The sequence below is a fragment of the Hymenobacter edaphi genome (assembly GCF_003258365.1).
GTDB classification, from domain to species: Bacteria; Bacteroidota; Bacteroidia; order Cytophagales; family Hymenobacteraceae; genus Solirubrum; species Solirubrum edaphi.
Genome location: NZ_QHKM01000008.1, coordinates 1 through 113,955 on the forward strand (window position 1 = coordinate 1; position 113,955 = coordinate 113,955).

At 66.2% G+C, this 113,955-nt stretch carries 93 protein-coding genes (1 of these 93 only partly in view); 48 read left to right on the forward strand and 45 right to left on the reverse strand.

From position 1 onward, the window contains the following. Positions 1–471: 471 nt before the first annotated feature. On the reverse strand, positions 472–2,136 hold the full coding sequence (pruA, locus tag DLM85_RS19820) for an L-glutamate gamma-semialdehyde dehydrogenase (protein ID WP_111479918.1): 1,665 nt from the start codon (positions 2,134–2,136) through the stop codon (positions 472–474). 135 nt (positions 2,137–2,271) lie between these two features. On the opposite strand from pruA, the gene DLM85_RS19825 reads away from it, so the two are divergent. Continuing rightward, entirely contained in the window at positions 2,272–3,006 is a 735-nt protein-coding gene (locus DLM85_RS19825; RefSeq protein WP_111479919.1) for an SIMPL domain-containing protein, read from the forward strand. Positions 3,007–3,012: 6 nt separating this feature from the next. On the opposite strand, the gene DLM85_RS19830 is transcribed toward DLM85_RS19825, so the two are convergent. The 3 genes from DLM85_RS19830 to DLM85_RS19840 are packed head-to-tail and all read right to left on the reverse strand — an operon-like array spanning position 3,013 to position 4,471. Beyond that, a complete protein-coding gene (locus DLM85_RS19830; protein WP_111479920.1) occupies positions 3,013–3,705 on the reverse strand; it encodes a YjjG family noncanonical pyrimidine nucleotidase in 693 nt (230 codons plus the stop codon). Positions 3,706–3,751: 46 nt separating this feature from the next. After that, entirely contained in the window at positions 3,752–4,072 is a 321-nt protein-coding gene (locus DLM85_RS19835) for a (2Fe-2S) ferredoxin domain-containing protein (RefSeq protein ID WP_111479921.1), read from the reverse strand. 3 nt (positions 4,073–4,075) lie between these two features. Next, a complete protein-coding gene (locus tag DLM85_RS19840; protein WP_111479922.1) occupies positions 4,076–4,471 on the reverse strand; it encodes an ArsR/SmtB family transcription factor in 396 nt (131 codons plus the stop codon). A 115-nt stretch (positions 4,472–4,586) separates the two neighbouring features. On the opposite strand from DLM85_RS19840, the gene DLM85_RS19845 reads away from it, so the two are divergent. Next, positions 4,587–5,264, forward strand: a complete 678-nt coding sequence (locus tag DLM85_RS19845; RefSeq protein ID WP_111479923.1) for a carboxypeptidase-like regulatory domain-containing protein — start codon at positions 4,587–4,589, stop codon at positions 5,262–5,264. A gap of 389 nt (positions 5,265–5,653) precedes the next feature. Beyond that, the gene (locus DLM85_RS19850) at positions 5,654–7,030 is read left to right on the forward strand and encodes an NAD(P)/FAD-dependent oxidoreductase (RefSeq protein ID WP_111479924.1); all 1,377 of its coding nucleotides are present in this window, start codon (positions 5,654–5,656) and stop codon (positions 7,028–7,030) included. A gap of 131 nt (positions 7,031–7,161) precedes the next feature. Here DLM85_RS19850 and DLM85_RS19855 read toward each other — a convergent pair whose 3' ends face one another. From DLM85_RS19855 to DLM85_RS19870, 4 genes are all read right to left on the reverse strand, one after another. Beyond that, positions 7,162–7,590 carry a hypothetical protein gene (locus tag DLM85_RS19855; protein WP_133257162.1) on the reverse strand — a complete coding sequence of 143 codons (429 nt, stop codon included), beginning with the start codon at positions 7,588–7,590 and terminating at the stop codon, positions 7,162–7,164. A 137-nt stretch (positions 7,591–7,727) separates the two neighbouring features. Beyond that, positions 7,728–8,102, reverse strand: coding sequence for a PH domain-containing protein (locus tag DLM85_RS19860; protein WP_111479926.1), 375 nt, complete (start codon positions 8,100–8,102; stop codon positions 7,728–7,730). A 59-nt stretch (positions 8,103–8,161) separates the two neighbouring features. Continuing rightward, positions 8,162–8,677: a HEAT repeat domain-containing protein gene (locus DLM85_RS19865; protein WP_111479927.1), complete on the reverse strand. Its 516-nt coding sequence runs from the start codon at positions 8,675–8,677 to the stop codon at positions 8,162–8,164. Between the two features lie 97 nt (positions 8,678–8,774). Further along, complete coding sequence (locus DLM85_RS19870) at positions 8,775–11,144, reverse strand: M1 family metallopeptidase (protein ID WP_111479928.1); 2,370 nt, start codon at positions 11,142–11,144, stop codon at positions 8,775–8,777. A 283-nt stretch (positions 11,145–11,427) separates the two neighbouring features. Here DLM85_RS19870 and DLM85_RS19875 point away from each other — a divergent pair, with 283 nt between their 5' ends. Further along, positions 11,428–13,188 carry an FG-GAP-like repeat-containing protein gene (locus DLM85_RS19875; protein WP_111479929.1) on the forward strand — a complete coding sequence of 587 codons (1,761 nt, stop codon included), beginning with the start codon at positions 11,428–11,430 and terminating at the stop codon, positions 13,186–13,188. A gap of 68 nt (positions 13,189–13,256) precedes the next feature. Here the strand turns inward: DLM85_RS19875 and DLM85_RS19880 are convergent, their stop codons facing one another. After that, on the reverse strand, positions 13,257–13,871 hold the full coding sequence (locus tag DLM85_RS19880) for a HupE/UreJ family protein (RefSeq protein WP_111479930.1): 615 nt from the start codon (positions 13,869–13,871) through the stop codon (positions 13,257–13,259). Between the two features lie 96 nt (positions 13,872–13,967). Between DLM85_RS19880 and DLM85_RS19885 the strand changes: the two genes are divergently transcribed. Beyond that, a complete protein-coding gene (locus DLM85_RS19885; protein ID WP_111479931.1) occupies positions 13,968–14,390 on the forward strand; it encodes a hypothetical protein in 423 nt (140 codons plus the stop codon). 71 nt (positions 14,391–14,461) lie between these two features. Here DLM85_RS19885 and DLM85_RS19890 read toward each other — a convergent pair whose 3' ends face one another. After that, on the reverse strand, positions 14,462–18,052 hold the full coding sequence (locus DLM85_RS19890) for a pectinesterase family protein (RefSeq protein WP_111479932.1): 3,591 nt from the start codon (positions 18,050–18,052) through the stop codon (positions 14,462–14,464). Positions 18,053–18,450: 398 nt separating this feature from the next. Here DLM85_RS19890 and DLM85_RS19895 point away from each other — a divergent pair, with 398 nt between their 5' ends. Both DLM85_RS19895 and DLM85_RS19900 read left to right on the forward strand, forming a co-directional pair. Continuing rightward, positions 18,451–18,864: a hypothetical protein gene (locus DLM85_RS19895; RefSeq protein ID WP_111479933.1), complete on the forward strand. Its 414-nt coding sequence runs from the start codon at positions 18,451–18,453 to the stop codon at positions 18,862–18,864. 199 nt (positions 18,865–19,063) lie between these two features. Continuing rightward, entirely contained in the window at positions 19,064–19,513 is a 450-nt protein-coding gene (locus DLM85_RS19900; protein WP_111479934.1) for a hypothetical protein, read from the forward strand. A 192-nt stretch (positions 19,514–19,705) separates the two neighbouring features. On the opposite strand, the gene DLM85_RS19905 is transcribed toward DLM85_RS19900, so the two are convergent. The 6 genes from DLM85_RS19905 to DLM85_RS19930 form a co-directional block, all read right to left on the reverse strand. Continuing rightward, positions 19,706–20,671, reverse strand: a complete 966-nt coding sequence (locus tag DLM85_RS19905) for an SMP-30/gluconolactonase/LRE family protein (RefSeq protein ID WP_165822220.1) — start codon at positions 20,669–20,671, stop codon at positions 19,706–19,708. Positions 20,672–20,865: 194 nt separating this feature from the next. After that, a complete protein-coding gene (locus DLM85_RS19910) occupies positions 20,866–21,084 on the reverse strand; it encodes a hypothetical protein (protein ID WP_111479936.1) in 219 nt (72 codons plus the stop codon). A gap of 184 nt (positions 21,085–21,268) precedes the next feature. Beyond that, positions 21,269–22,063, reverse strand: coding sequence for a hypothetical protein (locus DLM85_RS19915; RefSeq protein WP_111479937.1), 795 nt, complete (start codon positions 22,061–22,063; stop codon positions 21,269–21,271). Between the two features lie 338 nt (positions 22,064–22,401). Further along, complete coding sequence (gene clpB / locus DLM85_RS19920) at positions 22,402–25,014, reverse strand: ATP-dependent chaperone ClpB (protein WP_111479938.1); 2,613 nt, start codon at positions 25,012–25,014, stop codon at positions 22,402–22,404. Positions 25,015–25,302: 288 nt separating this feature from the next. Beyond that, entirely contained in the window at positions 25,303–26,562 is a 1,260-nt protein-coding gene (locus DLM85_RS19925; RefSeq protein WP_111479939.1) for a CBS domain-containing protein, read from the reverse strand. Between the two features lie 59 nt (positions 26,563–26,621). Continuing rightward, positions 26,622–27,314, reverse strand: coding sequence for a hypothetical protein (locus tag DLM85_RS19930; RefSeq protein WP_111479940.1), 693 nt, complete (start codon positions 27,312–27,314; stop codon positions 26,622–26,624). Positions 27,315–27,820: 506 nt separating this feature from the next. Between DLM85_RS19930 and DLM85_RS19935 the strand changes: the two genes are divergently transcribed. Further along, positions 27,821–29,818: a T9SS type B sorting domain-containing protein gene (locus tag DLM85_RS19935; RefSeq protein ID WP_111479941.1), complete on the forward strand. Its 1,998-nt coding sequence runs from the start codon at positions 27,821–27,823 to the stop codon at positions 29,816–29,818. 28 nt (positions 29,819–29,846) lie between these two features. Here DLM85_RS19935 and DLM85_RS19940 read toward each other — a convergent pair whose 3' ends face one another. After that, positions 29,847–30,425 (reverse strand): DUF4142 domain-containing protein, encoded by a 579-nt coding sequence (locus DLM85_RS19940; protein ID WP_165822221.1) that lies wholly within the window; start codon positions 30,423–30,425, stop codon positions 29,847–29,849. A gap of 193 nt (positions 30,426–30,618) precedes the next feature. On the opposite strand from DLM85_RS19940, the gene DLM85_RS19945 reads away from it, so the two are divergent. Further along, on the forward strand, positions 30,619–31,218 hold the full coding sequence (locus DLM85_RS19945; RefSeq protein ID WP_111479943.1) for an HPP family protein: 600 nt from the start codon (positions 30,619–30,621) through the stop codon (positions 31,216–31,218). Between the two features lie 142 nt (positions 31,219–31,360). Beyond that, complete coding sequence (locus DLM85_RS19950; protein ID WP_111479944.1) at positions 31,361–31,834, forward strand: Clp protease N-terminal domain-containing protein; 474 nt, start codon at positions 31,361–31,363, stop codon at positions 31,832–31,834. A gap of 13 nt (positions 31,835–31,847) precedes the next feature. Here the strand turns inward: DLM85_RS19950 and DLM85_RS19955 are convergent, their stop codons facing one another. Further along, positions 31,848–32,417: a hypothetical protein gene (locus DLM85_RS19955; RefSeq protein ID WP_111479945.1), complete on the reverse strand. Its 570-nt coding sequence runs from the start codon at positions 32,415–32,417 to the stop codon at positions 31,848–31,850. Between the two features lie 247 nt (positions 32,418–32,664). Here DLM85_RS19955 and DLM85_RS25585 point away from each other — a divergent pair, with 247 nt between their 5' ends. Beyond that, positions 32,665–32,805, forward strand: a complete 141-nt coding sequence (locus DLM85_RS25585) for a hypothetical protein (RefSeq protein ID WP_165822222.1) — start codon at positions 32,665–32,667, stop codon at positions 32,803–32,805. A 103-nt stretch (positions 32,806–32,908) separates the two neighbouring features. Here the strand turns inward: DLM85_RS25585 and DLM85_RS19960 are convergent, their stop codons facing one another. Then, positions 32,909–34,192 (reverse strand): pectate lyase family protein, encoded by a 1,284-nt coding sequence (locus tag DLM85_RS19960; protein WP_111479946.1) that lies wholly within the window; start codon positions 34,190–34,192, stop codon positions 32,909–32,911. Positions 34,193–34,446: 254 nt separating this feature from the next. Here DLM85_RS19960 and DLM85_RS19965 point away from each other — a divergent pair, with 254 nt between their 5' ends. Continuing rightward, the gene (locus tag DLM85_RS19965; RefSeq protein ID WP_111479947.1) at positions 34,447–35,187 is read left to right on the forward strand and encodes a DUF72 domain-containing protein; all 741 of its coding nucleotides are present in this window, start codon (positions 34,447–34,449) and stop codon (positions 35,185–35,187) included. 252 nt (positions 35,188–35,439) lie between these two features. On the opposite strand, the gene DLM85_RS19970 is transcribed toward DLM85_RS19965, so the two are convergent. Beyond that, positions 35,440–36,393, reverse strand: coding sequence for a 1-phosphofructokinase family hexose kinase (locus tag DLM85_RS19970; protein ID WP_111479948.1), 954 nt, complete (start codon positions 36,391–36,393; stop codon positions 35,440–35,442). A 171-nt stretch (positions 36,394–36,564) separates the two neighbouring features. On the opposite strand from DLM85_RS19970, the gene DLM85_RS19975 reads away from it, so the two are divergent. The 5 genes from DLM85_RS19975 to DLM85_RS19995 all read left to right on the forward strand — a co-directional run bounded on the left by DLM85_RS19975 (position 36,565) and on the right by DLM85_RS19995 (position 44,549). Continuing rightward, positions 36,565–37,287: a DUF72 domain-containing protein gene (locus DLM85_RS19975; RefSeq protein ID WP_111479949.1), complete on the forward strand. Its 723-nt coding sequence runs from the start codon at positions 36,565–36,567 to the stop codon at positions 37,285–37,287. Between the two features lie 408 nt (positions 37,288–37,695). Beyond that, positions 37,696–39,054 (forward strand): TolC family protein, encoded by a 1,359-nt coding sequence (locus DLM85_RS19980; protein ID WP_111479950.1) that lies wholly within the window; start codon positions 37,696–37,698, stop codon positions 39,052–39,054. Between the two features lie 164 nt (positions 39,055–39,218). Beyond that, positions 39,219–40,367 carry an efflux RND transporter periplasmic adaptor subunit gene (locus DLM85_RS19985; RefSeq protein ID WP_111479951.1) on the forward strand — a complete coding sequence of 383 codons (1,149 nt, stop codon included), beginning with the start codon at positions 39,219–39,221 and terminating at the stop codon, positions 40,365–40,367. A gap of 149 nt (positions 40,368–40,516) precedes the next feature. Continuing rightward, positions 40,517–43,750 (forward strand): efflux RND transporter permease subunit, encoded by a 3,234-nt coding sequence (locus tag DLM85_RS19990; protein ID WP_111479952.1) that lies wholly within the window; start codon positions 40,517–40,519, stop codon positions 43,748–43,750. A 319-nt stretch (positions 43,751–44,069) separates the two neighbouring features. Further along, positions 44,070–44,549, forward strand: coding sequence for a hypothetical protein (locus DLM85_RS19995; protein WP_111479953.1), 480 nt, complete (start codon positions 44,070–44,072; stop codon positions 44,547–44,549). Positions 44,550–44,914: 365 nt separating this feature from the next. Here the strand turns inward: DLM85_RS19995 and DLM85_RS20000 are convergent, their stop codons facing one another. After that, on the reverse strand, positions 44,915–46,234 hold the full coding sequence (locus DLM85_RS20000) for a hypothetical protein (protein WP_111479954.1): 1,320 nt from the start codon (positions 46,232–46,234) through the stop codon (positions 44,915–44,917). A 336-nt stretch (positions 46,235–46,570) separates the two neighbouring features. Between DLM85_RS20000 and DLM85_RS20005 the strand changes: the two genes are divergently transcribed. Together DLM85_RS20005 and DLM85_RS20010 are read left to right on the forward strand one after the other, a co-directional pair. Then, on the forward strand, positions 46,571–48,595 hold the full coding sequence (locus DLM85_RS20005) for a monovalent cation:proton antiporter family protein (RefSeq protein WP_111479955.1): 2,025 nt from the start codon (positions 46,571–46,573) through the stop codon (positions 48,593–48,595). 55 nt (positions 48,596–48,650) lie between these two features. After that, entirely contained in the window at positions 48,651–49,247 is a 597-nt protein-coding gene (locus DLM85_RS20010) for a nitroreductase family protein (RefSeq protein WP_111479956.1), read from the forward strand. A gap of 167 nt (positions 49,248–49,414) precedes the next feature. Here DLM85_RS20010 and DLM85_RS20015 read toward each other — a convergent pair whose 3' ends face one another. From DLM85_RS20015 to DLM85_RS20030, 4 genes are all read right to left on the reverse strand, one after another. Continuing rightward, complete coding sequence (locus DLM85_RS20015; RefSeq protein WP_111479957.1) at positions 49,415–50,995, reverse strand: OmpA family protein; 1,581 nt, start codon at positions 50,993–50,995, stop codon at positions 49,415–49,417. Positions 50,996–51,165: 170 nt separating this feature from the next. Further along, on the reverse strand, positions 51,166–52,926 hold the full coding sequence (locus DLM85_RS26245) for an OmpA family protein (protein ID WP_111479958.1): 1,761 nt from the start codon (positions 52,924–52,926) through the stop codon (positions 51,166–51,168). A gap of 280 nt (positions 52,927–53,206) precedes the next feature. Continuing rightward, the gene (locus tag DLM85_RS20025; RefSeq protein WP_111479959.1) at positions 53,207–53,605 is read right to left on the reverse strand and encodes an OsmC family protein; all 399 of its coding nucleotides are present in this window, start codon (positions 53,603–53,605) and stop codon (positions 53,207–53,209) included. Positions 53,606–53,665: 60 nt separating this feature from the next. Continuing rightward, positions 53,666–54,382: a pirin family protein gene (locus tag DLM85_RS20030; RefSeq protein ID WP_111479960.1), complete on the reverse strand. Its 717-nt coding sequence runs from the start codon at positions 54,380–54,382 to the stop codon at positions 53,666–53,668. A 168-nt stretch (positions 54,383–54,550) separates the two neighbouring features. On the opposite strand from DLM85_RS20030, the gene DLM85_RS20035 reads away from it, so the two are divergent. Then, positions 54,551–54,904 (forward strand): winged helix-turn-helix transcriptional regulator, encoded by a 354-nt coding sequence (locus tag DLM85_RS20035; protein ID WP_111479961.1) that lies wholly within the window; start codon positions 54,551–54,553, stop codon positions 54,902–54,904. A 191-nt stretch (positions 54,905–55,095) separates the two neighbouring features. Then, the gene (locus DLM85_RS20040; protein ID WP_111479962.1) at positions 55,096–57,708 is read left to right on the forward strand and encodes a pectinesterase family protein; all 2,613 of its coding nucleotides are present in this window, start codon (positions 55,096–55,098) and stop codon (positions 57,706–57,708) included. Positions 57,709–57,781: 73 nt separating this feature from the next. Here DLM85_RS20040 and DLM85_RS20045 read toward each other — a convergent pair whose 3' ends face one another. The 5 genes from DLM85_RS20045 to DLM85_RS20065 form a co-directional block, all read right to left on the reverse strand. After that, the gene (locus DLM85_RS20045; protein WP_111479963.1) at positions 57,782–60,214 is read right to left on the reverse strand and encodes an alpha/beta hydrolase family protein; all 2,433 of its coding nucleotides are present in this window, start codon (positions 60,212–60,214) and stop codon (positions 57,782–57,784) included. A 228-nt stretch (positions 60,215–60,442) separates the two neighbouring features. Further along, a complete protein-coding gene (locus DLM85_RS20050) occupies positions 60,443–61,126 on the reverse strand; it encodes a hypothetical protein (protein ID WP_111479964.1) in 684 nt (227 codons plus the stop codon). Continuing rightward, positions 61,126–61,899, reverse strand: a complete 774-nt coding sequence (locus DLM85_RS20055) for an LVIVD repeat-containing protein (protein ID WP_111479965.1) — start codon at positions 61,897–61,899, stop codon at positions 61,126–61,128. The genes DLM85_RS20050 and DLM85_RS20055 overlap by 1 nt, the downstream gene beginning before the upstream one ends. Positions 61,900–61,906: 7 nt before the next feature. Next, complete coding sequence (locus DLM85_RS20060) at positions 61,907–62,431, reverse strand: LVIVD repeat-containing protein (protein WP_111479966.1); 525 nt, start codon at positions 62,429–62,431, stop codon at positions 61,907–61,909. A gap of 376 nt (positions 62,432–62,807) precedes the next feature. Then, entirely contained in the window at positions 62,808–64,133 is a 1,326-nt protein-coding gene (locus tag DLM85_RS20065) for a serine hydrolase domain-containing protein (RefSeq protein WP_111479967.1), read from the reverse strand. A gap of 186 nt (positions 64,134–64,319) precedes the next feature. Between DLM85_RS20065 and DLM85_RS20070 the strand changes: the two genes are divergently transcribed. From DLM85_RS20070 to DLM85_RS20095, 6 genes are all read left to right on the forward strand, one after another. Further along, on the forward strand, positions 64,320–64,769 hold the full coding sequence (locus DLM85_RS20070) for a MarR family winged helix-turn-helix transcriptional regulator (RefSeq protein WP_111480089.1): 450 nt from the start codon (positions 64,320–64,322) through the stop codon (positions 64,767–64,769). A gap of 32 nt (positions 64,770–64,801) precedes the next feature. After that, positions 64,802–65,233, forward strand: coding sequence for an organic hydroperoxide resistance protein (locus tag DLM85_RS20075; protein WP_207891068.1), 432 nt, complete (start codon positions 64,802–64,804; stop codon positions 65,231–65,233). 90 nt (positions 65,234–65,323) lie between these two features. Beyond that, entirely contained in the window at positions 65,324–65,734 is a 411-nt protein-coding gene (locus DLM85_RS20080; RefSeq protein ID WP_111479968.1) for a hypothetical protein, read from the forward strand. A 129-nt stretch (positions 65,735–65,863) separates the two neighbouring features. Then, positions 65,864–70,387 carry a CusA/CzcA family heavy metal efflux RND transporter gene (locus tag DLM85_RS20085; protein WP_111480091.1) on the forward strand — a complete coding sequence of 1,508 codons (4,524 nt, stop codon included), beginning with the start codon at positions 65,864–65,866 and terminating at the stop codon, positions 70,385–70,387. A gap of 173 nt (positions 70,388–70,560) precedes the next feature. Next, positions 70,561–71,751 (forward strand): efflux RND transporter periplasmic adaptor subunit, encoded by a 1,191-nt coding sequence (locus DLM85_RS20090; RefSeq protein ID WP_111479969.1) that lies wholly within the window; start codon positions 70,561–70,563, stop codon positions 71,749–71,751. Positions 71,752–72,019: 268 nt separating this feature from the next. Next, positions 72,020–72,940: a glutamate--tRNA ligase family protein gene (locus DLM85_RS20095; RefSeq protein WP_111479970.1), complete on the forward strand. Its 921-nt coding sequence runs from the start codon at positions 72,020–72,022 to the stop codon at positions 72,938–72,940. A gap of 10 nt (positions 72,941–72,950) precedes the next feature. On the opposite strand, the gene DLM85_RS20100 is transcribed toward DLM85_RS20095, so the two are convergent. From DLM85_RS20100 to DLM85_RS20115, 4 genes are all read right to left on the reverse strand, one after another. After that, the gene (locus DLM85_RS20100; protein ID WP_111479971.1) at positions 72,951–73,619 is read right to left on the reverse strand and encodes a hypothetical protein; all 669 of its coding nucleotides are present in this window, start codon (positions 73,617–73,619) and stop codon (positions 72,951–72,953) included. Next, positions 73,616–74,305 carry a deoxyribonuclease V gene (gene nfi / locus DLM85_RS20105; protein ID WP_111479972.1) on the reverse strand — a complete coding sequence of 230 codons (690 nt, stop codon included), beginning with the start codon at positions 74,303–74,305 and terminating at the stop codon, positions 73,616–73,618. Before nfi ends, DLM85_RS20100 begins: the two co-directional genes overlap by 4 nt. Positions 74,306–74,393: 88 nt before the next feature. Beyond that, positions 74,394–74,798, reverse strand: a complete 405-nt coding sequence (locus tag DLM85_RS25145; RefSeq protein ID WP_133257164.1) for a hypothetical protein — start codon at positions 74,796–74,798, stop codon at positions 74,394–74,396. A 68-nt stretch (positions 74,799–74,866) separates the two neighbouring features. Next, on the reverse strand, positions 74,867–76,438 hold the full coding sequence (locus tag DLM85_RS20115; protein WP_111479974.1) for a serine hydrolase: 1,572 nt from the start codon (positions 76,436–76,438) through the stop codon (positions 74,867–74,869). Positions 76,439–76,617: 179 nt separating this feature from the next. Here DLM85_RS20115 and DLM85_RS20120 point away from each other — a divergent pair, with 179 nt between their 5' ends. The 3 genes from DLM85_RS20120 to DLM85_RS20130 all read left to right on the forward strand — a co-directional run bounded on the left by DLM85_RS20120 (position 76,618) and on the right by DLM85_RS20130 (position 78,720). After that, entirely contained in the window at positions 76,618–77,262 is a 645-nt protein-coding gene (locus DLM85_RS20120; protein ID WP_111479975.1) for a dienelactone hydrolase family protein, read from the forward strand. A 224-nt stretch (positions 77,263–77,486) separates the two neighbouring features. Beyond that, positions 77,487–78,062, forward strand: coding sequence for a DUF1990 family protein (locus tag DLM85_RS20125; RefSeq protein WP_111479976.1), 576 nt, complete (start codon positions 77,487–77,489; stop codon positions 78,060–78,062). Continuing rightward, on the forward strand, positions 78,049–78,720 hold the full coding sequence (locus DLM85_RS20130) for a DUF1990 domain-containing protein (RefSeq protein WP_111479977.1): 672 nt from the start codon (positions 78,049–78,051) through the stop codon (positions 78,718–78,720). The genes DLM85_RS20125 and DLM85_RS20130 overlap by 14 nt, the downstream gene beginning before the upstream one ends. Here the strand turns inward: DLM85_RS20130 and DLM85_RS20135 are convergent. Both DLM85_RS20135 and DLM85_RS20140 read right to left on the reverse strand, forming a co-directional pair. Next, complete coding sequence (locus tag DLM85_RS20135) at positions 78,717–79,478, reverse strand: fatty acid desaturase (RefSeq protein WP_165822223.1); 762 nt, start codon at positions 79,476–79,478, stop codon at positions 78,717–78,719. The genes DLM85_RS20130 and DLM85_RS20135 overlap by 4 nt on opposite strands. 150 nt (positions 79,479–79,628) lie before the next feature. Further along, entirely contained in the window at positions 79,629–79,934 is a 306-nt protein-coding gene (locus tag DLM85_RS20140) for a DUF3817 domain-containing protein (protein ID WP_111479979.1), read from the reverse strand. Positions 79,935–80,034: 100 nt separating this feature from the next. Between DLM85_RS20140 and DLM85_RS20145 the strand changes: the two genes are divergently transcribed. Further along, on the forward strand, positions 80,035–81,075 hold the full coding sequence (locus tag DLM85_RS20145) for an NAD(P)-dependent alcohol dehydrogenase (protein ID WP_111479980.1): 1,041 nt from the start codon (positions 80,035–80,037) through the stop codon (positions 81,073–81,075). 278 nt (positions 81,076–81,353) lie between these two features. On the opposite strand, the gene DLM85_RS20150 is transcribed toward DLM85_RS20145, so the two are convergent. The 5 genes from DLM85_RS20150 to DLM85_RS20170 form a co-directional block, all read right to left on the reverse strand. Beyond that, positions 81,354–81,872, reverse strand: coding sequence for a hypothetical protein (locus DLM85_RS20150; RefSeq protein WP_111479981.1), 519 nt, complete (start codon positions 81,870–81,872; stop codon positions 81,354–81,356). A gap of 168 nt (positions 81,873–82,040) precedes the next feature. After that, on the reverse strand, positions 82,041–82,718 hold the full coding sequence (locus DLM85_RS20155; protein ID WP_111479982.1) for a cytochrome b/b6 domain-containing protein: 678 nt from the start codon (positions 82,716–82,718) through the stop codon (positions 82,041–82,043). Between the two features lie 254 nt (positions 82,719–82,972). Further along, a complete protein-coding gene (locus DLM85_RS20160; RefSeq protein ID WP_111479983.1) occupies positions 82,973–84,208 on the reverse strand; it encodes a pyridoxal phosphate-dependent aminotransferase in 1,236 nt (411 codons plus the stop codon). Between the two features lie 120 nt (positions 84,209–84,328). Continuing rightward, positions 84,329–84,604 carry a hypothetical protein gene (locus DLM85_RS20165; protein ID WP_133257165.1) on the reverse strand — a complete coding sequence of 92 codons (276 nt, stop codon included), beginning with the start codon at positions 84,602–84,604 and terminating at the stop codon, positions 84,329–84,331. Between the two features lie 103 nt (positions 84,605–84,707). Beyond that, on the reverse strand, positions 84,708–86,252 hold the full coding sequence (locus DLM85_RS20170) for an aldehyde dehydrogenase family protein (RefSeq protein ID WP_111479985.1): 1,545 nt from the start codon (positions 86,250–86,252) through the stop codon (positions 84,708–84,710). Between the two features lie 368 nt (positions 86,253–86,620). Between DLM85_RS20170 and DLM85_RS20175 the strand changes: the two genes are divergently transcribed. Together DLM85_RS20175 and DLM85_RS20180 are read left to right on the forward strand one after the other, a co-directional pair. Next, a complete protein-coding gene (locus DLM85_RS20175; RefSeq protein ID WP_111479986.1) occupies positions 86,621–88,273 on the forward strand; it encodes a glycoside hydrolase family 28 protein in 1,653 nt (550 codons plus the stop codon). 187 nt (positions 88,274–88,460) lie between these two features. After that, on the forward strand, positions 88,461–90,404 hold the full coding sequence (locus DLM85_RS20180; protein WP_165822224.1) for a glycoside hydrolase family 88 protein: 1,944 nt from the start codon (positions 88,461–88,463) through the stop codon (positions 90,402–90,404). An 81-nt stretch (positions 90,405–90,485) separates the two neighbouring features. Here DLM85_RS20180 and DLM85_RS20185 read toward each other — a convergent pair whose 3' ends face one another. Further along, positions 90,486–91,508, reverse strand: a complete 1,023-nt coding sequence (locus DLM85_RS20185) for a LacI family DNA-binding transcriptional regulator (protein ID WP_111479987.1) — start codon at positions 91,506–91,508, stop codon at positions 90,486–90,488. 274 nt (positions 91,509–91,782) lie between these two features. On the opposite strand from DLM85_RS20185, the gene DLM85_RS20190 reads away from it, so the two are divergent. The 15 genes from DLM85_RS20190 to DLM85_RS20260 all read left to right on the forward strand — a co-directional run bounded on the left by DLM85_RS20190 (position 91,783) and on the right by DLM85_RS20260 (position 111,869). Then, positions 91,783–92,556 carry an SDR family oxidoreductase gene (locus DLM85_RS20190; RefSeq protein ID WP_111479988.1) on the forward strand — a complete coding sequence of 258 codons (774 nt, stop codon included), beginning with the start codon at positions 91,783–91,785 and terminating at the stop codon, positions 92,554–92,556. Between the two features lie 91 nt (positions 92,557–92,647). Then, a complete protein-coding gene (gene kduI, locus DLM85_RS20195) occupies positions 92,648–93,466 on the forward strand; it encodes a 5-dehydro-4-deoxy-D-glucuronate isomerase (protein ID WP_111479989.1) in 819 nt (272 codons plus the stop codon). Between the two features lie 41 nt (positions 93,467–93,507). Then, a complete protein-coding gene (locus DLM85_RS20200; protein WP_111479990.1) occupies positions 93,508–96,792 on the forward strand; it encodes a SusC/RagA family TonB-linked outer membrane protein in 3,285 nt (1,094 codons plus the stop codon). Positions 96,793–96,819: 27 nt separating this feature from the next. Beyond that, positions 96,820–98,607 carry a RagB/SusD family nutrient uptake outer membrane protein gene (locus tag DLM85_RS20205; protein ID WP_111479991.1) on the forward strand — a complete coding sequence of 596 codons (1,788 nt, stop codon included), beginning with the start codon at positions 96,820–96,822 and terminating at the stop codon, positions 98,605–98,607. Beyond that, a complete protein-coding gene (locus DLM85_RS20210) occupies positions 98,597–98,956 on the forward strand; it encodes a cupin domain-containing protein (RefSeq protein ID WP_111479992.1) in 360 nt (119 codons plus the stop codon). Before DLM85_RS20205 ends, DLM85_RS20210 begins: the two co-directional genes overlap by 11 nt. Before the next feature lie 51 nt (positions 98,957–99,007). Further along, entirely contained in the window at positions 99,008–101,047 is a 2,040-nt protein-coding gene (gene pelA / locus DLM85_RS20215; protein WP_165822225.1) for a pectate lyase, read from the forward strand. A 15-nt stretch (positions 101,048–101,062) separates the two neighbouring features. Then, positions 101,063–102,586: a tagaturonate reductase gene (locus DLM85_RS20220; RefSeq protein ID WP_111479994.1), complete on the forward strand. Its 1,524-nt coding sequence runs from the start codon at positions 101,063–101,065 to the stop codon at positions 102,584–102,586. Positions 102,587–102,780: 194 nt separating this feature from the next. Continuing rightward, positions 102,781–104,433: a UxaA family hydrolase gene (locus DLM85_RS20225; protein WP_111479995.1), complete on the forward strand. Its 1,653-nt coding sequence runs from the start codon at positions 102,781–102,783 to the stop codon at positions 104,431–104,433. Between the two features lie 147 nt (positions 104,434–104,580). Further along, positions 104,581–106,020 (forward strand): glucuronate isomerase, encoded by a 1,440-nt coding sequence (uxaC, locus tag DLM85_RS20230; RefSeq protein ID WP_111479996.1) that lies wholly within the window; start codon positions 104,581–104,583, stop codon positions 106,018–106,020. Positions 106,021–106,175: 155 nt separating this feature from the next. Further along, positions 106,176–107,192, forward strand: a complete 1,017-nt coding sequence (locus DLM85_RS20235; protein WP_111479997.1) for a sugar kinase — start codon at positions 106,176–106,178, stop codon at positions 107,190–107,192. A gap of 23 nt (positions 107,193–107,215) precedes the next feature. Continuing rightward, positions 107,216–107,893 carry a beta/alpha barrel domain-containing protein gene (locus DLM85_RS20240; RefSeq protein WP_111479998.1) on the forward strand — a complete coding sequence of 226 codons (678 nt, stop codon included), beginning with the start codon at positions 107,216–107,218 and terminating at the stop codon, positions 107,891–107,893. A 3-nt stretch (positions 107,894–107,896) separates the two neighbouring features. Further along, a complete protein-coding gene (locus DLM85_RS20245; RefSeq protein WP_111479999.1) occupies positions 107,897–109,264 on the forward strand; it encodes an MFS transporter in 1,368 nt (455 codons plus the stop codon). 172 nt (positions 109,265–109,436) lie between these two features. Further along, positions 109,437–109,934 carry a nuclear transport factor 2 family protein gene (locus tag DLM85_RS20250; protein WP_243636071.1) on the forward strand — a complete coding sequence of 166 codons (498 nt, stop codon included), beginning with the start codon at positions 109,437–109,439 and terminating at the stop codon, positions 109,932–109,934. A 260-nt stretch (positions 109,935–110,194) separates the two neighbouring features. Next, positions 110,195–111,250, forward strand: a complete 1,056-nt coding sequence (gene fbp, locus DLM85_RS20255; RefSeq protein ID WP_111480000.1) for a class 1 fructose-bisphosphatase — start codon at positions 110,195–110,197, stop codon at positions 111,248–111,250. A gap of 94 nt (positions 111,251–111,344) precedes the next feature. Further along, complete coding sequence (locus tag DLM85_RS20260) at positions 111,345–111,869, forward strand: DinB family protein (RefSeq protein WP_111480001.1); 525 nt, start codon at positions 111,345–111,347, stop codon at positions 111,867–111,869. A gap of 7 nt (positions 111,870–111,876) precedes the next feature. Here DLM85_RS20260 and DLM85_RS25590 read toward each other — a convergent pair whose 3' ends face one another. From DLM85_RS25590 to DLM85_RS20270, 3 genes are all read right to left on the reverse strand, one after another. Continuing rightward, complete coding sequence (locus DLM85_RS25590; protein ID WP_165822226.1) at positions 111,877–112,047, reverse strand: hypothetical protein; 171 nt, start codon at positions 112,045–112,047, stop codon at positions 111,877–111,879. Positions 112,048–112,116: 69 nt separating this feature from the next. Beyond that, complete coding sequence (locus DLM85_RS20265; protein ID WP_111480002.1) at positions 112,117–112,989, reverse strand: pirin family protein; 873 nt, start codon at positions 112,987–112,989, stop codon at positions 112,117–112,119. A 297-nt stretch (positions 112,990–113,286) separates the two neighbouring features. After that, on the reverse strand, positions 113,287–113,955 hold the final stretch of the coding sequence (locus DLM85_RS20270) for a hypothetical protein (RefSeq protein ID WP_111480003.1). 1,461 nt of this gene lie beyond the right edge of the window; 669 of the gene's 2,130 nt are visible here — the last part of the coding sequence; its start codon lies off the right edge, out of view; its stop codon occupies positions 113,287–113,289.

Sequence of the window (113,955 nt, forward strand, 5' to 3'; positions counted from 1 at the left end):
GTAGAACGGACGGGGGATGCTCATGTTTGCCGGGCTCGGCTGGCCCCAGGCCTCTAATCCATCTTACTCCCGTCCGTTGCGTCGTGGTCTAAGTTTAAGCATCCGCTCAAACATAGGAGGCTCTAAGCTTAGATACTATTTTCTTAGAAGGATGCGGAAAGCTCAACGAGTCATAAATGCCGATTGTGTCTTGCTTGGTAATTGAATTGTGTGAAGTGGGTTTCGTTATTTGGCCAAAAACTGACGCCAGTAAGCTGGCTTCTTGCTGTTTATAATATCTCGAATCAGGAAGGTGATGCGGCAAAGGATGGGAGCAGCCTAAACAGTAAAAGCCCAGCACTAAGAGTAACGCGAATAATTTCATCAGATGATCAAAGGCTCGTTGCAGAATAGCCCAATCTAACCAGCAAAAACAAAAAAGCCGCCCCGGTCACCCGGGGCGGCTTTTTGTTTCTAACCGTCAGCGGCCGATTACAGGCCTTTGTCGCGGTTCAGGTCTTCGGCCGGGGCGCTGCCCAGGAAGGGGTAACGGTAGTCCACGGGCGGCACGAAGGTTTCCTTGATGGTGCGCGGCGACACCCAGCGCAGCAGGTTCAGGATGGAGCCGGCCTTGTCGTTGGTGCCGGAGGCGCGGGCCCCGCCGAAGGGCTGCTGGCCCACCACGGCGCCGGTGGGCTTGTCGTTGATGTAGAAGTTGCCGGCCGCGTGCACCAGCTTCTTGGTGGCCAGGTCCACGGCGTAGCGGTCCTTGGCGAAGATGGCACCGGTGAGGGCGTAGGGCGAGGTGCCGTCCACCAGCTCCAGCGTCTTCTCGAACTGCTGCGAGTCGTACACGTGCAGCGTCAGCACCGGGCCGAACAGCTCCTCGCACATGGTCACGTACTGCGGGTCCTGGGCCACCAGCACGGTCGGCTCGATGAAGTAGCCTTTCGACTTGTCGTAGCCGCCGCCGGCCAGGATTTCCACGCCCTCGTCGTTCTTGGCATTGTCGAGGTACTTGGCCAGCTTATCGAACGACTTCTCGTCGATAACCGCGTTGATGAAGTTCGAGAAGTCCTCCACGTCGCCCATCTTGAACGATTTCAAGTCTTCCACCAGGTAGCGGCGCACGTCGTCCCAGAGGTTCGACGGGATGTAGGCGCGCGAGGCGGCCGAGCACTTCTGGCCCTGGAACTCGAAGGCGCCGCGGCTGATGGCGGTGGCTACCTCCTTGGCGTTGGCCGAGTGGTGGGCCAGGATGAAGTCCTTGCCGCCGGTTTCGCCCACCACGCGGGGGTAGGAGCGGTACTTCGACACGTTCTCCCCGATGGTTTTCCAGATGCCGTTGAACACCCCGGTGGAGCCGGTGAAGTGGATGCCGGCGAAGTCGCGGTGCTTGAAGATGACTTCCCCGGCGGTGGGGCCGTCCACGAACACCAGGTTGATGACGCCGTCGGGCACGCCGGCTTCCTGGAACAGCTCCATCAGCACCTGGGCCGAGTAGATCTGGGTGTTGGCGGGCTTCCACACCACCACGTTGCCCATCATGGCCGGGGCGGCGGGCAGGTTGGCGGCAATGGAGGTGAAGTTGAACGGCGTCAGCGCGAACACGAAGCCTTCCAGCGGGCGGTGCTCCAAGCGGTTCCACATGCCGGGCGCCGACTCGGGCTGCTGCTGGTAGATCTGCTGCATGAAGTGCACGTTGAACCGGAAGAAGTCGATCAGCTCGCAGGCCGCGTCGATTTCGGCCTGGAACGCGTTCTTGCTCTGGCCCAGCATGGTGGCCGCGTTCAGCTTGGCGCGGTAGGGGCCGGCCAGCAGCTCGGCGGCTTTCAGGAAGATGGCGGCGCGCTCCTCCCAGGCCAGCTCCGCCCAGCGCGGCCGGGCGGCCAGGGCCGCGTCGATGGCCTGCTGCACGTGCTCGGCCGAGCCGAGGTGGAACTGGCCGAGGGTGTGCTGGTGGTCGTGGGGCGGGCTGATGCGCTGCACGTTGCCGGTGCGCACCTCCTGGCCACCGATGTACATCGGAATGTCGCGCTCCTGGCTTTTGAGCGTCTTGAGCATGGCTTGCAGCTCGGCGCGCTCCGGGGAGCCGGGTGCGTAGCCCTTCACGGGCTCGTTCTTGGGGGCGGGGACGTTGAAAAAGCCGTTGGCCATAGCGGGGAATGTCAGGGGGCTTGGTGAAGGCGGGGATTGAGCGGGCAAAGGTAAGATTTACACTCGGCCGAGCCGAAGCGGAGTATTGCTCACCCGAAGGATTCCGTACTTTGCGCTGCTACCCTGCTTCCCCTTATGCGCCGACTTGCTCCCGCTTTCGTGTTGTCGGCCCTGGCCGCTTGCACCACCGTTCAGCCGCTGCCGCAGTCAGCGGTTCCGGTCAGTCGGACCATTACGGTGTCGGGCTACGGGGAGGTCGTCACTTACCCGGACCTGGCGGAAATTACGGTCGATGTGTCGTTTGCCAAGCCGAAGCTGAAAGAGGCCACGGCTGAAACGCAGGCGGTAGTCGAGCAGGTAATTACGGCCTCGCTGCCTTTTGTGCGCTCCAAACAGGATGTGCGGGCAAGCTTCGTGTCGACCAGCAAAGAGTACGCCTACGAAAAAGACAGGCAGGTGCTGAAAGGCTTCTCCGCCACCCAATCGTTGACCATCAAGCTAACCAACCTGAACCAACTTGAAGCGTACATCGAAACCCTCCTCGAAACGCGCATCAACGGTATCCGCAACCTAAGCTACGCCCATTCCAAAGGCGACAGTTTGCAGCTGGAAGCTCAAACCATAGCCCTGCGCAATGCCCTGGCTACCGCCGACAAGATGTGCCGGACCGTTGGCGCCAAGCGCGGGCAAGTGTTGCAGATATCCGAACAGTCGACCAACAGCAGCGGCTCGATGGATTCGCCCTGGGGCGAAGGCCAGTCCGTGAACATGGGGCTGTACGGCAAGGGCATGGGCGGCCGTAGCTTCAAGCTGACGCCGGAGCTGATGCACTTTCGCGGCGGCGTGCAGGCCACCATTGAAATTCAGTAAAAGCAGCTACAAAAAGCCTTTCAACTCGCTCAAACAGCTGATTTCGTAGGTCACCTCGGCTGAGTGGCGGCGCTGGGCGGGGTTGAAGTACACTTGGTCGATGCCCGCGTTGTAGGCGCCCAGCACGTCGCATTCCAGGTTGTCGCCAATCATCAGGCTTTCCCGGGCGGTGGTGCCGGCGCGCTCCAGGGCGTGCTCGAAAATGCGGCGGTCGGGCTTCAGGCAGCCGCTGGACTCGGAGGTGACGACTTCCTGGAAATAATCGGTGAGCTGCGAGGAGGCCAGCTTGATGTGCTGCACGTCCTGGAAGCCGTTGGTAATCAGGTGCAGCGTGTACTTGCCCTGCAGGTAATCCAGCACCTCGTGGCAGTACGGAAATACGGCCGACTTCAGCGGCAGAATATCCGTGAACTGGGCCGAAATCTGCGCCGGAACCTCCGCTTCGGGCACGCCCAGCTTGTGCAGGCTGCGCACGAACCGAATGTCGCGCAGCTCTTGCTGGCTGATCTTATTGGCCTGGTACATGCGCCACAAGGCGTGATTCACTTCGCTGTAGCGGGCAATGAATTCTTCGACCGGGAAGCCGTAGCGGGCGAAATCGTGCAGCGCATAAAGGTGGCGCAGGGTTTCGTCGGCGTTTTTCTCGAAGTCCCAGAGCGTGTGGTCGAGGTCGAAGAAGAGGTGGCGGTAGGTTTTCAATTAAAAATCGAGAATTGAAAATTAAAAATTCTTCGGGCTGGTGGGGTTACGGCTCGATTTGCAACCGCTTCACCGGCTGATTGTTGCCCAGCTGCTGGGCCACGAGGTCGGCGGCGTCCTTGGGCTGCACGTCGCCGTACCAGATGCCCTCGGGATACACTACCAGGGCGGCGCCGGGGCCTTTCTTGCAGTGCTTGCACACGTCGAGGCAGCCCACGGTCTGCACCCGGTTTTTGCGCTTTTTGCCGCCGAGCAGCAGGCTTTTCAAGTCCTGCTTTTTCAGCTCTTTCTTGATGGCCTTGGCCACGTCTTTGCCAACCTCGCTTTTCTGGTTGGTGCAGATGAACAAGTGGTGCTGGTAGGTCATGGGTCAGGGGCGCGGCGTGCCGGTCCAGTGGCGGTTTTGCAGCTTATACGCGGCCAGCTCCCGGTTCGACCAGAGCGTCTGGTAGGTTTTCTGGTCTTTCACGAGTTGCTGGTCGCGCTCCATGTAGCCGAGCTGTTGCTGCAGCAGCTCGGCGTATTCGTCCTTGATGAAGTAGAACATCCAGTTGTCGAGCCGGCGAAAATTCACCAGACCTGCATTTTTCAGGGCGGATAATTGCCGGGAGACTTTCGTCTGGGTGAAATCCAGCACCTGCTCCAGGTCGGAAATGCACATTTCCTGGTTGCGCCAGAGCAAATGCAGGATTCTCACCCGCGACTCGTCGCCCAAGGCTTTATATAAGCCGAGGCCGAATGCAACGGAAAAGTGTTTGAGACGCATCTTTTGACCAGCCGCCGGGTTATGTAGCCGGCGGCCCCTGGCCACGAAGGTACGCCAGGGCCACCCGAAGCCCCGCGAAAGCGCCCTATCTTTGCTTATCCTGCAAACCGCTGACATGCCCCTGATTGCCCGTTTTCATTCCCTGTTGTTGTCGTTGCTGCTCGTGCTGGCCGCCGCGCTGCTGCCCGCCCGCAGTGCCCGGGCGCAGGGCCAGCGGCAGGTCGTCCAGTTTTCCGGCATCATCGCCACCGGCGACTCCTTGCTGGGCGTGCCCGGCGCCGCCGTATTCGTGCCCAAAGCCGGCCGCGGCACCAGCACCAATGCCTACGGCTACTTTTCCATCCCCGTGCTGGCCGGCGACTCCATCGTCATTCGCAGCCTGGGCTACCGCAACCAGTACGTGGTCATTCCGCCCGACTACCCGCGGCAGAGCTACTCGGTAATTGTGCAGCTCAAGGAAGACGCCACGGTGCTGCCCGAGGTGCGTATCTTTCCCTACGTGACCGAAAAGGACTTCAAGCGCGCCTTCCTGGCCCTGAAGCTGCCGCAGGAGCGCGGCACGGCCACCGCCGAAAACCTCAACGAGCAGATCATGCGGCGCATCTTTATGAACGCGCCCGTCACCAGCATGGCCAACTACCGCCAGACCATGCAGATGCAGCAGCTCGACCAGCAGCGCAAGTACGGCACCGCCCCCAATCCCTACAGCAACAACCCGCTGCTGAACCCCTTCAGCTGGCTGCAGCTGATCAACCAGATCAAAAACGGCGACTTCAAGAAGAAGGACGAATAGCGCGGCCGGCTCACCCCGCAGTCATTGCGAGCGAACCGAAGGTCGACGTAGTCAGGCGAAGCCCGCGCCGGAAGGCCTAGCCAATCTTTCTTCCAGTTAGGAGAAACGCTACAAGAAGCACCGCCCGAAACCAGTATCTGTGGTTTCGGGCGGTGCTGTTTTGGTTACTGCCAGTGGAACCGTTGGGCTGCCAGAGGAAGGATTGGCGACGCCTGCCGGCGGGTGCTTTGGCTACGCCCCGCAACGACAACCCCCCAAACCCTACGGTGAGCCTCCTTGTTGTAAAGAGTGGTGCGTAACCAGCCGCGCGGTTTCTCGGTAAAGCCTGACCAGGCCGCCATGTGCCACCGCGGGTCTATCTGGGCCCGCCTAAATATCAGGTTTGCCCTATGGACACGAACCTTCCCAAATCGGCGCACCCGCGCCTGGTTATCATCGGCTGCGGCTTTGCCGGCCTGCGCCTGGCGCAGGCGCTCAAGCACGACCCGGTGCAAATCGTGGTCATCGACCGCCACAACTACCACAACTTCCAGCCCCTGCTCTACCAGGTGGCCACCGGCGCCCTGGAGGCCGACAGCATTGCCTACCCGATCCGCAAGATCTTCGCCGGGCAGAAAAACTTCTTTTTCCGCCTCGCCGACGTGGAGCAGGTGAACCCCGACACCAAAACGGTGCACACCAACATCGGCGACATCGGCTACGACTACCTGGTCATTGCCACCGGTTCGCTCACCAACTTCTTCGGTATCGAGAGCGTCGAGCGGAATGCCATGCAGATCAAGAGCATTCCGAATGCCCTGAACCTGCGCAGCTACATCTTCCAGAACTTCGAGAAGGCGCTGCTCAAGGACGACCCCGAGCAGCGGCAGGCCCTGCTCAACATCGTGGTGGTGGGCGGCGGCCCGACGGGCGTGGAAATCAGCGGCTCACTGGCCGAAATGCGCCGCACGGTGCTACCCAAGGACTACCCCGAGCTGGACCTCTCGCAGATGAAAATCATCCTGGTGGAGGCCGGGCCGGCGCTGCTCGGGCCGATGTCGAAACAGTCGCAGGACGACGCGCTGGGCTACCTGCAGAAGCTGGGCGTGGAAGTGCGCCTGAACACCGGCATCAAGCGCTTCGAGGACTGCCGCGCCTACTACTCCGACACCGAGTTCATCCCGACGGAAAACCTGATCTGGGCGGCCGGTGTGAACGGGGCCGCCCTGCCGGGCCTGCCCGAGGCCACCGTCACGCGCAACAAGCGCATCAACGTGAACCGCTGGAACGAGGTGGAGGGCCTGCCGGGCGTCTTCGCCATCGGCGACGTGGCCAACATGGTGACCGAGGACATGCCCAAGGGGCTGCCCATGCTGGCCCCGGTGGCCCAGCAGCAGGCCGACCACCTGGCCCACAACCTGCGCCGCCTCGCCAAGGGCCAGCCGCCCGAGCCGTTCAACTACCTCAACAAGGGCGTCATGGCCATCGTGGCCCGCAACAAGGCCGTGGTTGATTTGCCCAAAAACGTGCATTTCAACGGCTTCTTCGGCTGGCTGACCTGGCTGTTCGTGCACCTGATGACGCTGGTGGGCTTCCGCAACAAGGTGGTGGCCTTCATCGACTGGGCCTTCAGCTACTGGAACTCCGACAAGGCCCTGCGCCTGATCATCCGCCCCTTCAACCGCCGCGACATGAAGGACGACAAGGGCAAGCGCGCCGCCGAGCACCAGACCGCCACGCCCCAGTACAACCCCACGCCGCCCGCCATCCAGACGCCCGCGGCCTGATAGCAAGTGGTAAACTCCTGAAGTGACCCGCTTTATTCGGGCAAGTGTTCCTGGCACTTGCGCACACCCGACAAAACACAGCAAGGCCCGCCAGCGAATGTTGGCGGGCCTTGCTGTGTGAAAGCCGACGCTTAATTGGGCGCTGCGGGCGACTTCTCAGCGCAGGCTGTGGCCGAGACATTGCTCAGCGTGTACTTGGTCATGCCCGAGGGCGCGTCGTTGGCCAGGCACTGCAGCTCGGGGCCCGTGCCACCCCGCGTCAGGTTGAAGTACAGCTTGGTGCCTTGCTGCGTGAGGGCGCCCAGCTCGGTATAAGTGGACACGACGTGCTGGTAGGTTTTGACGCCGGTGCCGTCGAAGTCGAACTGAATCGTCTGGCCTTCCTGGGAGTTGTGGAGCTGGATGAGCGTGCCGGCCATGCAGGTCTGGCGCAGCACCGTGCCGCTCACGCAGACCGGGGGGCACGTCGGCTCTACCGGTTCAATGCAGGTTATCAGGTTGCAGCTGCTGGTGAGCAGCGACAGGGCAGCCAGCGGCGCCCACAGCAAGGGTGTTTTCATTGGAATAAGCAGGTTGGTGAGGATGTAGCTCAAGGAGCTGCTACCCACCCGCTTTCGTTGCACCTATCACATAAAAATGTGAAACGCCGCGGGGCCCCGACGTTTTGCCCAGACCCCGCGGCGCTACCCCGCCCCGGCTACAGCGCGTACTCGGCCAGGGCGCGGCTGATGTCGAGGATGTTCTGGTCGTTGCGGAAGGTCTTGCTGATGGGCTCGGCCGCCCCGCGAATCCAGATTTTCAGCTCCGCGTCGAGGTCGAAGTGGCCGGTGGTTTCGGTGCTGAACCGCTCGATGCTGCGGTAGGGCACGCTCAGGTATTCCTTCTTCTTGCCCGTCACGCCCTGCTTGTCGAGCAGGATCAGGCGCTTGTTGGTGAAAATAATCTGGTCGCGCAGGATGGCGTAGGCCTTTTCCACCCGCTCGTCGGAGGCCAGCAGGCGCTCCAGGTCCTGCTGAATTTCCTGCGCGTCGTGTTCGGAAGCGTTGCCGAGAAGGCCGTCGAAAATGCTCATGGGGTTGGGGAATGGATGATGAGGCTGGTAAGCTACGGGATAGTGCTGGCAGAAGGCCCTTACACGCCCTCAAAAAGCTCATCCAGCACTTCGTCCAGGTAGTCAATGCCCAACGAAACCACGGCTTCGGACGGATTGGCTTTGACCAACTGCCAGTGATGCTGAATGCTGATTTTTTGCGCTAGCGTGACGTTAAACGCCTGTTCTTGTAAAGCAACATTGGCCGTGAATGATGCTTCGGCGCCGTGATAGAAGATAATCAGCATGATTTCCTCCAGCAAGTCAGCGCAGTCGAACTGCAACAGCGCGTACACGATGGAGCCGTTGTTGTCCACGTGTTCCGGCTTGAAGATGGCCCGGAGCAGCGCGGGCACCGCTTGTGGGTTACCAATATCGGCTAGGCCATAAGCGGCCTGATTGCGCAGCAACGCATTGGGGTGCTCCAAAAGGCTCAAGTAGAAGGCTACTACTTCAGAACTGCCTAGGGCCGTGAGTTGCTGGAAGGCCGAACGAGCAATGGGCCAATCCTCCACAAAAACCAAGGCTTGTAATGGCGCGACAGAGCTAGACGGCATCAGGATAGTATTACTCAATCAGCTTCACGACAAAGAAAACAGCCGGACCCGCTGCGGGCCCGGCTGTTTCAAAACTAACCGAAAAGGCGAAGCCGAACTACCGCCCGCCGCCGGTGCTGCCACCGCCCTGCTGCGGCTGCTGCGACGAGACGTTGCGCTGCTGCATGGGGTTGGGCGTGGCCTGCTGCTGCTGCTGAAACAGCTCGAAGCGCGAGGGCGCCAGCTTGCGCGGGAAGCCGTTGTTGGAAAGGTCCGTGTCGGCCGTCTGCAGGTAAGGGTCGAGGGTGAAGGAGGCCACCGGCTTTTCGGTCACGAACACCTTGGTCACCTCGGCGTTGTTGCGGCGCCAGATTTCGGCCGGGATGTTCACCACTTCCTGCGTGCCGTCGTTGTAGGTCATCTGCACCACCACCGGCATCACCAGGCCGCCCAGGTTCCGCAGGTTCACCTGGTAGAAGTTCAGGCCCTTTTTCAGGGTTTCCTGCTGCTCGGGCGAGAGCGTGGCCACGTACTTCTGGTACTTGGCCTGGTCGGCCGCCGACACGGCCAGCGCGTCGTAGCCGTTGTAGAAGTCCTTCAGCTCGGGGCGCTCATCCACCAGCGTTTTGGGAATGTCCTGCAGGTTGCGCTGCTGCGAGAGGCTCTGCGGAGCGGCGTTTAGCTCCTCGCGGCGGCGGGCGTTTTCCACCTCCGGGTTTTTCGAGTCCACCTTGTACCAGCTCACGCCCTCGATGCTCAGATCCGTGTGCTCGGTGCCGTAGAACCAGCCGCGCCAGAACCAGTCGAGGTCGACGCCCGAGGCGTCTTCCATGGTGCGGAAGAAGTCGGCGGGGGTGGGGTGCTTGTAGGCCCAGCGCTGGGCGTAGGTCTTAAAGGCGTAGTCAAACAGCTCGCGGCCCATCACCGTCTCGCGCAGGATGTTCAGCGCGGTGGCGGGCTTGCCGTAGGCGTTGTTGCCCAGCTGCAGCACCGATTCCGAGTTGGTCATAATCGGGTTCTGCAGCTTCGGGTCCATGACCATGTAGGGCACAATCTGGCTGGGCTCGCCGCGGCGCGAGGGGTAGCCCCGTTCCCATTCCTGCTCGGCCAGGTACTGGCAGAAGGTGTTCAGGCCCTCGTCCATCCACGTCCACTGCCGCTCGTCGGAGTTGACAATCATGGGGAAGAAGTTGTGGCCTACTTCGTGAATCACCACCGAAATCAGCCCGTACTTGGTGGCCGCCGAGTAGGTGCCGTCCTTCTCCGGGCGGTAGCCGTTGAAGCAGAGCATGGGGTACTCCATGCCGCCGATGGAGCCGTGCACCGAAATGGCCACCGGGTACTGGTAGGGCACGGTGCGCTTGGAGTAGGAGCGGATGGTGTGCGCCACCGACTGCGTGCTGTACTGGCCCCACAGCGGGTTGGCTTCCTTGGGGTAGTACGACATGGCCAGCACCGGCTTGCCCTCCACGCTCAGCCCCATGGCGTCCCAGATAAACTTCCGGGACGAGGCCCAGGCAAAGTCGCGCACGTTCTTGGCCGCGTACACCCAGGTTTTGGTGCCCTTGGCACGGCCCTGCTCGGCCTTGGTCGCCTCGTCCTGCGTCACGATGACGACGGGTTTGGCGGCCGTTCGGGCCTGGGCGAGGCGCTGGCGCTGCGTGCCCGTGAGCACCTGCTCGGCGTTCTGCAGCGTGCCGGTGGCGCCCACCACGTGGTCGGCCGGGGCGGTGATGCTCACGCGGTAGTCGCCGAAGGGCAGCGTGAACTCGCCGCCGCCCAGGAACTGCTTGTGCTGCCAGCCGTTCACGTCGTCGTAGACGGCCATGCGCGGGTAAAACTGGGCAATTTCGTAGAGGTAGTTTTTGTCCTCGGGGAAGAACTCGTAGCCCGAGCGGCCGCCCAGCTTTTTCTGGTCGTTCACCGTGTAGTGCCACTTCACCGTGAAGGTCACGGCCTGCTTGGGGGCCAGCGGCCGGGGCAGGTCCACCCGCATCATGGTGTAGTTGACGGTGTGGGGCAGCTGGCCCGACGCGCCCTTCAGGCGGATGTCGTCAATCTTGAACGAGCCGTCGAAGCCGCTGCGCTGAATGTACTCCAGGGCCCCGAACGACATCCGGTCGCGCAGCTCGGCGGTCTGCGTCAGCGCCGTCATCGAGTTCGGCGCGTAGATGTTCGCGTCGAGCTGCAGCCAGAGGTAGCTGAGCTTGTCGGGCGAGAGGTTGGTGTAGGTGATGTCCTCCGAGCCGGTGATGCTCTGGTTGTCGTCGTTGAGCGTGACGCGGATGTTGTAGTCGGCGCGCTGCTGCCAGTAGTCCCGGCCGGGGGCGCCGGAAGCGGTGCGGAAGGTGTTGGGCGTGGGCAGCTCCGTGCCGAGCTGGGCAAATTTGTCGGTGCCGGAGTGCATCGGCATCGTTGGCTGCTGCGCCAGCGCCGGAGCGGCTAGCACGGCCCCCAGGCCGGCGGCGAGAAGTAAGCGGAAACGCATACGGTGGAAAAAGGGCGAAAAGGAATCAGCAAGATAATACGCCGCCCGGCAACGCGCGGGGAAGCCCCCACTGGCCGGGCATCTTGGCGGAAGCCAAGGACGCCGGTAACGTGCCAGGGCTGCGCGGCGCCACTGGGTAAAGGGACGCCGCCGCGAAAAGGTGCCGGTGCCGGCCGCAAAATCCGCGCGGCGGCACCGCGTAACGTGTTCGGCTGCTGGGCTGTAACAGAATAACTTTTATGTTCTATATTCACTGTATCGGGTTCTTTTTTCATCCTATCCTATGCGTACACTCCTACCTACCGACCTTGCCCGGGCGGGCGCCGTGGCCACTGCGCTGCTGCTGGGCCCCGCGGCCCTGGCGCAGGGGCCCGTCGTGGTCAGCACCTTGCCGGCCCGCCACGCCCCCAGCGCCCCACCCACGACCGGCGTGGGCATCACCTTCTCGCAGGTCATCAGCGCCGCCTCGGCCGTCGGCGTGCGCGTGTTTGGCAGCCAGCGCGGCGGCCTGCGGGCCGGCAGCGTCGGCGGTGGGGGCACCAGCACCATTCAGGTGCAGCCCCAGCAGGCATTTGCGCCCGGCGAGGAGGTGAGCGTGACGGTGCCGGCCACGGTGCAGGGCACGAATGGCGCGGCGGCGACGCCCTACGTGTACCGCTTCACGGCCGCCGCCGGGCCGGGCACGGGCCGCTTTGGCGGCACGGCCAACCCGACGGCAAACGGCTACTACCGCAGCATACGGCTGGCCGACTACAACCAGGATGGTAACCTCGACCTGCTAACGCTGGACGCGCAGGGCCAAAGCGTTATCCTGAGCCCCGGCGACGGGCGCGGCAACTTCGGCAACGCCGGCAGCCCGGCCTACGTCACCGTTGGCACCAACCCCGACTACCTCGTGCCGGCCGACATGAACAACGACGGCAAGCTGGACGTGGTAGTGACCTGCAGCGGCGGCGTGAACCGGGCCATCGTGGTGCGCCTGGGCGACGGGGCGGGCGGCTTCGCCAACACCCAGACCACCTCGGCCCTCCCGACGGCCACGCCGGCCATCGGTCTGGCGGTGGCTGACATCAACGGCGACGGCAACCTGGACGTGCTGACCACCAACGGGGCCTATACCCCGACCACCGCGGGGCGCACCGTGAGCGTGCGCCTGGGCGACGGAACCGGCAACCTGCTCGGCACCACGGACCTGCCCATCGGCCCGAACAACTGCTCCCTGGCCGTAGCCGACGTCAACAACGACGGCCAGCTGGACCTGGTGCTGGCCGACCTCGTGCAAAACACGCTGCAGGTGCGTCTGGGCAATGGCAGCGGCGACTTCGCGCCGGCGGGCGCGCCCGTTGCCGTGGGCGGCCGGCCGACCAGCCTGGTGCTGAGCGACCTGAACCACGACGGGCTGCTGGACGTGGCCACCGCCAACGCGGCCGACAACACCGTCAGCCTGAGCCTGGGCACCGGTACCGGCCGCTTCGCGGCCGCCACCACGCTGCCCCTGACGGCGGGCCGCACGCCGGTGAAGATGCTGGCGGCCGACGTGGACGGCGACGCGGACCTGGACCTGCTGGTGGCCAACAGCGGCAACACCGCGCCCTTCGTTGCCGACGTCGTCAACGTGTTGATCAACGACGGCACGGGCAGCTTCACCGCGGCGCCCGGCGTGAGCATCGAACGGGGGCCGGTCGAGCTGGCCGTGGGCGACCTGAACAACGACGGCGCCCTGGACCTGGTCACGGGCAACGTGTTCAACTTCACCATGAGCATCCGCCTGAATCAGCGCGTGCTGGGCGCGCACGCGGAGCAGCCGGCGCTGGCGGTGGCCGCCTACCCCAATCCCGCCCACGACGAACTGACCCTGGAGCTGCCAGCGGCGGCCGGCGCAGCAGCGGTGCAGCTGCTGAACGCGCTGGGCCAGTCGGTGCGCGCCTACGCCCCGGCCGCCGGGCGCCGCACGCTGGCGCTGGCCGGGCTGCCCGCCGGGGTATACGCCGTGCGCGTGACGGGCCCGGCCGGCACCGCCGTTCGCCGGATCGTGGTGCGCTGAGGATAACCCCAACGGCCCCGGCCGGAGCGCCGACGCTGGCGGCCCCGGCTGGGGCCATTTTCAGCGCGTCAGGCGCCCGTAAGCTGGTTCAGCAGCAGCACGGCGGCAATGCCGCCGGCCGCGCCGCTGACCACCAGCAGCCAGTCGCGGCGCGGGGTGCCCAGGCCGCGCAGCACCAGAAAGCCCACGAGCAGAATCAGCCCCACGATGAGCAGCTGGCCGATTTCGACGCCTACGTTGAAGCTCAGCAGCTCCAGCACCGGGCGGCTTTGCTGGCCCAGCAGCTCGCGCAGGTAGTTGGAGAAGCCCAGGCCGTGGATCAGCCCGAAGCCGGCCGCCAGCGCGTTGGTCGGCGCCCACAGCACCGACTCGGGCCGGCGCCGGGGTGGGCGGCTCAAGCCGGCGCGCCCGGCCTGGCGCAGGTTGGCCGCGCAGGTCAGCAGGATGGTCACCGGAATCAGGGCCTCGATGACGGCCGGCGGGAACTGCACGACGCCCAGCGTGGCCAGCGCCAGCGTGAGCGAGTGGCCCAGCGTGAAACTGGTGACCAGCGCCACCACGCGGCGCCAGTCGCCGAGCACGTAGGGGGCGCACAGGGCCAGCAGAAACACGAGGTGGTCGTAGGCCTGCAGGTTGAAGATGTGGAAGAAGCCGAGCTGGAGGTAGGTCTGAAACACCGACATGCCGCAAAGCTAGTTCCGCCCCCGGTATCGGCCGGCGGCGCGCATCGGCAAGTGGCCCGGCCGCGTATCTTGCGCTGATAACCTGCCCGCCCACCTATGCGCAAGCAACTCTTCGTGACCGGAGTCCTGCTGCTGGCCGCCCTCGGCGCCCGCGCCCAGGATACGCCCGTGCTGCCCGCCGTGCCCCAGCCCCCGCCCGACCCCACGCTCGTCAACCCCGCTACCGACTCGGCTCAGGCCGTGCGCAACCTCTTTCGCAAGCGCCGCAACGGCGGCACGGCCTACACCAGCGTGGGCGGACTGGTGCTGGCCACCGGCGTGCTGGCCGGCCCCTTTTCCCTGGGCGCCCCCGAATCCGTGGCCATATCGGTGCCGTTTCTGGCGGTGGGCGTGGGCAAGCTGGTGCGCTTCGGCCACAAAAAGGAAAACGCCATCATCAAGCAGTACCAGGCCGGCAAGCCGCTGCCGGCGGCGGTGCGCAAGCGGCTCCGCCAGGAGCACTTCGAGCCGGCCCGGTAAAACAAGATTGCACATACAAAAAGCCCCGCCGGCACTGCCGACGGGGCTTTTCTGGTTTCCGGCCGGGCCGCTTACTCGCGCACCACGCGGCGTAGGTCAGCGCCGCCGTCGGTGCGCACGCGCAGCAGGTACACGCCGGCGGGCTGGGCCGTCAGGTCCACCGTCACGGTGCGCTGGCCGGGAGCCACGGCCTGCTCGCGCACCACCTGGCCCAGGGCGTTGAGCACCGTCAGGTGAGCCGCCTTGGCGTAGCCGCTCAGCTCCAGCGTCAGGCGGCCGTCGTGGGTCGGGTTCGGGAACACGCTCAGCGAGGAGCCGGCCAGCGGCTTGCCGGCGGCCGTTACGGTGAGGCCGGTCGAGGCCAGCGAGGCGCAGCCGCCGGTGCCGGTTACCACCACGGTGTAGGCACCGGGGTTGGCCGTGCCGTTGGCCGTGTAGGTCTGGCCGGTGGCGCCGCTGATGATAACCCCGTTGAGGTACCACTGGTTGCCGGTAGCGGCCGAGCTGGTCAGGATGGCCGTGCCGGGCGTGGTGTACTGCACCGTCACCGTCGGCTGGGCCGGGCGCGGGCTGATGGCAACCGTGGCCGTACTCGTCACGGCGGCGCAGCCGCCGGCCGCCGCTACCGTGTTGGTCACGGTGTAGGTGCCCGCCGTCGAAGCCGTCAGGTTGATGGCGCCCGTCGTGGCGTTCAGGCTCAAGCCCGTGGTCGAGGTGAACGTGCCGGCCGTAGCGCCCGCGCCGAGGGTGGCGTTGAGGGTGCCCGGGGAGCCGGCGCAGAGGAAGCCCGCCACCACGTAGCCAAACGAGGCGGTAGCCGGGGCGGTAATCGTGACCTGCGCGGTGCTGGTGGCAGCGGCGCAGCCCCCGGCGGCGGCCACGGTGTTGGTTACCGTGTAGGTGCCCGGGGTCGAGGTCGAGGGCGTGATGGCGCCGGTGGTGGCGTTAATCGTCAGGCCGGTGGTCGAGCTGAACGTGCCGGCCGTGGCGCCAGTTGTCAGCGTCGGAGCGGCGGCGGCCGTAGCCGAGGTGCAGAACGAGGTGGCGGCGTAGCTGAAGCCCGCCGCCGCCGGAGCCGTGATGGTCACGGTGGTCGTGCTGTTGCAGGTGCCCGAGGCAGCGTAGGTCACGGTGTAGGTGCCGGGCGTCGAAGCCGTCAGGTTGATGGCGCCCGTCGTGGCGTTCAGGCTCAGGCCGGTGGTCGAGGTGAACGTGCCGCCCGTAGTGCCCGTGACGGTGGGAGCGGGGTTGGTGCCCGACTGGCAGAAGGCGCTGGCCGCGTAGCTGAAGGCCGCGTTGCAGGCCGCCGGGGTCAGGTCCTGGCCGGTCACGTACACGTTCTTGAGCATGGCGTAGCGGCCGGCGCTGGTGCTGCCGCAGCTGTAGTAGAGGCGGAACGTGAGCGTCTGGCCGGCCGTCAGCGTCACGCCGGCGGCGCCGGCGAAGGAGAGGCGGTAGGTGTTGCTGGGGCCGGCCGTCTGGTTGGCCAGCAAAATGGGGGTGGCGAAGGCGCCGTTGGCCGTGCTCTGCAGCCCGCCCGCCGGCCCGCGCCCGCCGATAACGTCGGCCGAGTCGGAGGCAAAGCCCGAGCGCGACCAGACCACCGCCAGCTTGGTGTTGCTGCTGGTGTTGTAGAAGGCCGTGGTGAGGACCAGCGAGTCGAGGCGGATGGTTTTGCCGGCCGCCGCCGTCACCGTGAACTGCTCCGCGAAGCGGCGGTTCAGGTTGCCGCCCGGGCCGCCCACGGCCGTGCCCCACGACCCGTCGCCGTTGGCCGTCGTGCCGAAGGCCTGGCCGAACACGTTGGAATACGCCCGGATGGCTGGCACGGTCGTGCCGTTCGATCCGTAGAAATTGCGCAGCGTCGGGGTGCTGGCTGTCACGGCGGGCACGCGCACGGCGGTGCTGTCTTGGTTGCCGGCTTTCAGCGGCCACCACTGCAGCGGGGCCGATACCGGGGCGGTGGTCGTCACGGCGTTGCCCGTCACGGCCACCGTCTGGGCCGCAGCGCCGGGGCTGGCGTGGCCGATGGTGCCGGCGTAAGCCCCGGCCGCGCTGGCGTTCAGCCGTACGCTGATGGTCATGTTAGCCAAGGTGTTGGCCGTGGGCGTCAGCACCAGGGGCGCGGCGCTGGTGTACCAGTTGGTGCCGCCGTTGGCCGATACCTCGTAGCCCGCCGGCGGAGTTACCGTCACGTTGCCGGTCAGGTTCACGCCGCCGAGGGTGTAGCTCTGGGTGGCCGAGGGGCCGCCGGCGTACTGCGTAAACGCGCCCAGGGTGCCCGTCACGCTGATGGTCTGCACGCTCGATACCTGAATGGTTTCGGTGGTGTGCGTGGCCGCGCCGGCCTTGGAGGCGCGCAGGTAGTAGTAGTACGCCGTGCCGGAGGCCGGCAGCGCGTCGGTGGTCGAGAAGTTGATGGTCGAGTCGTTCGGCGCCGTCACCTCGTAGATCTTGCTGAAGGTGGTGTTGTCGGCGGAGCGGAACAGCTCGTACTTGATCTGGCTCAGGGCCCAGCTGATGTTCCAGCTCAGGGTGGCCTGCGAGGCGCCCTTCACGGCGCGGAAGTTCGACACGGCAATGTCCGGGGCGGCGCCGGTGCAGAAGCCGGTGGCCACCGCGCACGGGTCCCAGGTGCCGAACAGGCTGGCGCGGCTGTAGGCGGCCGTGTCGGCGGCCGTCAGCTGCTGCGACCAGCTCGCGCGCTGGGCGGTGGGCACCAGCGTGCCCGCGTAGTACTTGCTGCGGAACTCGGCGTAGGTAATCAGGCTGGTGTTGGTGCCCGCGTCCCAGGTGGTCCAGCCGGCCGGCTGCAGCAGGCCCGCGCCCACCGTGCTGTTGATAAACACGGTTTTGTTGTTGGCCAGCGGCGACGAGCCGGTGGAGTTCTGCCACGGGCGGCCCAGGAAATACAGCGTGCCGCCGGTGTTGGCCGGCAGCTTGGTTTTCTTGAACACGTAGCCGTAGGCCTGGCCCGGGGGCGTGTTGGCAGCGGTGATAAACGAGCTGCCGGCCGCGGTACGCGCCTTGGCGTACACCACGCAGTTCTCGAACAGCGCTACCGACGAGCCGAAGATGAAGTCCACGTTGCCGTCGATGTAGCAGTCCTTGAAGTAGTGGCGCGGCGTGCCGTTGCCCTTGGTGTAAAGCGTGTCCTGGTTGCCGAGGAAGCGGCAGTTCTTGAACGCGGCGCGGTCGGCATTCAGCAGCACGGCCACGGCCTGCGTGCCGTCGCCGTAGGAGTTTTCAAAGGTGATGTTCAGGGCCGAAAAATCGTCGGCATTCACCGCAAAGCTGGCCGAGTTCTGGGTGCCCACCGTGCCGCCGCCCGGCAGCGCGTTGCTGGCCCCGTCGTCGTAGGTCAGGATGGTATTGGCCACGCTCTCGCCCACCAGCTGCAGGAAGGGCTTGTTGGCGGGCACGCTGATTTTCTCCTTGTAGCGGCCGTTTTTGATGAAGATGGAGTAGACCGCGGTGCGGCCCGTCGGGGCGGCGTTGATGGCGGCCTGCACCGTGGTATAGTTGCCGCTGCCGTCCTTGGCCACCGTCACGTCGTAGGCCAGCAGCCGGGAGCTGAGGCCCGAGAGTAGCAGCAGACACAAAGTCAGCCAGGACCAGCGCAGGGCCGTGGTCGGCCTGGGCAGGGTAGAGGTTTGGAGCATGCAGAATGCGGGTTAGGGTGAGAATCAACTGAATATTAGCCTCCCGCAACCCGCATTCAGCGCGGCCCGCCAAGCCTTTATTTGCGCAATCGATGTCGGGAACGTTGCCGGAACAACCCCGTTCCGCGTCGGCGTGGGTGAGTGCTTACTCTTCCTCTCCCAAACGTTGCCGGACGCCGAAGCGCGAGCTGGCCCAGCCCCGCCGCTGATTCCGGCCGGCAGCCCCGCCGCCCCGGGGCAGATCCGGCTCAGGGCCAGGCACGGTGGCCCGGGGCGCCGCCCAAAACGGGCCCGCAACCCAACCTTTGGGCCGGCAACGGACTCCTGACCGTAAATCACCCCTGCCGATGCGCGTGAGCTACCCCCGATTCCCCCGCTTGCTTAGTCCGTTACTGATCATGTTGCTGTTCATCTGCAGCCGCCCGCCCGAGGCCGCCGCGCAGCACCGCCCACTGCTACCGGCCGCCGGGCGCGGCCACACCCTCGAAGACACCGTGCAGGCCGTGCGCCGGCTGTTCAACGGCCACGACGCGGCCAGCACGTCCGGCTTGGCCGTCGGCGTGGGCGGGCTCAGCGTCATCGGCGTGGGCGCGCTCATGCCCGCGCCCTTCGGCAACCCCGGCCTCCGGGGCAATTTCATTGCCACCGGTGCCCTGGCTACCGGCGTCGGGGCGGGGCTGTCGTTGCGGCGCATGCTGCGCTTCAGCCCCAAGCACCGCGACGAAGTGCTGGCCGCCTACCAGCAGGGCGAGCCGCTGCCGCCCTACGTGCGCCGCCGCCTGCGGCCCGAGCATTTTCAGCCCGGCCGGTAGCGCCCCGGGGCCGCGCGGCGGCCCAGCCAATAGCTGCCCGAATCAGACTTCGTGCAGCTGCGCCTAAATGGCCAAACAGCGGCCCTGGGGCTCCAAGGTGGGTAGCGGCTGGCCGCGGGGCTGACATCCTGCCCTGGGCCTGGCCAGCCAGCGGCTTGGCTGCGGGCGCTATCTTCCGGGCACACAGTTACGCTATTCCATGAAACTCTATCTACTCCTGGCGGGGCTGCTGGCGTCGGGGCTGGCCAGCCGCGCCCAGACGCCCGCGCCGGCCGCTGCCCAGGCCGCCGCGCCCACTCCGCAGCTCGCCCCCCGGGCCGATACCGTTGCGGCCCTGCACCGGCTGTTTGCCCGCCGGCGTCGCCAGTTCCTGGTTATCGGCGCCGGCGGCGCCGCGCTGAGCATCGGTAGCAGCATTGTCTGGAGCCGGGTGGCCGTGGAAACGAGGACCGGGGGCAGCATTATCAGACCGCTGTTTCCGCCCGAGACTTACCCCATCATCGGGGTCAGCGTCGGCATCGGCTTTGGGATTGTGGGGGCGGCGCTGGCCGGCGACTTCGGCCCCCGGCGCGAGGCCGAAACGGTGCGGCGCTACGAGGCTGGCCACCCGCTGTCGGCCGCCCTGCGCCGCCGCCTGAGGCTGCGCTGACGCGCCCCGGCCCGCCCCACAAGCACCTGCGCGCCCGCCGTCACCGCCCGGGCCCGGTGGGGAAGGCGACGTTGTCCTGCGCGCGCAAAGACCAGCCCCGCCGCGGCCAACCAGTGGTCAGTCGCGGCGGGGCTGGTCGGCAAGCGGCGAAATGCCGGCGCGGCGGCCGGGTAGCCGGCGCCCGGCCGGCCGCTAGAAGCGGGTCTTGACGATGGCGAAGCGCGGCGCGGTGGGCTGGTAGGGGTAGAGCACGTAGGCGTCGTTGCTGCGGCGCGTGATGGTGGTGGGGCTGACCGCGCCGGTGACAAAGGAGCCGGTGGCAGCGGCCGTGGCCCAGCCATCGGTGCTGCCGAGGCGGTACACGGTGCCCTGGCTGCCGGCCACCACCAGCAGCGTCTGGTTGTCGGACAGCAGCAGGCCGTCGGCCCCGGCCAGGTTTTGCGTCGTGGTGACGCGGGTGAAGCCGGCCGGGTTGCTCAGCGGCACCTTGAAGAGGCTGCCGTCGCTGGTTTTGGCCACCAGCAGGTAGCCGTCGGGGTGGTACACGATGCCGTTCAGGCCGAAAGTGGTGCTGCTCAGCTGCGCGTTATCGAGCAGGACGGTGGCGTTGCCCTGCAGATCCAGCTTGTAGATAACCGGGGCGAAGCTGTCGGTGATGTAGGCGTTGCCCTGCGCATCGACGGCAATGTCGTTGGCGAAGTGCTGCGAGTAGGCAGCGGCTTTGCTGCCCAGGTCGGTGTAGGCGAGCAGGTTGCCGGTGGTGGCGTTGAAGACGGCCACGGCTGCCAATTTGCGCTGCGTGGCGGGCGAGGTGCGGGCGGGGTTGAAGTTGTTGTCGGCCACGGCGGCCAGCACGCGGTTGCGGCCCGCGTCGAGGTGCAGCCCGATGGTCGAAATCAGCCGCGCGTCGTCGGCCAGGGCGGTGTAGGTGCTGTCGTCCTTCACCGTGATGATGCGGCCCTCGCGGCGGGAGCTAACGATAAAGCGCTGGTTGGCGGCGTCCCACTGAATGCCTTCGGGGTGCGAGGCCGCCAGCGGCACCGTGATTTTGTCGGGCGTGGCGGGTATTTCCACCGGGTCGTCGTCGTCGTTGGAGCAGCCGGGCAGCAGCGCCAGCAGCGGCAGCAGCACGACGAGCAGGCGCAGCAAGCGGGGCAAAGAAGGGGCAGCGGGCAGCTGGGGTAAAAACGGGTGTTGCATAAATGCGGCGTTTGGAGTCAGGGTATTAATCTGCTGACTATACGCTCATTGGCCGCATTCGGTCGGGCTGCCTGCACGCGCTGCCAAAACAAGCGGCCTGGTGGCCCGCCTCCAATGGCGGGCCGCCAGGCCGGCAGCGGCGGCAAGCGGGGCTAGGGCTTGCGGAAAATCAGCGTGCTGTAGCTGTCGGTCTGGTCGCCGCCGGTAAAGCTGCCCTGCAGCCCGTAGCCCTGGGCAAAGAGCTTGTCGAAGAGCACCTGCAGCTGCCTGGCGTTGTACTCCTGGCTTTTCTTGCCCGCCACAGTTTCGATTTTGCCGGGGCCGTAGGTGATAATGGCCTGGTTCCAGCCGCCGGATTCGCGCCCCCGCACTACGGCCGTGTTGCCCGAAGTGGTTTAGGCCTGGGCGGGTGGGCTGCCCCACAGGCTGAGCGCGGCCAGGCCGCAGGCAAGAAGAAGCTTTTTCATGGCAGAAGCGGGGACCAGGGTGGGCGCTACCCCGGGTAAAAAGTCCGCCAGCGCAGCCGCGCGACGCAATGACTTCCGGCCGGTCGGCTCACGCCCCGGGCCCCTGGGGCAGGCCGAGCAGGTACAGCTTCCGGGCCTTGCCTCCCAGCAGGCCGGTTTCCCAGGTGTAGTCGGCTGCCTGCAGGCCTTCGAGCAAGGTCCTCATGTCGTCCAGCGTGTAGGTGCGGGCGTTGGAAACGGCGCCGTCCCAGGCAAAGCACAGGGGAATAACCGGCAGCACGTAGGTGAAGAACAGCTGCCGGATGGTGAGGGGCCGGACGAAGGGCGTGAGCAGCAGCGCCAGCAGGAAATTCGGCAGCAAAGCCACCCACCACAGGCCGATGGGGAAGCTGTTGTCGCTGATTTCGTACACGCAGATCGGCTGGCGCTGCTGCTGAGCGTCTTGCAGGATGCCCCGGGCCACGGCCGGGCGCATGTGGTGCAGGCTGCAGATCATGGTGCGCACCCCGCGCAGCTCCACGTCCACGCGCGTGGCGTCGACGGCGTGGGTTTGGTAGCGCAGGGCCGGGTCGTCCCCTGCGTTGATGGCCGCGGCCAGTTCCCGGTTGGGGTACAGGTCCGTCATGGTCAGCCGCAGGTGGCCGCGGCCGGGCTGGGCTTTCAGGGTTTGGTACACCTCCAGCATCGGCCCGCCGCTGCCCGAGCACAGGTCCACGATGGTGGCGGTATCGGTGTGGGCCAGGGCCCGGCGTAGCAGTTCCTCCAGGTGAGCAGACGAGCCCAGGAGCCGGTGCATGACCACAATCAGCCGCGTCAGGCCGGTGCGCAGCCCGTGGGGAAACCAGGCAAAGTCCTCGAACTCAAACAGGTGAATGCGTTTCATCGTGGCGGGCCGCTTGCGAAGACGGATTTGCGGGGGCAACCTACAAAAGCATACTCGTTATGGCATAGTGAATTATATATGTTTTTTGGCGGGTAAAAGACCGCACCCGCACGGTGGCGCCGGAGCATTGGCGCTGAGAACAGCCGTGGCATCGGTACCGCTGTCGGGCAAGCTGTCAACTCCACCTTCCCGCGGAAACGCCCGGTACGGCGCTTACGCGTACCACTTGCCAGGGCGCGGGCCATTCAGCTTTTTGAGCCCACGGCTAGGCCGTGCTCATCAAAAAGGCCCCGCCGGCAAGCTGCCGACGGGGCCTTTCCCATAAATCAAGCTCCTGCTTACTCCACGGCCGGCATTTCCACGTTCACGAAGCGAATCTGCCCGTCCTGCAGTTCGGCTTCCACCACGGCGTCCTTCGAGACTTTGCCCGAGAGGATTTCCTTGGACAGCTCGTTCAGAATCAGCCGCTGCAGCACGCGCTTCAAGGGGCGGGCACCGAAGGTCGGGTCGAAGCCCTGCTCGCCGAGGAAGTCGAGCACCTCGTCGGTGGCTTCCAGGCGGATGCCGGCTTCTTCCAGCCGCTGCTGGATCTGCCGGAACTGGATGTCGACGATTTTGCGGATTTCCTTGCGCTTGAGCGGCTGGAACATCACGATTTCGTCGATGCGGTTCAGGAACTCGGGGCGCATGTGCTGCTTGAGGCGGTCCACCACTTCCTCGCGGGTGCGGTCCACCACCTCGTCGTGGTTGTACTCGTTCAGCTCCTTGAAGTTCCGCTGAATGATGTCGGCCCCGGTGTTGGAGGTCATGATGATGATGGTGTTCTTGAAGTTCGCCACCCGGCCCTTGTTGTCGGTGAGGCGGCCGTCGTCGAGCACTTGCAGCAGGATGTTGAACACGTCCGGGTGGGCCTTCTCGATTTCGTCGAGCAGAATTACCGAATAGGGCTTGCGGCGCACCGCCTCGGTGAGCTGCCCGCCTTCGTCGTAGCCCACGTAGCCGGGAGGCGCCCCGATCAGGCGCGACACGGCGTGGCGCTCCTGGTACTCCGACATGTCGATGCGCACCATCGCGTTGTCGTCGTTGAACAGGTACTCGGCCAGGGCCTTGGCCAGCTCCGTCTTGCCGACGCCGGTGGTGCCCAGGAAGATAAACGAGCCGATGGGCCGCTTGGGGTCCTGCAGGCCGGCGCGGGAGCGGCGCACGGCGTCGCTGATGGCCATAATGGCTTCCGACTGGCCGGCCACGCGCTTGCCCAGCTCGGCTTCCAGGTTCAGCAGCTTCTCGCGGTCCGACTGCAGCATCTTGCTCACCGGAATGCCGGTCCATTTGGCTACCACTTCAGCAATGTCCTCGTGGGTCACCACTTCCTGCAGCATCGAGCCGCCGTCCTTGTTGGCGTTGGCCTGGTCCTGCAGCTCTTTCAGCTTGGCTTCGGCTTCCTGAATCTTGCCGTAGCGCAGCTCGGCCACGCGGCCGTAGTCGCCCTGGCGCTCGGCCTGCTCGGCTTCCATCTTAAACCGCTCGATGGCCTCTTTCTGCTCCTGGATGTCGTTGAGCACGTTTTTCTCCGACTCCCAGCGGGCTTTCAGCGAGTCGCGCTTGTCACCCAGCTCGGCCAGCTCCTTGTTGAGCACGGCTTCGCGGTCCTTGTTGTCCTCGCGGCGGATGGCCTCGCGCTCAATCTCCAGCTGCATGATGCGGCGCTGCACCTCGTCCAATTCCACGGGCATGGAGTTCAGCTCGATGCGCAGCTTGGCGGCGGCTTCGTCCATCAGGTCAATGGCTTTGTCGGGCAGAAACCGGTCGGTGATGTAGCGGCTCGACAGCTCCACGGCGCTGATGACGGCGTCATCGGTAATGCGCACGCCGTGGTGCAGCTCGTACTTCTCCTTGATGCCGCGCATGATGCTGATGGCGTCCTCGATGGTCGGCTCGTCCACCGTCACGGCCTGGAAACGGCGCTCCAGGGCCTTGTCCTTCTCGATGTACTTCTGGTACTCCTTGAGGGTGGTGGCGCCGATGGCGTGCAGCTCGCCCCGCGCCAGGGCGGGCTTGAGCAGGTTGGCCGCATCCATGGCGCCCTCGCCGCCCGCGCCGGCCCCGATCAGGGTGTGCATCTCGTCGATGAACAGGATGATCTGGCCCTCGGCGTCGGTGACTTCCTTGATGACGGACTTGAGGCGCTCCTCGAACTCGCCCTTGTACTTGGCGCCGGCGATGAGCAGGCCCATGTCGAGCGACATGATGGTTTTGTCCTTCAGGTTCTCGGGCACGTCGCCGGCCACGATGCGCTGGGCCAGGCCCTCCACGATGGCGGTTTTGCCCACGCCCGGCTCGCCGAGCAGCACGGGGTTGTTCTTGGTGCGGCGGCTCAGGATCTGGAGCACGCGGCGGATTTCCTCGTCGCGGCCGATAACCGGGTCCATCTTGCCGGTGCGCACCTGCTCGTTGAGGTTGCGGGCGTAGCGGTTCAGGCTCTGGTACTGGTCCTCGGCCGACTGCGAGGTGACCTTGCGGCCCCCGCGCAGCTCCTGGATGGCGGCTTTCAGGTCCTTGAGGTTGAAGCCCGTGTCCTTGAGCAGGGAGGCCACGCTGTCCTTGCCGTCGACCAGGGCCAGCAACAGGTGCTCCACGGAGATGAATTCGTCGCCGAACTCCTTGAGGAAGCCGTTGGCGCGCTGCACGGCGGCGGCGGCTTCGTTGGCGAGGTAGGGCGAACCGCCGCTTACCTTGGGGTAGCCATTGACAATGGCATCCAGGCGCGGGGTGAGGATGTTCAGGTTGACGCCGAGCTTCTTGGCCAGAAACCCGGTCACGTTTTCATCCACCTGAAAGATGCCTTTCAGGAGGTGGCCCGTCTCGATGGCCTGCTGCTGGAGGCCGCCGGCAATTTCGGTGGCCTTCTGCACGGCCTCCTGGGCCTTGATGGTGAAGTTGTTGAAGTTCATAACGCTAAGTCTCGTTCGGGTGCTTTGGTCTAAAGCTGATACGGGCTTAGCAAAGGATGGGCTAAAGGGAATATTCGGACTTTTTGTCCGGTTTTGAGACTTTGACGGATGTTGTTTATGTAGTTTTGGCAGAAACTCGCAAATAAGTGGGTATATATGCAACGAAAGGGCCTAGTACCAACTAGGTCCTTTCGTTGCATATATACCCACTTATTTGAGATTTATTGCCTTGTTATTCAGGGTTTCCTCTAACTAGATATTAAAATTAATTGAATTAAATTTTAATATCTAGTTAGAGGAAAATTTTAGGTTGTTGGGTTTGTGTATCTTCTTTTTAGCAAGAATGACTTTTTCCTTTGATAAATTAACCCATAGTACTCGCCAGTTTTCTGGTAGTAACTGCTGCAGCGGCGACTGTATATCAGAGCTTCCCATCCACCAAGTGGTATGTTCTCTGGCTGCTTTTGGCAAAGGGTTTTTTATAATTTTTTCCACTCCTATGAATGTAAGGTTGCGTACTGGGTGTTTGTCGCTGGCAAGTAAGTATTCTACCAATGGAGCATACTTATTGTCAATAGTTTCATCTTGCTCCTTTTCTAAATGAAAATCATTGTTCGTGTCTTCGAAAGTATTATTGTTTTGTTGATTATCGTCTGATGTTAGATCCTGGTGACTAGAATTAGGTAAGGGTTGGTGAGATTTATACCAGTCTGCGCAATATCTGAGCTGGTCTCTCTCTATTGATGATATGTCACCTCTGAAGTGGACTAATTTGTTCCGAGTTTCTCGTACAGATTCCATCATTTCGTGCCAAGCTTCCCGAGGAACACGAAATACTGTTCTGAGTTTTTTCCATGCTTTTTCTTGCATGGCTAATTGGATATATTCTGCTAAGGTTAAATCATCAAACCGGCGTTTCTCTTTGTCACTTGGGAAATGTTTGTCAACAATTGAATCTATTGTTTCTTGGGTTGGAGTAATGTTCTCTGATTTGCAAAGGTGCTTGAGAGAGGCTACGCTCTTCTTTCTCATTCCATCCCAAGAATTTCCTAGACTAGCTACGGCTTCTTGCAAGGCAGTACTCTCTTCCTCTATTGAGCTATATGTGTTTCTTATATGCGCTTTTAAAGTGCTTTCGATATCTTCAACTAATACGATATCTTCCGCTCTTCCTCTGAAATATTGTGTTGTGTCATAGTCGGTGATAATGCCTATTAATTTCCGGCCGCCATCAACTATTAATACAGCGGACGATTTTAATAGAAAGTCTAGTAAGTATAAGAGGTCTTCGTCGACTGGAAACGTGGGCGCCTTTATTACTGCGTCAATAACATGTAAGTCTCTGACTTTTGTGCCTAGGTTTAATAAGGCTCTTGCAATAGAATCAGTAGTTACAATTCCTGTTGGCCTACCGTCTTCATCCAGCACAGGTAATTGGCTGAAGTCGTTTTTTAGCATAAGTGATAATGCTTCGGTTAGCGAGTTTTCTGGAGAAACAGTTACCGGGGTCGACTTTGTCTGGAGTAGATGTTTAGCAGGTAAGGGCATGGCGGTTTGAGTTATGTCTGCAGAGTTTATGACTAAGAGAGGTGTTATTGATGTGGCCGTTACCCCAGCTTCCCCAGCGTCTCCGAGCTGCTTTTCTGCTTGCCCGGCCGGTCGATGATGAGGCGGGCGGCTTGGATGCGCTGGTAGAACGCGGGGTGGGAGCGGGCGTACTTGCGTAGGCTGCGGTCGAGGCGGTCTTCGAGCAGGGTGGCCAGGTCGGAGAATTTGGCTTTGATGGCGAGGCGGGCGGCTTTGCCTTCGCTGATTTGCTGGCGCGGGTCGTTTTTGCTGCCGTTGAAGGCGGTGAGGACGTCTTGCAACTCCTGCAGGCGCTCCTGGGTCAGGCCGTACTCTTCGAGGGGCTGGGCGTGCTTGGTGGCGAGGTCGAGCAGGTGCTGGGCTACGTCGGTGAGGGCGGTGGCGCGCAGGCGGGCGAGGGTGCCGTAGCTGTGGTTGGCGGCGGCTTGCAGGCTGCGGTCCTGCTGGTCGGTGGCGTAGGCGTACAGGTCGCCGGCAATTTCGCCGGCGCTGGTGGCGAGCAGCTCGCGGCGGTCGGTCTTGGCGGCGGTTTTGCCTTTGACGGGGCGCAGGGTTTGCTGGCGCAGCGGGGCGAGGTCGTCGGTGAGCTGCTGCAGCTCCGTCAGCGCGCGTTGGAAGGCTTTGTCCTGCTGGTAAGGGGTGGTGTCGTGCCCGAGGGCGAGCAGCACGTTTTGGGCGGCGGTGAGCCGGTTGTCTTGTTTGGCGGTAAGCATGCAGGAATGCGGGTATGGGGTGAAACTGGGAATCAGACGACGCGAATAGGTGTGCGCAGGGGTAGCATAGGAGCGAAGCTCAAGAATAGGAATATCCGGGTGAATTGTGGTAATACTCAGGGTGAAAAATGTGTAACCCAGCTTGCGACGACTGAAACATAGCTTGCGACGACCGGGGCCAGGTTTGCGACGACTGCGGCCGGCCTGCGAAGACCTGAAACCAGGTTGCGGACACTCGGAACTGGTATGCGGAGGGGCGTGACCAGGCTGCGAAGCCCCGAGGCCGGGCTTGCAACGGCTGCGGCCGGTATGCAGGCGCTTGGGGCCAGGCTTGCGACGTTTGGGGCCGGGCTTGCGGTGGTTAAGACCGGGGCGAAGCTTTTGCTGCGTCGGCCCGGGAGGCGGCTGACGCCTGAGCATGGTTTTTCCCTGCGGAGCGGGGCGCTTCGGTGGGGGCCTCGCTAAGTCCTATCTTGAGCCATTCCTCAATCATTCGGCTATTGTTCATGTCTGCTTATTCACGTAGGGCGGGGCTGCTGCTCCTGGTTTGGCTGGGCGTCGGGCTGCTGTCGGCGGCGGCCAACCACCTGATGGGCGGCGAGCTGACGTACCGCTACCTCGGCGCGCTGGGGGCCACCGCAACGCCCCACCGTTACGAGCTTACGGCGCGCATCTACTCCGACAGCCTGGCGCTACCCGCCGGCAGCCCGGTGCTGCCGATTACCCTTTACGCGAAGAGTGCCGGGCGCCCCATTCTGTTGTCGGTATCGGTGCCGCGGCTGCGCTCCAGCCTGCTGCCGCCATCGGTAGCGGGCGGATGCACGCCGGGCGGGTGGGAGGTGACCCTGACGCAGTACGTGACCGTCGTGGACCTGCCCGCCGTGGCCGAGGGCTACGCGGCGGCGGCGACGCTGAGCTACCGCTCGGGCCTGGCGCAAAACCTGGCCACTCCCGAGCGGCAGCTGATGAGCCTGACCGCGGATCTGGCGCCAGGCGGGCTGCCCAATGCCTCGCCGGTTTTTGCGGACCGCGCCACCGTGCAGATCTGCCTGGGCGACACCAGCGTGGTGCTCAACAACGCCTACGACGCCGACGGCGACCGGCTCAGCTACCGGCTGGGCACGCCCACCGGATCGGTGACGTCCCTCAGCACCCAGCCCGTGGCCTACGCCGCGGGCTACAGCGCCGCTACGCCCTTCGGAGCTTCGGGCTACGCCGCCATCGAGGCCCGCACGGGGGTGGCGCGCTACCGCAGCCAGCGCCAGGGAAACTTTGCGCTGGCGCTGGACGTGAGCGAGTACCGGGTGGTGAACGGGCAGGAAGTGCTGCTGGGCACCACCCGGCGCGACATCCTGGTACTGGTGGCGCCGTGTACGGGCCCGGTCAATGCGCCCCCGGTCTTGACCACCACCCCGGCCCGGCGCGACTTTCAGGTGCTGCCCGGCCAGACGCTGAACGTCGCCCTCACGGCCACCGACCCGGAAGCCCAACCCCTGCGCATGACGGTGAGCAGCGTGCTGCTTGACGGGCCGGGCCTCGTCGACGCCGCGGTGAACGGGCAGCCCGGCAACGGCAGCCCCGCGGCCCCGGTGGGCCGGGTACTGCTGAGCGGCCCCGGCCCCGTGACCGGTAGCTTTCAGCTGCGGGCCAGCTGCGCGCAGGCGCGGCCCGAGCCCTACGACGTGGTGGTGACCGTGGACGATGGCGGCTGCAGCCGCCACCTGAGCGCCCTGGTGCTGCGCATCACCGTGCTGGAGCCGCCGGCGCCGGGGCGCATCGTGGGCGACTCGGTGGTGTGCGCCGACAGCGACGTGCGCTACGCCGTGGCGGGGCCCGCGGCGAGCAGCTACCAGTGGACGGTGACCGGCGGGCAGATTCAGGGCGTCTCGACAGGGAGCACCGTGCTGGTGCGCTGGCCCGGCGGCGGGGGCACCGGCACGGTGGCGGCGCGCGCTACGCTCGGCCCCGATTGCCGCACGGCCGCCGCCCTGCGCCCGGTGGTTATCGAGCCCCGCCTCGCCATTGCGGGGCCGGCGGTGTATTGCCGCACCGCCAATACCGGGCTGCGCTACCAGGTTGGCGGTCCGCCGGCGCGCTACCAATGGAGCATCAGCGGCGGGCGCATCGTGAGCGGGCAGGCCACCAGCGAGGTGACCGTGGACGTGGCGCCCGGCGCCGGTGCCACCCTGCGGGTAGTACATCCGGACTTTGCCGGGTGCGGCGGCGACACGTTCCGGATCGGCGAGGACAACACCTGCCTGTACTTCTACAACATTATCACGCCCAACGGCGACGGGCAGAACGACACATTCGTCATCGAAAACGTGGAGCGTCATCCCCACACGGCGCTGACTTTGTACTCCCGCTGGGGCCAGCTGCTGTATCAGTCGGCCGATTACCGCAACACCTACGACGGGGAAGGCGCCGGGGCCGGCGTGTACTACTACCACTGCCGCCTGGCCGACGGCACGGTGTACAAGGGCTGGCTGGAAATCGTGCGCTAGCCCTGCTCGCCACGCGGCGGCGCGCACCTCAGCGGCTGCCGGCGGCGTGGTGGGGGTGGGGCAGGCCCTGCAGCAGGGCCTCGGCGTGGGCGGCGTGGCGGGCCACGACGGTTTGCATGCGGCCCAGCCACTGCCGGTACTCGGCGTCCCGGGCGCTATCGGCAGCCAGGCCGAACAGGCGCACGGCTTGGCGGTGGTCGGCCACCATCATCCGGGCGTAGTAGGCGTCGAGCTGCGGGGCGGGCAGCTGGCGCAGGCTGTCGATTTTCTGGCGGTAGGCCAGCAGGGTGGTATCGGGCGGCACCATGCCCTTGCGGCGCATCAGGGCGCGGTACTCAGCGTTGATGGCGCTGTGCTCCGTCACCATCTGGGCGGCGTAGGCCCGCACGGCGGGGCGGGTGGCGCGCTCGGCGGCTACCTGGCCCGCTTCCACTTCAAAGATGCCCGCGCAGCCGGCCATCGGCATGAAAAAGCAGCCGAAGGCATCGAGCGTGCAGGTGGTGGGCGGCGCGGTGGTGGCTGATTGCTCGGGGCGCGCGGCCGGCTGGCAGGCCCCAAGGGTGAGCAGCAGCAAAGCCGGCAGCGGCCGGAGGCGGGGAGTGGGCATGGTGCAGACGAGGAAAACCGACCGGATGGCCCGCGGCCGGGCAGTCAATATATTATTCCGCCTATACTTAGGCAAGAGCGGTACCGCAACTGCGTGAATCATTCGGCGCCGGCGGGGCGCCGGAAGCCGGTACCTTTGTCCGCCAGTAAGCAGGGCGGCAGTTGCCCGAACCCCGGGCGGAACCTACAGGAATATGCGACAACGACTGCGGCGGCAAGCGCGCCGGGTACGGGTGATAGTTTACCAGGAAACGCTGTTCGACTGGCAGGAGCATTTGTGGACGTTTGTGGGCGCCTTCGCGGGCATCGGCCTGATCGGGCTGCTGAACCGCGAGCTGCTGGGCCCGGCCGATACCCTGCTGCTGGTGGGCTCGTTCGGCGCGTCGTCGGTGCTGATTTACGGCGTCATTAACAGCCCGCTGGCCCAGCCGCGCAACCTGCTCGGCGGGCACGTGCTCGGGGCCCTGGTGGGCGTGACGGCGCAGCAGTGGCTGGGCACGGAGCAGTGGCTGGCCGCGGCGCTGGCGGTGGCCGCCTCCATCGTGCTGATGCAGATAACCAAAACCCTGCACCCGCCCGGCGGGGCCACTGCGCTGATTGCGGTGGTGGGCTCGGGGCGCATCCGGGAGCTGGGCTACTGGTACGTGCTGCTGCCGGTGCTGCTGGGCGCCCTGCTATTGCTGGCCGTGGCGCTGGTGGTCAACAACCTGCCCGGCACGCGCCGCTACCCCGCCAACCCGCACTGGTACCGGGTGTGGCAGCGCTACCGCCGCCCCAAGCCGCCGACGGTCTAGCGCTGGTGCGCCGGCAGCCAGGAACGCCTTGCCGCACCCCGCGCCCAAAACGCGGCGGCTGCGCGGGCGCCGCATTAAGCGGGAAGCTCCGGGCGGTGGTCGTCGCCGCCGATTCCTACCTTGTCGTCTTTCCCTCAACCGCATGTGGAACCCGTTTCGGCGCCGACAGCTGGGCCCGGCTGATTTGTCGGACAACCTGCGCGCCATCATTGCCCGCAGCCGCGAGGAAGCCATCCGGCTCGACAACGACTTCGTGCACCCGGTGCACCTGCTGCTGGCCGTGCTGGCCGATGAAAGCAGCAGCCTGTACCGGGTGCTGCAAGCCACGGGCACGGAGCTGGCGGCCCTGCGGCGCGACCTGGAAAACAGCCTGAAGGGGCGGCGCACCACCCAGCGCGGCGTGACGGTGCGCGGGTCGCTGCCGCTGACCACCGAGCTGGAAGACGCCCTGCGCCGCGCGTTTCGCCTCTCGTTTGCGCTGGGTGCCCGGCAGGTAGAGGCCGCACACCTGGCCCTGGGCATGCTGGAGGCTCCCGAATCGTCGGGCGCGGGCGTGTTGCGCGGGCTGGGCATCGAAGCCGCGGACCTGGCCGGAGCAGCGTCGGCCGGTTCTTAGGGCCGGGGCCGCGCTACTGCCCGGAGGCCGGCGGGGCCAGCTGCCGGAGCAGGCTGTAGAGCATGTGGTAGACCTCGCGCAGCTGCTCGGGCTCGTCCAGCGCGTCGTCTTTGGAGAAAACCAGGTGCAGGGGCGCGGCCGGGTCGTGGGAGGCGGGGGCGAGGGTCAGGCGGCACTCCTGGTAGCGCAGCAGCGTCGGACGCACGTCGGGCGTGTCGAGCAGCAGGCGGCGCAGGGCCTCGGCGTCGTTGGTGGTGATGATAAAGGCCTCGTCCAGCGCCGGCTCGCCCAGCTCCACGTCGGTCATACCCAGCAGCTTGCCCAGCTCGTGCAGCCAGTCCTGCTCGTGCAGGGCAAAGCGCAGCGGCGTGGCGCCGGGCACCGGCGCGGTGAAGGTGGTGCGGGCAAAGCCGCCCTCGAAGCCGCCGCCCAGGTCGATGTCGATGGCCAGGTGGATAAGGTAGCCGGCCTGCACCAGCTCGGCCGCGTACTCATACAGGTCCGGTTCCTGGCGGATATCGGCGGCCACCTGCTGCCAGAGGGCTTCTTCGGTAGCGGCGGTAAACGTGTGGCGGGGCGGCATGGCGGGGGCGGATTGCGGTAGACGAAAGCGGTACCGGCTGACTTACTGCATTCCTGGCGGCGGGGTTGTGGCCCGTCGCGGGCGGGAGTGGCCGGCGCCGGGCCTCCCGCGGTAGTGGCCTGCAGGTGCGGGCCGGGCGTTGGCGGGGCCGCGGCCGGGTGGCTCCGCAGGAGCGGCGTAGAACGGCTGGGTTATAATGTTAAAAATCGTATATTTAATAAGAGCATTTCACTGCAAGACAACTGTTATGGAAACGCAACCCAAAAAGTACCGGGGCTTCGGCGTGCTGCGCGGCGGCGTGCCGTGGTGGTTCTACGTGGTATTGCTGGTCGGCTTCTACCTGTTCGGGTGGGTGCTGCGCATGCTGGGCGTGATTCCGGCGCACTAGCGCCCGGAGCGGGCGTCGCCCCGAGGGCCACCCCCCACGCGCCACGGCCCCGGCGCTGGCAGCCCCAGACTGCCGGCGCCGGGGCCGTGGCGCGCAAAAGCGGCTACTGCACCAGCAGCGGGCGCGTGACGGTGCCGGTGGCTGTGCGCACGGTGTAGAGGTAGGCCCCAGCCGGCAGCGGGCCCAGCGGGTACTCGATGCGGTGCGTGCCGGCGCCGAGCACCCGGCCCGCGGGCAGCACCTCGGCCACCCGGCGGCCGGCCGCGGTCAGCAGCGTGATGCTCACCGGCTGGGGCTGGTCCAGCGTCAGCTCAAAGGTGGTGCGGTCGTGGCTGGGGTTGGGGTAGGCCCCGAGGCGCAGGGCGGTGGGCGTGCGGGCGGCCGTCACGGTGCCCAGCTTGCCGATGCCCGCGCCGGCCAGCACCACGGCGGGCACGTCGGCGGCCGTGTTCAGCACGCCGCTGTAGACGTACGGCACGGTGGCGGTGCAGGCCCCGAGCGCGTAGGTGTCGCTGGAGTACTGGAACGCGGTGCCGTTGGTGAGCAGGTTGCCCGAGATGTCGCCGAAGCCCACCACCGCGCTGTAGGCCGACACGTAGGGGTTCTTGACGTTGTCGAAGTAGTTGTTCTCGATTTTCAGGCAGGCGCCCACCCGCGAGTTGATGGCCGTGGAGGCAATGTTGCGGTAGTAGTTGTTGAACACGTGCCCGGTGCCGCCCCGAAACAGCGGCAGGCGGGAGTTGATGTTCTCGAAGCGGTTGTGGTGGTAGGTGATTTTGCGGTCGAATGTGTCCGATTCGGTGTAGCCGCTCAGGCTGGCCTTCCACGCATCGTGCAGGTAGTTCCACGAAAACGTGAGGTACTCGCAGTCGTCCTTGGCGTCGAGCAGGCCGTCGTAGTCGTCGACGCCCACGCCCTGGTACTGGTTGTACAGCTCGCAGTGGTCCACCCAGATGTGGTTGGCCGGGCCCTCGATGCCGATGCAGTCCTTGGGTCCCAGCAGCACGTGGTGCACCTTGAGGTTCTGGATGATGATATTGGAGGCGCGGCGCACGTACAGCCCGATGCCGTCGAATTCGCCGCTGGTGCCCACCCCGATGATGGAAATGTTGTTGCGGTCCTTGATTTCGATTTTGTCGTAGGTCGACGGCGTATTGGCCGGGGTGATGACGCCGTTGACGTAGATGGTGAGCGGGGCGTTGCTGGTGTTGGCGCGAATGGCGGCCATCAGCGCCGTGCCGGTGCTCACCGTCACGCTGGCGCCGCCCGCGCCGCCGGTAGTGCCGGTGGTCAGGGCGGCGTTGCCGTAGAGGCCGAACACGGGCGTCTGGGCCTGGGCTGCGGTCAGGGCCAGCAGGCCCAGCATCGTGAGTAAGGGTTTCTTCATAGTGGGAATGAGCGGGAACGAATGGGGCGAGGGTGGGCGCCGCGCCCGGTTGCCAAAGCAAATGGCTTAGAGCGGCTTAGGCGCGGGCGGGCTGCGGCCAGTGAATATGGCAATTGCCCTATGGCTACGCCCGGGTTTGGTGGTATTTATCTGTGCAATCGATATCGGGAACGATGCCAAGGCACCGTCGGGCGGCGGCCCTGCGTATGCTGCAGGGCCGCCGCCGGCCACCTCGCGGCGCGGGCCGCTTCGTCATGCCTGCTCGTTATTACCTCGGCTGCTCCGGCTTCAGCTTCCGCGACTGGAAGGGCGTGTTCTACCCGCCCGAGCTGCCGCCGCGCAAGTGGTTCGCGTATTACTGCACGCAGTTCGACGCCTTGGAGCTGAACGTGACCTTCTACCGCATGCCCGAGCTGAGCGCCTTCGAGGGCTGGTACCAGCAAAGCCCGGCGCACTTCCGCTTCGCGGTGAAGGCCCCGCGGCAGGTGACGCACTACAAGAAGTTCGGGCCCGAGGCCGCGCCCATCCTCGCCGATTTCTACGGCACGGTGCAGGAAGGCCTGCGCGACAAGCTCGGGCCGGTGCTCTTTCAGCTGCCGCCCAAAGCGGCCTACACGCCCGAGCTGCTCGAACGCATCCTGGGGCAGCTCGACCCGGCGTTTCAGAACGTGCTGGAGTTTCGCCACCCGAGCTGGTGGGACGGGGAAGTGTTCCGGGAACTAGGGCGTCACGGCATCAGCTTCTGCGGCCAGAGCCACCCGCTGCCCCTGCCCGACGAGGTCATTGCCAACGCGCCGCTGCTCTACTACCGCCTGCACGGCGTGCCGGAGCTCTACAAATCCAGCTACTCACCCCAGTTTCTGCAGCGCCTGGCCGATGACATCCGGGCCGCGCCCGGCGTGCGCGAGGCCTACGTGTTCTTCAACAACGGCGTCGGCGGGGTGGGGGCGCTGAACGCACGGGAAATGATTGAGCTGATGCCGCAACAGGAATGACGAGGGGAAGGGGCCTCATCCTGGGGCGCAGCCAAAGGGCCTTTCCCGCGCCCTGCACCAACCAAGAAGCGCAGCCGCCAACGCCCAATCGTCCGGGCAATGGTGGCTGCGCTTAGTAGTTGGCGGCGTTTGCCGAAAGAAGGTCTGCTCTTTGTTGACAGCGGCGGTGCAGGGTTTGAGGAAGGTTCTTGACTACCTCGACCTCCGGTTCGCTCTGCTCAGGATGACGTTCTTTTTCATGCACTCATCCACTTATGCCGCTGCCCGGCTCTGGGGCATGGTGTCGATAAGCCACTGGTAGAGCTTGTCGACGTCGGCTTTCTTGAACAGCTCGGTGCCGGGGTTCATGGTGGCGGCGGTGCCGCAGGCCACGCCCAGGCGGGCGGCCTCGCGCACCGGCTGGCCCTGGGCCAGGGCGTGCACCAGGCCGGCCACCATACTGTCGCCGGCGCCCACGGTGCTGCGCTTTTTCACGGCCGGGGCCGGAATGTGGTCCACCAGGTCGCGGGTGACGACGCAGGCGCCCTGCGGCCCCAATGACGCCACCACGATTTCGCAGCGGCCCTCGCCGATCAGGCCCCGGGCAGCCTCGGCCAGGGCCGCGCTGTTCAGCTCCGGCACGCCGGCCAGCTTGCTCAGCTCGCCCACGTTGGGCTTGATCAGGTACACGCCCGCCTCGATGACGCGCTGCAGGGCCGGGCCGGAGGTATCGGCCACTACCTTGGCCCCGATGGAGTGCGCCCAGCGCACGATGTCGACCAGAAACGCGGGCTCGACGCCGGGCGGCAGGCTGCCGCTCACCACCAGGTAATCGGGCGCGGGCTGGGCCTGCAGGGCGCGCAGCACCTGCTGCTGCTCGTCGGCCGTGAGCGGGGTGCCGGGCATGCCGAAGCGGTACTGCTGCCCGGCCGAGCTGTCGACCACGATAAAGTTTTCGCGCGTCCAGCCGGCGGCGGGCACGGCCGCGGGCTCCAGGCCTTCCGCGCGCAGCAGCTCCTGCAGCCGGTCGCCGGTGGGGCCGCCGGCCGGAAACACCGCCGTGGAGGCCGAGCCCAGCCGCAGGAGGGCCCGCGACACGTTGATGCCCCCGCCGCCGGGCTCGTACTTGGGCGCCTCGCAGTGCAGTTTCTGGTCGGGCACAATCTTGTCGACGGCGGTGCTCTTGTCCACGGTCGGGTTCAGGGTCAGGGTGACGATGCGTTTCATAGGAAGCCGGCGAGAAAGGGTCGGTTCGTTGCTTACCCGCGGGGGCGGGAAAGGGTTGTGCCCGAGGACAGCGGGCGGGCGCTGGCCCCGGGGCGGCGGGCGCGTTGAAGCCCCGCGGCGGCCGGGCGCGTACAAGAGGGCTAGCCGCGCCCCGTCAAGCCTCCGCCCCTTATGCCTACTTACCACATCGGCTGCTCCGGCTACCACTACCGCCACTGGCGCGGGCGTTTTTACCCCGACAAGCTGCCCGTGCGGCGCTGGTTTGAGTTCTACAGTCAGCACTTCGGCACCTTGGAGCTGAACGTGACCTTTTACCGCTTCCCGCAGCTGAGCGTTCTGCAGAACTGGCACGCCGCCAGCCCGCCCGAGTACCTGTTCGCGGTGAAGGCGCCGCGGCTGATAACGCACTACAAGCAGTTTCACGACGTGGGCGCGCTGCTGACGGATTTCTACGACACGGTGCAGCAGGGCCTGCAGGAAAAGCTCGGGCCGGTGCTGTTTCAGCTGCCGCCGCGGGCCGCCTACTCGCCCGAGCGGTTCGCGCGCATCCTCGACGCGCTTCATCCGGGCTTCACCAACGTGCTCGAATTTCGCCATCCCAGCTGGTGGCAGGAGCCGGTGTACGCGGCGCTGCGCGAGCGGGGCGTCACGTTTTGCGGGCAGAGCCATCCGGCCCTGCCCGACGCGCTGATTGCCACCGCTCCCACGGTGTATTACCGGCTGCACGGCGTGCCCCAGCTGTACCAGTCGCCCTACGACGAGGCGTTTCTGCGGGGCGTAAAAACGGCGGCTGATGCAGCCCCGGGCGCCCGACAGGTGTTTGTGTACTTCAATAACGACATCGACGCTTCGGCCAGTCACAACGCCCGGCAGATGCAGGCATTGGTGAGTTAGCAGCGCGTCAATGCTCATTTTGCCTGGGTTTGTCAGCCGCAGGAAGGGTCAGGCAATTGTGTGATTTTTATAGTCATTGGTTTGATTCGTTTTACCAATGCGGGTACGGCTGACGGACCTTTGTACTTCGAGCTTTGCCCGGCCAACCGCGGGGCGGCCACCTGGCTGCCGGTGGCGGCCGGGGCCCGCAACCGGCGGGCCGGGTATAACCTTTTGCGACTTGCCCTGTTTAACAGGGCCTACCACCCACCCACTGAGTACCTGCTGATTCCTGCTTCGCCCGGCTGCCGGCCGGGGAGTTGGGCGCAGCGTTGGGGCCGGGCCAGCCGGGCCTTGCCCCGCGGGCTGTTGCCGGTACTTCTGCGCCACTCCAACACAGCATTTTGCGCCTTTCTGCGCCCGAGCTACATGCGCTACTTTTCCCGGGCGGCCCGCGCCGCCGGTATTCTAAGCGGCCTGCTGCTGGCATTTAGCCCGCCCGCAGCCCGCGCCCAGACTCAGCCCGCCGCGCCCGGCGGCATCCTCACCCTGGAGCAGTGTCTGCAGGTGGCCCTGCAAAACCAGCCCGCCGTGCGTCAGGCCCGCCTCGACGAGGAAACCAACGAGGCCAGCATCCGCATCGGGCTGGCCGGCTGGCTGCCGCAGGTGGCGCTGAACGGCACCGCCCAGCACTACTTCCAGCTGCCCTACTCGGTTATTCCCATCGACGGGGTGAACACGCCGCGGCAGTTCGGGCTGCGCAACCAGTCCACCATCGGGCTGGGAGCCACGCAGACGCTCTACAACAACGACCTGAGCCTGGCCCGGCGCAGCGCGGGGCCCTCGCGGCAGTTCTACCAGCAGAACTCCACGGGCGTGCGCATCGACGTGGTGGCCGACGTGAGCAAGGCCTTCTACGACGTGCTGCTCTCCCAGCGTCAGCTCGACGTGCTCAGCGAGGACATCGTGCGGCTGCAGCGCAGCCTGCAGGACGCCCGGGCCCGCTACGACGCCGGCATCGTCGACAAAATCGACTACAAGCAGGCCGAAATCCTGCTCAACAACTCCCGGGTGGCCCGCAAGCAGGCCCAGGAAAGCATCAAGGCCAAGTCGGCCTACCTGAAGGAGCTGATGGGCCTGAGCGCCCCGCAGCCACTCACGCTGCAGTACGACACGGTGCGGCTGATGCGCGACGCGGCCGTGGACACGGCCGTGGCCCTGGACCCGGTGAACCGCATCGAGTTTCAGCAGCTGCAAACCCAGAAAGCCCTGCAGAGCGCCCAGATTCGCTATTACCAGTACGGCTGGCTACCCTCGGTGGGCGCCTTCGGCAACTACAACACGGCCTTTCTGAGCAACGAGCTGAGCACCCTCTACAGCCAGCGCCTGCCCAACTCCTATGCTGGCGTGCAGTTTTCGCTGCCCATCTTCACCGGCACGCGCCGCCTGCAGAACCTGCGCCGCGAGCGGCTCACCGACCAGCGCATCGACCAGGATATTCTGGCCACCCGCAACCGCATCAACACCGAGTTTGAACAGGCTTTGGCGGCCTACAAGGGCAACTACGCCGACTACCTGACGGGCCAGCAGAACCTGGCCCTCTCCAAGGAAGTGTACAACGTGGTGCAGCTGCAGTACCGCGAGGGCATCAAGACCTACCTCGACGTCATCGTGGCCCAAACCACGCTGCGCACGGCCCAGCTGAACTACTACCAGGCGCTGTTTCAGGTGCTGAGCAGCAAGGTGGACCTGCTGCGCGCGCAAGGCACGCTGCCGACTCAGTACTGATTTTGAGCCTATCCGAGCGTCATGTCGAGCGCAGCCGAGACATCTCGCAGGCTGACTCCGGATAGCCACTTCTGTTCAACGAGAGAATTACTATCGAGCGAGATTCCTCGACTTCGCTCGGAATGACGCGCTAGAGGATCGAATCCGACGCTTCTACCCCCAACATGAATAAATCCCTTCTTGCCCTGGCTTACGCCGCCGGCCTGTTGGCCTTCACCGGCTGCGGCAGCAAAGAGGCCGACAAGCCCGCCGGCCCGCCGCCCGCCACGCCCGTTACGCTGGTGGCCGCCCGCACCACCGACGCCGTGTACTACGACGAGTACCCCGCCCGCGTGGTGGCCCTCAACAACGTGGAGCTGCGCAGCCAGGTGGCGGGCTTCATCACCGGCATTTACTTCAAGGAGGGCGAAGTGGTGCCCAAGGGCAAGACGCTCTACGAAATCGACCGGCGCAAGTACCAGGCGGCCTACCAGCAGGCCCTGGCCGGGCTGCGCAGCACCCAGGCCACCGTGCAAAACGCCAAGGTGAACCTGGACCGCTACCAGCGCCTGGCCCAGCAGGATGCCATTGCCCTGCAGATTGTGGACAACGCCCGTACGGCCTACGCCACCGCCCAGAGCCAGGTGGCCGCGGCCGAAGCCAGCGTGGCCGCCGCCCGTACCGATTTGAGCTACTCGCTGATTACGGCGCCGTTTACCGGCCGCATCGGCATTTCGCAGGTGCGGCTGGGCTCCCAGGTGAGCCCCGGCAGCACCCTGCTGAACACCATCAGCGGCGAGGACCCGATGGGCGTAGACTTCGTGGTGCCCGAGGCCGACCTGAGCCGCTTTGCCGAGCTGCAGGGCAAGACGGGCGGCCGCGCCGACTCCACTTTCCGGCTGGAGCTGCCCGACGGTACGCGCTACGCCCAGCCGGGCAAGATCCTGGCCATCGACCGGGGCATCGACCAGCAGACCGGCACCGCCCAGGTGCGCGTGCAGTTCTCGAACCCCGACCGCAAGCTGAAGGACGGCATGAGCTCGGTGCTGCGCGTGCTCAACCGCACCTCGGGCCGCCGCGTCGTCATTCCCTTCAAGGCCGTGACCGAGCAGATGGGCGAAAACTTCGTCTTCGTGGCCGGTGACAGCAGCAAGGCCGTGCAGCGCAAGGTGCAGCTCGGGCCCCGCCTGCGCGACCAGATTGTGATTCTCGACGGCATCAAGGACGGCGACCAGGTCGTCACCGAGGGCCTGAACCGCCTGCGCGACGGCGGCCAGATTCAGACCGGCGCCGCTCCCGCCGCCGGAGCGCCCACGGCCGCCGCGGGCAAGTAACAGCACGTCATGCTTCGCTGCGCTCTGCATGACAAACGGCCCGACCACCGTCGACCTAGCATAACCAAGCATTCATCTGACGAAACCAACCCCCATAATCGTCAGGCTCCCCCTCTCCCCTTGGAGAGGGGGCCGGGGGGTGAGGCAATATGATTGCAGAAACCTTTATTCGGCGCCCCGTCACGGCCATCGTTATTTCGTTGGTCATCGTGCTGGTGGGGGTGCTGGCCATCCTGAACCTGCCCGTGGGGCAGTACCCGGAAATCACGCCGCCCACGGTATCGGTGTCGGGCAACTACATCGGGGCCGACGCGCAGACGGTGGAGCAGACCGTAGCCACGCCCGTGGAAGTGCAGGTCAACGGCACGCCCGGCATGACTTACCTGCAGAGCAACAGCACCAGCAACGGGCAGATGAGCATGACGGTGAACTTCGAGGTGGGCACCAACATCAACATCGCCGCCCTCGACGTGCAAAACCGCGTGGGCATTGCCCTGCCCACGCTGCCCCAGGAAGTGCAGCGCCTGGGCCTGACGGTGCGCAAGCGCAACCCCAGCATTCTGATGCTGGTGGCCCTGTACGCGCCGAAGGGCACCCACAACACCACCTTCCTCGACAACTACGCCAACGTCTTCATCAAGGACGCGCTGCTGCGCACCAAGGGCGTGGGCGACATCGTGAGCCGGGCCGACGACTTCTCGATGCGCGTGTGGCTGAACCCCGACAAACTCTCGCAGCTCGGGGTGACGGCCCAGGACGTGACGGCCGCCATTCAGGAGCAGAACGCGCAGATTGCGGCCGGCTCCATCGGCGCGCCGCCGGCCCAGACGGGGCAGACCTTTGAGTACATCGTGTTCGTGAAGGGCCGTCTGACCTCGACGGCTGAATTCGGCGACATCGTGGTGAAAACCCGGCCCGAGGACGGCTCGGTGGTGTATCTGCGCGACGTGGCCCGGCTGGAGCTGGGCAAGTTCAACTACGCCTCCAACTCCTTCGTCGACGGCAAGCGGGCCTCCTACCTGCTGGTGTACCAGGCCCCCGGCGCCAACGCGCTGGAAACTTTCGAGAACGTGAACAAGACGATGGAGGACCTCAAGAAGAGCTTCCCCGCCGACCTGGACTACGTGGTGCCCTTCGAGGCCGCGTCGGTGGTGAAGGTGTCCATCAACGAGGTGCTGCACACGCTCATCGAGGCGCTGGTGCTGGTGGTCATCGTGGTGTACCTGTTCCTGCAAAGCTGGCGCAGCACGCTCATTCCGGTGCTGGCCATTCCGGTGTCCATCGTGGGCACGTTCCTCTTCTTTATCCCGCTGGGCTTCACCATCAACACGCTCACCATGTTCGGCTTCGTGCTGGCCATCGGTATCGTGGTCGACGACGCCATTGTGGTGGTGGAGGCCGTGGAGCATAACATGAACGAGCGGGGCCTCTCGCCGCTGGAGGCCACGCTGGCGGCCATGCGCGAAATTTCGGCCCCGGTTATTGCCATTGCCCTGATTCTGGCCGCCGTGTTCGTGCCGGTGGGCTTTATTCCGGGCATCACCGGGCGCCTCTATCAGCAGTTTGCCATTACCATTGCCATTTCGGTGCTGATTTCGGCCTTCGTGGCCCTCTCGCTCACCCCGGCCCTGTGCGTGCTGCTGCTCAAGCCCCACAAGCGCGACGAAAGCTCCAAGGGCCTCGACAAGTTCTTCTTCAAGTTCAACAGCTGGTTTGACCGCGTGACGGGCAAGTACGGCAACGGCGTGCAGCGCGGCATCAAACACTCGCGCCTGGTGGTCATCATCCTGCTGTGCATCGTGGCGGGCACCGGGCTGCTGTTCCGCAGCAAGCCCTCAGGCTTTATCCCGACCGAGGACGAAGGCCGCCTGATCGTGACCTTCAACCTGCCCGAAGCGGCCTCGACGGAGCGCACCGTGAGCACGCTGCACGAGATTATGAAGGAGATGAGCCAGATCAAGGGCATCCGGCACTACGCCGGCCTGGGCGGCCTGAACGCGGTGAACTTCTCCTCCAAGTCCAACAGCGGCACGGTGTTCTGCCAGCTGCAGCCCTGGGAGGAGCGCAAGGACAAGGAGCTGCAGCTGCAGGGCCTCATTGCCACCGTGCAGCAGCGCCTGAGCCGCCTCAAGGAAGCCAACATCGTGGTCATCTCGCCCCCGGCCATTCCGGGCCTGGGCAACACCGGCGGCTTCAGCTTCGTGCTGCAGGAGCGCGAGGCCGGCGGCGACATCAAGAACTTCGACGCCACGCTGCAGAAGTTTATGGGCGCGCTGCGCCAGCGCAAGGAGCTGGCCGGGCCGTTCTCGTTCTTCACCGCCAACACCCCCGGCTACCAGCTCACCATCGACCGCGAAAAAGCCAAGAAGCTGGGCGTGTCCATCTCGGATATCGGCACGGCGCTGCGCACCTACCTGGGCTCGGCCTACGTGAACGACTTCACCATGTACGGCCGCAACTTCCGCGTCGTCACCCAGGCCGATTCGGCCTACCGCGGCGACATCAGCAACCTGGGCCAGTACTTCGTGCGCAGCAACCAGGGCGCCATGGTGCCGCTGAGCACGCTCACCAGCTACCAGCGCAGCGAGTCGGCCCCGCTCATCTCGCACTACAACCTGTTCCGCTCGGCCGAAATCAACGGCAACGCCGCCCCGGGCTACTCCTCGGGCGACGCCATCAAGGCCCTGCAGGAAACGGCCGCCGAAAACCTGCCCCAGGGCTACGGCTACGAGTTTTCGGGCCTCTCGCGGGAGGAACTGCTGGCCGGCGGGCAAACGGTGTACATCTTCGCCCTCTCGCTGATTTTCGTGTTCCTGTTCCTGGCCGCCCTCTACGAAAGCTGGTCGGTGCCCTTCTCGGTGCTGCTGGCCGTGCCGCTGGGCGCCTTCGGGGCCATCCTGGCCTTGTTCTTCCTGCCCAAGCTCACCAACAACGTCTACGCCCAGATTGGCCTGATTACGCTGATTGGTTTGTCGGCCAAAAACGCCATTCTGATCATCGAATTTGCCAAGGAGCGGGTGGATAAGGGCATGCCGCTGGTCGACGCCACGCTGGAGGCCGTGCGCCTGCGCCTGCGCCCCATCGTGATGACCTCGCTGGCCTTTATCCTGGGCGTGCTGCCGCTGGTATTTGCCTCCGGCGCCGGCGCGCAGAGCCGGCAGACCATCGGCTGGACGGTGCTCGGCGGCATGCTCTCGGCCACCTTGCTGGCCATCTTTATCGTGCCGGTGCTCTACGTCATCATCACCCGCCTGGCCTACGGCAAGAAGAAGCTGGCCGAGCTGGAAGCCAACTATGAGCCCGATGAGGAGCACGGCGGCCCCCACCACGACGGCGACGAGCCGGCTGGGGAGGGCAGCCATCCGGCCCCGCAGCCGGCGTAGAACCCTTCCGCCGCGTTTCCCTCTCCGAAGAGGGGAGCCACCCCACCACGACAGCGGGGCTGCCAACTACTTGGCGGCCCCGCTGTCTTTTTTCGGCCCTTGGGGCCAGCCCGGCCGCCGCGGCTACCCCCTCTCCGAAACCAGACGGGGCTGGGCCGGCGCGCCCGAGGGGGCGGGGACTTGCGCAAGCCGCCTTTTATCCTAATATTTCGCCCCTTACCCCGCTCTATCCGCCTGGCCCTGGCCCCCTTACACACCGTTAGTCTTCCCGCCCCGGCCGCCTGTCTTTTCTCCCATTCTTACCCCGTACCCGCCAACTATGGCCAACCAATTCAACCAGGACGTGACGGCCGCCAAGCTGCAAAAAGTCCAGGCCGCCCTCGACGTTATCAAAACCGAGCTGGGCCCGCTGCTCATCTCCCTGACCCCGGACGAGCGGAAATCCATGCTGCGCATGGGCGACAAAACCGTGGCCTTCGTGCAGAAGACCACCGACTACGCCACCACCAACCCCGGCTTCGTGCCCGCCTTCGTCAGTCTCGACGAGCTGAAGCAGGACGCCGCCGGCCTGGCCGCGCTGGCCCCCATCCTGCGGCAGCTGGAGCAGCTCAGCCTCGACACCGACTCCACCCTGATGGTGGCCGGCTCGGAGGCCTACACCAATGCCCTGACCATTTACAACTACATCAAGTTTCAGGCGAACAATCACCAGCAGGGCGCCCAGGCGGCTTTCGATGACCTGAAGTCGCGCTTCGCGGCCCAGGGACAGCGCAAAGCCAAGCCCAGCGCGGCGAAGTAGCCGGTTCGGCTACCGCAGTAGCCGCAACCACGACCCGAGTTGCCCGTTCGGCGGCTCGGGTCGTTTTTATGGGTATAGCAGTGGCCAAAGCAGCTACCGGAGTAGCCGCCGCGGGTACCCGCGTGGCCCCGGTGGCTACTCCGGTACCGGACGAAGCCAGTGCGGTAGCCACTGCGGCTACTCCGGTAGCTGTCGAGGGTACCGGAGTGGGGTCTGACCCCACTCGAGCAACAACTGGGAGCGGCCGGGCAGGCCTGGTGGTAGTGGCCGCTCTACGGAATTAACGCATCATCCAAGCACTAAAAAGCCCGGCCGCGCCCCCCGAAGCGGGAGTGGCGGCCGGGCCGGCGCGGAAGCCAAGGCGCTTACTCTACTTCCGTCACGGTGTACGTCACGCGCACCGTCAGCAGGGCCAGCACGCCGCTGCGGTTGGCCTGGTACTCCACGAAATAGGCGTGGTTGGCGTCGGTGGTCAACGACACGGGGCCGGTGCCGCGCACCACCACGCTGTTGCCCTGGGGCACCGTCACCCAGCCCGTGCTGGGCGCGTCGGCGTTGGCCTGGCCCACGTTGCCGGCCAGGCCCACCACCCGGGCCTGGGTGGTGACGGCAGTGCTGTTGTCGCCGTCGAACACGGTTATTTCCAGGTTGGTGAGGGTGGCACCCGCGGGCAGCTTCAGGGGGGCCAGCAGGGTGCCCTGGCCGCTGCCCGTGAGCGTGGTGCCGACCGGCACGGGGCCGCTGCCGAACAGGATGACCGCCTGCGACACGGTGGGGTCGTTGGAGCTAAAGGCGCCCACCCCCAGGGTCTGCACGCGCGTCTGGGCGGCGGTGTAGCCGTAGCTGCCGGCCAGCTGCAGGTCGCCGTCCGGGGTCAGGGTCATCAGGGTGCTGGCCACCGCGGAGCTGGCGCCGTAGCGCACCCACTGAAACCGCTTGTTGGCAATATCAGGCACCCCGAAGGTCAGCGCGTTGGGCTCCATGAACAGGCCCCAGCGCCCGAGGCCCTGGTAGATGCCGGAGGTAAAGGCGTCCCAGCCGCGGGTGACGAGGGGCCGGTCGGCGGCGGCCAGCACCACGCCCAGCGGCCCGTCGGCGGCGATGTTGCCGGCCACGTGCAGCTGCTGCTGCGGGTCGGGGCGCCCGATGCCCACGCGGCCGGCGTTGTTCCACGTCAGCACCGACTGGCGCGTGCCGCTGGTGCTGGTGCCCAGCACGCCGCTGCCGTTGCCGTAGAGTACCGGTCCGTCCACGTTCTGGCCCAGCCAGCTCTTGGCGCTGCTGCCGTTGCCGTACCAGCCCAGGCCGTGGTTGGTATCGGTGGCGGCACGCAGGCGCAGGTCGTAGTCGTTGAGGCCCAGGTTCTGGGTGGCTTGGTGGTTGCCCAGGTTGTCGCCCGACCTGGTTTTGTCGGGGATGTAGACCCAGGCCCCGCCCACGGCGTACCAGAAGCCCTTGCGGCCGTCGGTCTGAAACACCATCAGCCCGTCGGGCGGGGTGCCGATGCCGGCGCGGCTGGCCGAGTCCATGCGCGGAATGAGCAGGCCCTTGCCGGTGGCCTGGATGTCGAGGGCCGCCTTGGGGTCGGGGGCGGTAGTGCCGATGCCCACCCCGGCGCCGGGCGTCTGGGCGTGAGCGGCCAGGCCCAGAAGCAGGGCGGGCAGCGCAAAGTAGAGCTGTTTCATCGCGGAGCAGGGTGTTGGAGCCCCAAAGATAGGGGCGGCACAACGTGGGGCCAGGGCCCCTCAGCGCCAGGACGAGGGGCCACCGGGCCGCGCGGCGGCGCGGGCAATAGTTGCACTGAGAATATGACGGATATCAGTCACAGAACGATAGATATCAAGCCGGGCAAGCGTCTTTGGCCGTCGCAAAAACGTATGCAGGGAGGAAAAGAGGGAGCGTAGCGCCGAGTGGGCGCTGGGGAGAAAGAGCACCATCAGCTGTTGCCGCGCATTGAAGGCGCCGCTTGCAAGCAAGCGGCTACAAGAAGCAAGCGGCCGGGCATCCCGGCCTTTATTCTTATGTCTTCTTCCTCCGTTCTTTATGATTTACTGGTCATCCTGCTGCTGTCGGTGGGCGTGACGCTGCTCTTCAACCGCATCAAGCTGCCCTCCATCATCGGCTTTCTGGTGACGGGCATGCTGGCCGGGCCCTACGCGCTGGCGCTGGTGAAGGCCCCGCACAAGGTCGACCACATTGCCGAGCTGGGCGTGATGCTGCTCATGTTCACCATCGGGCTGGAGTTTTCGGTGCGCAGCCTGATGCGCATCAAGCGGGCCGTGTTTCTGGGCGGCACGCTGCAGGTGGGCCTCACCGTGGGCGTGGTGGCGGTGCTGGCCATGGCGGCGGGCAGCGCCCCGGGCCCGGCCGTGTTCTGGGGCTTTCTGCTGGCGCTCAGCAGCACGGCCATCGTGCTCAAGCTCATGCAGGAGCACATGGAAGTGGAGTCCATGCACGGGCAGATCGTGCTGGCCATCCTGATCTTCCAGGATTTGGTGGTGGTGCCCATGATGCTGCTGGTGCCCCTGCTCAGCGGGCAGGGCGGCGACTCTTCCTGGATGGCGCTGGGCATCATGCTCACCAAGATGCTGGTGGTGCTCACGCTGGTGGTGCTCGGCAGCCGCTACCTCATGCCGCGGCTGCTGCTGCTGGTGGTGCGCACCCGCAGCCGCGAGCTGTTTCTGCTCACCATCATCGGCACCTGCCTGGGCGTGGCCTGGCTGACGGAGCTGGCCGGCCTGTCGATGGCCCTGGGCGCCTTTTTGGCCGGGCTCATCATCTCCGAGTCGGAGTACAGCTACGAGGCGGTGAGCAACGTGCTCCCGTTCCGCGAGATATTCGCCAGCTTTTTCTTCGTGTCCATCGGCATGCTGTTCGACGTGCACGTGCTGCTGGAGCACCCCGGGCAGATTCTGCTCATCACCCTGGGCGTGATGGTGCTGAAGGCGCTGCTGACGCCGGCGGCCACCGCGTTCCTGTACATGCCGGTGCGCGAGGTGCTGCTGGCGGCGCTGGCGCTGTGCCAGGTGGGCGAGTTTTCCTTTGTGCTGTCGCGCGTGGGGGTGAAGGCTGGCCTGATTTCCGCCGATGAGTACCAGATTTTCCTGGCCATTTCGGTGCTTACCATGTGCTTCACCCCGCTGGTATCGATGGTGGCCGAGCCGGCCGTGGCGTGGGTGATGGGCCGGCCGCTGCTGCAGCGCCTGGAGCAGCGCCTGCACCCCACCAAGACGCCCGCCCCGCTGCTGCCCCTGGCCACGCCCGAACCGCCGCTGGCCGACCACCTCATCGTGGTGGGCTACGGGCTCAACGGGCGCAATCTGGTGCGGGCGGCGCGGGCCATGAAGCTGCCCTACATCATCCTCGAAGCCGACGCCGATAAGGTGCACCGGGGCCTGAAGCGCGGGGAGCGAATCGTGTACGGCGACGTGACGCACGAGCACGTGCTGGAGCACCTGGGCGTGGCCCGGGCCCGGGTGGTGATGCTGGCCATTTCCGACCCGGCCGCCAGCCTGCGGGCCGTGGCCACCATCCGCCGCCTCAATCCCGAGGTGTGCATCGTGGTGCGCACCCTGTACCTGCACGAGCGGAAGCAGCTCTACCAGGTGGGCGCCACCGAGGTTATTTCGGAAGAACAGGAAACCTCGATGGAGGTGCTGGCCCACGTGCTGGCCCGCTTCCTGGTGCCGGTGTGCGAAATCGACCGGCTGATCGACGAGCTGCGCCACGGCAGCCACGCCATGCGGCGGCACCGGGCGCTGGACCAGGCGGCCTGGTCGCGGCTGCACCTGCGCTTCGTCGAGTCGGAGCTGGCCACCGTGCCCGTGGAGGCCGACCCGGGGGCGCACTTCGTCGGCAAGAGCTGCCTGCATTCCGACGTGCAGGAGCGGTTCGGGCTGAGCGTGCTGGCCATCCGCCGCGACGGGCACCTGCTGGAGCCGCTCGGCCAGGACACCCTCATCTGCCTCCACGACACGCTCTACGTGTTCGGCAAGCCCGAGCAGGTGACGCGCCTGGCCCACGAGGTGCAGCCGGCCGAGGTGTAGGCGCCGGGCCGGGGCCGGGCGTTATCTTGCGGGCTCATTTCAGCTGCCCGTTGCCATGTCCACCGACACCCCGCTGCCAACCCCCGAACAGTTCGACGCCCTCATCCGCGCCCGGCGCAGCATTCAGCCCGTGCAGTTCGAGCCCGGCCGCGTCATTCCCGACACCATCATTGAGCGGATGCTGGAAAACGCCAACTGGGCGCCCACGCATAAGCGCACCGAGCCCTGGCGCTTCGTGGTATTCAAGGGCGCGGGGCGGCAGCGGCTGGCCGAGTTTCAGGCGGCGCTGTACCGGCAGCAGGCCGGCGAGTTCGTCGACGAGAAGAAGGCGCAGAAGCTGGCGACCAATCCGCTGCTGGCCTCCCACGTCATTGCCATCGGCATGAAGCGCCACCACGTGCTGCCCGAAATCGAGGAAATCGAAGCCGTGGCCTGCGCCGTGCAGAACCTGCACCTGACGGCCGTGGCCAACGGCGTGGGCGGCTACTGGGGCTCGGGCGGCGTGACCTACGCGGAAGAGGCCAAAGCCTTCTTCGGCCTCGGCCCCGAGGACAAGCTGCTCGGCTTCTTCTACCTCGGCTACGTGCAGCAGCAGCCCGGCCGCAACCTGCGCAAGCCCATCGAAGAGAAGGTGAGCTGGGTCACGGAGTAAGAGCGGGGAGTTATTAGGTGCGAGTGGTCGGTTGTCAGGCACAAATAAGCCCGTCATCCTGAGCAAAGCGAACCGCAGGACGACGTTCTGGCTTTCCACCACCACCACAAAAAAAGGCCCGCTGCACTGTGCAGCGGGCCTTTTTCAGTAAGCAAGCGGACTAGAACCTAGCGACGCGGCGCGGGCTTGCGGGCGGGCGCTTTCTTGGCCGGGGCCTTTTTGGCCGGCGTGGCCTTGGCGGGCGTCGTCGGGATGACGATGTCCGGCATGGTGGGCTCGGGGCCGTACTTCACTTCGGCCGTGTTCGGGTCGCCGGTGAGGAAGAGGTCGAAGTCCACGCGGCGGTTCAGGGCGCGGCCGGCGTCGGTGGCGTTGTCGGCAATGGGCTTGGTTTCGCCGTAGCCGCGGGCCTCGATGCGGGCGTCCGGAATGCCTTTGCTGAGCATGTACACGCGGGCCGAAGCGGCGCGGTCGTGCGAGAGGCGCAGGTTGTACGGGTCAGAGCCCTTGCTGTCGGTGTGGCCGGCAATGCTCAGGGTGTAGTCCGGGTACTCGTTCAGGATCTGCACGATGGCGTCGAGGGTCGGGTACGAGGAGGGCAGCAGTACGGCCTTGTTGAACTCGAAGTTGATGTACTTCGTGGCTTCCTGCAGGCGCTTCTTGGCCTCGGCCTTGATTTCGGGGCAGCCGCGGTTCGATGCGGGGCCCGGGCGGTCGGGGCAGCGGTCCTGGTAGTCGGGCACGCCGTCACCGTCGCGGTCGAGCGGGCAGCCCGAGGCATCCACCTGCACGCCGGCGGGCGTGTTCGGGCACTTGTCGTTCTGGTCGATGACGCCGTCGTTATCGGCATCCGGGCAGCCCTTCAGCTCGGGCTTGCCGGGCGTATCGGGGCAGGCGTCGTCCTTGTCGGCCACGCCGTCGTTGTCGCGGTCGGGGCAGCCCTGCAGCTCCGGCTTGCCGGCTTCGGTGGGGCACTGGTCCTGGTAGTCGGCCACGCCGTCCTTGTCGGTATCGATGGGGCAGCCGTTGGCATCCACCTGCACGCCGGCGGGCGTGCCGGGGCATTTGTCCTTGCGGTCGGGCACCTTGTCGCCGTCCTCGTCCTTGGCCTGGCCCAGGTTGAAGTTCAGGCCCACGGTGTGCTGCAGGAATTTGTCGTCCCAGCCGTTGTCGTCGCGGGCCTGGTCGCCGTCGAAGTTGGCGTAGTAGGGGGCGTGCTGGCCGGTCTGCACGAACAGGTTCACCGTTTCGCCGAGGCGGAAATTGAGGCCCGCGGCGGCAAACAGGTCGAAATAGCTTTTATCCTGGTCGATGCGCCCGCCGTTGTAGAAGCCTTCCCGCGAGGTGTACGTCCAGCCCGGGGCGGCCAGCAGGTAGGGCTGGATGAAGGCGTCTTCCTTGAGGGCCCAGCCGTTGTTGAGCTTGAATTTCAGGCCCAGGTTCACGTTCACCAGGTTGGTGGCGAAGTAGGTATTGGCGTTGCGGCTGCCCTTCAGCTCGCCGTAAAACGCCTGCAGGTTGGCGTCGAGGCCCTTGCCCAGGTACTGGTTGATGGCCAGGCCCGGGGCGTAGCGGTTGCTGCTGAAGTTCCAGTAGTCGGAGCCGTAGTTGCCCTTGTACTGCAGCGCGCTGACGTTGAGCCCAATGCTGGTTTTGCGGTCAGCCGACTGGGCTTGGCTCAGAAGCGGAACGACGGCCAGCGCCAAAGGCAGCACCAGCAGTCGAGGGTTGGGAATAAGGTGTTTCATGAAGTGGCGGCATTCCGCGGGCAACATTACCCGCGGCGGAATGGCCTCGTATACCCCCGCCCTCGGCCGAAGGTTATGCCTGAGGCTCCGACTTCATCTACGCTTCATGCGCAGCAAAACGGCCGACCCGGTGAAGGTCGGCCGTTTTGCTGTCAGTGCGAAACCCGTTTTCAGCGCTTGGGCGAAGCCTTTTGGGGCGTTGCCGCTGCTTTGGGTTTCGCTGCCGGCGCCTGGGCGGCCGGCGCTTTGGCCGGGGCCGGCTTGCGGGCAACGGGGCGCTTGGCCGGCGCTTTGGCGGCCGTTTTGCTGCGCGCGGCGGGCCGGGCCGGTGTCTTGCGGGCGGGCTTGGCGGGCTGGGCTTTGGCCGGGGCCGCGCTGGGCTCTTTGCCGTACTTCACCTCGGCCGCGTTCCGGTCGCCGGTCAGGAAGAGGTCGAATTCCACGCGGCGGTTTTTGGCGCGGCCGGCCTCGGTGGTGTTCGGCGCGATGGGGCGGGCGGGGCCGTAGCCGCGCAGCTGCAGACGCTCTTCGGCAATGCCCTGGCCCGCGAGGTAGCTGCGGGCGGCGGCGGCCCGCTCGCGCGAGAGGCGCTGGTTGAAGGCGGCCGGGCCCTTGCTGTCGGTGTGGCCGGCAATGCTGAGCGAGTAGTCGGGGTAGTCGCGCAGGATCTGGGCAATGCCCTCGAGGGTGGCGTGCGAGGTGGGCAGCAGCGCGGCGCGGTTCGGCTCGAAGCTGATAAAGCGGGTGGCTTCGCGCAGGCGCTTGCGGGTTTCGGCGCGTACAGTGGGGCAGCCCTTGTTGCCGGCCGGACCGGCGCTGGTCGGGCAGCGGTCGGCCGCGTCGGGCACCCCGTCGCCGTCGGTATCGGCCGTGGCCGAGGGGGCGGCGGGCGTCGGGGCGGGCGCGGGGGCTGGTTGCGCCGGGGCTGGCGCGGCCACGGGGCAGCCGCTGGGGTCTACCTGCGTGCCGGTGGGCGTGTCGGCGCACTTGTCTTCCGCGTCGGGCACGCCGTCGTTGTCGGCGTCGGGGCAGCCCTGCAGCTCGGGTTTGCCGGCCACGTCGGGGCAGGCGTCGTCGCCGTCCGATACCCCGTCGCCGTCCTTGTCGGCGCAGCCCTTCAGTTCCGCGGTGCCGGCCTGGTCGGGGCACTGGTCCTGGAAGTCGGGCACGCCGTCCTGGTCGCTGTCGAGCGGGCAGCCGTGGTCATCCACCAAAATGCCCGTCGGCGTGCCGGGGCAGCGGTCCTTGTTGTCGGATACGTCGTCGCCGTCCTCGTCGCGGGCCTGGCCCAGGTTGAAGGTCACCCCCACGGTGTGCTGCAGAAACCGGTCGTCCCACCGGTCCTTGTCGGCCGGCCGGTTCACGCCGTCGAGGTTGGCGTCGAGCGGCAGGTGCTGGCCGGTCTGCACGAAGAGGCCCACGCCCGGCCCGAGCCGGAAATTAAGGCCCGCTGCCCCGAATACGTCGAAGTAGCCCTGGTCGCGGTCGGAGCGGATGTTGTCGACCCAGCCGATGCGGCTGGTGTACGTCCAGCCCCCGGCGGCCAGCAGGTAGGGCTGAATAAAGGCGGTTTCCTTGAGGGCCCAGCCGTTGTTGAGCTTGAATTTCAGCCCCGCGTTGGCGTTGATGAGGGTGGTGTTGAAGCGCGTTCTGGCCAGGGCGTTGCTGCCGCTCAGCTCGCCGTAAAACAGCTGGGTGCTCAGGTCCAGGCCGCGGCCCAGGTACTGGTTGATGGCAATGCCGCCGGCGTACTTGCTGCGGTCGAATTTCCAGTAGTCGGAGCCGTAGTCGCCCTGGTACTGCAGGGCGCTGAGGTTGATGCCGAAGCTGGTGTGGCGCTCGGGCGTCTGGGCCTGGGCCGGGCGCGGCGCAGCCAGCAGGGCCAGCGGCAGGGCCAGCAGCCAACGGTCAGAAAGTAAGGTGTGCTTCATCGGGGGCGCGGATTGAGCGGGCAAATTGACCTTTAGCGGGGAATCCCCAAGTACCCGTCGGCCCGCCAAAAGTTGTCGTCGGGACGGGCGGGCGTCGGCATTGATAAACTAAACATACGCGCAAAAGCCCCGCTCGACCAAGCCCGCCGGCAACTTTGCCTGGGCACCCGGTGCGGCCGGCTGCCGCCGCGCCCGGTAATTGAAGTAGGAGGATACCAATAAAAACACGCTGCCCCGCCCGGATATTTCCGGGCGGGGCAGCGCAAAAAAAACGGCGCAATTATTCGGCCAGGGCCGTTTCGATGGGCACGCCCGCCGTCAGGGCCTTGTGCACCGGGCAGGCGTTGGCCACCTGCAGCAGGCGCTGCCGCTGCTCGGCCGTCAGCTCGCCCGCCAGCCGAATCTGCCGGCTGAGGTGGCGCACCACGTGGTCGGCGGTGGGCGCGAAGCTCACCTCGGTTTCGATGCGCTGCAACGGCCAGCCCTTGCGGTCGGCGTACAGGCGCACGGTGATGCAGGTGCAGGCCGTGAGGGCGGCGGCCAGCAGCTCGCCGGGGCTGGGGCCCATGTTTTCGCCGCCGTTGGCCAGGGGCTCGTCGGCCAGCAGGGCGTGGCCGCTGTCGGTGGAGAGGTCCGTTACGTAATGGTCGAGGCCGAGGTGGCCGGTGATGGTAGGCATGGCAGGCGCTGGTAGAAGGGTTCGGGCCAGGTAACCGCCGAAGCGGCCCGCGGGTTAGCGTCACCCCAGCATGGGCACTTCCATCAGCAGCAGCCGGGCGGCGCTGTCGGCCCGGATGGCGAGTTTGTCGGTTTCCCAGATGCCCAGCCCGTCGCGGCGGTGCAGGGCCTGCCCGTTGATGGTTACGTCGCCTTCGAGCACGAAGGCGTAGACGCCGTTGCCGGCTTTTTTCAGCTGGTACTCGGTGCCGAAGCCCGCGTCGAGCTGGCCGAGGTGAAACCACGCATCTTGGTGCAGCCACACGCCCTCGTCGTCGGCGTTGGGCGACAATACCTGCTGCAGGCGGTTGTGCTGGTCTTCGGCCCGGAAGGTCTGCTGGTCGTAGCGGGGCGCCACGTTGCGCTTATTCGGAATCACCCAGATCTGCAGAAACTGCACTTCCTCGCCGGCGGAGTGGTTTTTCTCGCTGTGGGCCACCCCGGTGCCGGCGCTCATCACCTGCACGTCGCCGGGCCGGATGACGGCCTTGTTGCCCATGTTATCCTGGTGCTCCAGCGCCCCCGCCAGGGCAATGGACACGATTTCCATGTTGTCGTGCGGGTGGCGGCCGAAGCCCATGCCGCCGGCCACGGTGTCGTCGTTGAGCACGCGCAGGGCCCCGAAGTGCATGCGCTGCGGCTCGTAGTAGCCGGCAAAGCTGAAGGTGTGGTAGGAGTTGAGCCAACCGTGGTTGGCGTGGCCGCGGGTAGCAGCCGGGTGCAAAACAGAACGTGCCATAACGAAAGGGCGGAATAATGACGGTGCGAAGGTGCAAGCCTCAGGCAATCAGCCGTGTTGGCGCTGATTGGTCGTGCAAAGGTGCATGCCCGTACTATACTTTTGCAAGTAGTTACATCGATGTATATCACTATACGTTCTGTAACTTTCGCTTGGAATCAGCCCGTTATGAAAGCAGAAAATCCAAAAAAACTTGCGGGTGGCTGCGCCTTCCGCCAAACGCTCGACGTGCTGGAGGGCAAATGGAAGTTTGCCATCATCCACAGCCTGCTGCAGCACGGCACCCTGCGCTTCAAGGCCCTGGAGCGCGACGTGGCGGGCATCACCCCGCGCATGCTCATCAAGGAGCTGAAGCTGCTCGAAAGCCACGGCATCCTCACGCGGCAGGCCTACGCCACCGTGCCGCCCACCGTCGAGTACACGCTCACCGACTGCGGCCGCTCCCTCGGTCCCATCATCACGGCCATTGAGGACTGGGGCCTGCAGAACCAGGCGGTTATCAGCGGCGGCGTGGCAGGGTAAGCCCGGCGGGGCCGTGGCGTTGTCCTGCTTCGGCCAGCAACCAAGGCATTGCGGGCGGAAGGCGGCTCGTCAGCTTGCTTGTCAACGTTCCCGGCAACGATTGCACAAGTAAAGGATACGGCATAGCACTATTTGGGGCTCAGGCGGGCAGACATTGAAGAAAATTTCTTCCCGCCCTACTTCCTGCTTCTATGCCAAACCTTTCCGCTTTGTACCGGCTGCGGCCGGGGCTGCTGGCGCATTTCGGGGCCCTGCTGAGCCTGAGCCTGCTCCTGCTGCTGAGCCTGGCCGCCCGCGCCCAAACCTATAACGCCGTCGTGGCCAAGGACGGCACGGGCGGCTTCACGACGGTGCAGGCGGCCATCAACGCCGCGCCTACCGGCCGCACCACGGTGTACACCATTTTCATCAAGAACGGCAAGTACCGCGAAAAGGTCACCGTGCCGGCCAACAAGCCCTTTTTGCAGTTTATCGGGGAAAGCGTAGCCAACACCATCCTCTCGTGGAACGACGCCAACACGCCCTCGTTTCCCGGCAACTCGTCCAGCTTTATCATCAACGCCTCGGACATCAGCGCGCTGAACATCACCTTCGAGAATACCTACGGCGACGCCCCGCAGGGCCTGGCCATGTACATTACCGGCGACCGGGTGGCCTTCAAGAACTGCCGCTTCCTGGGCGGGCAGGACACGATGCAGCTGAACTCGCAGGCCGGCAACCGCAGCTACTTCAAGGAGTGCTACATCGACGGCGTGGTCGACTTCATCTTTGGCGCCGGCCGGGGCGTGTTTGAGCACTGCATCGTGTACCCGCGCACCCGGCGCGACGGCGGCAGCGGCGGCTACATCACGGCGGCCAATACCCAGCCGGGCCAGCCCTACGGCTTCGTGTTCCGCCACTGCATCATCCCCGAAAACCGGGGCACTACCACCTACACCCTGGGCCGCCCCTGGCAAAACGACCTGGGCTCGACGCCTACCGACCGCTCGCACACCAAAGTCGTGTGGCTGAACACCACCATGGGCAACTCCATTAAGCCCGTGGGCTGGCAGGTGTGGGACGCCGGCACCGTGACCAGCGTCATTCAGTACGCCGAGTACAACAGCCGGGACTTCAGCGGCAACCTGGTGAACATCAGCCAGCGCGTGCCCTGGTCGATTCAGCTCACCGACGCCGACACCGCGCTGTACACCCGGGCGGCCGTGCTCGGCAGCTGGAATCCCTGCACGGTGGTGCCAAACTTCTGCGGCCACCAGGCGCCCGACCTGGCCGTGTCGAATTTCTGGGCGGTGAAGGGCACCGCCACCGCGCCTTCCAACCTCACCTGGAACCTGAGCTGGCCCATTGCCGGCGTGCAGTACCAGCTGCTGCGCAGCGCCACGCGGCGCGGCCCCTACACCCCGCTCTACACCACCACGTCGACGGTAGCCACCAACATCAACTTCGGCACGACGGACCCCGTTCCGGCCGCCGGCACTTCGTATTTCTACTACGTGCGGGCCTCGAAAGCGGGGCTGGCTACCCACGTCACCGATACGCTGCAGATTTCGAGCACACCCACCATCACCACCACCGGCACGTTGCAGGCTTTTCGGCAGGGCGGCGGGCAACCTTCGGCTGCGCAGAGCTTTCTGGTCGCGGGCGAAAACCTGACGGCCGGCCTGCTCATCACCCCGCCGGCCGGCTTTGAGGTATCGGCCAACGGCGGTACCACCTGGGCGGGCAGTGGCGCCCCGCTGACGCTGACCCCAAGCAGCACCGGCGGCGTGGCCAGCACCACCATCAGCGTGCGGCTGAACGCAACGGCTGTGGGCGCTTACGCCGGCAATATCACCCTCAGCAGCGCCGGCGCGGTCAGTCAGCTGGTGGCCCTGGCGGGGACCAGCCAGGCCGCCCCGCTGCCGCAGTCGGTGCCGCTGCTGTGGTGGCCGATGACGCGCAACAGCCAGGACAGCGCGGCCGTGCGTTCGGCCCGCCTGGTGGCCAGCGCGCCCACGCTACGCAAGTTTCAGCTGTCCAACGGCTCGGTCACGGCCAGCATTCCGCCCTACTCTGCGCGCTACGGCCAGGCCTTCGCGCCCACGGCCGACGGCGGCTGGACGGTGGCCGTGGGCGGCCCCGGCGGCAACCTCAGCCGCACGTACTACGAGCAGTTCACCGTGCGCGGCACCGCCGGCAGCACCGTGCGCCTCGACTCGGTGTTGCTGGCCGCCTACGTCACCGGCTCGACCAGCAACACCAAGCTGGCGGTGGTCTGGTCGCGCAGCGGCTTCGCCGCCGATTCGGCCGATGTGACCGGGGGGCGCGGCCCGGGCGGCCCCCTGCTGAGCACGGCCAATGGGGGCTTCACCACGCCCATCTTCACCACCAACAGCAACAGCAGCCCGTACCGGCTGGCCCTGGCCGGGGCCGCCGGCGTCACGCTGCAAGCGGGGCAGACGCTTAGCTTCCGGGTGTACTTCAGCTGCGGCTCCACCACGACGACCACCCGCTTTGCCACCCTGAAAAACGTGGTGGTGAAGGGCGAAGCCGGCGTGGTCAGCAGCAGCCGGGCCGCCCGCGCCCAGGTGCTGCAGGTGTATCCCAACCCGGCGGCTGAGCAGCTGACTGTGGCGCACCCGGCGGCTACCGGTGGGGCCGAAATTGCCCTGTACTCCCTGCTGGGCCAGCGCGTGGCCGTGGTGGCCTGCGCCGCGGGCAGCCACCTGACCCGGTTCAGCGTGGCCAGCCTTCCACGCGGGCAATACCTGCTGCGCTACAGCGGTCCGACCGGTCAGTTTACCACCCGCGTCAGCAAGCAATAGCCGGTAGCCTGCCGACAAAAAAAGCCCCGCATCGAGTGGATGTGGGGCTTTTTTGTTGCTGAGCTAAGCGCGCTTAGTTGGCCGCCGCCGTGGCCGGCGACTTCACGTACTTGTCGAGCCAGGCGTTCATTTCCCAGAGCATGTGCAGCACGTTTTCGCGGGCCGCGTAGCCGTGCGACTCGTAGGGCAGCACCACGTAGCGGGCGGTGGCACCGTTGCCCTTCAGCGCGTTGTAGAACCGCTCGCTCTGAATCGGGAAGGTGCCCGAGTTGTTGTCCAGCTCGCCGTGGATGAGCAGAATCGGCGTCTTGATCTTGTCGGCGTAGTTAAAGGGCGACATGGCGTTGTAGACCTCCGGGGCCTGCCAGTAGGTGCGCTCCTCGCCCTGGAAGCCGAAGGGCGTCAGGCTGCGGTTGTAGGCGCCGCTGCGGGCAATGCCGGCCTTGAACAGGCTGGAGTGGGCCAGCAGGTTGGCCGTCATAAAGGCCCCGTAGGAGTGGCCCATCACCGCCACGCGGCTCGGGTCCACCACGCCCAGGCGCTTGCCCTCGTCGATGGCGGCTTTGGCGCTGCTCACCAGCTGCTCCACGTAGGTGTCGTTGGGCTGCTTGTCGCCCTCGCCCACGATTGGAATGCTGGCGCCCTGCAGCACGGCGTAGCCCTGCGTCACCCAGAAAATGGGCGAGCCGTAGCCCACGCGCGTAAAGGCGTAGGGCGAGCCCGACACCTGTCCGGCGTTTTTCTTGTCCTTGAACTCCACCGGGTAGGCTTCCATCAAAGTGGGCAGCGGGCCGTCGGTGGCTTTGTAGTTCGGGGGCAGGTACAGGTTGGCCGTCAGCTCCACGCCGTCGGCGCGCTTGTAGCGCAGCACCTGCTTTTTGAAAGCGCCGCCGAAGGCCGCGTAGGGGTTGGCAAACTTGGTGAGGGGCGTGAGCTTGCCGCTCTTGTCGCGCAGGTAGTAGTTCGGGTTCTGGTCGATGGCCTCGCGGCGCGTAAGCAGGCGGTGCTTGTCGGCGTCGAGGATGGCCAGCGGCACTTCGTAGAACGGGGCTTCGGAGCGCCACCAGCGGGTGGCTTTCTTGGTGGCTAGGTCAAACTCGTCGACGAAGGGCCGGTCGCCCTCGGGCGAGGCTCCCTGGCCCAGGAAGTAGATGGTTTTGTTGGCCGCGTCGGTCAGCAGCACCGGTTTGCCCTGGGCGTTGCGGTGCGTGTAGGCCGTGCCCGGGCTGGCGTACTTGTCCTGCGACGAGCGTTCGAAGAGCACCTGCAGCGAGGGCAGCGCGCCCGGCGTCACGCGCCAGGTCACTTCCTTGCGGTCGGCCCAGCGCGAGCCGTAGAGCAGCGCCACCGAGTTGTTGCCCCAGCTCACGCCGTCGTAGCGCAGGGGTAGGGCCGCAAATTCCTCGGGCGTGCCCATGAAGGGCGCCGTGAGGGTGAATACCTTGTCGCGGATGGCGGCTTCGGCCTTTGGGTCGCCGCCGTCCTGGGCTTCGGCCCAGAACAGGGAGGCGGGCACATCGGCGCGCCAGCCGTGCTCCCGCTGCCCGGTGGGCACCGCGTCGAAGGCCGTGGGCACTTCGTCGGCCAGGGGCAGGTCGGCCAGGGTTTTCAGCGGGTCGCCGGTGGCCACGTCGTACAGCTCCACTTTCAGCGGAAAGCTGCTCAGGGGCAGGGAGTAGGAGAAAGGCCGGTGGCGCGTCTTCACCAGCAGGTACTTGCCGTTGGGCGAGGGCACCGCCGACTGAATCAGGCCGGGCTGGCTGATGGGCTGCAGCTTGCCGTCGAGCGACACCTTCACCATCTGCGAGGTGGCGTAGAAATCGAGCAGCCGCTCGTCGGTGGGGTTGCGCAGCAAGTCCTGGTAGGTGCGGGCGCCGGTTTTGCGGCCCACGTTTTCCTGCACGGCGGGCCCGGTGGGCGCGGCCGTGGTGCTCGGGGCCGCGCCGCGGCCCGCCACCAGCGCCCGCACGATGAGCGTCTGGTTGTCGGACAGCCACTCGAAGGGCGTGCCGAACACGGCGTTCAGCGACACGCCGGCCAGGCGCCGGGCCATAAAGTTGTTCAGATCCACCACCCACAGCTCGGTACGGCCCTCGGCCCCCGCGTTGTTGGCAATGCTGAGCGCGAGCTTGCTGTTGTCGGGCGACCAGACGGCGTCGCTGATCAGGGCCGGCTGCGGCAGGTTGAGCACGGCCATGTCCTTGCCGTCTTCGAGGCGGCGCAGCATCAGGCCGGTGGCGTAGCTCAGCCGGCTGGGCGCGTTCAGGCGCGGGTTGATGCGCAGGCCGGCCAGGCGCAGCTCGGGCTGGGCCAGCTCGGCCACCGTGGGCATGGCCTGCACCGCCAGCAGGGCCATCCACTTACCGTCCGACGAGAGGCTGATGCGCGGGGTGAGGGGCGCGTCCACGAGGTCGGTAATGGCTCTGGGGGGCGTGCGGTAGCCCACGTCTTGGGCGTGGGCCAGCGTGGAGAGGCTAAGCAGCCCCGCGAGTAGCAGTTGTTTCATGCTCGGAGAGTAGTCGGTAAAATAGAGAGCGGCACCACAAAGATACTAATCTTGTATCCAGCAATGATGCGGCTATTATTGTAAAATAGTAATAATTGTTTGGCTAATTACTGTTCTGTAGAGGAGGTTAAAGCGGCTAAATAGCTTGACATTCAGCTGAAACCTGGTGGCTGGCAGCGGTATTATGGTGTGGTTGGAATAGGATTTAGGCGGTGCCTGGCGGCGAGCTTACAGCCGTACGCCTAGCTTAAATCCAACCGGAAAGTACAAGCCCCGCGCGCCGTAATCGAGCATGGAGGTGCGGTAGCGGCTTTCGGGCAGGGCCGAGCGGGAGCGGGTGTGGCGCCAGCCGATGCCCGCGTAGAAGTCCAGCATCAGCGGGCCCAGCTCCAACGGGCCCTGGTAGCCGGCCAGCGCACTAGCGCCGTAGCGGGTGATGGTTTCGGTGTACGGCAGCGGCGAATACACCAGAATGGGCAGCTCGTCGGGGCGGGTCTGTTCCACCCAACCGTACTCCTGAAAGTGCAGCCGGAACTGCTGCACGTGCGGCCCGGCCGCTAGGTAAAACCCCGACTGCGGCTGGGCGTCGGGGCCGGGAAAGTAGAGGCGGGGCAGCAGCTCGGCCCCGAAGCCGCGCACCCGCTCGCCCGGCTGCACCTCGCGCCGCACCGTGAGCCCCGTGACGGCGCCGCGGTACCACTGCGCCGTGAGGCCGAGGCTGGTGCGCGGGTGGGCCCGCCAGAGTTTTTCCGCCTCCAGGTGGTAGCCGCGGGCCAGGGGCTGAAACACGTTGGCTTTCAGTACCCAGCCGGGCAGCTTCGGCGGCGGGGGCGTCTGGGCGTAGGCGGCGCTACCCAGCAGCAGCGCCCACGCACCCAGCGTGCGGCATCCGGTGGCAGCGGCCGCGCGCATCAGGGGCGGGGAACAATGGGAATGACGCTCAGCACGCGCAGGCTGTGGCTGCCGGCGTCGTAGCGGCACTGGTACAGCCCGGTTTTGCCGGTGAGCAGCAGGCCGGCCGGGGTGGGGGCCACATCGTAGGCATCCAGGGCAAAGGCGTCGAGCTGGGGCAGGGCCGGCGCCGTGCGTACGTCGAATACCTTCAGGCCCTCGTCGCACACAAACAACCGGGCCGAATCCGAATCCACCATCAGGCCGAAGGGGTGCGTCAGCGGGTAGGTGCGCACCAGCGTCGGGCGGGCCGGGTCGTTCAGGTCGACGACCTGCAGCTGGTTGGGGCTGCTGCCGCAGGAGCGGTCCTGGCGCAGGGTCAGGTAGGCCCAGCGGCCGTCCACCACCAGCGGGTCGCAGCTGGCGGCGCGGGCGTAGTGGCCGACGGCCTGCGGCTGCAGCGGAAACGAGACGTCGAACAGATACATACCAGCCGGAGTGCCCACGAAGAGGTAACTGCCAGCAGGATAAATGGTTTCGATGTTCACGCCCAGCGCCACGGTTTGCGCCACGGTGGGCGTGGTGCTGCCGCCCGCGCCCAGGTCCAGGATCTGCAGCTGCTGCCCGTCGATGACGTACAGCGCGTTGCCGAGGGTGATAAACCGGGCCCGGGCCCCGGTCAGGCCGATATCGTTGACGGCCGGACTGAGGTCGGCGCTGGCGCAGCCGCTGAGCAGGCTCAGGGCCAGCAGGGCGGCCCGGCAGGTGCGGCCAAAGGAGGAGAAGTGCTGCATGGCGGCGTTACCGGATTTTTTGCCAGCCCACCACCACGGCGTCGGGCGGGCGGTTCTCGGCCCGGTAGCCGGGCTCGACGCTGGCCGTTTCGGGCAGGGGCAGCTCCGGAAATACGTTGCGCACCCGGCCGAGCACGCGGGCATTGGCCGGGTCGGTCAGGTCGATGGTTACCAGATCCACGGCGTTATCGGCGTAGAGCACCGGGCCGCGCATGGCCACGCCGAGGCTGCCCGGAATGCGCAGAAACCCCACTTTGCGGGGGCGCGAGGGGTCCTGGTTGTCGATGATGTGAATGCCTTCGTACTGCTCGTTTACCAGCAGGTAGGCGCCGTGGCAGTAGGTTTTGCCGGGCGCCTGCACGTCGCGGGGGGGCAACAGGGCCACGGCCTGCTCCAGCGTGGCGCGGGTCATTAGCAGGGGGCGGTACACGGGCAGCGAATCGGCCACGGCCTTCGGGTCGTCCAACTGCGCGTAACAACCCGGCAGCACGGCCACGGCGCAAAAGGCCAGCAAAACGGAAAACTTGGACATATGGGAAGAAGCACGCCCGCGGCCACCGTGCCGTATCCGACGGCGGGCGAAGGCAGGAGCCGAAGCGGCCGGCAAACGTTGCAAGCCGGGCCCGGCCGGCTACAAAAATACGCAGCGCCGGCTACCGGTCCGGCCGGACAGTAAAAAGCCCCTCCGTACCGGCGGAGGGGCTTGCTCTTGCAACCTGATAAGTCACGAGTTGACTAGAAAGGCGGGGCGGTTTGCGGCGGCAAGACCGGTAGCGGAGTTACGGATGAGCGGTAGCGGAACTGGTAGCGGCTTGATGTTGACAAAGTAACAGCGCCCCTGCGTGGTGGTCAATCCGTGGAGGCACGGGTTTTTACATGGGGCTAGCACGGATAAATATAGTATTATACTAATGCATAATGTGACTGGTCTGAATGACTTTGCCCTGTCGGTCAATTAGTTGCAGGTAGTAGGGGCCAGTCGGCAAGTCGCGCAACGACAGCCCCTGGCCCGGCGCCTGGCCCTCGGCGTGGCGCACGGTGCGGCCGCGCGCGTCGAGCAGGCGCAGGCGCACGCGGCCCCAGGCGGCAGCCAGCGGCACGGTCAGCTCGTCGGCGGCCGGCACGGGGTAGGCGGCCAGCGGCGCCCGGCGGGCCGCCGGCGCGGCGGCGGTGGGGCGGCACTGCACGGCGGCCATCAGCCGGCGCCACAGCTCGGTATCGAACGAAGACAGCGCCAGGTGCGGCTGCCCGGCCGACTGCCCCAGGCGCACGACCACCAGCCCCAGGCTCGGCACTACGTAAATTTTCTGGTCGTTTTTGCCTAGGGCCATGATCATATCGGCCGGGGCGGTGGGCACCAGCGGGCCCGGCAACACCAGCTGCGACTGCGGCAGCTGGTAGCTGGGCTGCCCGTTGAGCCACCAGAGGTAGCCGTAGCTGCGGTTGAGCGGCTGCGCGGGCGTGGTCATCTGGCGGAAGTAGGCCGTGTCGCGGAGCACGGCGGTGCCGTTCCAGCGGCCGCGGGCCAGGATGAGCAGGCCGAAGCGGGCCGCGTCGCGCAGGCGGCTGTAGTACACGTCGCCCGCCCAGGCCCCGCCCATGCCGATGACGCCCCCGATTTTCTGGTTGGTGTACTGGTTGATGCTCAGGCCCGCGGCGGCGGCCAGCAGGGGCTGCAGCTTGCGGTAAGGGCCGGTGTGGTAGGCCCAGCGCGAGCCGGCGTCGGCGCGGTAGAGCAGGCAGGCGGCCTGGGTGCTTTCGTTGTCGCAGGGCGCGGGCGGGGTGTCGTCGAGGCCCGTGGTCATGGTGAGCTGGTGCCGCACCGTGATGAGCCGCTCCTTGGCGGCCGGCGCCGCCGTCCAGCCCCGGCCCAGGAAGCGCGAGGCCGAATCGGTGAGGCTCAGCAGGCCGTCCTGCCGGGCGATGCCCACCAGCGTGGCGGTGAGCGACTTGCCGGCCGAGGCCCAGTACCAGAGCGAGTCGCGGGTGAAGGTGCCGTAGTACTGCTCCACCACCACGCGCCCGTCCTTGAGCACCATGAAGCCCTTGGTGTGCCGGCGGCCGAGGTAGGCCAGCAGGGTATCGAGCGGGGGCTGGCACCAGCCCAGGCTTTGGGGCGTGGTGCTGGCCCAGGCGGGGCCGGTGGTCGGCGGAAAGTACAGCGGCGTCGGCGTCTGGGCCCAGCCCGGCAGGGCCAGCAGGCCGATAAGCGCGCAGCGTAAGCGTTTGGTCATGTGGGGTGCGGAAAAACATTCGGAGGCTTAGAGCCGGCCGCGGGCCCCGGGTTTAGCCTATATCAGCAAAATTATATGTGTAATGGAAAATTCGGGCCTGATAATCAGTGTAATAAAAGCGGTTGCCAATTAAATTGTGTGCAATATAATTTTATGCAATACATTTGCAACGTCTTCCAGCCCGCCATGAGTCAATCCGCCGCTTCTGCTCCCAATCCGCTGCTGCAGCTGGAAAACCAGCTCTGCTTCCCGCTCTACGCCGTGTCGCGGCTGGTGACCAAGGCCTACCAGCCGCTGCTGGAGGAACTGGAGTTGACGTACCCGCAGTACCTGGTGCTGCTGCTCTTGTGGGAGCACGGCGAGCTGTCGGTGAAGGGGCTGGGGGAGCGGCTGCTGCTCGATTCGGGCACGCTCACACCCTTGCTCAAGCGCCTGGAGCAGCGCGGCCTCGTCAGCCGCCGCCGCGACGCGCGCGACGAGCGGTCGGTGCGCATTGGGCTGCAGCCGGCGGGCGAGGCCCTGCGCCACAAGGCCACCTGCATTCCGGAGGCCCTGATGGCCAAATTTCAGCTCAGCCCGGCCGAGTTCGAGGCCCTGCGCGGGCAGCTCAATCATTTGCTAACCCAGCTTTCCTGATTCTGGGAAGGCTTCATTTCTCTTCTACTGCCATGAAAATCGAGAAAGTGTACACGGCGCAAGCCCACGTGAAAGGCGGCCGCAACGGCCAGGTGACCAGCAACGACCAGGCGCTGGCCCTGGAGCTGAGCACGCCCAAAGCCATGGGCGGCATGGGCAAGGAAGGCGCCACCAACCCCGAGCAGCTGTTCGCGGCCGGCTACGCCGCCTGCTTCGAGGGCGCGCTGGGCGTGGCCGCCCGCCAGGCCAAGGTGAGCCTGCAGGACGTGAGCATCGAGAGCTTCGTGCACTTCGGCAAGGCCGAGGACGGCGGCTTCGGCATCGCGGCCGACCTGCACGTGAACCTGCCCGGCCTGGAGCAGGCCCAGGCCGAAGACCTGGTGGCCGCCGCGCACCAGATCTGCCCTTACTCGCGCGCTACCCGCGGCAACATCGAGGTGAACCTGCACACCACCACCAACTAAGCCCGCGGCTGCCCGCGCAGCTTCGGCCCAAGGCCCCGGCGCAGCTTTTCGCTGGTCGGGGCTTTTTCGTGCCTTATCTTTGCCCCTGGAATGATGAAGCGAGTGGTCATAGCTGTGCTGAGCCTGCACCTGTTCGTGGCGGGCCTGATGCCCGCCGGCAACGTGCTGGAGCTGGTGAAGCTGCCCGTGCTCATCAGCCACTACCAGGAGCAGCACGCCACCAACTCGGTGTGGCGCTTCCTCTACGACCACTACGCCGGCCGCCACAACCAGGAGCACCAGCACGACCACGCGCAGCTGCCGCTGCACTGCTGCCTGCACCAGGCCCCGGCCATGGCCCTGCCGCCCGCGCTGCGCCTGCCCCTGCAGCCCCAGCTGCCCGAGTTTGCGGAGGCCCGGCAGTACCGCGGCGAGTACGTGGCCTCGGCCCCGCGGGGCATTTCGCGGCCCTGTTTCCAGCCCCCGCGCGGGGCGGCTGCCTTCGCGGCAAGTCGGGCGTAAGCTAGCGGCCCGGCTTGGGCGGCGCCGGCGCGCTTTCCTGCGGGAAGGCCGTGCGGCCCGTGGCAGTTCGGTTGGCCTTTGCTGATGGCCGTGCTGCGTCCCGCCGGGGCGCAGGCGGCGCGTGGATTCATGTTCAACAAACTGATTATGCTCAGCCTCCGGCACAAGCTGGGGGTGGGCATCGGGGTGGCGGCGCTGCTGGTATGGGGCCTCTACGCCCTGCGGCACCTGCCCATCGATGCGGTGCCCGACATCACCAACAACCAGGTTATCGTCTTCACCGTGGCGCCCTCGCTGAGCGCGGCCGACGTGGAGCGGCTCGTCACCTTCCCGGTGGAGCAGAGCATGGCCACCATTCCGGGCCGCGAGGAAGTGCGCTCCTTTTCCCGCGCGGGGCTGTCGGTGGTGACCATCGTGTTCGGCGACGAGGTGGACCACTACCGGGCCCGGCAACAGGTGGCCGAGCGCATGCGCGCCGCCGAGGCGCAGATTCCGCCCGGCCTGGGCCGGCCCGAAATGGGGCCAGCCACCACCGGCTTGGGCGAGATTTACCAGTACGCCATCCGCGTCCGGCCCGGCTTCGAGCAGAAATACTCGCTGGCCGAGCTGCGCACCCTGCAGGACTGGGTGATTCGGCGGCAGCTGCTGGGCACCACCGGCGTGGCCGATGTGTCCTCGTTCGGCGGCTACCTGCGCCAGTACGAGGTGGCCGTAGCGCCGGACCGCCTGCGCAGCTTCGGGCTGACCATAGCCGACCTGCAGACCGCCCTGAGCCGCAACAACGGCAACGCCGGCGGCGGCTACCTGGTGCGCGGGCCGCAGGCCTGGTTTATCCGCACCGAGGGGCTGGCGCAGTCGGAAAGCGACATCGGGCGGGCGGTGGTACGGCCGGCGGCGCCCGGGCGCGGGCCGGTGCTGGTGCGCGACGTGGCCGAGGTGCGCCCCGGCGCCGCGCCGCGCTTCGGGGCGCTGGTGCGCAACCACACCGGCGAAGCCGTGGGGGGCATGGTGCTGATGCTGCGCGGGGCCAACGCCTCGGAGGTGGTAGCGGCCGTGAAGACCCGGATGGCCGCCATCGAAAAGACGCTGCCGCCCGGGCTGGAAATCCGGCCCTTCATCGACCGCACCAAGCTGGTGGACCAGGCCATTCACACCGTCGAGAAAAACCTGGCCGAGGGCGCGCTCATCGTGATTTTCGTGCTGGTGCTCTTTCTGGGCAACCTGCGCGCCGGCCTGCTGGTGGCCTCCGTTATTCCGCTGGCCATGCTCTTTGCCATCGGCATGATGCAGGTCTTCGGCGTGTCGGGCAATCTGATGTCGCTCGGGGCCATTGATTTCGGGCTTATCGTCGACGGGGCCGTCATCATCGTGGAGGCCACCATGCACCGGCTGGCCGCGCGCTTCGACCCGCACCACAGCGCCGGCGAAATTCCGCCGCCCACCCAAGACCTCACGCCCGCCGAAATGGACGAGGAAGTGTACGACGCGGCCTCGCGCATTCAGCAGTCGGCCTCGTTCGGGCAGTTCATCATCCTGATGGTGTATTTGCCGATTCTGGCTTTGGTGGGCATCGAGGGCAAGATGTTCCGGCCCATGGCCCAGACGGTGGCCTTCGCCATCCTGGGCGCCTTCATCCTCTCGCTGACCTACGTGCCGGTGATGTCGGCGCTGGTCTTGCGCAAGGGCGTGCGCGGCGGGGGCTGGTCGGAGCGGGCGCTGGCCTGGCTGGCGGTGCGCTACCGCCGCCTGGTTACGCGCGTGCTCCGCGTGCCCCGGCTGGTGGTGGGGGCCGCCGGGCTGCTGCTGGTGGGCGCGGCCCTGCTGCTGGGCACGCTCGGGGGCGAGTTTATTCCCACCCTGGAAGAGGGCGACTTCGCGGTGGAGACGCGCGTGCTGCCCGGCTCCTCGCTCGACTACACCGCTCGGCAGGCCCGGCTGGCGGCCGATATTCTCAAGGAGCAATTCCCGGAGGTCAAGGAAGTGGTGGCCAAGGTCGGCTCCTCGGAAATTCCCGTCGACCCGATGCCGCTGGAGGCCTGTGACTTGATTGTGGTGCTCAAGGACCGCCAGGAGTGGACCACGGCCGACAGCCGCGAAGGCCTGGCGGCCAAGATGGTGCGGGCCCTGAGCGTGCTGCCGGGCGTGACTTACAGCTTTCAGCAGCCCATTCAGATGCGCTTCAACGAGCTGATTTCGGGGGCGCGGCAGGACGTGGTCATCAAGATTTACGGCGAAGACCTCGACCAGCTGGCCGGCTACGCCCGCCGCGTGGGCGCGGTGGTGCGCCAGGTGCCCGGCGCCGCCGACCTCTACGTGGAGCAGGCCACCGGCCTGGCGCAAATCGTGGTGCAGCCCGACCGGGAGCGGCTGGCCCAGTACGGGCTGAGCGTGCAGGACCTGAACCAGAGCCTCGAGGCCGCCTTTGCCGGGGCGGGCGCGGGGCAGGTGTTCGAGGCCGACCGCCGCTTCGACCTGGTGGTGCGCCTGGCCGACGAATACCGCCACGACATCCGGCAGGTGCGCGCCCTGAACGTGCCCCTGCCCGGCGGCGGCCAGGTGCCGCTGGAGCAGGTGGCGCGCGTCGAGTACCAGGTCGGGCCCAGCCAGATTCAGCGCGACAACGCCCAGCGGCGCATTACGGTGGGCTTCAACGTGCGCGGCCGCGACGTGGAAAGCGTGGTGCAGGATGTGCAGGCGGCCGTGCAGCGCGGGGTGAAGTTCGGGCCCGGCTACGTGACCACCTACGGCGGGCAGTTCGAGAACCTGCGCCAGGCCAACGCCCGCCTCGCGGTGGCCGTGCCGGCGGCGCTGCTGATGATTTTCGGGCTGCTTTACCTCACCTTCGGCTCCCTGCGGCAGGCCTGGCTTATCTTCACCGCCATTCCGCTGGCGGCGGTGGGCGGGGTGCTGGCGTTGTGGCTGCGCGGGCTGCCGTTCAGCATTTCGGCCGGGGTGGGCTTCATTGCCCTGTTCGGGGTGGCCGTGCTCAACGGCATCGTGCTGCTGAGTGCCTTCAACCACCTGCGCGACTCCGGTATCCGGGACGTGCGCGCGCGGGTGCTGCGCGGCACCGAGGAGCGCCTGCGCCCGGTGCTGATGACGGCCACGGTGGCCTCCTTGGGCTTCCTGCCGATGGCCCTGGCCGGCACGGCCGGCGCCGAGGTGCAGCGGCCCCTGGCCACGGTGGTCATCGGCGGGCTGGTGTCGGCCACGCTGCTGACCTTGCTGGTGCTGCCGGTGCTGTATTACCTGAGCGAATCGGAGGGTGGCTTCTGGCGCAACCTGCTGGGCCGCGGGCCCCAGGCCGCGCCGGTGGCCGCGGCAGGAGCGGCGCTGTTGCTGCTCGGCCTGAGCACGCCCGCCGCCGCGCAAACTCCCGACCCGACCACCGCGCCCCGGGCGGCGGCCGTTGCTCCTGCGGCGGGAGTGGCTTCCGAGGCTCCGCTGACGGCGGCCGGCGCGGTGCAGGCGGCGTTGGGCCGCAGCGGCGAGGTGCGGGCCGCCTCGTACCAGTTTTCGGCCCGCTCGGCGGTGCGCGGGGCGGTGTGGGAGCTGCCGCGCACCACGGTGCAGGCCGGCTACGGGCAGTTCAATTCGCCCTACCTCGACAACCAGTTTTCCCTGGCGCAGCCGCTGCCGGGGCTGGGGCGCCTGCGGGCCCTCACCGGCCTGGCCGCGGCGCAGGTGTCGGTGGCCGAATCGGAGCTGGACCTGCGCCGGGCCGAGCTGCGGCGGCAGGTGCGCCTGGCCTACCAGCAGGCCGTGTACGCCCGGCACCGGCTGCTGCTGCTGCGCGCCCAGGACAGCCTCAGCCGCGAGTTTCGTCGCGCCGCCGAGCTGCGCTTCCGTACCGGCGAGGCGGCCCGCATCGAGCCGGCCACGGCGCTGGTGCAGCAGGGCGAGACCCGCGTGGCCCGGCAGCGCACCCGCGCCGACTACGTGGCCGCCCGCCGGCAACTACAGGCGCTGCTGCAGCTGCCCACTGCGCCCGCGCCCGTCGACAGCCTGCTGCGGCCGCTGCCGGTACCCGCCGAGCTGGCTGCCCTGCTCAGCGACACGCTGCTCACCACGTCCGCCGACACCAGCGCCCTGCCGCCCGACCCCACCGCCCGCGTGCTGGCCCGGCAGGCCGCCGAACGGCAGGCCGCGGCCGTGGTGGAGCTGCGCAGCCGCCGCCCCGAGCTGGGCCTGACCTACCTCAACCAGTCGCTGCGCGGCAGCCTGCAGTACAAGGGCGCCGAGCGGTTTTATGGTCCTGGCGACCGGTTTCAGGCCGCCCAGCTCAGCCTGAGCGTGCCCCTGCTCACGCGCCCCTACAAGGCCCGGGCCGAGGCCGCCCGCCTGCAGACCCTGGCCGCCGAAGCCGCCTACCGCCGCCGCGTGGCCGAAGTGGCCGCCGCGCAGGCGACCCTGCTGGAGCGGCTGCGCGAGCAGCAGGCGCGTATGCAGTTCTACCAGCAAACCGGTTTGCCCCAGGCCGCGCTTATCCTGCGCCTGGCCAGCAAGGGCTGGCGCGCCGGCGAAATGCCCTTTGCTGAGTACCTGCTGCACGCCGAGCGGGCCCAGCGCCTGCGCACCGATTACCTCGACGCCGTGCTGGCCTACAATCAAACGGTGCTGGAGGTGGAATACCTGCTCGGCCGCACCGACTAACCGTAGCGCGGGCTGGGCTGCGCCGACGTGCAGTGCAGCCCGCGTTCGGCCGGACGATTGTCGTAGCACGATAAACGTTCGGTGCCCTGGAATTACTATTTGACGGACGTGGGCTGAGGCCCGCGCTACCTCGTGCCGAAGCCCCGGCCCCGGCACGCCATTTCGACCTACCCATGTTTCGTATTCCCTTTTCCTCCGCCGCTTCCCTGCTACCCCTGGCGCTGCTGACGGTACTGAGCTGCTGTCAGTCTGCCACCAACGAAAAACCGGCCGCTGAATCGTCAGAAGCCCCGGCCACGGCTTCCGACGAAGTACAGCTCGGCCCCGACGAGCTGCGGGTGGCGGGCGTGCGCACCGGCCGCGTGGGCTACCAGGCCACCGCCGGGGCGCTGCGCGTCAACGGCTCGTTGGAGGCGCCGCCGCAGAGCCTGGTGGTGCTCAGCGCCCCGCTGGGCGGCTACATCGAGCGGCTGCCGCTGCTGCCGGGGGCGCACGTGCGCCGCGGCGAGGCCGTGGCCGTGGTGCGCAACCCCGAGTTCATTCAGGTGCAGCAGGATTACCGGCAGGTGCTCAGCCAGCTCGACTACGCCCGTGCCGAGCTGGAGCGGCAGCGCGAGCTGGTGCGCGAGGAAGTGGCCCCGGCCAAAAACCTGCAGCGCGCCCAGGCCGAATTTCGCAGCCTGCAGGCCCAGCGCGACGCCCTGGCGGCCCGCCTGCGCCTGGCCGGCCTGCCGGTGCGGGCCAGCGGGCCCATGCGCAGCACCGCCGAGCTGCGGGCGCCCATCAGCGGCTTCGTGCGGCACGTGCGCGCCACCACGGGCCAGACGGTCAACTCCACCGACCCCGTGGCCGAGCTGGTCGACCCCACGCACCTGCACGTGGAGCTGACCGTGTTCGAGAAAGATGCGCCGCGCCTGGCCGTGGGCCAGCGCATCCGCTTCACCCTGGCCTCCGATTCGGCCGGCCGGGAGCACGCCGGCCGCATCACGCTGGTCAGCCGCTCCGTCGACCCGGAGGCCCGCACCGTGAGCGTGCACGCCCACCCCGACGAGGAAGACAACCCGGCGCTGCTGCCGGGCATGTTTGTGCGCGCCACGGTGGAAACGGCGGCTTCGGCCGGCCGCGCCGCCGCCCCCACGCTGCCCGAGGCGGCCGTGGTCGACTACGAAGGCAAAAGCTACGTTTTCGTGCAGCTGACGCCCGGCCGCTACCGCATGGTGGAGGTGCGCCGGGCCGGCGTGGTGGAAAACGGCGCGGTGCCGCTGGTGCTGCCCGCCAGCATCGGGGCTGACCGGGCCGTGGTGACGGAGGGGGCGTACAGCCTGCTCGGTAAGCTGAAAAACACGTCGGATGAGGACGAGTAAGCCAGACGGCTAACGGCGGTGCCGCTGCCCGTCATTGCAAGCCGGCTCGACACGCTGCGCATCAAGCGGCGCCAAGCCGTCCGGGCCCATGGGCTACCCGACAAACCAGCGCCGCCCGCAACCGTCGGCCGGACCGATACGGGCGGGGCGGGGCGGAGCTGCTGCCAGTGGGGCCGCCGTGCCGCCAAAGGCAGGTTTGCTTTGGCTACGCCCCGCAATGACGGCCTGGTGAGCCGCACAAACCCGGCCTTGGTGGTAAGTTCGGCTTATGAATCAGCCTTCGTCCTCCGCTGAGCTTGCCGAAGCGCCTGCGCCGCTGGTGGGCCGGCTGGCGCCCACGCCCAGCGGCTACCTGCACCTGGGCAACGCCGTCAACTTCGTGCTGACTTGGCTGCTGGTGCGCCGCAGCGGCGGCCGTCTGCACCTGCGCATCGACGACCTGGACCGCAACCGCCTGCGCCGCCCGTACCTGGAGAGCATCTTTCGCACCATCGAGTGGCTGGGCCTCGACTACGACCACGGCCCCACGGGCCCCGACGACTTTCTGCGCCACCACTCCCAGCTGCTGCACCTATCTGACTACAACTACCTGCTGCGCCGCCTGCAGCTGCGCCCCGGCTTGTTGCACGCCAGCACCCGCAGCCGCACGCAGGAAACGGAAGTGGCTGTTGCCCTCGAGCAGCCAGGCGCGGCCTGGCGGGCGGTGGTGCCGGCCGGCACGGTGGTGCGCTTCAATGACGCCTGGCAGGGCCCGGTGGAAATAGCGCTGGACCGCGCCATGCCCGATTTCGTGCTGCGCAAAAAGGACGCGGTGGTGGCCTACCAGTTGGCCAGCATTGCCGACGACCTGCGCCTGGGTACCACGCTCATCGTGCGCGGCCTGGACCTGCTGCCGAGCACGGCGGCCCAACTCTGGCTGGCCGGCCTGCTGCCCGAAACGGCTGCTTTCAACGCTCAATGCATCCATTTCCTGCATCACCCGCTGCTACCCGGCCCCGACGGCCGCAAGCTCAGCAAGTCGCAGCAGGCGCCGCTGGAACGGGGCGTGCTGGGAAGCGGCAATGGGCCTGAACTCGTCTACAAAGCCATTCTTGATATGTGGGGCATCCCGGATAGCAGCGCCTATTCCCTGCAGGGGCTTGATTTTTGGCTGCCTGAATACGATTGGCTGCGGTCGTACGGAGCGTGAAAAGCACGCCTCAAGCGCTGCAAGGCACGCGCAGATCCAGCAGCACCAGCCACCACTGGCCGGCAATGCGGGCCCAGTAGAAGCGGTAGCCGGTGTCGGTCTGGAGCACGGCGTAGCGGCCGGTGGCTATGGCGGCCCGGCCCTGGGCGGCCGATCCGCCGCGCAGGGTGGCGTGGTCCCAGATGCTGCTCAGCGCCGCGGCGCGGGCGGGGCCGAGCAGGCAGCCAGTGCGCGCGAAGCCGGCTTCGTTGCCGGGCGGCCCGTCGCAGGTGGCGGTGGGCAGCGTGTCGACAACGGTGGGGCGCAGGCAGGGCATCAGCTCAGCGGCCAGGGTGAAAAACGAGGGCTGCGGCTGGCTGCGGCGCAGCCGGCGCACGTCCGTCACGCGGGTGAGCAGGGGCAGGGCGCCGGGCTGCTCCAGCACCCAAAGGCCGTGCGCGGGGCTGATGAAAGCGTTGACGGCGGCCGTATCGGCGCGGCGCACGGCCTCGGCCCAGCGCAGGAAGGCGCCCGCAACGGTGGTATCGGCCTGCATGGCCCGGGCGGCGGGCAGCGGCTTTTCCTTGATGACTTCGCCCGGCGCATCCAGGTCGGCCGGTGACCGGTTGGCCTGGTCGCGGGCGTGGCAGGCGCCGAGCAGCAGCGCCAGCAGCAGCTGGCAGGCAGTGCGGGGCTTCATCGGATTTCTTTTTTGAACTGCTCGGCCCAGTGGTCGGCCAGGCGGGTGGGCTCGGGCAGCTTGTAGCCGCGGGTGCAGCGCCAGGCCAGCTCGGTGGCCGTGGCCTGATCCAGCCGGTGCCCGGGGCTGACGAATACGGGCTTCACGCGGTCCTTGGTGCGCAGCACTTCCCCGATCAGCTCACCGGTTTTCTTGTCGGTGAGCGGGGCGCGGCTGCCGGGGGCCGCCTCGGGCTCGGGGTGCTGGCCGGTGAGCACCTGCTTGGCCACGCCCAGGCTGGGCATATCCAGCAGCACGCCGATGTGGGCGGCAATGCCCATGCGCCGCGGATGCGCGTAGCCGTGGCCGTCCACCATCAGCACGTCGGGCCGGTGCTGCAGCTTTTCGTAGGCCAGCAGCAGGTTGGGCGCCTCGCGGAAGGAGAGGAAGCCCGGCACGTAGGGCATGTCGACGGGACCGTAGTTGTAGACCTTTTCCACCAACTGCAGCTCCGGAAACGTGAGCACCACGATGACCGACAGAATCGTGTCTTCGGTGGGAAACGAAGAGTCAAGCCCGGCAATGAGCTTGGGCGAGGCAGTCAGCGGCTCCAGGCGCTGCTGCTGGCGCATGTCGTGCTGCTGCTGGGTGAGCGTGCGCACGAGGGCGGGGTCGGCGGGCGGATGATAGGGGCGGTAGTAAGCCATCGGGCGGGGCGGGTAGGGGACACCCAGCTATACGGGAGGAGCAAATGGCGCGGTTATTCCTTCGGCCCGCCGATACTAGGGCCGTAGCCTAAGCTGGGTAATCGGTGTTTGCCAGTGGCCGGAGTTGGTGCAAGTCGGACAGCCAGCGGTGAAGTGCTTGGTTTAAGGCGTCCTCATCTTTTAGGTCGTAAAAGATTTCCCGCCGAACGTAGAACAGGTCGTAATCAAAACCGTGCTGGTCTTCGTCATGATCTGCCCGCAGCTCCCCGTACTCCACTTCGTAGCCCAGCACGGTTTCGTGCGGCGGATTCACTCGGGCATCAACGGCCTTCCGCGCCACCACCTTCAGCCACGCATGATTTGCCGGATTGTCGCTCGTCGGTAATACCCGGCAGCCGACTGCGCCATTGCATGTGCGGCCGTAGTGCAGTTGGGCCAGAATCGAAGCAGGAATTGCTATTGCTGAAATAAGGCTGGCGTAAGTAACCGACACAACCTAGCGCGAGCCGGCTACTTATGCAGCGGCCGGCCCCGGTCTTTATCCTCAATTCACCCCGAGCATCAGCCCCGCACGAACACGTACGGGTCCTGCTCGATGCCGTCGTTGACGCGCAGCTCCACCGCCTTCACCTGCCCGCCCTCCACGGTGAAGGTGGCCGGGAAGATGCCGTAGGCCAGGTTGGAATAGGTAGTGCGGAACTGCTGCCCGTCCATGTAAGCCAGCGAAGCCGTCAGGGCAGGGTGGTGGCTGAAGCGCACCACGAGCTGCTTGCCCTGCGCCTCAACGGTGATGGGGCCGTAGAGCGGGTGCGTGTACTGGCCCGCGTAGGCTTTCAGGGGCAGCTCCGGCTTGGCTTTCTTGGCTACGCGGGCGTTGAGCTTCTCGATGTCGGCCCGCGTGTCGGCCCGGGAGGGCGCCCCGCGCTGCCACAGCTGCCGGCTGCGGTCGGTGTAGGGCATGCCCAGGTAGGCGTCGAGCAGCTGGTAGCGCAGCGCCTCGAAAAAGCTCTGGTTGTCCTGGTTGGTGAGCACGGCAATGCCCAGCCCCTCCTCGGGCACAAAGCAGGTGTTGCTCACGAAGCCGTTGGCCCCGCCGGTGTGCCAGAACACCTGCCGGCCGTTGTAGTCGGCCGCGAATACGCCCAGGCCGTAGGTGCGGAAGTGCTCCGGCAGCAGCGCCGACTTGCGCGCCGACACGGCCGTGTTCACGTCGCGGGTGCGGCGCAGCGTGGCCCAGGGCAGTACCCGCCGGCCCTGCACCTTGCCGCTGTCGAGCTGAAACTGCAGCCACTTGCCCAGGTCGTTCACGCACGATACCATGCTGGCCGCCGGCCCGAGGTTGTCGACCTGGTCGTAGGGCAGCACCGCCAGCGGGCCGTAGGCGTTGGAGTAGGGCAGGGCCACGTTGGGGCGCTGGGCCACGCCGGCCGTCAGCATGCTGGTGTTCGTCATGCCCAGGGGCTTCAGCAGGGTCTGCTCCACGTAGGCTTCCCAGGTGGTGCCGCCCGTCACGGCCGGAATGATCTGCCCGGCCGCCAAGAAGCCCGCGTTGCAGTAGCCGTAGTCCTGGCGGAAAGGGGCCGTGGGCTTGAGCAGGCGCACCCGCTGCAGAATTTCCTCGCGCGAGAGGTCCGACGACCAGAAGGTGAAGTCGCCCTGGAAGGTCTTGGTGCCCAGGTGGTGGCCCAGCAGGTCGCGCACGGTCACCAGCTGAGTGCTGACGGGGTCGTAGAGCTGAAAGCCGGGCAGGTACTTGGTGGCCGGGTCGTTGAGCGAGAGTTTCTTGTCCTGCTCCAGCTGCGCCAGCGCCGTGCCTGTGAACAGCTTGGAGTTGGAGGCAATCAGAAACTGCGTGTTGGCGTCGACGGGCTCGGGCCGGCCCACGGCGCGCACCCCGAAGCCCTTGCTCACTACCACCTGCCCGTCCTTCACCACCACCACGGCCAGGCCCGGAATCTGCCACAGGCGCAGGCCGCGCTGCACGTACTGATCGAGGCTGTCGGCCACGAAGCGGGCGCCGGCGGTGGGGCGGGCGGGAGCGGTTTGGGCCGGGGCCGGCGCGGCAAAAAAAGCGCTGCCAAGGGCGGCGCTGCACAGGGCGCCGAGCAGACGGCGGAAGACGAAACGATGCATCAGCGAAGCAAACCAGAAAACGGGAAGACGCAAAGGACGCAAGTTCCCGCCAAGCGTTGCGGCGGCGGCCTGCGGCCCAATCTCCAACGCTTAGCCGCGTCTGCCTACCTTGCCCCCCAACGCCAGGCCCCGCGTTTGCGTAGGGCTAATGCCGCGCCTCTGTTCCTCCGCATCCCGTTATGCTCCCCTCCCTTGCTCCCAGGCCCGTCCGGCTGGAGCTTCCCCACGCCACCTTGCTCGGCGACCTGGTCGTGCCGGCCCGCGCCGCGGGCATCGTGGTGTTTTCGCACGGCAGCGGCAGCTCGCGCCTGAGCCCGCGCAACCAGCACGTGGCCAGTAGCTTGCAGCAGGCCGGCTTCGGCACGCTGCTGTTCGATTTGCTCACGGCGGAGGAAGACCGCGCCTTCGAGGCCCGCTTCGATATTGACCTGCTTACGCGCCGCCTGCTGGGAGCCGCCAGCTGGCTGCGCCGCGAACAGCGCCTGCACGATTTGCGCCTGGGCTTTTTCGGGGCCAGCACCGGCGCCGCCGCCGCCTTCAACGCCGCCGCCGAGCTGGGCAGCCGCGTCGGGGCCGTGATTTCGCGCGGGGGCCGCCCCGATCTGGCCCTGCCGGCTCTGAGCCGGGTGCAGGCCTCCACGCTGCTCATCGTGGGCGGGCAGGACTGGCCCGTGCTCGGGGCCAACGAGCGGGCCCTGGCCGATTTGCCCGGCCCCAAGCAGCTGCACGTGGTGCCCGGCGCCGGCCACCTCTTCGAAGAGCCCGGCACCCTCGACGAAGTGGCCGGGCTGGCCGTCGACTGGTGCCGCCAGCACCTGAGCTGAGGCGGTAGCGCGGGCTTGAGCCCGCGTCCGGCAGATAGGAACTCAAAAAAACAGGGCGTCCATCGTAGCGGGCCAATCGTGCGGCCGAACGCGGGCTAAACTGGCGGAAGGCGTCAGCCTGGGCCGCGCTGCACCGTGTCGCGGGCCGGCCGGGCCAACCCCAGGTGCGGCCGGGCCGTTTGCAAACCCAGCGCCGGCCTCCTCACCCCGCCGGCGCCCCTGCTATGTCCAAACCAGTGCAAGACGCCGACACCGGGGCCGGGCCCTTCACCGTACGGCGCTACTACATCGATATTGCGCACCCGAAGCTGTCGGCCACCGAGCTGATGAGCCGGGTGCAGGCGCACCCCGAAGAATTTTCGCCCGACCTGCTGGCCGACTTCACCAAGGAGCGCGGCGAAGCGCATCAGCTACAGGTCGATGACGAGTACCACATCAAGATTCTGGGCCCCTGGAACGGCTCGGTGCGCGTGACGGAAGTGGCCGCACAGCACTTCGAGCTGTGTACCCTGGAGGGCCACCCCGAGGCGGGCACCATCCGGTTTTCGGTGCGCCAGCTGCCCGGGGCCGCCGCGGCGCTGCGCTTTGAAATTCGCTCCCGGGCCCGCTCCCGCGACGGGCTGGTGGCCTTTGCCTACACCACCCTGGGCGTAGGCAAACAGGTGCAGGAGCAAACCTGGGTGACCTTCTGCCAGCGCGTGGCCGAGGCCAGCGGCGGCGAGGCCACCGGCCCGGTGCAGGTGGATACCACCGAGGAAGACGAATCGGGCAAGGAACACGAGCACCATGAGCGCCGCTAATACCGTTACCGCCACCACCGCGCCGCCGCTCTGGGAGCAGTACAAGGCCCAGCTGGAGTCGTACCGCGAGGCCAAGGTCAACTACGACCTGGACCGCGTGCACGAGTACACCGCCGAAACCGGCTGGCGCCTCGACGATTACCACACCGAGCTGCCCGCCGAGCCGCCCGGCCCGCCCGTGCCCGGCGGCTCGTTTGAGGCCGCCAAGCAGGTGCTGCTGAACTACTCCTTTCCGCCGCCCGACCTCATCACCGGCATTTTCGTGCCCGATCAGCCCCTGGCCGAGCGCGTGATGCTGCTGCGGGCGCAGTTCCTGTTTTTCAAGTTCTGGTTCGGCGTGCGCATCGGCGGCGTCACCGACGAGCAGCAGGACGCGCCCGACGGCCGCGAGCAGGTGTGGGGCTACAACTACCGCACCCTCGAAGGCCACTTCGAGAAGGGCCAGATTACCTTCACCATCCACAAAAACCTGGCTTCCGGCCAGGTGCGCTTCCAGGTGAAGGCTTACTCCCAGCCCGGGCGCATCCACAACATCTTCTACCGCATCGGCTTCAAGCTGTTTGGCCGGAGCCTGCAGCGCAAGTTTGCCCGCGAATCGATGAAGCGCATGCGGCGGCTGGTGGACGAAGCGCTGCGCAAGGGCAGCCGCCCCGGCTAGTGCGCGTCGGCGGGCGGCGGGGGCAGCTCCGCCGCGGCCCGGGGCAGCAGGGCCGTGGGCACGCGCGGGTAGTGGTGGTGCAGGTGGTGAAAGGCAAACGACGACACCACCGGCGTCCAGAGCTGGGCCACGGCCGAGGCCGTGCGCACGGCGGGGTGGCGCGCGGCCAGATGATGCGGAATATAGGCCGCCCATATCGGCAGGGTGGCACTCATCCCGAAGGCTACCGCCCAATACACCAGCCCCACCGCCGAGCCCAGCCCGAAATACAGCAGCGCGAAGCCCGCGAGCAACGCCAGCGTCAGGGCCGTTTCGAGCAGCTGGATGCGGCGCGTGTGCGGGGCCAGCCGCAACGACTCGCGCCGCAGCATCAGGATGTGGTAGGGCCCCTGCCAGAGCACCCGCCCGAAGCGCCAGGTGGCCGGCGCGCCTTCCGGGTCGTCGGGGTGGAGGCAGCGGGCGTGGTGGCGCAGGTGCGTGACCTGCATGCCGTGCCCGCTTTTGAGCAGCAGCAGGCCGCTGAGCGTGAGCACCCGCGCGTTGGCCGGCTTGGGCAGGCCCAGCGCGTGGTGCATGGCGTCGTGCATCTGCACGAAGGCGGCCAGGCACACGGCCACGGCCAGCGGCACGGCCAGCCACCACAGCCCCGCCAGCGCCGCCGCCGCGTAACCCAGCAGCAGCAGCCAGGGGCGCAGCAGCTCCAGCACGCGCTGGCGCGCGCTCAGGCGCAAATGGGCGGAGGCGGCGGACGGGTTCATGCAGGCAAGATACGCACGGGCCGGGCGCCGCTCAACGGCAGGTGGGCGGCCCGTCGGGTGCCATACAGCCGGGCCTTCGGTAGGCGCGTTAGGCCGTCGGCCCATGGTCGGCCCGGGGGATGCCCACGCTCCCAGGAAGCCGCGCCGGCGCTAGGCGTCTGCCCGAAACAGCCGCTTATCGGCCCAGAACGTGCCCAGCGGCACCACCGAGGCCGCAAAGGCCAGCAGCGCCTTGCGCATCGACCAGCCGTATTCCACGGCCGCGCCGATAACCAGCAGCGCGTAGAGCACGAACAGCACCCCGTGGGCCATGCCGACGTGGCGCACGGCTTCGGGCCGGCCAAAGAAATACTTCAGCGGCATGGCCACGCCCAGCAGCACCAGAAACGAGAGGCCTTCGAGAAACCCGACCACCCGCAGGCGGCCCAGAGAAGTAGAAAACAGGGAAAACAGCATCGGCATACCAACAAAACCTTCCCGGCAAAGGTACCACCATTCGGCGGGGCGCCCGCCGCCCGCCCCGCTGATAGTTGTCATCTTCCAATTACCACTTCCAATGTCCCAAACCAACGCTTACGCGGCCCAGGCCCCCACTGCTCCGCTCGCCCCGTTCCAGCTGGAGCGCCGCGCCGCGGGCCCGCACGACGTGCAAATTCAGATTCTGTACTGCGGCGTGTGCCACTCCGACGTACACCAGGCCCGCGACGAGTGGGGCGGCTCAACCTTCCCGATGGTGCCCGGCCACGAAATCGTGGGCCGCGTGACGGAAGTGGGCCGCGAGGTCGGCAAGTTCCAAGCCGGCGACTTGGTGGGCGTGGGCTGCATGGTGGACACCTGCCGCACGTGCCCCAACTGCCAGGACGGGCTGGAGCAGTACTGCGAAACCCACATCAGCTTCACCTACAACAGCACCCTGCAGGACCGCCAGACGCGCACCCACGGCGGCTACTCCCAGCAGATTGTGGTGGATGAAAACTACGTGCTGCGCGTGTCCGACCGGCTGCCGCTGGCGGGCGTGGCGCCGCTGCTCTGCGCCGGCATCACCACCTACTCGCCGCTGAAGCACTGGCAGGCGGGCCCCGGCAAGCGCGTGGGCGTGGTGGGCCTGGGCGGGCTGGGCCACATGGCCGTGAAGCTCGGCGCCGCCATGGGGGCCGAAATTACCGTGCTCAGCACCTCGCCCGCCAAGGAAGCCGACGCCCGCGCCCTGGGCGCCCACCGCTTCGTGGTGACCCGCGACGCCGCCCTCAAGCAGGAGCGCAACTATTTCGACTTGATCATCAACACCGTCGGCTCGAACATCGACCTGAACCCCTACCTCACGCTGCTGCGCCTCGACGGCACGATGGTGATGGTGGGTTTGCCGCCCACGCCCCCGCAGGTCGGCATCTTCCCCCTCGTGGGGCAGCGCCGCCGCCTGGCCGGCTCCCACATCGGCGGCATTGCCGAGACGCAGGAAATGCTCGATTTCTGCGCCGAGCACGGCATTGTATCCGACGTGGAAGTCATTCCGATGAGCTACATCAACGAGGCCTACGAGCGGATGCTGCGCAGCGACGTGAAGTACCGCTTCGTCATCGACCTGGCCACGCTGTAGGCAGCTGAGCGGGTGAGCAGGTAAAAGGAATGCCATTCTGAGCAGAGCGAACCGCAGAAAGGCAAAGCCAAGGGCTTGGCTGAAACCGCACACCAGCCAAGAAGCGCCGCTACCAACGCCCAATTGTCCGGGCCTGGGGGCGGCGCTTCGACGTTACTATCAGCAGCTGCACTGACGCTTGAGCCTTGATCAAGGCGGCGGCGCGGGGCGTGGGGAAGCTCCTTGGCGCAGCCGACCTGCGGTTCGGCTGCGCCACCGGCCGGGGGGGGCATCTGATCCTAGCGCACTTCGTAGGCGCAGCGGAACGTGCCTTCAAACGTGTACTTCTTGCCGCTGCGGGGCGCGTTGGTGGAGCAGGCCACGGCCCGGAACGTGCCCGTCAGAATCTGGCGCTTGGTGTCCACGGCCGTCACGCGCACCTCGCCCTGGTTTACCCCGCAGGCCTGCGACTCGGCCACGTCGTTGCCCACGCGGTAAGTGGCTTCCGTAACGTGGGCGCTCAGGATTTCCTTGAAGCGGTACACGGCCGGCACAGGCTTGAACTCGTCGACCAGGATGGTGAGGCCGGGGTCGTCGGGGTCGTCGCGGCGGATCAGGTTCAGGCTAAGCACCTTGCCCGCACCGGACGATACCTCGATGCGCGAATACGCCGTGTCGACGGGCACGGCCGCGCCGTTGAGGCGCAGCGTGAGGCGGTGGGGCAGGGGCGGGGCCGTTTGCCGGGGCGGGTGGCTGGCGGCCGTCAGGGCCAGCAGGCCCAGAATGGAAAGCGGACGAAGCCGACGCAGTGCAAGCATGTGGATAACGGTGGGGAAAAGGGCGGGCCGCTGCCGAAAATACGGCGCCCGCCGCGAAGCCCCCAACGCAAAACCGTGCCACGGCCATATAAAAGCCGGCGGCCCGTTGGCCGCTTACCCCCTGGGGGTAGCGCCGTCAACGGGCCGGGGAGCCGGCATCGGCCGCGCCTACTTGCGGATTTCGCCGCCGTGAATCATGTCGGAGGTAATGTTGCGGTCCTTGTTCAGCTCGGCCCATACCACGCCGCCGAGGTGTAGGACGATAAAGGCGAGCAGGAGGTACATGTTCACGTTGTGGATTTCCTTCACCGTGTGCTCGATCCGGTGCAGGGCCGCCACGTCGTCGGCGTACACCAGGAGCAGGCCGGTGGCCACCATCACCGTCAGCAGCAGGTAAAACACGAGGTAGCTGTACTTCACCAGCACCGAGTGGCGCAGCCGAAACGACTCCGCCGGCGCCGCCTGCTGGTGCTCCTTGGAGCGGCGCAGGCGGTGCGCAAAGCGCTGCCGCACGGGCGCGGCCAGCTCGGCCACCAGGCGCCAGCCCAGCAGCACGGCCAGCGTCACGCCCAGGTAGATGTGCCAGTCCCAGATGCGGTGGCTGACGAGGCGGCCAATGCCGCGCAGCTGCTCCTCGCCGAGCGGGGTGCCGCCCTGGCTGGCCACTTCCTGGATTTTGGGCCGCAGCCCGCGCATGTTGATGATGACGCGCAGAAACAGGATGGTGCTCAGCAGCCCCGCAATGACGGCGGCGTTGCCCCAGTGCCAGAGGCGCAGGGCGCCGGAGTATTTGGTGGTGGCCGGGGCCGCCGCGGCGGTGGTCGGCGTAGCTTCGGGATAAGCCATGAAAACGGGTCGAAAAAGTCAGAAGCGCAAGTTAGGCGGGGCCGCCGGTTGTGTGGCCGGCGCCTGCGGGCGGTGAGCATAAACAACGGCCGGCCTGATCAGGCCCGCCGCTCGTCGAACCGCCGGCCGAACAACGCCGCGCCGCGTCGGCTGCGCGCAGCAGCACGTGCAGAACGAGCCGTTCGAGGGCAGCCCGCCTGATGGGTCGGCTGCGCTCGGCACGAGGTGCTTTTCGGCCCCCAAGGCCCCGGCGGCTACGGCAGCGGCGACGTCACCGCGGCGGCCTCGGTGGGCTGGGGCACGCGGCCGGGGTAGGCGCGCAGCCCGGCCGCCAGGCAGTCCATGGCCGCGTTGATGGCTTGCTGGTTGATGACGTAGGCCAGGCGCACCTCGTTGTGGCCGGCGCCGGGCGTGGCGTAGAAGCCCGCCGCGGGCGAAATCATGGTGGTGCGGCCCTGGTGGCTGAAGTCCTCCAGCAGCCACTGCGCAAACCGCTCGGCGTTGTCGACGGGCAGGCGGGCCATGATGTAGAAGGTGCCGCTGGGCGTGGGGCACTCCACGCCGGGCATGGCGCGCAGGCGCTGCAGCATCAGGTCGCGGCGGGCACGGTACTCGGCCTTGGTGTGGTCGAAGTAGCTGAGGGGCAGCTCGGCGGCGGCTTCGGCAAACATCTGCGCCAGGCCGGGCGGACTCACCCGCAGCTGGGCAAACTTGAAGGCGGCCTGGTACAGGTCCTTGTTTTTGGTCACGAAGGCCCCGATGCGGGCCCCGCAGGCGCTGTACCGCTTCGAGATGGTGTCGAGCACCACCACGTGCTCGGCCGCGCCGGGCAGCTGCAGCGGGCTGGTAAACTCGGCGTCGTAGCAGAATTCACGGTAGGCCTCGTCGGACAGCAGGTAGAGCTGCTGCTGCTGGCACAGGGCCAGCAGCTGGGTCAGCTCGTCGCGCCGGTACACGTAGCCGGTGGGGTTGTTAGGGTTGCAGATCAGGATGGCCTTGGTGCGCTCGGTCACGCGGGCCGCCAGCTCCTCGATGGGCGGCAGCCGGAAGCCCTCGTCGAGGTAGGAGGGCACGGGCACCACGCGCACGCCGGTGGCCTCGGCAAAGCCCAGGTAGGGGCCGTAAAACGGCTCGGGAATGATGACTTCGTCGCCGGGATTAAAGCAGCACATAAAGGCAAACAGCAGCGCCTCCGAACCGCCGGTCGTCACCAGGATGTCGTCGGCCACCACGGGCATGCCGATGCGCTGGTAGTAGCTGGCCAGCTTGTGGCGGTAGCTGGGGTAGCCGGCCGTGGGGCTGTACTCCAGCACCCGGATGCTGGCCTGCTGCACGGCCGCCAGCATGGTCGGCGGCGTCTCGATGTCGGGCTGGCCGATGTTGAGGTGGAGCACGTGCACGCCGCGGGCTTTGGCCGCGTCGGCGAAGGGCGTGAGCTTTCGATAAGGCGAGAAGGGCAGCGCCTGGCCGCGGTCGGAGACTGATAGCATGGCGCTAAATATAGGCGGCTGGGCATTGTTGCCCGCCCGGGTGTGGTCAGCGAACCGACCACGGCGGCCCCGCCGGCCGCATCCGGGGCCAACGGCCGCGGCGCCAACCGGCCGAAACGCTCAAAGCAGCGGGCTAAGGCCGTATTCGCGCAGTAGCGTGTGTCCCTGCGGGCCCAGCAAGTACTTTGGTCGGCTGTCCGCCGGAGGCCGGCCGGCCAGGTAGCCTGCGGCAGTCAGCCTGGCAATGCTGGCGGACAGGGGGCGGTCCAGTGCGCCGAGGCGCCGCACGATGGCGCGGTCCAGCTGATACCAGTACCACCGCCCGTCGTGTTGCGCTACCAGCGACAGGAGCAGCCATTCGAAGGCATCCAACGGGGGCGAGGCAGAACTGTTCATAGGCCAATGCCGCAAGTTACCAGCCATTAAATCAGCCGCGGCTGCCACAAAAAACGGCGTCGCACAGGGTGCGACGCCGCGGTCTGACAATCAGACTGGTTGCTTAAATCTTCTCCGGCAGCAGCGTGGCCTCCTCGTAGTTGCCGAGCACCGGCTCCGAGGCGGGGCCCTGCGTCACGGCTTCTACCAGCAGCTTGCCGCCCACGAAGGCACCCTTCCACGACTCGCCCAGGCCGCCGAACACTTCCTCCCGGTCGCCGCGCGAGCGGAGCTTGTTGATGCCCATCTTGAAGGCGCGTACTTCCTTGGCCGTGCGCTGGGCCCACTTCTCGTCGTCGGAGGCCAGGGCGCCCACCAGCGCGCCGTTCGATATGTTCATTTCGCCCACCAGCTCCTCCACGCGGTCCACCAGCACGATGCTGTCGATGGGGCCGAAGGGCTCCTTGAAGTACAGCTCGCTCTGGCGCGGCAGGTTCACCAGGGCCCGCGGGGCGCGGTAGGCCGACATATCCTGGCCCGGCAAGAACAGCGAATCGTCCAGCTTGCCCTCGTACACGGGCGTGGCGCCGGTCTTGAGCGCGTCGGCGTAGAGGCGGTCGAGGTCCTCGGCCTGGCGGCGGTTGATGACGGGGCCGAAGGCGAGGTCGGCCAGCTTGTCGTCGGGGTTATCGACGAGGGTCGGGTTGCCCACTTTCAGGCTGCGGATAGCGTTCCAGTAGGTTTCGAGGAACTGCGGGAAGGCCGAGCGCTGCACCACGAAGCGCACGTAGGCCGTGCAGCGCTGCTTGCCGTAGTCGTAGCCCTTCTTCAGCTGGTCGCCCAGGCTGTTCCAGTCCGAGAAATTCCAGATGCCGTAGGTGTTCACGCCCTCCATTTCCAGCATGTAGCGCTTGTGCACCGAGGCCAGCGCGTCGGCGATGTTGCGGCCGTTGTAGCGCCCGCCCACAAAGCTCAGGCAGTCGATGGCCTGGTCTTTCACCAGCACGTCGCTCAGCTCGCCGCCCGAGCCGCTGACCAGCGTCACGGGCAGGCCGGCGCGGCGGGCCAGGGCGAAGGTCACGCTCAGCGAGATAAAGCCGCCGTCGGTGGGGGTTTTGGCCACCGCCGCGTTGCCGCAGAGCACCTGCACCAGCACCGCGTGCATCAGCACCGACATGGGGTAGTTCCAGGACGCAATGTTGCTGACCACGCCCAGCGGCTCGCGCTTGCCGAGCATGCTCTCGATGTTGTCCACGTACCACTGCACGCCGTCGATGCAGCGGTCGATGTCGGTGAAGCCCAGCTTGTAGGTTTTGCCGATTTCCCACATCAGCAGCTTGCCCACCAGCTCCACGTGGGCGCGCAGCTGGTCGAGGCAGTCCTGCACGCGGCGCTTCCGCTCGTCCAGGTCCACGCGGGCCCAGTCGGCGGCTTCCCGGTGGGCGGCCTGCACGGCGCGCAGGGCGGTGGCGCGGTCGAGCATGGGCAGCGCGCCCAGGGTGCTGCCGTCGATGGGGGACACGAAATCCTGGGGCTTGCCGGGCGCCTGCCAGCGGCCTTCCATCAGGTTCAGGTACTTGCCGTCCTGGTCGAATATTTCGGGGGTGACCTGCTTGACCTGGCGGAGCAGCTCGGCAAATTCAACCTGGGGGGAAACGATTTTGGCCATAAGAGGGGGGAAAGGCGCCGCGGCAACGCGGGCGGCGCAACGTGGGACAAAAGGAGCGGCGGCGGGGCTGGCCGCGCCGCCGGGGCACTTAGGCTGCCCGAAGAACGCAGAAAATTCTACGCTCCTACCGCGTCGGGGGCGGGAATGTTTTTGAGAACGTTCCCGATATCGTTTGCGCAAATAAAAGCGGGGGCACTTTCGCCCCGCGCGCGGGCTTTGGCCTAATATCAGCATCTAGAATGCCCGCGCTGCGCCGGGCCGCCGCCCTGGCGGCGGCGGCTCAGCCGGTTTTGCCGGGTGCCAATCGGGTGCCCGGGGCCGCGTCCGCCACGGCGCCGCTCGTCTCTTTTTCCACTCCGCTGCTCTTCATGAAAGCACTACTCCTGGCTGGCTTGCTGGCCGGCGCCGGCGCGCCGGCCGCCCTGGCCCAGACCCCCAACCTCCCGCCCGTCAAAACCACTTCATTCCGCGCCGACACGCTCTCCATCCTCAAGTACGGGGCCGTAGCCGACGGCCAGACGCTCAACACCGAGTCCTTCCGCAAGGCCATCGACGCCTGCACCCAGGCTGGCGGCGGCGTGGTGCTGGTGCCCCGCGGCCTGTGGCTGACCGGCCCCATCGTGCTGAAAAACAACGTGAACCTGCACCTGGCCAAAGGTGCCCTGGTGCAGTTCTCGGCCAACCGCGCCGATTACCCGCTCATCAAAACCAACTGGGAAGGCCTCGACGCCGTGCGCAACCTCTCGCCGCTCTACGGCGCCGACCTGGAAAACATTGCCATTACCGGCCAGGGCACCTTCGACGGGGCCGGCGACGCCTGGCGCCCGGTGAAGAAAAGCAAGCTCAACGAGACGCAGTGGGACAAGCTGGTGGCCTCGGGCGGCGCGCTCAATGCCAAGAAAGACACCTGGTACCCCTCGGAGCAGTCGTTGAAAGCCAGCACGATGGACAAGCCCGGCGTGCTGACGGCCTCGAAAACCGACATCAAGGACTTTGCCGACGTGAAGGACTTCCTGCGCCCCAACATGCTCAGCCTCACGCGCTGCAAGCGGGTGCTGCTCCAGGGCTTCACCATTCAGAACTCCCCGGCCTGGACCATTCACCCCCTGCTCTGCGACGACATTATCATCCGCGGCGTGACGGCTAAAAACCCCTGGTACGGCCAGAACACCGACGCGCTGGACCTCGAGTCGTGCCGCAACGGCATCGTGGAGGACTGCGTGTTCGACGTGGGCGACGACGGCATCTGCATCAAGTCGGGCCGCGACGAGCAGGGCCGCAAGCGCGGCGTGCCCACCGAGAACTTCCTGTTCCGCAACGATAAGGTGTACCACGCCCACGGCGGCTTCGTGATTGGCTCCGAAATGTCGGGCGGGGCGCGCAACCTGTACGTGCAGAACTGCACCTTCATGGGCACCGACGTGGGCCTGCGCTTCAAGACGGCCCGCGGCCGGGGCGGCGTGGTCGAGAACATCTTCGTCGACGGGGTGGACATGACCGACATTGCCGGCCAGGCCATCCTGTTCGATATGTACTACGCCGCCAAGGACCCGGTGCCGCTGAAGGGCGAATCGACGGCGCCGCCCGAAATGAAGGCCGAGCCGCTGGGCGAAGGCACCCCGCAGTTCCGCTCGTTCTTCATCAAGAACGTGACCTGCAAGGGTGCCGAAACCGCCATTTTGGTGCGCGGGCTGCCCGAAATGGCCATCAAGGACATCAGCATCGAAAACGCGGTGCTGGAGGCCGACAAGGGCCTGGTGTGCCAGGAGGCCGAGAACATCCGCCTCAAGAACGTGACCATCCTCTCCAAGGAAACCAAGCCGGTGCTCGAAATCCAGAACGCCCGCGACATCACCCTCGACAACATCCGCTACGCCAGCGGTGCGGAGGTGCTCCTGCGCGTGAGCGGCGAGCGGACCAAGAACGTGAAGGTGTCGAACACCAACACCAAATCGGCCAAGAAAGACGTGGAAATGGGCGCCAACGCGCCCAAGAAAGCCGTGTCGATTACCAAAAGCTAATTCCGGGCAGCTTGCCTCGCCTGTCATCCTGAGCATTCCGCGCATCAAGCGGAGACGAAGGACCTTATCACATCGGATAGCAACTGCCTGACGCCCGCCGTTTTTTTCGGGGATAAGGTCCTTCGGCTGCGCCGTACGCCAGATGAAGGATGACAGCCGTTTTTCAGATTCTAGCTTCCCCCACCGAATGAAAAATTCTTTTCGTTTTCTTCCGCTGCTGAGCTTGCTGGCTTTGAGCCCCACCGCCGAGGCCCAGCAGGCGCCGGCCGCCCGCCCGGCCATGTCGCAGCGCATGGCCGACGCGTTTATCGGCTGGTACCCCGATTCCATCGTTATCGGCAACCGCAAAACCGCCCGCTGGGACTACGAGCAAGGCCTGATGCTCAAGGCCCTGGAGCGGGTGTGGCAGCGCACCGGCGACCCGAAGTACTTCGGCTACATCCAGAAGGACCTCGACCAGTTCATCCGGCCCGACGGCACGATTCGCACCTACAAGCTGGAGGACTACAACCTCGACAACCTCACCACCGGCCACGCCGTGCTGCTGCTGAGCCAGATTTCGGTGGGCAGCGCGGCCACCCAGCAGAAGTACGTGAAGGCGGCCCAGCTGCTGCGCCAGCAGCTGGAGGGGCAGCCGCGCACCAAGGCCGGCGGCTTCTGGCACAAGAAAGTGTATCCCAACCAGATGTGGCTCGACGGCCTCTACATGGCCGAGCCCTTTTATGCCGAGTACAGCAAGGTTTTCAATCAGCCCCAGGGCTTCGACGACGTGGCCAAGCAGTTTGCGCTGATTGAGCAGAACCTCGTCGACCCCAAAACCGGCTTGCTCTACCACGGCTACGACGAAAGCCGGGAGCAGAAGTGGGCCAACAAAACCACCGGCCAGTCGCCCAACTTCTGGGACCGGGGCATGGGCTGGTACGCCATGGCGCTGGTGGACGTGCTCGACTACTTTCCCCAGAACCACCCGCAGCGCCAGCAGCTCATCAAGGACGTGCAGCGCCTGGCACCGGTGCTGGTGAAGTACCAGGATGCGAAGACCGGCACCTGGTCGTTGGTGGTCGACCAGGCCACGCGCAAGGGCAACTACGCCGAAGCCTCGGGCAGCAGCATGTTCGTGTACTTCCTGCAGAAGGGCGTGCGCATGGGCTACCTCGACAAGAAGTACGCCGACGCGGCCAAAAAGGGCTACGACGGGCTGCTAAAGACCTTTGTGGCCGAGGAAAGCGGGGCGCTGGCCTTCAACGGGACGGTGAGCGTGGGCGGCCTGGGCGGCAATCCGTACCGGGACGGCTCGTTTGAGTACTACCTCACCGAGCCGCTGCGCAAGAACGATTTGAAGGGCGTCGGGCCGTTTATTCTGGCCAGCATCGAGATGGAAACGGCCGCCGGGCAGGCCCTGGGCCGGGGCAAAACCGTGGGGCTCGACAACTACTTCAACCACGAGCTGCGCAAGAACCCCATTACCGGGCAGGAAGAAACCTGGCACTACACCTGGGACGACCGCACCCACGGCGGCTTCTACTTCTGGGGCACGCAGTGGCGCGACCTGGGCGCCCAGACCCGCTACGTGACCACCGCGCCCACCGCTGCCTCGCTCAAGAACGTGAACGTGTACATCATCGTCGACCCCGATACCAAGAAGGAGACGCCCAAGCCCAACTACGTGCAGCCCACCGACGTGCAGGCCGTGACGGACTGGGTAAAGGCCGGCGGCGTGCTGGTGCTAATGGCCAATGACACCTCGAACTGCGAAATTCCGCGCTTCAACAAGCTGGCCGAAGCCTTCGGCATTCACTTCGACGCGGTGAACCTAAACATGGTGAAGGGCAGCCAGTTCGAGCAGGGCCTGGTGGAGCTGCCGGCCGGCAACGCCGTCTTCAAAACCGCCCGCGCCGCCTACATCAAGGAGCTGGCCCCGCTCACGCTCAGCGGCCCGGCCAAACCGCTCATCAGCAAGGACAAATACGTCATCATGGCTACCGCTAAGGTGGGCAAGGGCACGGTCTTCGCCGTGGGTGACCCGTGGCTGTACACCGAGTACGTGGACGGCCGCAAGATTCCGGCGCAGTTCCAGAATTTCGCCGCCGCCAAAGACCTGGCCACCTGGCTGCTGCAGCAGGCGAAGTAATTTCGGGGAACAAGTAAGAGGGGACACGTAACAGGTCAGAACGACTAACCTGTCACGTGTCCCCTCTTACTTCGTCACCTCTTACTCCTCTGCCCGCCGCGTCGATTCGCGCACGGAGAGGTGGGAAGGCACGATGATAGTGGTCGGTGGGGCGGCTTTCTGCTTCCGCTCGATCAGCTCGATCAGGCGCTCGGCGGCAATCTGCCCGATTTCCTGAGCCGGCTGCACCACCGTGCTCAGCGAAGGGGAAAGTAAGTCGGCCACGTTCAGGTTGGTGAAGCCGATCAGCGACACGTCCTGCGGAATGGCAATCTTGCGCCGCTGCAGGGCGGCCAGCGCGCCCAGGGCCAGGCGGTCGGAGGCGGTGAAGAAGGCGTCGGGCGGGGAGGCCTGCGCCAGCAGATCATCCACCATCGTGGTGGCTTCGTCGGGGCCGAAGGTACCGTAGCGCACCAGGCTTTCGTCGTATTCGAGGCCGTACTGCTCCAGGGCGGCGCGGTAGCCGGCCAGGCGCTCCTGGGTGATGCTGATCCACGGCGGAATGGTCAGGTGGGCAATGCGCCTGCGCCCGGCCTTGATCAGGTGCTCGGTGGCGGCGAAGGCCCCGGCAAAGTTGTCGGCCACCACTTTGGTCGTGTTCAGCTCCGTCGACACGCGGTCGAACTGCACGATGGGCATGTTGCGGTCGAGCAGCTCGCGCAGGTGCTCCACGTCCGAAGTTTCGCTGCTGAGCGAGATGAGCAGCCCGTCGACCTTGCGCGAGAGGGCCTGCTGCACGTTGGCCACTTCCCGCTCGTACGACTCGTGCGTCTGGAAAATGATGACGTGGTAGCCACGGTTGTAGGCAATGGCCTCGATGCCGTTGATGGCCTGCGAGAAGAAGTAATTGGCAATCTGCGGCACGATGACGGCAATGGCCCGCGAAGAGGAGCCCTTCAAACTCAGCGCAATGGGGTTGGGCCGGTAGTTGAGGCGCTCGGCGTACTCCAGCACCAGCCGTTTCGTCTCGGGGTTGATTTCATAGCTGCCGCGCAAGGCCCGCGACACCGTGGAGGTCGACAGGTTCAGGGCGCGGGCAATGTCTTTGATGGTGACGGTATCCAAGGGTGGGTGGGCTGGTGAAAGTACAATTAATCGCGCCGCGTAGTTAAGGCTTTTTTTTGGCTCCGAAACAGGAGAGTGCAGCAGAGCGCGAAGGCCGAACTTGTGGCAAGGGGACAACTGCGCGAATTGGCAACGTTCCCGATAACGATTGCGCAAATAAAGTCAGAAGGCGGTTTCGTTTTGTCTCAGAAGCTATGAAAATTAACAAACCAGCTCCGACGAAACCGCTTTGCCGGCCGCTGATTGATCCTCGAAAAGTTATTAACGACTCCGCATGGCCCACGTTCCCGAATGGTTTAGTCTCGCTGGCAAAACGGCCCTGGTAACGGGCTGCAACAAGGGTATTGGGCAGGGCATGGCCCTGGGCCTGGCCGAAGCCGGCGCGGACATCATCGGCGTGTCGGCCACCATGCCGCTGAGCGGCGGCCGGACGCAGCAGCAGGTGGAAGCCCTGGGCCGCAAGTTTACCGCCTACCAGTGCAACTTCGGCCAGCGCGCTGCCACCGACGCCTTTATCGCCCAGGTGATGCTGGACTTTCCGCGCATCGACATCCTGGTGAATAACGCCGGCACCATCAAGCGCGCCCCGGCCGCCGAGCACGCGGACGAGCTCTGGGACGAAGTGCTGCAAATCAACCTCGACGCCCCGTTCCGCCTGGCCCGCGCCATCGGCGGGCGCATGCTGGAGCAGGGCGCCGGCAAAATCATCTTCACGGCGTCGCTCTTGACCTTCCAGGGCGGCATCAACGTGCCGGGCTACGCGGCCAGCAAAGGCGCCATTGGCTCGGTGGTCAAAGCCTTAGCCAATGAATGGGCCGGCCGCGGCGTGAACGTTAATGCCATTGCCCCGGGTTATATCGCCACCGACAACACGGAGGCCCTGCGCAACGACCCGGACCGCTCCACCAGCATCCTAGGCCGCATCCCCGCCGGCCGCTGGGGCACCCCGGATGACTTCAAAGGCCCCACCGTGTTCCTCGCCTCCCCGGCCAGCGACTACGTGCACGGCACCATCCTCACCGTCGACGGCGGCTGGATGGGCCGCTAACCAAGGTGAAGTAGCGAAGCGGTGCAGTTGTGAAACTCTCTGCTTGCCATTTGCCATTTCACCCTTCACAACTCCACAAGTTCACTACCTGATGACCCAACGCTTCGCCGTCAGCCCCCGCGAAACCGCCCAGATGACTACCGCCGAACGGCGGGCGCATTTCCTGATCGACACCCTGTTCGTGCCCGGCGACATCACGCTGGTCTACACGCACTACGACCGCATGATCGTGGGCGGGGTGCAGCCGCAGGGCCAGCCGCTTGGCTTGCCCAACCCGGGCGAGCTGAAGGCCAACTTCTTCCTGGAGCGCCGCGAGCTGGGCATTCTCAACATCGGCGGCGCGGGCCAGGTGACGGTGGACGGCACGGTGTACGAGCTGGGCAACCAGGACTGCCTCTACGTGGGCCGCGGGTCGAAAGACGTGCAGTTCGCGGGCGAAGGCGCCAAGTACTACGTGCTGTCGGCGCCGGCGCACCAGCACTACCCAACCACGCGCCGCACGCAGGCCGAGGCCACGCCGGTGCAGATGGGCGCGCTGGAAACGGCCAACCAGCGCACCATCTACAAGTACATCTACAACGAGGGCATTGCCAGCTGCCAGCTGGTGATGGGCCTCACGCAGCTCCAGGCCGGCTCGGTGTGGAACACCATGCCCTCGCACACCCACACGCGGCGCATGGAGGCCTACCTCTACTTCAACCTGCCCGACAACCAGCGCGTGCTGCACCTGCTGGGCGAGCCGAGCGAAACGCGCCCCTTGTGGGTCAGCAACGAGCAGGCCATCCTCTCCCCGCCCTGGTCCATCCACACCGGCTGCGGCACCAGCGCCTACGCCTTCATCTGGGGCATGGCCGGCGAAAACCTGGAATACACCGACATGGACCCCGTGGGCATCTACGACCTGCGCTAGTTCCTTTCTCACCCGCTTTCGATTCCCACATCGTTCTTTCCATGAAAAAACATCTATTCCTGGCCGGCTCGCTGCTTAGTATGGCAGTGGTGGCCAATGCTCAGCAGGGCCGCCGCATCAGCGGCGTCGTGCGCTCGGCCAAGGGCGAGGAGCTGCCCGGCGTGACCGTAGTGGTGAAAGGCACTACCAACGGCGCCACCACCGACCCCGAGGGCAAGTTCAGCCTGAACGTGACGGGCGACAACCCCGTGCTGCGCTTCAGCTACATCGGCTTCGAGCCGCAGGACGTGCCGGTGGGCGCCGGCGGCGACCTGACCGTGACGCTGAAAGAGGATGCCAAAACCCTGGAGGACGTGGTGGTTATCGGCTACCAGGAAGTGCCGCGCCGCGACGTGACCGGCTCGGTGGCGTCGGTGACGGCCCAGCAGATCAAGGACATTCCCGTCAACTCCGCCGCGGAGGCCCTGACCGGCCGCCTCGCCGGCGTGCAGCTGACGGCTTCGGAAGGCCAGCCCGGCTCCGATATCCGCATCCGCGTGCGCGGCGGCGGTTCCATCACCCAGGACAACTCGCCGCTGTACGTGGTGGACGGGGTGCAGATCGAAAACGCCCTGCAGGTGATTTCGCCCCAGGACATTCTGTCCGTCGACGTGCTGAAGGACGCCTCGGCCACGGCCATTTACGGCGCGCGCGGGGCCAACGGCGTCGTCATCATCACCACCAAGGGCGGGCGCGAAGGCCGCACCACCGTTACCTACAACGGCTTCGCGGGCTTCCGCCAGATTACCAAGCGCCTCGACGTGCTCAAGCCGGCCGACTACCTGGACTACGCCTACGAGAAGTCGCGGATTTCGGGCGGGCAGCCGCTGACCAACTTCTACAAGCGCTTTGGCACCCTCTCCAGCGACACGCTCAGCAATTTGCGCGACGCCGAGTTCATCGACTGGCAGGACAAGGTATTCGGCCGCCGGGCCTTCCAGCAGACGCACAACGTGGCCGTGGCCGGTGGGGCCAAAGGCACGACCTACTCGCTGAGCCTGACGCGCAACGACGAAAACGGCATCCAGATTCTGTCGGGCTTCACCCGCAACCTGGTCAACTTCCGCCTCGACCACAAGGCCAACGACAAGTTCCGCTTCGGCTTCAGCACCCGCTTCACCGACCAGGTGATTCGGGGCGCGGGCACCTCGAACCAGGGTACCGGCTCGACCACCAACACCCGCCTGCGCAACACGCTGGTGTATCAGCCGCTGGCCACGCTGGCGCAGCTGAACTCCGGCGTGCTCATCGACGACAACCCCGACGACGACTTCTTCAGCAGCTCGGGCAACCTCTCGAACCCGGTGCTGACGCTCAATAACGAATACCGCCGCGACCGGCGCCGCGTGTTCAACCTGAGCGGCAACGCCACCTACAACATCCGCAAGAACCTGGCCTTCCGCGCTACGCTGGGCTTCGACAATACCAACGGCCGTCGGGAGTTGTTCTACGGGCAGTTTTCGCCCAACATCCGCAACTTCTCCAACCTGCCCTACGCCACCATCGGCACCACGCAGGCCTACAGCCTGAACCAGTCGAACGTGCTGACGTACAACCTGAAGCAGGGTAAGCACCAGTTCGACGCGCTGCTGGGGCAGGAAATCTACATGCGCCGCAACACGCTGCTGAGCATTGCCGGCTACTACCTGCCCAAGACCATTACGGCGGAGCGCGCCATCGACAACATCGCCCAGCGCGACTACACCGCGCCCAACACGCCGCAGCCCGCGCCCTCGACGGGTGTGTCGGAAGACTCGCGCCTGCTCTCGGGCTTCGGGCGCCTGAACTACGGCTACGCCGACAAGTACCTCTTCACCTTCACGATGCGCGGGGACGGGTCGTCGAAGTTCCGGGACAACAATATTTGGGGCTACTTCCCGGCCGGCTCGGCCGCGTGGCGCATCTCGCAGGAGTCGTTTATGCAGCCCTACGCGGCTGTCGTGTCGGACATGAAGCTGCGGGCCTCCTACGGCCTGTCGGGCAACAACCGCATCCGCGACTTCCTCTACGACCCGCTGTTCGGGGTGTCGAACCCCGACAGCGACCTGCCCAACACGTACTACGCGCTCAACGACGTGCTCACGCCGGGTACCGCGCTGATCGGGTTGGCCAACCGCGGGCTGAAGTGGGAAACCACGGCCAGCGCCAACGTGGGCCTGGACGTGTCCCTGTTCAGCAACCGGGTGCAGTTCTCCATTGACGCCTACCGCAGCAAAACCACCGACCTGCTCATCAACCAGCCCATCCAACCGACCACGGGCTACAACTCGCAGCTGAAAAACATCGGCGCAACGTCGAACCGCGGGATTGAGCTGCAGCTGTCGGGCACGGTGATTCAGAACGGCAGCTTCAACTGGAACGCCAGCGGCAACATCTCCTTCAACCGCAACAAGGTGGAAAGCCTCGGCAACGTGAGCGAACTGCCGATTCAGTACTCGGGCTGGGCCAGCACGGCCATTCCGGGCGACTACTACGTGGCCGTGGGCCAGCCCACGGGCCTGATGTACGGCTACGTGACGGACTTCGACAACGGCAGCCAAGGTTTCTACACGGCCGACGACTTCACCGGCTACAACGCCGCCACCGGCCAGTGGACGCTCAAGCCGGGCGTGGTAAGCGACCGGAGCGTGGTGGGCTTTAGCGCCACCGGCGCGCAGGTAACGCCGGGTACCATCAAGCTGAAAGACCTGAACGAAGACGGCGTGGTGGATTCCAATGACCGCACCGTCATCGGCAACGCCAACCCCAAGTTCACGGGCGGCCTGAACCAGCAGTTCACCTGGAAGAACTTCGACGCCAGCGTGTTTCTGAACTTCGTCTACGGCAACGACATCTACAACGCCAACAAGATCGAGCTGACCTCCTACCTGGCCAACACCAACCTGAGCAACGGCCTGGCTGTTATGAAGGACCGTTACCGCACCATCGACGAGAACGGGGCCATCATCACCGACCTGGAAACTACGCGCCGGGTCAATCAGGGGGCCCAGATCTGGAGCCCGACCCGCACGCTGTTCCCGCACTCCTGGGCTATTGAGGACGGCTCGTTCCTGCGCGTGAACAACATCACCCTGGGCTACTCCCTGCCCAAGGGCGTGGCATCGGCAGCCAAGCTGCAGCAGGCCCGCTTCTACGTGACGGTGAATAACCTCTACACGTTCAGCAAGTACTCGGGCTACGACCCGGAGGTGAACACCCGTACGGCCAACCCGCTGACCCCCGGCGTGGACTACGCCGCCTACCCGCGCAGCCGCGCTTTCCTGGCCGGCGTGAACCTGACTTTCTAGTATTCCCACCCGCAGTTGACATTCCCGATGAAATCGATATTCCGTCCGTCGCTCGTTGCCTTAGGCATCATTGGCCTGAGCAGCCTGACGGCCTGCAACGACTTCCTGACCGTGGAGCCGACGGCCACCGACACGCCCGAAACCGTGTTTAGCACCGTCACCGGCGCCTACAACTCCGTTATCGGTGCCTATGCTCCGCTGGCCGGCGACGCTTCCTACGGCAACCGCATCAGCGGCTACTTTCCCTACGACTCGGAGGACTTCCTGAACTCGCCCACCGGCGACGACGCCGGCGAAGGCCGCCGCGGCATTGCGCGCTACAACTCGGCCGTGACCAATGCCGACGTGCGCAACGCCTGGAACGCGCTGTACCGCGGTATCGGCCGGGCCAACGTCTGCATCAAGTACATTCCGGAAATGGAGCTGTACAACACTCCCGGGGCCGCGGGCTACGAAGAGGTGCGCCGCCTGCACGGCGAGGCCCTGACGCTGCGGGCGCAGTACTTCTTCGAATTGGTGCGCAACTGGGGCGACGTGCCCGCGCCCTTCGAAGCCACCGAGACGGGTCAGGATTTTAACATTCCGCGCGTCGACCGCAACATCATTTTCGACCGCCTGCTGGCCGACCTCGACCTGGCGGCCAAGCTGGTGCCGTGGCGCTCGACGGCGGGGGCGGCCAACGAGCGTATCACCAAAGGCGCCGTGAAGGCCCTGCGGGCCCGCGTCGCGCTGTACCGCGCCGGTTTCTACTTCGACCCGAAAACCTCGCGGGTGGAGCGCGCCGCCGACTACCGCAAGTTCTACGACACGGTGCGCGTGGAGTGCCGCGAGCTGATGGCCATGCGCGGGGAGCACACGCTCAACACCTCGTTTGAGGAGCCGTTCCGCAGCATTGCCGAGTACCGCCGCGACGCGGCTAACGAAATCGTCTTCCAAGTGGCCATGGGCGGCACCGTCAACGCCGGGTCCACCGACAGCAAGCTGGGCTACTTCAACGGCCCGCGCACGGCCATCAGCGGCGGCACCCAGACGCAGGGCGCCATCGTGGTGCAGCCCACGTACTTCTACGCGTTTGACCCCACCGATACGCGCCGCGACGTAACCATCGCGCCGTACACCGTGGACGCGTCGTCGCGCCGAGTGCCCGCCAACCTCATCACCGCCTACGACGGCAAGTTCCGCCGCGAGTGGAGCAGCAACGCCGCCGTGCGCAACTCGGCCGCGCAGAGCATGGGCTACAACTGGCCGCTGATCCGCTTCTCCGACGTGCTGCTGATGTTTGCCGAAGCGGAAAACGAGGCGCTGAACGGCCCGAGCACCGACGCCCAGGCGGCCCTGCGCGAAGTGCGCGCCCGCGCCTACGGCAGCGCCACGCTGCCCGCCATGCCCGGCAGCTACACCGACTTCCGCGACGCCATCATTCGGGAGCGGAACCTGGAGTTCGGCGGGGAAGGCATCCGCAAGTACGACCTGATGCGCTGGAACCTGCTGGGTGCCAAGTTTCAGGAAATCAAGAACACGCTGCGTGCCTGGACCAACGCCACCACGCCGAACCTGAACATCCCGACCTACATGTACTACATCACCCAGACGGTTCCCGGCCCGTTGGTAGCGGTGAATTCGTACTACGGTCCGTCGCCGACCAGCAACCCCCCCAGCGGCCAGACCCGGGTGAACTGGCGCAACAGCATCACCGAGGCCCGCATTGCCGACATTGCCGCCAGCTACGTCGACGCCCGCCAGCTGCTGCCCATCCCGGCCGAGTCGCGCAATACCAACCCGCTGCTGACCCAGAACCCGAGCTATGCCCAATAGCGCGGCTTCGGACCACGCCACTGCGCAGTTTTGCGCCGGCCACGGGCTCCCTTGGGAGTCCGTGGCCGAGGGCGTGCGGCGGCAGGTGCTGGCCTACGGGCCGGCGCTGATGCTGGTGAAAGTGGCCTTCGAGGCCGGCGCCGTGGGGGCGGAGCACCAGCACCCGCACGCGCAGACCAGCTACGTGGAAAGCGGCGCGTTCGAGTACACCATTGCCGGCGACACCCGGGTGCTGCGCCCCGGTGACAGCTGCTTTGTGCCGGGCAATACCCTGCACGGCACCACCTGCCTGGAAAGCGGTGTGCTGCTGGATTCCTTTTCTCCCCTGCGGGAGGATTTTTTGCAATAACCCGCCGCGGTGCGGGCGAATAAGAAGATGCGCGAGATGATGCGACGTTGGTTGACTAGATTGGTACTGGGAGCGGGCTTTGCCCTGGTGAGTGGCGCGGCTGCGGCCCAGCAACTCACCGTGGCCGCCGACGGCACCGGCCAGTTTAAAACGGTGCAGGAGGCCATCAACAGCCTGCCGGCCCACGCCGACAAACCGCGCGTCATCACCATCAAGAAGGGCATCTACCGCGAGCAGCTCTTCATCGACGGCAAAGACCACCTGACTTTGCGCGGCGCCGGTGAGGCGCTGACCTGGATTCAGGTGTCCTTGGCCCGCGAGGCAGCCCGCTGCGCCGGCAATACCGACGACTGGGGCGTGGCCACCATCAACGTGCGCAACTCGCCCGACCTGACGCTGGAAAACCTGAGCGTGGTGAACAGCCACGGCCTCGACTCGCCCGACGACCAGGTCATTCCGTGCCCGACGGACCCGACGGGCTCGAAGAAAATCGGCGGCTCGACCCACCAGATGGCCCTGCGCACCTTCGCTGGCTCGCCCCGCATGAAGTTTGTGCACTGCACCTTCCGGGCCTACGGCGGCGACACCGTGAGCCCCTGGGACACCGAGGGTGGGCAGTTCTACTTCAAGGACTGCACCCTGGAAGGCGGCGTCGACTTCTACTGCCCGCGCGGCTGGGCCTACGCCGAAAACTGCCGCTTTATCTGCCACAGCACCTCGGCCGCCATCTGGCACGACGGCACCGGCAGCAAGGCCTCCAAGATGGTGCTGAAGAACTGCACCTTCGAGGGCGACAAAGGCTTCAAGCTCGGCCGCTACCACCGCGAGTCGCAGTTTTACCTCGTCGGCTGCAAGTTCAGCGAGAACATGGCCGACGCCGATATCTACCACGCCACGTCCGGACCCGGCACCCCGCTCTGGGGCCGCCGCGTGTACTACGCCGACTGCCACCGCAAGGGCGGCGACTACGCCTGGCACTCGGATAACCTGGTGACGGCCGACGGCGCGCCGACCGAAAAGCAAATCAACGCGGCCTGGACCTTTGGCGGCGCCTGGGACCCGGTGTCCGGCAAGGTCAACGCGGCGGCCGTTGCGGCGGCCGCGCCAGCGGCCAAGGACTCGGTGGCCGAGCGCATGCTGGTGTACCAGCGCGCCATCGGCGGCTGGCCCAAGGCGGTAGGGGAGAAGAAGGTGGATTATCAGAAAGCGCTGACCACGGCCGAGCGCGTGCAGACCCGCAAGGACGCCGTGCGCAAGGACGCCACCATCGACAACAACGCCACCACCCGCGAAATCACCTACCTGCTCGGGGCTTACAAGAAAACCAACAACCTGGCCTACCGGCAGGCGGCCGAGCGCGGCATCCGCTACCTGCTGCAGATGCAGCACAAAAACGGCGGATTCCCGCAGTTCTACCCCGACAGCTCCTCCTACCGCGCCCAGATTACCTACAACGACAACGCCATGATCAAGGTGTTGTGGGTGCTCAAGAACGTGGCCGACAAAAAGGGCGACTACGCGCTGGTTGACTTCAGCCTGGTGCCCGCCGCCGAGCAGGCCGTGCAGCGCGGCATCAGCTGCATTCTGAAGACGCAGTACGTGCAGCGCGGCAAGCTCACCGCTTGGTGCGCCCAGCACGACCGCCGCACCCTGCTGCCCTGCAAGGCCCGCGCCTTCGAGCTGGCGGCGCTGAGCGGCATGGAGACGGTGGGCATCGTGGAGTTTCTGCTGGCCCAGGATAACCCCTCGCCCGAAATCAAGCAGAGCATCGAGGCGGCCGTGGCCTGGCTGAACCAGGTCAAAATCGAGGGTTATACCGTGAAAGATGTGGACGACCCGGCCCAGCCGACAGGTAAGGACAGGAGAGTATTGCCCGAGGCCGGCTCTACTTTGTGGGCACGTTTTTACGACCTGGAAACCAACCAACCGATATACGTCGGCCGCGACGGCATGAAACACGCCGCCCTGGCCGACATCGAACACGAACGCCGCGTGGGCTACGCCTACCTCGGCACCTGGCCGGCCAAACTGCTGGCCAAAGCATACCCCCAGTGGCAACACCAGCGGGCGAACGGAAAGAGCGGATTATAAGAGAATACCACCCCCATGAGCTACTTGTCTCGCAACATCGTGCTGGCCCCCGGGACCAGCCCGGCCGTCACGCTGCCGGAAGCCGCCCAACTGGCGCTGCCCGAGAAGGTCCTGCAATTCGGTACCGGCGTGCTGCTGCGCGGCCTGCCCGACTACCTGATCGACAAGGCCAACCGCCAGGGCATCTTCAACGGCCGCATCGTGGTGGTGAAGTCGACCGACGGCGGCGACATCAACGCCTTCGCCCGCCAGAATGGCCTTTACACGCTCTGCATCCGCGGCATCGAGGATGGCCAGCAGGTCGAGGAAAACGTGGTCAGCGCGTCCATCAGCCGCGTGCTGTCGGCCAAAAGCCAGTGGGCCGAGGTGCTGCGCTGCGCCCAGTCGCCCGACCTGCAGGTGGTTATCAGCAACACCACGGAAGTGGGCATTCAGCTGGTGGCCGACGACGTGCGCCAGTCGCCGCCCGTGTCCTTCCCCGGCAAGCTGCTGGCGGTGCTCTACGTACGCTGGAAAGCCTTTAAGGGCGACCGGTCTAAGGGCCTGGTCATTGTACCTACTGAGCTGGTGCCCGACAACGGCCGCAAGCTGGAAGCCATTCTGCTGGAGCTGGCCCACCGCAACGAGCTGGAAGCCGAGTTTATCGACTGGCTGGAAGCCGCCAACACCTGCTGCAACTCCCTGGTGGACCGCATCGTGCCGGGCCGCCCCGACGTGGGCGCCTACAACGCCTTGACCGAGGAGCTGGGCTACGACGACGACCTGCTCACGATGTCGGAGGTATACCGCCTCTGGGCCATCGAGGGCGACGAGAAGGTGCGCGCGGTGCTGTCGTTCGAGCAGGCCGACAAGGGCGTCATCATTCAGCCCGACATCAACCAGTTCCGCGAGTTGAAGCTGCGCATGCTCAACGGCACGCACACCCTGAGCTGCGGCCTGGCCTTCCTGAGCGGCTTCGAGACGGTGCGCAGCGCCATGGAAGACGAGGTAATGGGCCAGTTCATCAGCCGCCTGATGGTGGACGATTTGCGCCCCGGCATCCCCTACAAAATCGACGAGGCGGTGGCCCGCGACTTCGCCCGGCAGGTGCTCGACCGGTTCCGCAACCCCTTCATCGAGCACCGCTGGCTGGCCATCACGCTGAACTACACGGCCAAGATGCAGATGCGCAACGTGGCCACCCTGGTGCACTACGCCGAGCAGTGGAAGAAAGCGCCGCAGTGCGCCGCCCTGGGCTTCGCAGCCTACCTGCTCTTCATGCGGGCCACCGAGCAGAAAGACCACACCTGGTACGGCGAGCTGAACGGCGAGCAGTACCCCATTCAGGACGAAAAAGCCGGCTACTTCGCCGACCTCTGGCAGCGCCTGCCGCCCGCCGAGCTGGTGAGCGTGGTGCTGCACAACCAGGCCCTCTGGAACCACGACCTGACCGCCCTGCCGGGCTTCGCCACGGCCGTGACCGGCTACCTGCAGCAGATGCTGGAGGAAGGCGTGTACGCTACCGTGGCCAAGCACCTGCGGAGCGAAGTGCCGGCGTAGTTTGTTGTAAGAGGTAAAGTCATGCCGAGCGCCGCCGAAACACTTGGCGCGCTTCGTTGAACAGCTAATCCAGAAGGTCATGCTGAGCTTGTCGAAGCATCTCTGCCGCTTCGTTCGATAGTTATTTTACTATCGGACATCAGCCTGCGAGATTCCTCGACTTCGCTCGGAATGACGGCCTAGAGAAACCCAAGATGAAACACCTAGTAGCCCGAATCCACCCCCACGACAACGTACTCGTCGCCCTGCAGGACCTGCCGGCCGGCACCACCATTCCGTGGGAGGATGGCGCCATCAAGACCGTCGCCGCTATTCCGGCCAAGCACAAGCTGGCCATGCAGGACTTTCAGGTCGGCGACTCCGTGACCATGTACGGCGTGCTCGTGGGCAAAATCCGCGAAGCCATTCCGCAGGGCGGCCTGCTCACCACCTCGAACATCAAGCACGCCACCAACTCCTACGGGGAGCACGGCGCGCACCGCGCTTCCTGGCCGGTGCCGAATGTGGAGCAGTGGCAGGACCGCACCTTCATGGGCTTCCACCGCTCCAACGGGCAGGTGGGCACGGCCAACTACTGGCTGGTGATTCCGCTGGTGTTCTGCGAAAACCGCAACATCCAGGTGCTGGAAGAAGCCCTGGTGAATGACCTGGGCTACGCCCGCAAGAAAAGCTACCAACCGCAGACGCAGGAGCTGATTCAGTTGATGCAGGCCGGCAAGTCGGTGGAGGAAATCCTGCAGGCCGACCTGCACACGGCCTTGGAAGCCCACCAGAAGCCCAAGCTGTTCCCGAACGTGGATGGCGTACGCTTCCTGACCCACGAGGGCGGCTGCGGCGGCATCCGCCAAGATGCGCAGACGCTCTGCGGCCTGCTCGCGGGCTATATCACCCACCCGAACGTGGCCGGCGCTACCGTGCTCAGCCTGGGTTGCCAGAACGCGCAGGTGTCGATGCTGCAGGACGAAATCCGCAAGCGCGACGCAGGCTTCGACAAGCCGCTCTTCATCCTGGAGCAGCAGAAAATCGGCACCGAGGAAAGCCTGGTGAGCACCGCCCTGCGCCAGACCTTCGCCGGCCTGATGCAGGCCAACGCCCAGCAGCGCCAGCCGGCCCCGCTCAGCAAGCTGTGCATCGGCCTGGAGTGCGGCGGCTCGGACGGCTTCTCGGGCATCTCGGCCAACCCCGCCGTGGGCCACGTGTCCGACATGCTGGTGGCCCTGGGCGGCTCGGTTATCCTGGCCGAATTCCCGGAGCTGAACGGCGTGGAGCAGGAACTGGTAGACCGCAGCGTGGACCAGGAAACCGCCCAGCGCTTCAGCTCGCTGATGAAAGCCTACAGCGACTCCGCCATTGCCGTCGGCTCGGGCTTCGACATGAACCCCTCGCCCGGCAACATCCGCGACGGTTTGCTGACCGACGCCATGAAATCGGCCGGCGCGGCCCGTAAGGGTGGTTCTTCGCCGGTGGTAGCCGTGCTCGACTACCCCGAGCCGGTGACCAAGCCGGGCCTGAACCTGCTTTGCACCCCCGGCAACGACGTGGAATCGACCACGGCCGAGGTGGGCTCAGGCGCCAACGTGGTGCTCTTCACCACCGGCCTGGGCACGCCCACCGGCAACCCCATTGCCCCGGTGGTCAAGATTGCCACCAACACCCCGCTGGCCAAGCGCATGCCCGATATCATCGATCTGAACACCGGCACCGTTATCGACGGCGAGGAAACCATCGAGCAAGCCGGGGAGCGGATTCTGGACTACGTCATCCGCGTGGCCAGCGGCGAGGAAGTAGCCGCCGTGCGCCACGGACAGACCGACTTCATTCCCTGGAAGCGCGGCGTTTCGCTGTAAGAAGCCCAGCCGCTCCGGAACCGTTTGCGTGAATAAATCCGCGGGCGGGGCGGCCGGCTTCATCGGATGCTTACCCGGGTTAAATACTTTTGACCGACCCACCCAGCCGGTGCTTTTCGGAGCGGGCGGCTTTGCTCAGATTACCCTATGAAACCCTTCCTGAACGACGATTTTCTGCTGCAGACCGCTACGGCGCGCACGCTCTACCACGAGCATGCCCGGCAGATGCCCATCATCGACTACCACAACCACCTGCTGCCCGACCAGATTGCCGAAGACAAACAGTTCGACAACCTGACGCAGATCTGGCTCTACGGCGACCATTACAAGTGGCGCGCCATGCGCACCAACGGCATCGATGAGCGCTACATCACCGGCGACGCGTCGGACTGGGAGAAGTTTGAGAAATGGGCCGAAACCGTGCCCAACACGCTGCGCAACCCGCTTTACCACTGGACGCACCTGGAGCTGCAGCGCTACTTCGGCGTGACGGAGCTGCTCAACAAGGAGTCGGCCCGCCGCATCTACGACCACTGCTCGGCGCTGCTGCGCACGCCCGAGTACTCGGTGCGCAACCTGCTCAAGAAGATGAACGTGCAGACGCTCTGCACCACCGACGACCCGTCGGATTCGCTGGAGCACCACCGCGCCATTGCCGCCGACCCCTTCGGCGTGCAGGTACTGCCCACCTTCCGCCCCGACAAAGCCATGTCGCCGGAAGACGCTGCCGCCTACAATGCCTACCTGGACAAGCTGGGCGCCTCGGCCGCCGTGGAAATCCTGAACTACCAGGACCTGCAAACGGCCCTGCGCGTGCGCCACGACTACTTCGCCGCCCTGGGCTGCCGCCTCTCCGACCACGGCCTGGAGCAGATCTACGCCGCCGACTACTCGGACGCCGACATCACCCGCATTTTCGCCAAAGTGCGCGGCGGCCAGGCGCTGGAGCGCGCGGAAGTGCTGCAGTTCAAGTCGGCCATGCTGGTGTTTTTGGCGGAGCTGGACTGGGAGAAAGGCTGGACCCAGCAGTTTCACCTCGGCGCCCTGCGCAACAACAACGCCCGCATGCTGCGCCAGCTCGGCCCCGATACCGGCTGGGACTCCATCGGCGACTTCCAGCAGGCCCCGGCCCTGGCCAAGTTCCTCGACCGCCTCGACACCCAGGACAAGCTGGCCAAGACCATTCTCTACAACCTGAACCCCTCCGACAACGAGCTGTTCGCTACCATGATCGGCAACTTCCAGGACGGTTCGGTGGCCGGCAAGATGCAGTTCGGCTCGGGCTGGTGGTTCCTCGACCAGAAGGACGGCATGGAGCGGCAGATCAACGCCCTATCGAACATGGGCCTGCTGAGCCGCTTCGTGGGCATGCTCACCGACTCGCGCAGCTTCCTCTCGTACCCGCGCCACGAGTACTTCCGCCGCATCCTCTGCAACATGCTCGGCAACGACGTGGAAAACGGCGAGCTGCCCGCGGATCTGGAGCTGCTGGGCCAGATGGTCGAGAACATCTGCTACGGCAACGCCAACGACTACTTCGGTTTCTCGAAAGTGGCCGAAACCACCTCGGTAGCGGCCGAGGCTTAGTGAAATCCTGCTCCGGCAACGTTTGCGACAACGTTGCCGGAGTTTTTATGGGGCGCAAACGATTGTTCCGCCCCGTTTCCTGCCGACCTTGTCGGTAGTCCCTTTTACCCTCAACCCCGCGCGCCGCCCGTAGTAGCGGCGTTTCGTCCCCCGGCATGAAGCAAATTGTTACGTTCGGCGAAATCATGATGCGGCTCTCGCCGCCGTTGAACTACCGCCTGGAACAAGCCTCGGAGCTGGAAGTAACCTACGGCGGCGGCGACGCCAACGTGGCCGCTTCCCTGGCCTGCCTCGGCCTGCCCGCCGCCCACGTCACCTGCTTCCCCGAGCACCAGCTCGGCCGCGCCGCCACCCAGCAGTTCCGCGCCCTGGGCGTGGACATGCGCCACACGGTGTACACGCCGAATACGCGCCTTGGTCTCTACTTCCTCGAAGTCGGCTCGGCGCTGCGGGCCAGCACCATCGTGTACGACCGATTTGAGTCGGCCTTCGCCAAGCTCGACCCGGCCGCTTTCGACTGGGAAGAAATCCTGAAAGACGCCCAGTGGTTTCACTGGACGGGCATCACCGCCGCCGTGTCGGCCTCGGCCGCCCAGGCCTGCCGCGACGCCATCCAGGTGGCCCGCCGCCTCGGCATCACCGTGTCGGCCGACGTGAACTACCGCCGAAACCTGTGGCAGTACGGGCAACGCGCCCAGGATGTAATGCCCGAGCTGACGGCCGGCTGCGACGTGGTCGTGTGCTCGGAAGGCGACGCGGAGGACCTGTTCGGTATTCAGGCCGCCCAGGACGCGGGCAACAGCTTTGCCTCGATGGCGCAGCAGCTCACCGAGCGGTTCCCGCAGATCAAGCAGGTCATGGCCACCAAGCGCAAAACCCAGAGCGCCTCGCACGAGCGCATCAAAGGCATGCTCTACGACACGGCCGAAAGCTACCTGCAGACCCAGTACTACGACATCACGCCCGTCGTGGACCGCATCGGCGGCGGCGACGCCTTTATTGCCGGCTTCGTGTACGGCAAGCTCAAGCTCGACTCGGCGCAGCAGGCGCTGAACTTCGCCACGGCCGCTTCGGCGCTGAAGCACACCATCCACGGCGACGTGAACCTGGCCACCGTGGCCGAAGTGGAGCACATCATGGCCGGCAACGTGACCGGCCGCCTGCTCCGATAATTCACCCTAACCCACCCCTCCGTATGCCCTTCGACACCGATAACGTTCCGCAAATAGCTTCCAAAGAAGTGCTTAGCCGCGTGCTGCAGGCCCCGGTCATCCCGGTGTTCTACCACGCCGATGTCGAGCACGCGCAGAACATCATTTCGGCCTGCTACGCCGGCGGCATCCGCGTGTTTGAATTCACCAACCGCGGCGACAACGCCTTCGAGGTGTTTTCGAAGCTGCGCGGCTACGTGCGCGACAACTGCCCCGACATGCTGCTGGGCATCGGCACCATCTACAACGCCAAGGACGCGGAAGCTTTCATCCTGGCCGGCGCCGACTTCGTGGTGCAGCCCATCACCACTGCCGACGTGGCCGCCATCTGCCGCCACTACGACGTGGCCTGGGTGCCCGGCGTGATGACCCTGAACGAAATCTTCCACGCCACCCGCCTGGGCGCGGCAATGGTGAAAATCTTCCCCGCCGGCGTGCTCGGCCCCGACTACATCAAGGCGGTGCACGGCCCCATGCCCAAGGTGAAAATCATGGTGACGGGCGGCGTGGAGCCGACCACCGAAAGCCTGGGTGCCTGGTTTGGCGCCGGCGTCAGCGCCGTGGGCATGGGCTCGCAGCTCTTCAAGGACAGCAGCGACCTGGAGGCCCTCGGGCAGCGCATCGCCGAGCTGATGGCATTCGTGGACACCGTAAAGAAGTAGCGCATGGCAACAGCTTCGCCAGCGGCCAGCGCCGCTAAACCACCCGTTCAGGACGCGGGTCCCATCGGGAAATACCGCTGGACCATCTGCGGGCTGGTGTTCTTCGCCACCACCGTCAACTACCTCGACCGGGCCGTTATTTCGCTGCTGAAGCCTTACCTGGAGAAGGTTTTCAACTGGAACGCCGGCGACTACGCCGACATTGAAATTGCCTTCAAGCTGGCCTATTCGCTGGGCATGCTGGGCGTGGGCCGCATCATCGACAAGCTCGGCACCAAAATCGGGTATGCGCTGTCGACCTTCCTGTGGAGCTTGGCCGCCATCGGCCACGCTTTTGTCAGCAGCACTATGGGCTTCAGCGTGGCGCGCGCCTTTCTGGGCGTGACGGAGGCCGGCAACTTCCCGGCGGCCATCAAGACCACCGCCGAGTGGTTTCCGCAGAAGGAGCGGGCCCTGGCTACGGGCATCTTCAACTCCGGCTCGAACGTGGGCGCCATCATTGCTCCGCTCACCGTGCCGCTGATTGCCGAAACCATCGGCTGGCAGTGGGCCTTCATCATCACCGGCGCTTTGGGCTTCGTGTGGCTGGTGCTCTGGTTTATGTTCTACGAAGTGCCCGCCAAGCACGCCAAGCTCACCAAGGCCGAGTTTGAGTACATCCACAGCGACGTCGACGACCTCGCGGCGGCGTCCATCACCACCGAGCCCAAGGTGTCGTGGTTTAAGCTGCTGACCTTCCGCCAGACCTGGGCCTTCGTGCTCGGCAAGTTTCTGACGGACCCGATCTGGTGGTTTTACCTGTTCTGGCTGCCCGACTTCCTCAACAAGCAGTACGGTCTGAAAGGCACCGACGTGGCCCTGCCCGTGGCCGCGGTGTACGTGCTGTCGAGCATCGGCAGCGTGGGCGGCGGCTGGATTCCGCTGAACTTCATCCGCAACGGCTGGGCTCCTTTCAAGGCCCGCAAGACTTCGATGCTGCTCATCGCGCTGTGCGTGTTCCCCATCGTGTTTGCCCAGCAGCTCGGGCAGCTAAATATGTGGCTGGCGGTGCTCGTTATCGGCATTGCGGCGGCGGCTCACCAGGCCTGGAGCGCCAACATCTTCACCACCGTGTCGGATATGTTCCCGAAACGGGCGGTGGCCTCCGTAACGGGCATCGGCGGCATGGCCGGCGGCCTGGGCGGCATTCTGCTCTCAGCGCTGGTTCAGAAGCGCATGTTCGTGTACTACGAGAGCATCGGCCAGCTCGACAAGGCCTACTTCATCATGTTCTGGATCTGCGGCGGGGCCTACCTGCTGGCCTGGATTCTGATGCACTTCCTGGTGCCGCGCATGAAGCCGATTCAGCTCGACGGACCGGCGGCGGCTTAACCATAACTGCACGACGGCAATTGAACGTCATGCTGAGCCCCGCGAAGCATCTCTACCGCTTCGTCAGATACCATTCAACGAAGCGGTAGAGATGCTTCGCGGGGCTCAGCATGACAATACGCTCGGACGTCGAATCGACTTCGATCGGCATGACGCCCATATTGTTCTTCCCATGAAACGAATCCTCTCTTTTTCCATAGCCGCCTTGCTCATCTTGGGATTAGCAGCCTTCACCACCATTCACGGCAAAGACGGCAAGCCCTCAGCCAAGGACGCGGCGGCCGTAAAGGAAGTGGAAGCCCTGGAGCGGCAGCGCTTCGAGGCGCAGGTGAAGAAAGACTACGCCTTTCTGGAGAAGGTCTTCGCCGACGACCTGGTGTACACGCACTCCAACGGCAAGCAGAACGGCAAAACGGACTACATCCAGTCGATTCGCGACGGCAAGAGCGTGTACGACAAGATTGACGTGGAGGCCCTGAACGTGCGCGCCTACAACGACGGCAAGGCGGCCGTGGTCAACGGCACCATCACCATCTACCAGCCCAACAAGCCCGACGGCACGCCCAACATTGCCCACCTGAAGTACGTGGTGGTGCAGATCAAGGACGCGAAGAAGGGCTGGCAGGTAGTGCTGTGGCAGAGCCAGAAGCAGGCCGAACCCAAGAGCTAGTTATTCCCTCCTTCGCGGCTCGCCATTGGGCCGCGTACCGCAACACTGGGGTGGCTGGGCCGGCGCTATTTTGGCTGTGCAAGCTACCGGTCCGGGCCATTCCCGGTCGTTGCGGGAGAGTGCAGAACAGTCGTGCTGAGCATGTTGGGGAACTTGCTGGTAGTTAGGTTGCTAAAACGGCCTGATTCGGCAAGCCGCCTTCAGCGGGCTCGGCATGCTGCGTTTCTGCCCCGTTCATAACCCCTAATTCCCACCCGCGCATGAGCAATACCACTACCAACCCGAATTCGCAGAATCCGCTGCCCGAAACCAGCATTGCCTCGCCCGTCGGCACTACCCTGGAGCGCTACATCATGCAAAAGCAAAGCGAATTTGCTTTTGCCACGGGCGAACTGTCGCAGCTGCTGCGCGACATTGCGCTGGCCGGCAAAATCATCAACCGGGAGGTGAACCGGGCCGGGCTGGCGGGCATCACCGGCGCCTACGGCCAGCAGAACGTGCAGGGCGAGGAGCAGCAGCAGCTCGACGTGGTGGCCAACATCCGCTTTATCCGTGCCCTGCGCAACGGCGGGCAGGCCTGCGCGGTGCTCTCGGAGGAAGAGGACGACATCATCCACACCGGCAACGACCACGGCCGCTACGTGGTGGCCATCGACCCGCTCGACGGCTCCTCCAACATCAACGTCAACGTCTCGATCGGGACCATCTTCGCCATCTACCGCCGCGTGACGCCGGTGGGCTCCAAGGCCACCCGCGCCGACTTCCTGCAGGGCGGGCGGCAGCAGGTGGCCGCCGGCTACATTCTCTACGGCTCGAGCACCATGCTGGTGTACACCACCGGGCACGGCGTGGCGGGCTTCACCTACGAGCCGTCGTTGGGCGAGTTTTTCCTCTCGCACCCCAGCATTACCATCCCCACCGAGGGCAAAACCTTTTCCTGCAACGAGGGCAACTGGTTCGACTACCCCGAGTGCGTGCGTACCTACCTCACCGACTGCAAGCGGCAGCGCTTCGCCGGCCGCTACGTGGGCTCGTTGGTAGCCGATTACCACCGCAACCTCTTCACCGGCGGCATCTACCTCTACCCGCCCACGGCCAAGAACACCAGCGGCAAGCTGCGCCTGCTCTACGAATGCTACCCGTTGGCCTTCCTCATCGAGCAGGCCGGGGGGCAGGCCTACGGGGAGCACGGCCCGGTGCTCGACGTGACGCCCATCGATTTTCACCAGCGCAGCCCGCTCTACATCGGCTCCCCGGCCATGGTAACGGCCTACCAGGACTGCGTCAGCGCGGCCGAGCCGGCGGCTACTGCCTAAGCCCTGCTGGCCACCGACAACTGCAAAAGCCTCCCCGCCGGGGAGGCTTTTGCGTTCGGGCCAACATCCGGCGCGCGGCCCGGTTGATGCCGGTATGACGACTCCGCCCGACTCCCGCGAAGTATGGCTGCGCGGCCCGCTGCCCGATATGCCCACCCTGGTGCAGCCCGTAGCCCACGCCCTGCTGCAGGCCCGCGAAGAACTGCACGCCGCCCTGGCCGATTTTCCGGCCGAATTGCTCTGGCAGAAGCCGGCCGGCGTAGCCTCCGTCGGCTTTCACCTGCAGCACCTTACCGGCGTGCTCGACCGGCTGCTGACCTACGCCCGCTGCCAGTTCCTGAGCGAAGCCCAACAGGCCTACCTGGCCGCCGAAGGCCAGGAGCACGCCGGCCTGACTCCCACGGCGCTGCTGCTGGCCTTCGATGCGCAGGTCGACCGGGCCCTGGCGCAGCTGCGCGCCACCGACCCGGCCACGCTCACGACGGTGCGCGGTGTGGGGCGGGCCCAGCTGCCGTCCACCATCATCGGGCTGCTCACGCACGCGGCCGAGCACACCATGCGCCACCTCGGGCAGCTGCTGGTGACGGCGCGGGTGCTGCAGGCCGGGGCCGGCCGCTGAGTTGCGCCTAGGCTTCGGGCGGGGCGTTGCGCCGGCGGCTCTGCACGAAGCCGATGGCCAGAAAAGCCGCCCCGATGCCGGCAAAGGCCCGGTTGCGGCGCTTGGTCATGCCGATGGTGATGAACACCAGGCCGATGATAAACCAAATGAAAGCGCGGTTGACTTGCGGAGCGGCCACGGCAGAAAAGGCGTTGCGGGTGAAACGGCCCCAAAGTAACACGGATTTCCGGCCGCGGGCGCAGCGGGCTCAGTCGTCGAAGGAGCCCAGGCGGCCGCCTTCGTAGTCGGCTATGGCCTGCATCAGCTCCTCGTTGGTGTTCATCACGAAGGGGCCGTAGGTGGCCAGCGGCTCCACGATGGGCGCGCCGGCCAGCACCAGCACAATGCTGTCTTCGGTGCTGCTGAGGCGGATATCGGTGGCATCCCAGCCCAGCACGACCAGCTGCTTGGTGTGGGCCGGGCGGTGGTCGTTGATGAGCACGTCGCCCTTCACCACGTAGAGGCCCACGTTGTAATCGGCGGGCAGGTGCAGGGTGGTGGTGCTGCCCTCGGGCAGGTGCGCGTCGAGCAGGGTGAGCGGGGAAAAGGTACGCGCCGGGCCCTGCACGCCCTGGTACTCGCCGGCAATGACGCGAAGGCGGCCCGGGCCGCCCTCCACGGCCACGCTGGGAATGGTGGCCGCGGGGAGCTCCTGGTAGGTGGGCGGGACCAGCTTGTCCTTGGCGGGCACGTTCACCCACAGCTGAATCAGCTCCAGGGTGCCGCCGCGGCGCGCAAACTCCCGCTCGTGCATTTCTTCGTGGAGCAGGCCCGCGCCGGCCGTCATCCACTGCACGTCGCCGGGGCCGAGGTGGCCCTGGTGGCCGGCGGTGTCGCGGTGAGCGAGGTAGCCCTGGTACACCACCGTCACCGTTTCGAAGCCGCGGTGCGGGTGCGGGTGCGCGCCCAGGGGCGTGTCGGTGGGGCGCACGGGCACGGGGCCGGTGTGGTCGAGGAGCAGGTAGGGGCTGAGCTGGCGGATGCGGGAGCCCGGCATGGGGCTGCACACGTCGAACCCGTCGCCGACGAGCTTTTTGACGCCGTCGATGACCTGAAAGATGCGCCGGAAAGTGTTGGTCATGGAGTTTGGAATGGTTGGGGGCGGAGGCGGCGCGCTGGTGAAGTCGGTGGCGGTAAGCGGGGCAGTTGGAACGGAAAGTAACAGCGCGGGCAATTTGTTCGATACCGGCCCGGCACCGGGCTGCGCGAGGGCCGCCGATGAGGAAAGCCAGCGGCCACCCCGGCCAGCAACAAAAGCGGCGCCCCGCTGCCGGGGCGCCGCCGACCGACACCAATGGCCGGGAACCGAAACGGAAAGAGCCGCCCAGCCGGGGCCGCGCGGCCGGTGGCGCCGCGGAGGGGCAGAACGACTGGCTGGCTACTGCTTCAGAAAGCGGGCGGTCTGCCCGCCCACGCGCAGCACGTACACGCCGGCGGGCAGGGCCCCGACGTACAGCCGCGCCTGGCCGTGGTAAAGCGGGCCGCGCAGCCGGATGCGGCCCTGCAGGTCGAGCACGGTGGCCGCGGGGGCGTGGGTGTCGCCGGCGGCGGTTACGCTCAGCCAGTCGTGGGCGGGGCTGGGCACCAGCTGCAGGGCCGTGGCGGCGGCGGCCACGGCGGCCACGGCGGAGTACGCCGTGGTGCCGTCGAAATCGGTCTGGCGCAGGCGGTAGTAGAGCGTGGTGGTGCGCCGGGCGCCGGCGTCGACAAACCGGTAGCTGCGGGCGCTGCTGCTGCTGCCAGCCCCGGCCACGGTACCGATGGGCGTGAAGTTGCGGCCGTCGACGCTGCGCTCCACGCCGAAGCCGGCGTTGTTCTTTTCCTGGGCCGTGGTCCAGCGCAGGGCCACGGCGGCCGGGCCAGCGCCTTCGGCCGCGAAGCCCAGCAGCGTCACGGGCAGGGGCGCGGCGGCGTTGCCCAGCGTGAGCGTGCCCAGGTCGGTGAGGCCGGGGCGACTGACGGTGCGGCCGCCGGCATCGACGCTGGCGCCCGGCAGCGGCTGCCAGGGCGCGCCGTCGGTGGCCGAGCGGTAGAGGTACAGGTTGGC

What these genes read in the sequence shown, in the direction of transcription:
- pruA (WP_111479918.1), bottom strand. Translation starts at nt 2,136, where the DNA reads ATGGCCAACGGCTTTTTCAACGTCCCCGCCCCCAAGAACGAGCCCGTG.
- DLM85_RS19825 (WP_111479919.1), top strand. Translation starts at nt 2,272, where the DNA reads ATGCGCCGACTTGCTCCCGCTTTCGTGTTGTCGGCCCTGGCCGCTTGC.
- DLM85_RS19835 (WP_111479921.1), bottom strand. Translation starts at nt 4,072, where the DNA reads ATGACCTACCAGCACCACTTGTTCATCTGCACCAACCAGAAAAGCGAG.
- DLM85_RS19840 (WP_111479922.1), bottom strand. Translation starts at nt 4,471, where the DNA reads ATGCGTCTCAAACACTTTTCCGTTGCATTCGGCCTCGGCTTATATAAA.
- DLM85_RS19845 (WP_111479923.1), top strand. Translation starts at nt 4,587, where the DNA reads ATGCCCCTGATTGCCCGTTTTCATTCCCTGTTGTTGTCGTTGCTGCTC.
- DLM85_RS19850 (WP_111479924.1), top strand. Translation starts at nt 5,654, where the DNA reads ATGGACACGAACCTTCCCAAATCGGCGCACCCGCGCCTGGTTATCATC.
- DLM85_RS19855 (WP_133257162.1), bottom strand. Translation starts at nt 7,590, where the DNA reads ATGAAAACACCCTTGCTGTGGGCGCCGCTGGCTGCCCTGTCGCTGCTC.
- DLM85_RS19860 (WP_111479926.1), bottom strand. Translation starts at nt 8,102, where the DNA reads ATGAGCATTTTCGACGGCCTTCTCGGCAACGCTTCCGAACACGACGCG.
- DLM85_RS19865 (WP_111479927.1), bottom strand. Translation starts at nt 8,677, where the DNA reads ATGCCGTCTAGCTCTGTCGCGCCATTACAAGCCTTGGTTTTTGTGGAG.
- DLM85_RS19870 (WP_111479928.1), bottom strand. Translation starts at nt 11,144, where the DNA reads ATGCGTTTCCGCTTACTTCTCGCCGCCGGCCTGGGGGCCGTGCTAGCC.
- DLM85_RS19875 (WP_111479929.1), top strand. Translation starts at nt 11,428, where the DNA reads ATGCGTACACTCCTACCTACCGACCTTGCCCGGGCGGGCGCCGTGGCC.
- DLM85_RS19880 (WP_111479930.1), bottom strand. Translation starts at nt 13,871, where the DNA reads ATGTCGGTGTTTCAGACCTACCTCCAGCTCGGCTTCTTCCACATCTTC.
- DLM85_RS19885 (WP_111479931.1), top strand. Translation starts at nt 13,968, where the DNA reads ATGCGCAAGCAACTCTTCGTGACCGGAGTCCTGCTGCTGGCCGCCCTC.
- DLM85_RS19890 (WP_111479932.1), bottom strand. Translation starts at nt 18,052, where the DNA reads ATGCTCCAAACCTCTACCCTGCCCAGGCCGACCACGGCCCTGCGCTGG.
- DLM85_RS19895 (WP_111479933.1), top strand. Translation starts at nt 18,451, where the DNA reads ATGTTGCTGTTCATCTGCAGCCGCCCGCCCGAGGCCGCCGCGCAGCAC.
- DLM85_RS19900 (WP_111479934.1), top strand. Translation starts at nt 19,064, where the DNA reads ATGAAACTCTATCTACTCCTGGCGGGGCTGCTGGCGTCGGGGCTGGCC.
- DLM85_RS19915 (WP_111479937.1), bottom strand. Translation starts at nt 22,063, where the DNA reads ATGAAACGCATTCACCTGTTTGAGTTCGAGGACTTTGCCTGGTTTCCC.
- clpB (WP_111479938.1), bottom strand. Translation starts at nt 25,014, where the DNA reads ATGAACTTCAACAACTTCACCATCAAGGCCCAGGAGGCCGTGCAGAAG.
- DLM85_RS19925 (WP_111479939.1), bottom strand. Translation starts at nt 26,562, where the DNA reads ATGCCCTTACCTGCTAAACATCTACTCCAGACAAAGTCGACCCCGGTA.
- DLM85_RS19930 (WP_111479940.1), bottom strand. Translation starts at nt 27,314, where the DNA reads ATGCTTACCGCCAAACAAGACAACCGGCTCACCGCCGCCCAAAACGTG.
- DLM85_RS19935 (WP_111479941.1), top strand. Translation starts at nt 27,821, where the DNA reads ATGTCTGCTTATTCACGTAGGGCGGGGCTGCTGCTCCTGGTTTGGCTG.
- DLM85_RS19940 (WP_165822221.1), bottom strand. Translation starts at nt 30,425, where the DNA reads ATGCCCACTCCCCGCCTCCGGCCGCTGCCGGCTTTGCTGCTGCTCACC.
- DLM85_RS19945 (WP_111479943.1), top strand. Translation starts at nt 30,619, where the DNA reads ATGCGACAACGACTGCGGCGGCAAGCGCGCCGGGTACGGGTGATAGTT.
- DLM85_RS19950 (WP_111479944.1), top strand. Translation starts at nt 31,361, where the DNA reads ATGTGGAACCCGTTTCGGCGCCGACAGCTGGGCCCGGCTGATTTGTCG.
- DLM85_RS19955 (WP_111479945.1), bottom strand. Translation starts at nt 32,417, where the DNA reads ATGCCGCCCCGCCACACGTTTACCGCCGCTACCGAAGAAGCCCTCTGG.
- DLM85_RS25585 (WP_165822222.1), top strand. Translation starts at nt 32,665, where the DNA reads ATGGAAACGCAACCCAAAAAGTACCGGGGCTTCGGCGTGCTGCGCGGC.
- DLM85_RS19960 (WP_111479946.1), bottom strand. Translation starts at nt 34,192, where the DNA reads ATGAAGAAACCCTTACTCACGATGCTGGGCCTGCTGGCCCTGACCGCA.
- DLM85_RS19965 (WP_111479947.1), top strand. Translation starts at nt 34,447, where the DNA reads ATGCCTGCTCGTTATTACCTCGGCTGCTCCGGCTTCAGCTTCCGCGAC.
- DLM85_RS19970 (WP_111479948.1), bottom strand. Translation starts at nt 36,393, where the DNA reads ATGAAACGCATCGTCACCCTGACCCTGAACCCGACCGTGGACAAGAGC.
- DLM85_RS19975 (WP_111479949.1), top strand. Translation starts at nt 36,565, where the DNA reads ATGCCTACTTACCACATCGGCTGCTCCGGCTACCACTACCGCCACTGG.
- DLM85_RS19980 (WP_111479950.1), top strand. Translation starts at nt 37,696, where the DNA reads ATGCGCTACTTTTCCCGGGCGGCCCGCGCCGCCGGTATTCTAAGCGGC.
- DLM85_RS19985 (WP_111479951.1), top strand. Translation starts at nt 39,219, where the DNA reads ATGAATAAATCCCTTCTTGCCCTGGCTTACGCCGCCGGCCTGTTGGCC.
- DLM85_RS19990 (WP_111479952.1), top strand. Translation starts at nt 40,517, where the DNA reads ATGATTGCAGAAACCTTTATTCGGCGCCCCGTCACGGCCATCGTTATT.
- DLM85_RS19995 (WP_111479953.1), top strand. Translation starts at nt 44,070, where the DNA reads ATGGCCAACCAATTCAACCAGGACGTGACGGCCGCCAAGCTGCAAAAA.
- DLM85_RS20000 (WP_111479954.1), bottom strand. Translation starts at nt 46,234, where the DNA reads ATGAAACAGCTCTACTTTGCGCTGCCCGCCCTGCTTCTGGGCCTGGCC.
- DLM85_RS20005 (WP_111479955.1), top strand. Translation starts at nt 46,571, where the DNA reads ATGTCTTCTTCCTCCGTTCTTTATGATTTACTGGTCATCCTGCTGCTG.
- DLM85_RS20010 (WP_111479956.1), top strand. Translation starts at nt 48,651, where the DNA reads ATGTCCACCGACACCCCGCTGCCAACCCCCGAACAGTTCGACGCCCTC.
- DLM85_RS20015 (WP_111479957.1), bottom strand. Translation starts at nt 50,995, where the DNA reads ATGAAACACCTTATTCCCAACCCTCGACTGCTGGTGCTGCCTTTGGCG.
- DLM85_RS26245 (WP_111479958.1), bottom strand. Translation starts at nt 52,926, where the DNA reads ATGAAGCACACCTTACTTTCTGACCGTTGGCTGCTGGCCCTGCCGCTG.
- DLM85_RS20025 (WP_111479959.1), bottom strand. Translation starts at nt 53,605, where the DNA reads ATGCCTACCATCACCGGCCACCTCGGCCTCGACCATTACGTAACGGAC.
- DLM85_RS20030 (WP_111479960.1), bottom strand. Translation starts at nt 54,382, where the DNA reads ATGGCACGTTCTGTTTTGCACCCGGCTGCTACCCGCGGCCACGCCAAC.
- DLM85_RS20035 (WP_111479961.1), top strand. Translation starts at nt 54,551, where the DNA reads ATGAAAGCAGAAAATCCAAAAAAACTTGCGGGTGGCTGCGCCTTCCGC.
- DLM85_RS20040 (WP_111479962.1), top strand. Translation starts at nt 55,096, where the DNA reads ATGCCAAACCTTTCCGCTTTGTACCGGCTGCGGCCGGGGCTGCTGGCG.
- DLM85_RS20045 (WP_111479963.1), bottom strand. Translation starts at nt 60,214, where the DNA reads ATGAAACAACTGCTACTCGCGGGGCTGCTTAGCCTCTCCACGCTGGCC.
- DLM85_RS20050 (WP_111479964.1), bottom strand. Translation starts at nt 61,126, where the DNA reads ATGCGCGCGGCCGCTGCCACCGGATGCCGCACGCTGGGTGCGTGGGCG.
- DLM85_RS20055 (WP_111479965.1), bottom strand. Translation starts at nt 61,899, where the DNA reads ATGCAGCACTTCTCCTCCTTTGGCCGCACCTGCCGGGCCGCCCTGCTG.
- DLM85_RS20060 (WP_111479966.1), bottom strand. Translation starts at nt 62,431, where the DNA reads ATGTCCAAGTTTTCCGTTTTGCTGGCCTTTTGCGCCGTGGCCGTGCTG.
- DLM85_RS20065 (WP_111479967.1), bottom strand. Translation starts at nt 64,133, where the DNA reads ATGACCAAACGCTTACGCTGCGCGCTTATCGGCCTGCTGGCCCTGCCG.
- DLM85_RS20070 (WP_111480089.1), top strand. Translation starts at nt 64,320, where the DNA reads ATGAGTCAATCCGCCGCTTCTGCTCCCAATCCGCTGCTGCAGCTGGAA.
- DLM85_RS20075 (WP_207891068.1), top strand. Translation starts at nt 64,802, where the DNA reads ATGAAAATCGAGAAAGTGTACACGGCGCAAGCCCACGTGAAAGGCGGC.
- DLM85_RS20080 (WP_111479968.1), top strand. Translation starts at nt 65,324, where the DNA reads ATGATGAAGCGAGTGGTCATAGCTGTGCTGAGCCTGCACCTGTTCGTG.
- DLM85_RS20085 (WP_111480091.1), top strand. Translation starts at nt 65,864, where the DNA reads ATGTTCAACAAACTGATTATGCTCAGCCTCCGGCACAAGCTGGGGGTG.
- DLM85_RS20090 (WP_111479969.1), top strand. Translation starts at nt 70,561, where the DNA reads ATGTTTCGTATTCCCTTTTCCTCCGCCGCTTCCCTGCTACCCCTGGCG.
- DLM85_RS20095 (WP_111479970.1), top strand. Translation starts at nt 72,020, where the DNA reads ATGAATCAGCCTTCGTCCTCCGCTGAGCTTGCCGAAGCGCCTGCGCCG.
- DLM85_RS20100 (WP_111479971.1), bottom strand. Translation starts at nt 73,619, where the DNA reads ATGAAGCCCCGCACTGCCTGCCAGCTGCTGCTGGCGCTGCTGCTCGGC.
- nfi (WP_111479972.1), bottom strand. Translation starts at nt 74,305, where the DNA reads ATGGCTTACTACCGCCCCTATCATCCGCCCGCCGACCCCGCCCTCGTG.
- DLM85_RS20115 (WP_111479974.1), bottom strand. Translation starts at nt 76,438, where the DNA reads ATGCATCGTTTCGTCTTCCGCCGTCTGCTCGGCGCCCTGTGCAGCGCC.
- DLM85_RS20120 (WP_111479975.1), top strand. Translation starts at nt 76,618, where the DNA reads ATGCTCCCCTCCCTTGCTCCCAGGCCCGTCCGGCTGGAGCTTCCCCAC.
- DLM85_RS20125 (WP_111479976.1), top strand. Translation starts at nt 77,487, where the DNA reads ATGTCCAAACCAGTGCAAGACGCCGACACCGGGGCCGGGCCCTTCACC.
- DLM85_RS20130 (WP_111479977.1), top strand. Translation starts at nt 78,049, where the DNA reads ATGAGCGCCGCTAATACCGTTACCGCCACCACCGCGCCGCCGCTCTGG.
- DLM85_RS20135 (WP_165822223.1), bottom strand. Translation starts at nt 79,478, where the DNA reads ATGAACCCGTCCGCCGCCTCCGCCCATTTGCGCCTGAGCGCGCGCCAG.
- DLM85_RS20140 (WP_111479979.1), bottom strand. Translation starts at nt 79,934, where the DNA reads ATGCTGTTTTCCCTGTTTTCTACTTCTCTGGGCCGCCTGCGGGTGGTC.
- DLM85_RS20145 (WP_111479980.1), top strand. Translation starts at nt 80,035, where the DNA reads ATGTCCCAAACCAACGCTTACGCGGCCCAGGCCCCCACTGCTCCGCTC.
- DLM85_RS20150 (WP_111479981.1), bottom strand. Translation starts at nt 81,872, where the DNA reads ATGCTTGCACTGCGTCGGCTTCGTCCGCTTTCCATTCTGGGCCTGCTG.
- DLM85_RS20155 (WP_111479982.1), bottom strand. Translation starts at nt 82,718, where the DNA reads ATGGCTTATCCCGAAGCTACGCCGACCACCGCCGCGGCGGCCCCGGCC.
- DLM85_RS20160 (WP_111479983.1), bottom strand. Translation starts at nt 84,208, where the DNA reads ATGCTATCAGTCTCCGACCGCGGCCAGGCGCTGCCCTTCTCGCCTTAT.
- DLM85_RS20165 (WP_133257165.1), bottom strand. Translation starts at nt 84,604, where the DNA reads ATGAACAGTTCTGCCTCGCCCCCGTTGGATGCCTTCGAATGGCTGCTC.
- DLM85_RS20170 (WP_111479985.1), bottom strand. Translation starts at nt 86,252, where the DNA reads ATGGCCAAAATCGTTTCCCCCCAGGTTGAATTTGCCGAGCTGCTCCGC.
- DLM85_RS20175 (WP_111479986.1), top strand. Translation starts at nt 86,621, where the DNA reads ATGAAAGCACTACTCCTGGCTGGCTTGCTGGCCGGCGCCGGCGCGCCG.
- DLM85_RS20180 (WP_165822224.1), top strand. Translation starts at nt 88,461, where the DNA reads ATGAAAAATTCTTTTCGTTTTCTTCCGCTGCTGAGCTTGCTGGCTTTG.
- DLM85_RS20190 (WP_111479988.1), top strand. Translation starts at nt 91,783, where the DNA reads ATGGCCCACGTTCCCGAATGGTTTAGTCTCGCTGGCAAAACGGCCCTG.
- kduI (WP_111479989.1), top strand. Translation starts at nt 92,648, where the DNA reads ATGACCCAACGCTTCGCCGTCAGCCCCCGCGAAACCGCCCAGATGACT.
- DLM85_RS20200 (WP_111479990.1), top strand. Translation starts at nt 93,508, where the DNA reads ATGAAAAAACATCTATTCCTGGCCGGCTCGCTGCTTAGTATGGCAGTG.
- DLM85_RS20205 (WP_111479991.1), top strand. Translation starts at nt 96,820, where the DNA reads ATGAAATCGATATTCCGTCCGTCGCTCGTTGCCTTAGGCATCATTGGC.
- DLM85_RS20210 (WP_111479992.1), top strand. Translation starts at nt 98,597, where the DNA reads ATGCCCAATAGCGCGGCTTCGGACCACGCCACTGCGCAGTTTTGCGCC.
- DLM85_RS20220 (WP_111479994.1), top strand. Translation starts at nt 101,063, where the DNA reads ATGAGCTACTTGTCTCGCAACATCGTGCTGGCCCCCGGGACCAGCCCG.
- DLM85_RS20225 (WP_111479995.1), top strand. Translation starts at nt 102,781, where the DNA reads ATGAAACACCTAGTAGCCCGAATCCACCCCCACGACAACGTACTCGTC.
- uxaC (WP_111479996.1), top strand. Translation starts at nt 104,581, where the DNA reads ATGAAACCCTTCCTGAACGACGATTTTCTGCTGCAGACCGCTACGGCG.
- DLM85_RS20235 (WP_111479997.1), top strand. Translation starts at nt 106,176, where the DNA reads ATGAAGCAAATTGTTACGTTCGGCGAAATCATGATGCGGCTCTCGCCG.
- DLM85_RS20240 (WP_111479998.1), top strand. Translation starts at nt 107,216, where the DNA reads ATGCCCTTCGACACCGATAACGTTCCGCAAATAGCTTCCAAAGAAGTG.
- DLM85_RS20245 (WP_111479999.1), top strand. Translation starts at nt 107,897, where the DNA reads ATGGCAACAGCTTCGCCAGCGGCCAGCGCCGCTAAACCACCCGTTCAG.
- DLM85_RS20250 (WP_243636071.1), top strand. Translation starts at nt 109,437, where the DNA reads ATGAAACGAATCCTCTCTTTTTCCATAGCCGCCTTGCTCATCTTGGGA.
- fbp (WP_111480000.1), top strand. Translation starts at nt 110,195, where the DNA reads ATGAGCAATACCACTACCAACCCGAATTCGCAGAATCCGCTGCCCGAA.
- DLM85_RS20260 (WP_111480001.1), top strand. Translation starts at nt 111,345, where the DNA reads ATGACGACTCCGCCCGACTCCCGCGAAGTATGGCTGCGCGGCCCGCTG.
- DLM85_RS20265 (WP_111480002.1), bottom strand. Translation starts at nt 112,989, where the DNA reads ATGACCAACACTTTCCGGCGCATCTTTCAGGTCATCGACGGCGTCAAA.